Genomic DNA, 111,913 nt, shown 5'->3' on the forward strand with positions numbered 1-111,913 from the left:
CCCCGATCTTCGACCTGGTCGACTACGGCATCGTCGGCGACCTCTTCGACGTCGTCCCGCAGCTCACCGAGGAGGTCAAGTCCCGCAAGGGCTGAGTCGATCACCGCCATGTCGTCGACGCGGTCGAGGCATCGTTCGACCGCGTCGTCAGCACCGCCGTGGACGCTATCCGGGCGCAGGTGCCCGCGTACGGAGCGAGTCCGGACGAGCGGCTCCAGGGCGATCCGACCGCGCACGTGCGGGTCGTCTTCCGAGTGCTGGTGACCAGCTTGCGGGAGGGCCGGCCCGCGGGCGGCGCGGAGATTTCCCGATCACCGCGGCCCAGGCGATGCCCCCGTCGGCGAGGGCATTTCGCTGTCGGACTTCCTTCAGGCCTTCCGTATCGGGCAGCTCACCGCGGCTCATCGACTCCACTTGCACGTGAACACCGCGTATTACCGGCTGGAGCGGATCGCCGAACGCACCGGGTGCGACCTTCGCCGTTTCTCCGTACTGGCGGCTGTGCCGCCTATCGCTCACCGTGCCAGCTTCGGAGCTTGGGACGGGTGTCGTGCGAACCGGTGCGGTCCGACGATCTCACGTGGCCTTCGGGCCGGGGGAACCGACGCTCGCAGACGACGCGCTGTCGCAGGTAGCGCTCAACCGCAGTGCCACCGCGTCGATGTCTCAGGCGCTTCCGCCTGAACCGCCACCTGTTCCTTGATGCACTCACGTGGGTGGTCGGGCTCACCTACGCCTGGCTCCACCAGTTCAAGCGACTCCGCATCCGCTACGAACGCAGAGCGGATCTCCACCAAGCGCTGCTGGAACTGGCCTGCAGCATCATCTGCCTCCGCCGCCTCCCCAGTTACCGCCGAAAGATCGCCAGAAGGGGGAAGCGCCGGTAGGGTGACCTGTTGTGGATACGGGGGCAGCAAACACAATGGTTGCCGTCCCGCCGGGACGGGTGACGCTGTCGGACCGGCGGACGCAGAGCAGTTGGCCGGTCGACGTTGCATCGTTCCAGATGTCGGCATTCCCGGTTACGCAGTCGTCATACGCACGAGTCACCGGTCAGCGACCGAGTAGCGCCCGAGGCGACCGACTGCCCGTTGAGGGCGTTTCGTGGTGGGACGCAGTACAGTTCTGCAACGCGTTGTCCCAGCGTGAGGGCCTGACGCCCGCATACCACCTCCATCTCGACGCTGAGACAGCCGAATGGGACACGTCCGCAGACGGGTACCGGCTGCCGACTGAGGCCGAATGGGAGCACGCCTGTCGTGCAGGTACCACCAGCCCGCGATACGGCCAGCTCGACGAGGTCGCCTGGTACCAGGGCAACTCGGCTGGGCAGATCCACCCAGTTGGCGGCAAGCAGCCCAACGCCTGGGGACTGTACGACATGCTGGGCAACGTCTGGGACTGGTGCTGGGACGTCTACGACGCCGAGGTGTATGGCGCCTACCGGGTGCTCCGTGGTGGTGGATGGGCTGACGAGCACTGGAGCTGCCGGGCATCAGTGCGGCGGCGCAGCCACCCGACCTTCCGGATCGACGACGTGGGATTCCGCACCGCGCGCTCCACTCCGCTACCTCGGCTGTGACAGCCTCATTCTGAAACGGTGAGTTACTGAAGGTTTCAGAATGACCTGTTGTGGCAGCGGATGCCGACTGGGCATCCGCTGCCGAAGCGCGGGCCGCCGGATCCCACGCCAGCGGCCCATGGATCCCTGCTCAGCCCAGCGCTCGGAGCAGTTCGTTGCATGCCTGTTCACAGGAACGGCACGCTTCGGCGCACATGCGGCAGTGCTCCATGTCGGAATGGCGGCCGCATTCGTCGGCGCACGCCTTGCAGGCGGTGGCGCAGGCCTGCAGGATCGCGCGGGTGATGTTGGCGTCGTAGCCGGTGTGGCGGGACAGGACGGACGCGGTGGTGCTGCAGATGTCGGCGCAGTCCATGTCGGTGCGGATGCACTTGGTGAGGTCGCCCACCATGCCCTCCGACAGGCAGGCGTCCGCACACGCGGTACACGCCTGCGCACAGGCGATGCATTCCTCGATGCAGCGGGTCAGCTTCCCGCGGTCGACGTTGCCGAGGTCGGCCGGGTAGGTGGCGAGCATGTCCTTGACCGTGGTCATCACTGGTTGCCTCCCTTCGCTGCCGGAGGCCGGCGGGCCGGGGCGGCCGCACCAATATTCGACCCCCAACGCCTGGCGTGTAGCCACCTGCCGGGCACCGCAAACGCGCCCGGGGCTCCCCCGTCGGTACGGGACGCCCCGGGCGCTTGTGGTTCGGGTCAGTGGTAGGCGTGGACGCCCGCGTGGCCCTTGCCGCGGCCGGTGATCCACTTACTTGACCGGCATGGTGATCGCACTGGGGGTTGAGGGCAATGAATTGCTGTCACGGCGGCCGGGCGCAGGCGTCGTCGTACACGAGAAGGCCGTCGCCACGCAGGCGCACGCCTGGCGTCGGATTGTGCACGGTGAGGCGTCCATCGTGCATCAGGTGGTGGACGAGCACGCCGCGGGCCAGGACGGCGAAGTCGGCGATCAGGCGCCGGTGGCATCGCCACCACACCGCCTCGCTGCACATCACCGTGGTGCGCTCCTCACCCGCCTGGCGCACGAGGGCGTCCATGGCGGAGATGAACTCCGGGCTGCGTGTATGAGCGGCGTAACCACGGAAGGACTCGTTGCGCCATACCGTGTCGGGAGAGTCCGGCGGCGGTTTGCGGAAGCCGCCCAGGCGCGGCTCCCACCGGTAGGCGATGTGCTCCTCGGGCATCCACCGGGCCAGCCGTTGCCGTGACAGGTCCGGGTCACGGCGACTGCCGGGAGCGGTCCTGACGTCCACGACGGCGGTGACGCCGGCCTCTCGGAGGAGTTCTGCCAGCGAGGCCCGGTCCGCGGTGCTGTGGCCGAAGGTGATCAGCTCGAGCCGGGGCATCGTGAACCTGTCTGCGGGGTCGGTCCGATCGAGATCCATACAGCGAGTTCAGCAGCTTCCGGCCGGCACGGCGCCGTCCCGCCCCGCTCGGCTGTGGTCAGTGGGGCAGGCCGGTCAAGGCCAGGAACTCGCTGCGGGATCGCGCATCGCTGCGCAACAGGCCGAGGAGCGCGGAGGTCATCGTCGTCGTCCCGGTGGCCTGGACGCCGCGCAGCGTCATACAGGTGTGTTCGGCCTGGATGACGACGCCGACGCCTTTCGGCTCCAGGTGAGCCTGGAGCCAGTCGGCGACCTGCTTGGTGAGCCGCTCCTGCACCTGAGGACGGCAGGCAAAGTGCTCCAGGACGCGGGCGAGTTTGGACAGGCCCAGGATCCGGTGCCCGGGCAGGTAGCCGATGTGGGCCGTCCCGACGAACGGCAGAAGATGATGCTCACAGACGCTCCGGAGCGGGATGCTCCGGACGAGGACCAGTTCGTCGTAGCCCTCGTCGTTGGGGAAGGTGGTCAGGTCGAACGGGCGAGGGCTGAACAGTTCGGCGTAGGCGCGGGCCATGCGTCCCGGGGTGCCGCGCAGGCTCTCCGAATCGGTGTCGATACCCAGCGCCTGGAGGAACTGCCCCGCTGCGAGTTCGGCGGCCGTCAGATCCACCCCGTCCACGTCGTGGACCACACGCAGAGCAGCAGGCGCCGAAATCGGTTCAGGGGCGAGGTTGCGGCCGGGGGCTATGTGCACGGCGGAGCGGAGGTCCTGGGTCATGTCACTCACCCATGCCGAGAGCACTGCCCACCCGCCCACGGACCGGCGCGGCGACCGGGTTCGGATCGAACGGCTGCCCGTACGAGTCCGCGAGGGTGGCGCTGACCGGCTGTTTCCCCTGCTTGCGCAGTTCATCGGGCATGGCATCCTCCTTCGCCAGTTTCACCAATCAGTATTGGACTTATTCAAGAGGATGGTCAAGGTTCCAGCGAAGAAACCCAGATCTGTTGAGTTCCGCCCACGTAGATTGGAGTTATCGTGAAGATATGACCTCAGGACGGACTCCCGCTTCGCCCCATCCCCGCAGCGGGGCGGGCGTGGAAGCGGTCTCGGTGCTCGCGGATGATGTGCGCCGCGCCCTGTACCACTTCACCCGGCTCGCGCACCGGCCCGTGACGCGGGAGGAGGCAGCCTCGAATGCCGGCATCTCCGCCAAGCTGGCCGCCTTCCACCTGGACAAGCTCGTCGCGGCCGGGCTGCTGAACTCCCGCTACGACAATCCGGGAGGCGTCCGCAAGGTCGGCCGCAAGCCCAAGGTGTACGAGCCGGCCGAGACCGACATCCGTATCAGCATCCCCGAGCGTCGGCCCGACGTCCTGGCCGAGATCCTCATCGACGCGGTCCTCGAACAGGAGCAGGGCGAGGATGCACGGTCATCCGCGCTGCGCACGGCCCGCCGCCGGGGCGAGGAACTGGGAGCGGCGACACGCGCCAGCAACCGTCCCGGCCGTCTGGGGCCCGAGCGTTCCCTCACGCTTTCCGAGTCCGTGCTGGAGGAGTACGGCTTCGAGCCCGACCGGCAGGCCCCGACCGAGGTGCGGTTGCTGAACTGCCCCTTCCACCCGCTGGCCGCCCGGTCGCCTGAGCTGGTGTGCGGGATCAACCACGCCTTCCTCGGCGGCTTCCTCACCGGCCTGCAGGCATCTGGGATCGACGCGGTCCTCGCCCCTCACCCGGGACGGTGTTGTGTGGAACTGCGCGCTGCGGCCGGCGGTGCGAGCGTGCCCGTCCCTGCCACTGGGCGGTGTGCGAAGGAGGTCTGCGCCCGGCCCGCGGAGGATCCGGGCGCGACGTAGACGGCATCCCGCGAGACGACGCATGGGAGAAGATCATGAGTGAGAACCTGGACCGGCTGGCCGCCGAAGGCGTAGCGGTCTGGCTCGATGCTGAGCCGGGAGCGGCTTGCCGGTGGCGGGCTGGCCGACCTGGTGCGTGTCCAGCGGGTGGTGGGTATCACCAGCAATCCGACGATCTTCGCCAAGGCGATCCGCTCGGGTGCCCGCTACGACGCACAGGTCGGTGATCTCGCCCGGCGCGGGGTGCGGGTGGAGGAGGCGGTCAGGCTGCTGACGGCGTTCGACGTGCGCTGGGCCTGCGACGTACTGCGACCGGTGTACGAGGCCGGCGACGGGGTGGACGGACGGGTGTCGCTCGAGGTGGACCCGCGCGTCGCTCATGACACGGCGGCGACGATCGCCGAGACACGGGCCCTGTGGCGGCTGGTGGACCGGCCGAACATGTTCGTGAAGATCCCCGCCACCGAGCCCAGCCTGGCGGCGATCAGTACCGCGCTCGGCGAGGGCGTCAGCGTCAACGTGACGCTGATCTTCTCCCTTGACCGCTACGACCAGGTGCTTCGCGCTTTCCTTGACGGCATGGGCAAGGCCCATGCGGCGGGGCATGATCTGGCATCCATCGCGTCGGTGGCCTCCTTCTTCGTCAGCCGGGTGGACACCGAGGTCGACAGCCGGCTGGACAAGATCGGCACGCCGGAGGCGCTGGCTTTGCGCGGACGAGCCGCGATCGCCAACGCGCGCCTGGCCTACCAGCGCTTCGAGCAGGCCACCGCATCCCAGGAGTGGCAAGCGCTGGCCACGGCCGGGATGCGCCCCCAGCGCCCTCTGTGGGCCTCCACCGGGGTGAAGGATCCCGCCTATGAGGACACCCGCTACGTAGATGAACTGGTGGCGCCCGGGGTGGTCAACACCATGCCGGAGCAGACCCTGCGCGCGGTCGCGGACCACGGCCGCATCCGGGGCGACACCATTCACGCCACCTATGCGGCATCCCAGCAGGTACTCGACGACTTGGAGGCTGTCGGAGTGTCCTATGACGACGTGGTGCGTGTGCTGGAGGACGAGGGCATCGCCAAGTTCACCGCCTCCGGCAACGAGCTGTTCGAGCAACTGGAGGCCGAACTGCACGCCAGGCGCATCGCCGCCTGAGGTAGACCCCAGGCGCACCACCGCCTGACGTAGCCGCCCGACGACGAACCGTCCCAGCGCCACGGTCTCCGGCGACGACCGATCGGCGGACACACCGGGGAACAAATCAACCGCTGACAGCGCAGGGCCATCGACGACGATGGCCTGGCCACGTGCGACGTCAGCAGGGAGCGGATCGCCATCCGCCTGCGGGCCGAGCCGACCCAGCAGAGGAGAGAGCATGGCCGCGAACACAACATTCGTGATCGTCGGAGCGAGCCTGGCCGGTGCGAAGGCAGCACAGACCCTCCGGGAAGAGAGCTTCGACGGCTCCGTCGTGCTGCTCGGAGAGGAAAGCGAGCACCCCTACGAACGCCCGCCGCTGTCGAAGGGCTATCTGCTGGGCAAGGACGAGCGTGACACCGTCTATGTCCATCCTCCCCAGTGGTATGCCGAGCACGACGTCGACCTGCGCCTGGGCGCCACGGTCACGGCGATCGCCCCGGACAGGCACGAGGTGACGCTCGCTGACGGCAGTCGCATCGGCTACGAGAAGCTGCTCCTGACCACCGGCTCCTCACCGCGTCGCCTGACCGTGCCCGGAGCCGACCTCGACGGAGTGCTCTATCTGCGCAGGCTCGCCGACAGCGACCGCATCAAGGATTCCTTCGAGTCCGCGTCCCGCATCGCGGTGATCGGCGCCGGCTGGATCGGTCTGGAGACAGCGGCTGCCGCCCGCGCGGCCGGCGCGGAGGTCACCGTGCTGCAGAGGGCGGAGCTGCCGCTGCTGCGCGTGCTGGGCCGCGAGGTCTCCCAGACCTTCGCCGAGCTGCACAACGATCACGGGGTGGACCTGCGCTTCGGTGTCCAGGTCGCCGAGATCACCGGTGCCGGCGGCCGGGCGAACGGCGTGCTGCTGGCCGACGGCAGCCGCATCACTGCCGACGCGGTCATCGTCGGGGTCGGCATCACCCCCAACACCCAGCTCGCCGACGCTGCCGGCCTGGAAGTCGACAACGGCATCCGCGTTGACGCCCGCCTGCGCACCTCGCACCCTGACATCTACGCCGCCGGGGACGTCGCCAACGCCTTCCACCCACTGCTCGGTCAGCACATCCGTGTCGAGCACTGGGCCAACGCCGTCAACCAGCCGCAAGCCGCGGCCAAGGCGATGCTCGGCCAGAACGTGGCCTACGACCGCGTTCCGTACTTCTTCACCGACCAGTACGACCTGGGCATGGAGTACACCGGCTACGTCGAACCCGGCGGCTACGACCAGGTCGTCTTCCGCGGCCGGAGGGACACCCGCGAGTTCATCGCCTTCTGGCTCGCCGAGGGCCGGGTACTGGCCGGCATGAACGTCAACGTCTGGGACGTCACTGACCCGATCCGGGCCCTCGTGACCTCCGGGCGCCCGGTCGACGCGACGAGGCTCGCCGACTCCGACGTCCCGCTGAGCGACCTTCTCGACCGCCCCGACTCGGCTGGGTGACAGCCGAGAGAAGGCATGAAGGTGACAGCCACGCCTCCCGCCTCCGGCCACACATTTTCCCGGCCCCGGATGCGGCTCCTCGGCACCGGCAAACGGGTTTGCGCAGCCGCAGGACTACGCCGCGATCGGGGACGGCCGCTGCGCCGCGCTCATCGCCCGCGACGGCTCCGTGTACTGGCCGGCCTGGCCGGACCTGGACTCGCCGAGCCTGTTCACCGCCGTGCCTGGTCCCGTCCGCGGCGGCCGGTTCCTTCTCCAGCCCGACGCGCCGTACACCGCAAGCCGCCGCTACCTGCCCGGCACCAACGTGCTGGAGACGCCTCTTCGATCGCATACTCGGTCAGCTGTGTCACTGCCTTCGGAAACGCGAACCTTTCGATGAACACACCGCGTTCCCAGCACTGCCTGAACTCGCAGTCAGCGCGGCTTGACCGGCAGCAGCTCACTCATCCAGCCTGGCAGTTCGGGGTCCTCGCGCCCGGCCTCGGCGATCGACACCATGGCCGCCCACGACGCATCCGGGATGGCCCGGGGCGACCCGTTGCAAACTCGGCATTCAGACGACGGCACAGGTGGGACGTGCCGTGGTATAGGCTCCGTTGACCTCCGCCACGCGCGCGACAGCGGACCCCGGGACGTGAGGCGGCTCTCCGCTGAGGCGGATGGTCGGAGCCGCGGCTCCGCATGTCCGTCCGTGGATGAAGTCCCGCAGCGCGACCACCTGTTCCCACGTCGGCAAAGAGTGCTGGCGAGAAGCCGGCTCTGTCATGCCGCGAGGCTACCCGCGAGGCGCCGTTATCCGAGGAGACGACCCATTGGCCCCCCTGCTCATCGGTGAAGGTGCGCCAGGAGTCCGTCGCGCACGGGATAGGGGTGTTCTGGGGGGAGGAGTCGCCGGGCAGCATCCAGGTCACCCTCCTGCACGTGAGCATGGATCTTCTGCGCGAGGGCGGTGATATCGGTGATGGAGACCGTCCACTCATCTGCGTAGCGACGTGCGGCTTCACCTGCGAGGCCGAGCTGCAGCGAGCGGTAGGGAAGCGGCTGCAAGTGCAGATCGCGCTCGGGGTCCCATTGAACGCGGGCCGGGGCCCGCTTCAACTGACGCTTCCAGGTCGCACGGTCTGGGTGCAGCCCATGCTCGTAGTGAGCCAGACAGGCATGCTCCAGCGCCCATTCGAAGCCTTCGCGCGTCATCTCGACGGCAAGGACGGTTTCCTGGCCTTCTTTGGCGCCCCAGCCGCAGCGATACATCATCCAGAGGAACGACGGCTTGATCCACGTCATCCGGTCCCGCTTCCAGGCCGCTGGAAAGCGGCCCGCTCGGGCCGCGGGCAGGCCGATCCCGGGGGTGTACGCCTGGTAGACGGTGATGGTGGAGGCCGTATGGATCGCGCGGATCCGGTACTTGAGTTCTGCCACGGTGACCAGCGTGGGGGTGCCGCTTGCCGCGTGCCATCGAATTACCGGGGCACTCGACCGGCCGATCCTTCGCTGGCAGATGAGTGTCGCGTCGGCACTACATAGCCGCAACCTCATCTGCCATCGGCGTCTGGCCAGGACGTAACACCGACGACAACGACGATCCGCTGCATAAGGTGCCACGATGAGCCAGTACTTCGACTTCGGCGACGAGACCCTGTGGAACCCTTCCAATGGAGCTTCCCGTATGTTCCAGCGTCAAGTAGCCGTCTTCGAGTCGGAGCTGGAACTTTTATCGGGCATCGGGCCGATGGAGAACGACGAGTGCCAGATCCACCCGGCAACCTTCACGACCTTCGTCAACGCCCTGCTGGCACAGCACCGAAGAACGAGCCACGCCATCATCCTCGCGCTCTCCGAAGACTTCATCGCCATAGTTCTCGTTCTTGCAGAGCGCGCCGGGATCGCAGTGGACTGGGCGAAACTCGGAGCCACCCCGGAAGCCCCGCTCGAAGACGTGCAGGTTTCTGCCGTCACAGGTATGTCGACCCCGGCGGAAGGCGGAGCCTGGGGTGCGGGCCTGCGCGCGAAGGCACGGGAGCTGGGGCGGCGTATGCCCCGCTGACCGGAGCAACCGCGTACGACGAACCGAGAACACCTCTCGCCCCTGCAGCCCGCCACAAGAAGCGGCTCTGGCCTTGAGTTCCAACCTGCAGATGGCACGTCGTTCCAGCGAAACCACGCCCGGCCCTGGTGTATGTGCAGGAGGAGCTCGTCAGCGGGTCCTGAGGGTGACGGCAGGGTCAGGGCGTCCTCGATACGGTCGTACGCGTCGTTGAACCGTCGCAGTGACGTCGCTGCGGGAGCACGCGCATTGCTTGTGTGGTCGTGTGGTCGTGTGGTCGTGCCGGCCGGACTCTGCCGAGGGTCCGGATGGTGTGGGACGGTCAGGACGACGAGTGATTCAGTGGCCTGCTACGAATCGCGGATACCCGCCCCGTCGCCAAGGCCCTGCTCCGCGCAGCGCCGCACGTACAACATGGTCAGCGCGGTGTGGGTGAACGGCAGCGTCAGCAGCGCGCACAGCGGCAAGGCGACGGCTGAGGGGGCCAGTTGCGCCGCCGTAAATGCGAGGTAGGTGTTGCCCGAGCTGACCGACATCGCCAGGGCGTGGGCCGCACCGTCCGCCGGCTCCATCGCGTACCGCAAAGCCAGGTACGCGCCGACCGTCAACGCCGCGAGCGCAGTGACGAAGACGGTGGTGCGCCACCACGCGCCGCGTACCAGCGACCAGGAGCGGTGCAACGCGGCGGTTGCGCCCAGGCCATCGAGGGCCGCGGCGGCCGGTGCGAGGGCGAGGCCGACGCGCAGCGCCACTACGGCGGGCACCAGCAGCGCGAGCAGGACGTATCCCAGTACCGGCTCAGCCGCGGGCAGCACCACGTCGGCCAGCGACCACACCAGCACCCCCGTGAGGGCCGGCCCGCCCAGCAGCACCCCGCGGCAGGCTTGAACCGCCGTGGCCCGTCCCGCCTGCCGCCGCGTTCGCCGCCACAGCTCACCCGCCTCGACGGGCTGAACATGGGCGACAGCCAAGGAGTGCGCCGTGTGCAGCACGCCGAACGTGAACGCGGCAAGGCCCAGCAGTACGGGCAGGGTGCCGGCCGCGACCAGCAGCAGCGCCTCGGTGTCCGGCACGTACGAGTCCTCCTGCCGCCTGGCCAGCTCGGCGCCCCGCTGCATCTCGACGAACGCGGGCCAGGCAGCGGCGAAGGCCAGCAGCAGCACGCCGGTTCCGGCCAGCGTGGCCCAGGCGGTGCCGTAGAGCGTCAACCTGTAGGCCAGGCCGAAACGTTGGGCGAAGGTGCGCAGTACCCCAGGCGCTCCGGGGTCGGGTGGTGGGGCTTCCCCGGTGTCAGCCGGTTCCCCCGTGGTCCCCGTCATCTGGGTGCCTCCCTGGCGTCTCTGGTGCGGGCGGCCACTATCCCGCAAGCGGCCGCTCAGCTCAAAGGCGCGGTCGGCACAGGGAGGCACACGCTGTTCGAGCTGTGCGACGCGATGCCGTGCGAGAGCGGGCCGGTGACCTCGCCGGTCGACCTGACGCTGCTGGCCGAACACCGGTGCGGGCGCGGTGAGTTGTACGACGCGCCGAACTGCGGCCATATCGGCGTGGACGCGCTAGCGACCACTTCGTTCCCGGCTTGCCGTACTCGTTCGTCGCCGCCCTGGAGACAGGCCGCACCTCGTGGTGTCAACTGCTGGACGCCGCCGCCCCGGCCCCGACGACGACCTGACCGAGGTCACCGCCCGCCAGGTCCGCCGCGTCGTCACGGACCTGGGCCGTCCTCTTGACGGCTTGGGGCCGTGAGGCGTCCAACACGGCCAACCGCCGCTGAACAGCGCCCCAGCCCACGTCGGTCAACGGCGGCGGCCGCGTCGCAGGAGGTTACAGAGAAGTCCGCGCATCTGGCGCGGCGGGGGAAGGACTCCCCGGGCCGGGCGGTCTCCCCTCGGCCGAGTGGCCTTTCGGGCATGGGATGCCCGAGTCCGGCGATCTCCAGCACCCAGGAGGCGGCACGCTCGGTGGTTCGCCGGTGTGGAGAGAGACGTCGAAGGGCTGGGGCGGGTCACGTACCTCACGTTTCAGTCGCCGTTTGAGCAACCGGCGCGCGGTGATCCGTTGAATCCGGTAACCGGCGACCCACCGTTGAGCCGGCGAGTGAGCGAGGTTCGCACATGCCCAGGACCCTTCCGCACAGCGCCCTGCGCCGCCACGTGACCGCCGGCCGCCTCCCAGCAGGCCGACCCGGCCGAGCTCCCTCTCAGCAACTCGCGCACTGATCGGTCGATCCCATGGACTACTGCGTTCCTTGCCGCCGCCCTCTCAACGGCACCGTGACATGCCCGGAGTGCGGGGCATACGACTATGGCATGGCACTGTCGGGTGAGTCGGGCGACGGCGCTCCGGCGGTCGACACCGCGGCGATGGAGGCCCTCTTCAGCGCCGGACCGGACCCCGTCGAAACACCCTCGCCTTCCCTGGCGATCCCCACTTCCCGGACACGGGCCGCCGAGGACGCGACCGCCTCGGCCCCAACTCCCCCGGTCGAGGTGCCCGAGGCCCGGCGTCGTCACGGCGCGCCGCGATGGAAGAAGTACGGCGTCCGGACTCTCGCCGCGGCCGCGTTCACCGTGCTGGGCGGCCTCGCCGCAGGCGCGGTGCTTCCCGAGCCGACGGCCGGGCCTCAATCCGCGGACCTCCCCGACACACCCCCGGGCCCGGAACAGGCATCCTCCGAGGCACCCCAGGGGCGCGCCGCCGCACCGCCGCGGGCCTCACGCCCACCGGAACGTACGGCCACGCACCCTGCCAGAGGAACCGGCCGGGACCGCCACAGCGAGGTGACCCGCCCCCCACGCGCGACGGCCACGCAGCCGGAATCACCAACTCCCCCGGCTCCTCCCGCCGTCACCGCTCCGCCGTCCGCAAAGCCCACTCCGGCGCCCCGCCCGCCGAGCGGCCGCCCCAGCCCCTCGCCCACCCCGACGGCACCGTCCACCCCGGCCCCCGCTCCCACACCGAGTCCGAGCCCGAGCGGCAGTACCGGCACCCCACCCACGGCCGGCCCCACGCCGAGCCCCACGGTCAGGTCGCTGGCCGATGCGCTGCGCGGTGGTACGGGGCTGTTGCTGCCGGGGCGGTAACGGACGGACGGGCCGGGATCAGGGGCGAGCGGGATGAGAGGCGGTCGCCGACCACGTCGAGAACGATGCCGTCGACGCCGCCCAGCGGCGGTAGAGGGTGCCGAGGTGGACGCCGGACCGAGGCGGCGCTGTCGGGCCGGTGGTCGCCCCCAACGGCCCGGCCCCGAACGTCACCCGAAGCCGCCTCGGACGCCTCACGCGCCAAGGCTTCCTCATCCCACCCGGACGCGGCATCTACCCCGCGCGAGCCCGCGCTGCGAGCCGCAAGATGAAGGCGGCGTTGGTCTGGCTGCCCGAATCTGCGCGGGGAGGAGGAGAACGCCTCAGCTCAGGCGGAGTTGTTCGCCCGGCACCTGCCGCGCGAGTGTGGTGCGGAGCCGGCTGATGGTTGCCTGCCAAGAGCCGCCGTCCGATTCGGCCCAGAGCTCCAGCAGTTCGGACGGCTCGGTCATGACGCGGTCGAGGGCCTGGAGGGCGAGGGCGCGCAGACCGGTGAGATCAGGGAGGGGTTCGTCCGGTCCGTAGTGGGGATCGGCGGGCTCGCCGCCGGGGCATTGCGCGGCGACCAAGGCGGCCGCGGCGACGGCTTCCTCGGAGACATCCGCGTCAAGGTATTCGGTGGTGTCGGCCGCGCGGATGAGCGTGGCGCGGACCATGCCCTCGCGTGCGTCCGCAGAGGCGTCGTCGAGGTCGTGGCACCAGTCTGCCGCAGTGTCGTTGTCGAAGGGGCCTACGTCCCAGGTACCCATGTGTCTCTCCCCATGGTGGTGGTGCCCGGGGATCATGGCAGGCGCCACTGACATGGCCCCGACTCCTCCTCGATGTGCGGAAGTACAGGCGTGGCCGCCTTGGGGGGTGTTCGACTCCGGCGGCGCGCCTCCCGGAGCAAGCTCCGACTGTGAGGACTTCGCGTATCTAGCCCGCCCTGTGGAGTGATCTGCATCACACGCTGTCACAGCGATCAATCGCACGGTGTCTTGAGGCCGAACCCCCTTGAGACGGAGGAGACCATGACTGGGAACACCGATGTGGTTGTGATCGGCGGCGGCTACGCCGGCGTCATGGCGGCCAATCGCCTGATGAAGCGCGGCGACATGACAGTGACACTGGTCAACCCGCGCCCGACCTTCGTCCCGCGACTCCGCCTGCATCAGCTGGTGGGCGGGTCCCACGACGCGGTCGTCGACTACCGCGAGATCCTGGCCGAGAGCGTCCGGCTGATCGTCGAGACCGTGACCCGGATCGACAGCGCCCAGCGCAGCGTGACGCTGGCGGGCGGCGGCACGGTCGGCTATGACTACCTGATCTACGCGGCGGGCAGTGGCAGCGCCGACCCGCGCGTTCCCGGGGCGGCCGAATTCGCCCACCCGGTCGCCACCCTGGAGGCCGCGCAGCGGCTGCGGTCGGTCCTCGACGCCGCGCCCGCGTCGGCTGCGGTGACGGTCGTCGGAGCCGGTCCGACCGGCATCGAGACCGCCGCCGAACTGGCCGAGCAGGGCCGCCGGGTGACCCTGGTCTGCGGAGACGTGCTCGGCCCGTACCTGCACCCTCAGGCCCGACGCACAGCTGCCAAGCGGCTCGCCCGGCTCGGGGTGACCGTGCTCGACGGCCCTGACGCGTTGGTCACGGCGGTGACGCGCCACGCCGTGCGCCTCGGTGACGGCCGCGAGCTGCCGAGCGAGGTCACCGTCTGGACCGCCGGGTTCGGCGTGCCGGATCTGGCCGCGCGTAGTGGGCTGAGCACCGACGCGGTGGGGCGCCTGCTCACGGACGAGACGCTGACCAGCGTGGACGACGAGCGCATCGTTGCCGCCGGGGACTCAGCCGCACCGTCGGACCTACCGTTCCGGATGAGCGCCTACGCCGCGGGCTGCCTGGGCGCACACGCCGCCGACACGGTGCTCGGCCGCATCGCGGGTGAGCAACCCGCGCCCATCAACCTGTCGTTCCCCGCCATGTGTGTCAGCCTGGGGCGCCGCGCAGCCATCTTCCAGCTCGCGCGCAAGGACGACACCGCGATGCGGCTCTACGTCGGCGGCCGTGCGGGCGCGAAGCTGAAGGAGCTCTCCTGCCGGTTCAGCGTCAAGCATCTGGCGGAGGAGGCGCGCAAGCCCGGTTCGCACACCTGGCCCCAGGGCGACCACCGCCGGCAACTGCTGCAGGCCAAGCGCGCCCGGACATCGGCCACCGCTGGGCGGGAAGCCTGACCAGGCCTTCGAGGGAGAGAGACCGAGAGATGACCGACCACACCACCGACCTGGCGACCGAAGCGTTCGTCGCCCACCGCAACCTGCTCTTCACCGTCGCCTACGAGATGCTCGGATCGGCGGCCGACGTCGAAGACGTCCTCCAGGAGACCTGGCTGCGGTGGGTCAAGGTCGACCTGGGACAGGTGAGCGACCAGCGGGCGTACCTGGTCCGGAGCACGACCCGGCAGGCGCTCAACCGGCTGCGCACCATGAAGCGCCGCAGGGAGGCGTACGTCGGCCAGTGGCTGCCCGAACCGCTGCTCACCACGCCGGACGTGGCCGAGGACATCGAACTCGCCGAGAGCATGTCGATGGCGATGATGCTCGTCCTCGAAAGCCTTTCCCCGACCGAGCGGGCGGTGTTCGTGCTGCGCGAGGTCTTCGAGGTCGACTACGACGAGATCGCCGAGGCCGTCGGCAAGAGCCCCGATGCCGTCCGCCAGATCGCCCACCGCGCCCGCCGGCGCGTCGACTCCCGCCGCCCCCGCAGGACGGCCTCCCCGAGCGAGACCCGGGCGGCCCTGGAGTCGTTCCAACGCGCCCTCGAAACCGGGAACCCGCAGGATCTCCTCGACGTGCTCGCCCCCGACGTCGTCCTGCTCAGCGACGGCGGCGGCGTCAAGCGCGCCGCGCTCAGGCCCGTCATCGGCGCCGAGAAAATCGTCCGCTTCTACCTCGGCGGCTCCGCCAAGGTCGCGGCCACGATCACCTGCGAGCCCACCGTGGTCAACGGCAGCCCAGCACTCGCCGTACACCTCAACGGCGAGCTCGACGGCATCATGGCCGTCCGTGCCGAGGACGCCCGCATCTCCGGCCTGTACTTCGTCCGCAACCCCGAGAAGCTGACCCGCATCACCTCCGAGACCCCGCTCACCCTGTGCTGACTCCGACGGCTCGGACAGCACCCGTCCATTGCCGCACACCACATGAGGGGGACCACAGCATGACCAGACGAACGACGGCCCGCGGCGGCGGTCTCACCTTTCTCAGGACCGCGACAGCCCTGCAGACCCTGACCCTCTTCTTCCAGGCGGTCACCGCCGGCATGCTGCTGACCTCGTCCCGCGGCTATCTGATGCACGACGTCGTATCGAAGGTGATGTACGCAGCCGCCATGCTGTACGTGCTCGCCGCGGTCCTGGCCTGGCGCCCGGGCGGCGGATCACCCCGCCCCATCCTGTACGCCACCGGCTTCCTCGGCCTCGCGTCGGTCCAGGTCGTGCTGGGCATCGCGCACATGCCCACCCTCCATGTCCCCCTGGGCACCCTGATGTTCGGCCTCAGCATCCTGGCACTTGGCCGGATGCTGTCCGCCCGCCCGCAGGTGCGCTCCAGCGCCCGGTCATAGCCGCCGCCGGCCCCAGGCCGTGCCGCGCACCGGCCCGGTCCCCAGCACGACGTCAAGCACGCAAAGGCTCCGACCGAGGACGGGGATGGATACTCAGACCCCGCCACAGCACGTCCGGGGTATGTCCAGAACGTCGCCGATAAGCGTCAGCAGCTCGAAATCGTCGTTCCGGACGCGGCGAGCAGCAGCCTCTCGCCCTCGGCGTTGATCACCACCGTCGCGGGCCCTGGGCGACCATCCCCTTGAGCACGCGGTCTCACGCTTGCCGGTCATACCCAGGCCCGGGTCCACCGATCTTCCTCGGCACCGGCAATGGGCTGGGCGGGGGCATCGTGGCCCTGGTGGTGGGACTGATCGGCACAGCCCTCGGTGGGCTGACTCTGACCCGTCCCGCCGCACCGACTGACCGGCTCACCGCAGCGGATGGGCTAGCGCTTCAGTCCGCCTGAAGACCGATCAGATGCCGCCGAGTATCGGTGCTGAACCCTTGAGGGAGCCGACGGACGATGCGTAGGTGTACACGCTGGCGATTGGAGAACCCAATAAGCACACGGGAGGCAGGGCCGCTCCGGACAACAGCCGGGCACGAGGCGGGGGCGGACCGGGAACGATTCCCTGTCCACCACCGCCTCGGGGATCGGATGTCAGCCCATGAAGCCGCCGTAGTAGCCGCCGAGCTTGTCCCGGTATCCCGGGTCGTCGGCGTGCGAATCGTTCTCGAACTCGGGCGCGTTCTTGATCTCTTCCTTCGTGCGGGAGACATGAACGGTCTCCGCCGCGACGTCGATGCTCGAAACGACTCCGGCGGGCAGCAGGACATGCTTGCCGAAGATCCAGGGGCCGGTGTCGACGACGATGTGCGCGGAGCCCACCTCGTCGGAGTGCTTGTCGACCTTCCCGATGCTGCCGTCGGTGGCCTCGACCTTGAAGCCGACCAGGCTGGCGCCGGTCGTGCGGCCGGAAGCGGGGGTGTATGCCCAGAGGTTGGGGTCCATGAGAGTCCTCTCAACTATGGATCGTGCGGCATCGGTTGCTCGGCGACGGCCAAGGGCCGCCTGCATACGAGGGGCGGATTCCTACCAGCGGTACCAGCGGCCCCGTCGGCCGCCTGAAGCCGCGGGCCGGACCACGAATCCCAGCAACCACACCACCAGCACGATGACGGCGATCCACCAGAGTGCCTTGAGGGCGAAACCGGCACCGAAAAGAACGAGCGCAAGCAATAGGACGAGAAGCAGGGGAACCATTTCTCATCACCTCCGAAATCCCGTATGCCCCGCACCCGAACCGGCATGCGCGCAATACGGCTCGTTTCTCGGAGCCCTTCCCGGGTATACGCGCCCCCGCGCAAAACAGTGCCGCCGACCACTTCCCAGTGGTCGGCGGCACAGGGCACGCGTCATCGCTTGAAGGCGTCCTTCGCCTTGCGCGCTCCGCCCTTCGCCTTTCCCTTGGCCTCGCGCATATCACCCTGCGCCTGCTCCGTTCGCCCCTCTGCGGTCAGACGCTCATTGCCCACGGCGCGCCTTGCGCCTTCTCCGCCTTACCCCGCACCTTTTCGCTTCCGCTCATGGGATTCACCTTTCGTACAGGTCTTGTGTCGCCGTTGCCGATAACGTCGCGACACAACCAGAAATGCGGCGAGTAAGACGTCCGTACGGTGCATACGAAAGGGATCAGCCCGTCCTGCGGACCCATGCCGGCAGAACGACCCAGCAGGCCACGAACCGGGGCAGGATGCCGAACGGTCCACGCCGCGAGGCCGTCGTCAACCGTCATCGCCTGCCCCCTCGTTCTTTCCCCCGCCTGCCCTGCGGAGCCGCAACTCGTCGTGTTCGCACGCGCCTGCGTCACCGCCGACTCGAGCCCCCTCGGGTGCGGAGGGTGTGCACGAGCCGACGGACGACGGCCACGGTGGAGACGCCGTGAGGGCCTCTGCCGAGGCGGGAGTCCACGGGCGGCCGGCGACGGGCGTTCCTGTACCGCCGCAGTTCACGGACGATGGTGTTCAGCTTGGAAGACATCCGGGGATCTCCCTCTGCGTTTCGGTGTTTCGGGGCAGACACCCCGCTCTCCGAGTGCCCCGTGGGGACCGTGACATGCCCGACGCCTGTCCTCGCCGGGTTCCGTGAGGACGCGCCGCGCCATGGCCCGGCGCGTCGGGCCGAGCGCGCCCGAACAGCGCGTCGCCCCGCCGGAGCCGTCGGCGCGTGTCCTACGCCGAGGAGGAGCTGCGCGTCTCGGCGCAGCCCGCGCAACCTCGTTGCGCAGCCCCGCTGCGGTCCTCAGTCGGCACAACTCGTAGAAGACCTGATGCCCCGTTGACCTCCGCCCTCAGCCCCCGCGGGTGAGGATCCGGGCCACCGATCAAGGGAAAGGAACACATCATGCACCGGGCCGGCGCAGCCGGGTTCTCGACGGCGACCCGAACGCCCCGCTCGGCATGCCGGGGCACCTGCCCGCGTGGACACTGGGCGCGGGCGAAAGGAGTGATCATGCTTCCCGGATTCCTCACCAGGGCGGTCGGCGTGCTGCTCGGCCGGGAAGGACGGTCACTGCACCTGAAGGCGGCGGGCGGCGCGACAGTCGTCCTCGTGCTGGTGATGCTCGGCGGTTCCTGGGCCGTCGTGGCCGCCGAGGAGGGGGCGCGCGGCGCGAACCTGACGTCGTACCCGAGGGCGCTGTGGTGGTCGATCGAGACGGCGACCACCGTCGGCTACGGGGACTTCTACCCGATCACGCCATGGGGCAGGGGCGTCGGCTCGGTCGTCATGGTCGTCGGAATCACGACGTACGGCATGGTCACGGCCGCACTGGCGACCTGGTTCGTCGGGCGGGAGGAACGACGGCTCAGTCGCGCGCACCATCTGCGCGACGACGCCCTCCAAGCCCTGCACGAACGCTTCGACCGGCTGGAACGCCTGCTGACCGGCGAACGGGACGGTGACTGAGGACCGGCGAAACTCGTTCGCCTGCCGGCCGGGCTCCGTCGGCCGCCACACCGAACCGGCCGTTGCCTGGGGGAGCACCTACGGCGCTGCGGTGTCGAACAGAACCCCGGGCGCCGGCGCCCCGTCTGCCGGCCCCGGGGAGTCGCCGTCTGCCCACCACCACGCTGGGGGAGGCGGGCGCAGCGGAGGGCGAGGTCTGGCAGCGCATGGAGATCACTGAGCGGCGCCAGGAGACGCCCGATGTCGTTTCGTTTCTCCTGCGACCCTGCGACGGCCGGCCGGCGGCGTCCTTCCGGCCAGCTCCCGGCCGGCCGAACTGGCGGATCAGCGTCAAGCGCGTCCGCGACGTGGCGAGGCCGGACGGCGAGGTCTCGTCCTGGCTCCACGAGCACGCCCAGCCGGGCGACACGCTGACCGTGTCGGCGCCGTTCGGCGACCTGGTCCTGCCGGAGGGCGACGGCCCGCTGCTGCTGGCGTCCGCGGGGATCGGCAACACGCCCATGCCGGCCGTGCTCGACCATCTGGCCTCCACCGGCTCGGCACGCCGCGTCATCGCGGTCCACGCCGACCGCTCCCCCGCCGACCACGCCCACCGCGAGGAGCAGCTCGCCCTGGTGCGGGCACTTCCGAACGCCCGGCTCCACCTGTGGTAGGAGGTGCCCGGCGACCAGGCACCGGAGGCGGCAGCCGGCCAGGCCGACGTGGGCGGCCTGGCACTCCCGGGAGACCTGACCTCCTACCTGTGCGGTCCGTTGCCGTTCATGCGGGCGGTGCGTGGCGACCTGCTGCGGCGCGGCGTGCCCGCGGAGAGGATCCATTACGAGGTCTTCGGCCCGGACCTCTGGCTGGGGTCCGTAGGAGCGGGGGCCCGCACGGGAGCGGACGCGACGGGCGCGGGCCCCTGATGAGGACCGTCCCTGTGAGACCGGCTCGCACGCGCAAGGGACGTCGCAGAGAGAGGGGTACACCGTATGCATGCCACTTCGGCGGCCGTCGCCGCCGCGGTTGTCTTCGTCTGGCTCGGGATGGTCCTGGCCATCTCCTTCCTGGAGGCGCCTCTGAAGTTCCGGGCCCCAGGCGTGGACGTACGGATCGGTCTCGGCATCGGCCGTCTTGTCTTCCGCGCGCTCAACCGCGTCGAGGCCGTACTGGCCGTTGTCGTGATCGCTGCGGTCGCCGTCGGCGATCCGCCGGCGGCCGTAGGGGTCCTGACGGCTGTCGCCACCGCGCTGCTGGTGATCCAGCTTGTCGGCGTCCGGCCCGTCCTCAACCGCCGGTCCGACCGGGTGCTGTCCGGGGAGGACGTTCCCCGCTCGCGAGCACACCTGCTCTACGTGGTCTGTGAGGTGGCCAAGGTCCTCACCCTGCTCGCCCTGGGCACTACCACGCTGATGACCTGAACATCACCACCGCTCCGCCGCGCTGGGCCCTACCTGCGGGGGCGCGCCTGGTCCGAGGACAGGGGTGTTGATCGGAGACCACCACCGCTCCTCGAAGCTGCCCGGCCGGCCCATGACTGACGTAGGCGGCGATGCGGGGTGCCGGACGCACGACGACGTCGTCCGATTCCAGGTAACGCTCGTGCGGCTCGTCGTAGGCCGAGCCCCACGTGATGGTCGTCGAAAGGATGTTCGCCGAGAGTTTCTAGGCGGGAGAGGGACCGGTGTCGGATCGCCGGGAGAGCCAGATGCGCAGCGGGACAGCGACCAGCCACGAGAGCTGCGCCAGCACGGGTGAGGCAAGGGTGAGCGGCATCGAGGCCGCGAAGACGACCACCACGACCAGGCCCTGCTGGACGGACCGGGTCAGACTCTCGCGCGGGATGCCCGGTTTCACCAGGGCCGGCCGGCAGACGAGCCGTAGCGACATCGCGGTCATCAGGCTCGAGGCGGCAGCGATCGCTCCCGCGTAGATCATCGTCGCCGGAGCGGTGTCCCCGTACTCGCTGATCAAACGCGTCGGGAACGGCAGCCCTGCGATCACGGCCAGGAGCGCCAGATAGAGATACAACAGCCACGCGTCGAGCCGGGCGATCGCTGTGAACAGGGCATGCTGCGCCAGCCACAGCATCCCGATGACGGCAAAGCTGAGGACATAGGCGCCCACGTCGGGCAGTGCGTCGCGGAGCGCGTCGCCGATATCCGAGGCGGCCAGCCCGTCCGGCACACCGACGTCGAGGACGAGCAGCGTGATCGCGATGGCGAAGACCGCGTCCCCGAACGCCAGAAGCTGCTCCGGCCCCATGGCCGGCCTGCCACGTTCGGCTCCCGGCCCACGTCTCACTGCGCTCACGTCCCGGACGCTACCCGGGGGTGCCTGCGGCGACACGCGGTGTTGGGCCGGGTGCCGGACGACCTGGTTCTTCGGAGCCTGCCGACCCGGCCGTCTCCCTGCCGCGCACGGCGGCCGCTGGTGCCATCCGCCGCTCCCGTCGAAAGGCGAGACGCCGACGCCCGCCCCGGCAGACCGGGGCGGGCGTCACACCGAGGTGGCTCAGGCGGGGGTGATGTTCTCCGCCTGCGGGCCCTTCTGGCCCTGGACGACGTCGAAGTTCACCTTCTGGCCTTCCTGGAGCTCACGGAAGCCCGAGCTGGCGATGTTCGAGTAATGGGCGAAGACGTCCGGGCCCCCGCCGTCCTGCTCGATGAAGCCGAAGCCCTTTTCCGAGTTGAACCACTTGACTGTTCCGCTGGCCATTTGCCCTCCAAGGGACTGGAAATCGGTTCCCGCACCGCGCGGGAGCCGGAGGTGATCGCCCTGGTCCTCAGAGGCTTTGAACAGCAAATCGCCCGTGAACTCGCGCTCACGGGCGACCGGTACTTCGGAACCATGACAGCTGGCACTGACGCTACACGGTCCGTCACCTCTTCACCACAAGAACCACCGCACAAAGGGTAGGACGGGTGATGCGCCCGGCTCCGGATCGTCCAAGGCGGAGCTGCCCGGCCGTGCTGCTGCGGACCGCACTCGGGCGACTGCCTGTGATGAGCTCGCCGGCCTCCCAGAGCAGCGGGTCCGGGACCGCACTGCGAACTCAGGCCGGTACCACCCCGCAGCCCTTACAAGTGGTCGCGGGGCAGTGTCTCGTTCCATGTACGGGAGAAGACCCGGCGGTCGTTTTCGAAGCCGTCCAAAGTGGCGTCGACGAAGAACTCGGTCTCGCTGGACCTCAGCATGGTGCGCGTCTCCACCCGCACGTCCCAGTCGTCCCGACGGAAACGCATGGTCCAGGTCGCTTCTCCGCTGACCGAGGTGAAGTCGTCGGCGACCGCGCTGTACTTCTCGTATGCCCGCAGGCCGACGTCGAGGCCGATGTCGTCGTAGCGCACCATGCCGCGATCCTTGACGATCTCGAGCTCGGAGTTGTAGCCGACCAGGTCTCGCTTGACCTCCCAGCGCTGCTCCGGAGGGGTCAGCTGGGTGGTGGCGAGGGGTGCTGTGCCCTCGGGCTCGCCGAACGGACGCTGGGGAAGGTGGTCGGGCTCACCCGCTGGGCGCAGCGGCAGCGTCAGGCTGCTCGTGCCCTCGTACACGCTCAACAGCACTGGTCGGGGCGGGGGCCAGGCGAGCGGCCAATAGGAGGTGGACAGCGACAGCCGGATGCGGTGCCCGGGCGGGAAGGCCTGGGCCACGCCGTTGAGGTGGACGGTCGCCCGGTAGCGGGTGCCGGGTTTCAGCGGCTCCGGAGTTCCCGTCTCATCGCGGTGGGTGAGATTGAGCAGGCCGTACGTGACGCGGGTGGCGCTGCCGTCGGGAGCCACGTCGGACAGCCGGGCGGCGACCATGGCGACCGGTTCGCTCACCGAGAGGTCCAGTTCGACGCTGGGAGAGCCGAGGATCTCGACACGCTCGACGAGTTGGTCCGTCTCGAAGACCAATGAGCCACCGTCCTCCTCCCGCTGGTCGTAGGGCAGGTCGGGTGGCGCGTTGTACGAGGCCCACTTGCCGGCGAACTGTCCGACGGACAGGGGCGACTGCACGGTCAGGACATCCTTGCTCGACGTCGTCTCACCGGGGGTGCCGATGCGATGCCGGCTGAGGGGGTGGGCGGTCGGCACGACATGCGGTGAAGGCCAGTCCGGTTCGCCCACCCAGCGACCGGGCCGTTCCTCGTAGCGGGTGGAGGGCGGCACGCTGTCCTGCATCCAGGTCTGCAGCATGGGCCCTTCCATGATCCCGTTGTCGACGCCCTTGAGCCAGTGGTCCCACCATGCGACGACCTCTTGCAGATAACCGATGGCGGGGCCCGGTTCGCCGAGGTGGGGGTACTTGTGCGACCACGGGCCGATCAGGCCCTTGCGCGGTACGTCCAGGTTCCCCAGCAGACGGGTCACCGCGTTGGAGTAGCCGTCCGCCCAGCCGCTGGAGGCGAGGACGGGGCAGCGCACGTCCTGGTAGTTCTCGCAGACCGAGGCATGCTGCCAGTAAGCGTCGCGGCGCTGGTGACGCAGCCACTGCAGCACCCACGGTCGGGTGTTCTCCAGGCGTTCGTGCCACATCTCCCGCCAGCGCGCGCCCACGACGGAGGGGTCCGGCGGGCACGTGGCGTAGGCGAACATGGTGCCGGCTTCGGCCAGGTTGTCCGACAGCAGGGCACCGCCCATGTAGTGCATGTCGTCGGCGTACCGGTCGTCGGTGAAGGAGGCGATGACGATGGCTCGAAGGCTCGGCGGTTGCCGTGCGGCGACCTGAAGGGCGGCGAACGCGCCCCAGGAGATGCCCATCATGCCGGTGTTGCCGTCGCACCAGGGCTGCTCGGCCAGCCAGGCCAAGGTGTCCTCTGCGTCGCTCTGTTCCTGCTCCAGGTACTCGTCCGCCAGCACACCCTCCGACTCGCCCGTCCCACGCAGATCGACGCGGACACAGGCGTAGCCGTGACCGGCGATGTAGGGATGATGGATGGAGTCGCGTACCGAGGACAGGTCGCGTTTGCGATACGGGATGTACTCCAGCACGGCCGGTACGGGTTCCGCGTCCGAGGAGACGGGACGCCAGATCCGGGCCGACAGGCAGACGCCGTCGGACATGGGGACGGCGATGTGTTCCTCTTCCGTTGTCGCGTAGGGCAGGTTGCTCACACAGCGCATGCGGCCGGCTCTCTCCTTGTCTTTGCTCGGGGTGGGCGGCTGCCCCGGATCCTGTTCGGCACACCGGCCGGACGGGGCCGTGCTGCCTCAGGTGCTCTTCTCGTCCCGGCCTCCCGACGTGGGCCGGTTGAAGGTGAGGTCCAAGGCGGCCACGCAGCGGTCGTACTTCTCGCGCAGATCCTCTTCGCTGTCCCCTCCGGTGAAGACGTGGGCCAGCTCATAGCTGTAGCTGTCCTGCTCCGGCATCTGAGACAGCCGCTGGCCCTCCTCGGGCACCATGTCGATCCGCACACCGGGGATCTCCCGCTCGATGCGCCTCAGGTCCTCATCGGAAGGCACATCGTGCACCACACCGTCGACGAACCAGCGGTAGTACCACTTGGCGGCGGTCTTGTAGCGACCGGCGCCCTTGGGCAGGCTCGGGTCCTTGCCGAGAGCAAGGCTGATCATGCAGTGGTGGTTGGGCACGCCATCGACGTACTCGAACAGTTCGGCGTGCGACTGGGAGTGCCGGGGATTGATCTCCAGCAGGTTGATCGCGTCGGTCCGCGGATCGTAGAAGTACTCGATGCTGAACGTCGCCGAGTCCATCCCTATCCGGCGTATCACGCGCTCGGAGACGTCGTGCAGGCGCCGCACCACGGGCTCGGGGAGCGTGGAGGGATACTGGTGGCGCAGAAAGGACGAGCTGTCGGGATAGTTGATGGAGTCCAGTGCACCGTAGACGGTGACCTCGCCGTGGTGGACGTACCCCTCGACGGCGACCTGGATGCCGGACAGCGCTTCCTCCGCCAGACACACCTGGCCCCCGATGCCCTCCATCTCCGGCGGCAGGTCCAGCTGGTCGAGGATGTACTGGAACGGGCGGCCGACGCGGCCGACCCCCTCGCGGATCTCCTCCACCGCCGCGCGGAACTCCTCCTCGTTCTTCACGCCGAAGGCCAGCTCCGACGAGTACGACAGCGCGGGCTTGAGCCACATCGGGAAACGGACGCCCTCGGGCGGGCGCGGATCCCGGGCCTCGAGATCGACCCGGCCGAAACGCGGGTGCTCCTCCACGACCTTCTGCTGCTCCAGGCGGCTCCAGTACTTGTGCTCGCACTTGACGACCGATTCCAGAGAGGTGCTGCGCGTGCCGTACCGCTCACTCAGGATGGGCACGAGTGTGCTCACCGGGAAGTCCCAGTAACCGACGATCGCGTCGATGCTTCCGTCGAACGCGTTCAATATGCCCTCGGCCTTCTCCAGAAGCCCGGGCACGGACACCTCGCCGACCTGCAGCTCCTCCGTGGTCAAGAGCGGATGGATGCGGTACTCGCGAGCATTCGGCACGTTCAGCAGGGTGTTCAGGTTGGCGTCGTCCAGACCGATCACGAAGATGTTCTTCTTGCTCACCGGATCTCCTCGGGCGTGTGGGTGTCTCTTGTCCGGGACCTTTCGATCCTCGCCACGCAAGTGGCCGGCCCGGCTCAACAGGGCACGGTCGAGCCGAGCACGGAGTCGTCCTCGGGGCGGGCCCCGGGGAGACGGTGGCGGGCTGCGACGAGAGCGGTGGCGACGTCGCTCGTGCCGGTCGAGACGCACAGCGTGTAGGCCAGATCGTCCATGCGCTGTCGCGCCTGGGACGACCCCTTCTCAGCGCGCAGCACACGCAGCGCGTCGTACTGTTCGAGCAGGTTGCGCAGGACGACAGGGTGAGCCATCAGCATGGGGAGAGCCTCCTTCAGGCAGGGCCGCTGCGGATCGGGGGTTGGCTCGCGCCTACCCCCCGCCTCGCACGACATGCCGTCACGATCAGCCGCTGGACGGCTCTGGACCACCTCTTCTCCTGCAGCCGCCACCCGCGCCGCTCGGCCGGTCTGCCCGCTCCGCAGCAGCAGCTAGGGACTGTCCGGGCGATCAAAGAGTTGGCGGTTGGGGCAGCGTGTGGCTGCGGGCAGTGGTTCGGCTGGACTGGCTGCTACCGGGGGACATGGCTTGCACACGGCGCCGTGTGCAAGGGTGGCCGACATGGATTGGCAGTCTGAGAGCCCGGAACTCTGGGCGTTCCTGGAGTCACTGCACCGCGGCGAGATCCTGTCCGGCACCGTCGCGGCGATCGAACGGTTCGGGGTCTTCGTGGCCCTGGACGACGGCCCCGACCATCCGACATTGCCCGGCGTCGGGTTCATCGTGATCCCCGAACTGTCCTGGCGGCACATCGACACACCCACCGATGTCGTCGAGATCGGCCAGCGTGTCTCGTGTGAGTTCCTTCAGTTCGACACCTTCAACGCCGAGGCCAGGCTGTCGTTGAAGGCGCTGCAGCCCGACCCCTTCCAGGCTTTCGCGGACCGCACCGTGGTGGGCCAGGAACTGCGCGGGACGGTTGACAGGGTGCTTCCCGTCGGCGTCTTCGTCCACATTGCGGACGGCGTCGTTGGGCTGGTCCCCTTCAGAGAGGTCCACGGCCGGCCTGCCGATGGCCCGTCAGAGGACTTCGAGGCCGGAGAGGAGATCGCCGTCGTCGTCACGGAGATCGAGTGGCCCCAGCGGCGGGTCTTCCTCTCCAGGTCAAAGGCATCGACGTGAGGATGTCGAACTGCCCATGTGACTGCTCTGTTCCAAGTCGTGGAGCGGGGTGACCTGACGGATGCAGAGTGGGAACGGCTGCGGCCGTTCCTGCCGGTCAGCAACGGTCGTTGCGGCCGGTCGCGGGATCACCGGCAGGTGGTCAACGGGGAGGAAGAACACCCGGGCGAGACGCCGTGGCAGAGCCTCGTCGCCCGCCTGGTGAAGGTGGTGATGGAGGTGAAGGCTTGGGCCGCTCGCGCGGTGGGTTCACGAGCAAGCAAGCAACGGGCCCTGCCGGGACTATCTGCGGCGCCCAGTATCCGCCACACGATCCCGGCGAAGACCGACAGCCAGGCTGCCCGCCTACGCAAAGGCTCTCGCGGCGGACGACCGCCCGGCGTCGACGAAGAGCGGTACAAGAAGCGCAACACCGTCGAACGAGCGATCAACCGCTTGAAGCAGCACCGGGCGGTCGCCACTCGCTACGACAAGCGCGGCTACATCTTCCTCGGCACCGCCACAGCAGCAGCCCTCGCTATCTGGCTGCGAACGTGATCGTCCGGACAGGTCCTAGGGCCTGTGTGACGTCGTGATCAATCAGTTGCCTTCAGCAGGTCGTTGATCCAGATCATGGAGGCGCGGAGGTGGAGGCCGGCGAGGTAGCTCTCGGGTGTCTTGTCGTATCGAGTCGCGATGCCCCGCCAGGCTTTCAGCTTGTTGATCAGGCGCTCGACGGTGTTCCGCCCCTTGTAGAGTTCGGCGTCGTGGCGTGTGGGCCGGCCGCCCCGGCTGCCTTTCTTCTTTCGGTTGGCGGCCTGGTCCTTCTTCTCCGGGATGACTGCCTTGATGTTGCGTTTCCGCAGGTAGGAGCGGTTGGCGCGGGATGAGTAGGCCCTGTCCGCGGCGACAGCGTCAGGCCGGGTCCGGGGACGGCCGACCGGTAGACGGACCCGCACCTTCTGCAGCACGGGGACGAACTGCGGGCTGTCGGCGGCCTGTCCTGCGGTCAGGACGAACGACAAGGGACGGCACTTGCGGTCAGCGGCGAGATGAACCTTGCTGGTCAACCCGCCACGGGACCTGCCGAGCAGGGCTTCCTTCAAGCGGAGCTTGCGCCGTCGCCTGATGTGCCGCCGCTCGTCCTGGCCGGGGGCGTCACTTCCGTCCTGTCCGTTCTGTTCCGGCGGGCCGCCCCCTTTTGCCGGGCCCGTTCCTGGTCGGCGGCGGCTTCCTCGAGGGCCTCCATGACCTCCTTGCCGATGCACATCCCGGCGGCGTCGTGGTGGGCGCGGGCGGTGGTGGAGTCCACGCTGACCAGGGACAAGTCCGTCTGCCCCTGGCGGGCGGCCTCAGCGATCACGCCTTCCAGCAGCGCGGTGAAGACGCCGGCGTCCCTCCAGACCCGGAAGCGGCCGTAGACCGTCGGCCACGGGCCGAACTCGCCCGGCATCTCCCGCCACTGACTGCTGGTGCGGAACCGCCAGATCACCCCCTCGAACTGCTCACGCAGCCGCTCGGGGTACGGGCCGTACTCGCCTATCGGCAGGAACGGCTCGATCAACTTCCACTGCTCGTCGGTGAGTTGCCTGCGCGTCACGATCGTCTTCCTACCGGATCCGGCTTCCAGACGAATCCGGATCGGCAAGATTGATCACGACGTCACACAGGCCCTAGGTGAGGCTCGACGGGACGATCCCGTAACGGCGCATCTTGCGGTACATGGTGGCGCGGGAGATGCCGAGGTCCTGTGCGGTGCGTTGGACGTTGGAGTTGCGCTCCACCAGGCCCCGCAGAATGGCATCCCGTTCCAGCGCTTCGATGGTGGTCAGGACCTTGTGGGACGACACCCGGCATTCCGGCGGGAGATCGTCCACGTGGATCGTCCCGGCCAGCGGGCGCCGTGCGAGGCCGCGGATCACCGACTCCAACTGCCGGACATTTTCCGGCCAGGCGCAGCGCTCCAGCATCGCCAATGCGTCCGGGGAACAGCCGCTCTCTCCGCCTGGCCGATATTTGAGCAGGAAGTACCGAACCAGGTGCTCGATGTCGCCATAGCGATGACGCAGCGGCGGCACCTCCACCGAGGCGCCACACAGGCGGTCGAGCTCGTCATCGGGCGTGACCATGGACGGTTGGCTGGTCATGATCAGCTGCCCGTGGGCGGTCCCGTCGGGGTGCGTCAGCAGGCTTGTCACCTGCCGGCGCAGCTGAGCGCCCAGCAGGTGGACGTCGCGCAGTACGACCACCGTCGACGGCCTGGCCCGCAGCTCGCGGACATCGCGCAGCCAGTGCTCGGTGGCGTGCGGTGACTCCGACAGGGGCGCTTCCACCATCTCGAGCCGACGCCCGGCACTGTGGGCTCGGTGGACGGCATGGACCAGCGTCCGCTTGCCGGCACCGGCCTCGCCCACGAGATGAAGCCAGGATCCGGCGACGACCGCCGCCTCGGTTTCGGCGACCGCGCGCAGCCACTGCGGGGAGGAACCCACCAACCCCAGGCCCGATCGTCCGGGACCGGTGGAAAGGACCGGTCCGGGCTGGGGGCGTCCGATGACCCGAACCCGGAAGATGGCGCCCGCGTCGCTGTCCTCGCGCCGACTTCGGCTGACCCGCAGCTCGGCGACTCGTCCGGAGGGGAGGGCGATACTCCGTGTCCCTTCGAACCGGGCATCGGCGGCGATCTCCCGCGCGTGGTCGAGCAGCGCGTAGTGATCCGGTCCTGTCACGGCTGATCTCAACTGCTCGTTCATCATGACGACTTCAGGGTTGAGGGCCAGGACAGGTCCCGGGCGCACCGAGGAGCAGGCGTCCATGTAGTCCTGGAACAGGGCCCGCTCCCGTCGCGAGCTGATTGCGGCGATCTCACCTTCGATCTGGCCCGCGACGGAGCGGGCCAGGGCCATGAGCATGCCGGCGGAGCCCTGACGGAGCGTGGTCAGGTTGAAGGCTCCCAGCAGCGTGCGCCGGACGGGATGCAGGATCGGCACGGCCGCGCAGTGGAAGTCGCGCAGCTCCTCGACGTAGTGCTGGCTTCCGGCGATCATGACCGGACGGCCGCTGGCCAACGCGGTCCCGATGCCGTTGGTGCCCACATAGCGCTCGGCGAACACGTGGCCCGGGGCCAGTTGTACTCGGTTGAGCCGCGTCGTCAGACCCTCGTGGGAGAGTTTTCGGGACAGCACCACGCCGTCGCGGTCCGTGATCATCGTGGACACCGGGTCGTCGGCGAGCTGCTCGTGCAGCGCGTTCACGATCGGCAGCGCCGCCCTGGCGAGCGGGCTGTCCAGATTGGGATTCTCGAGGTACGGAGCGTTGATACGGCTCGACTTCACCTCGTACTCGATCGAGCGCTGCCACGAAGCGACCACGAGCGGGCGGGCGCTCGGATCCTTGGTGACTTCCATGTACAGCTCTCTGGCTGCTGTCAGCGAGCTACCGGGCTGCCGTCGGGGCATTTAACACTTCCGTATCACGCGCGTCATCCCTCGATGGACTGATTGGAACAGCTCGATGACGCCGCGCCTATGGCGTGTATCACATTGAGACATCCGCGGACCGTTTCTGAGACATCGGCCTGCGAGCAGCGGCCTGTGTAATCGGCGCACCGTCCACCGCCGATTCGCAGGGAGCGCCATGAAAGCCGTGCAGGTCATCGAGTACGACGAGCCGCCAGTCCTCGTGGATGTGCCGGACCCGCAGATCACCGGTCCGCTGGATGTGATCGTGAAGGTGGGAGGGGCGGGAGTCTGCCGCACCGATCTCCACATTCTCGAAGGACAGTGGGCCGCCAAGAGCGGAGTCGTCCTGCCCTACACCATCGGCCATGAGAACGCCGGCTGGGTGCAGGAGGTGGGGCAGGCCGTCACCAACGTCAAGGTCGGCGACCCGGTCATCCTGCACCCGCTCGTGACCTGCGGTCTGTGCCGGGCCTGCCGGGCCGGCGACGACGTGCACTGCATGAGCTCGGCCTTCCCGGGGATCGACGCCGACGGGGGCTATGCCGAGTACCTGAAGACCACCGCCCGCTCGGTCGTGGCGCTCGACCCGTCCCTCGAGCCGACCTCGGTGGCCGCTCTGGCCGATGCCGGGCTCACGGCGTACCACGCTGTCGCCAAGGCGGCCCGGACCCTGCGACCGGGTGACCGGGCCGTGGTGATCGGCGCCGGGGGTCTCGGACACATCGGTATTCAAGTGCTCCGGGCTCTCTCTCCGGTCGAGATCATCGTGATCGACCGGAGCGCGGATGCCCTCGCCCTCGCCAAGGAGCTCGGAGCCGAACACACGCTGGTCGCCGACGGCAGTGAGACCGAGCGCGTGCGGGAACTCACCGGAGGGCACGGGGCCGAGGCGGTTCTGGACTTCGTCGGCGAGGGGGGTGCCGTCGAGACGGGCGTGGCCTGCCTGCGCCGCAACGGCAACTACTACGTGATCGGCTACGGCGGCCGGCTCGACGTTCCGACGATCGACGTGATCTCCACCGAGATCAACTTCATCGGCAACCTCGTGGGCTCCTACAACGACCTGTCCGAGCTGATGGTGCTGGCAGCCCAGGGCAAGGTCGGCCTGCACACCCAGCGGTACCCCCTGGCGTCCTTCCAGGACGCCCTCGACGACTTGTCCGCCGGTGCCGTACGCGGCAGAGCGATCTTGATTCCCTGACGGTCGAAGGAGCACTCCCATGGTTAAGAGTTCGTACAAGGGCGTGGTCGCCGCCGCGATCGCCGTGGCCCTCTCCGCGACTGCCTGCACCGGCCAGGGCCCGGTGGAGAACAAGCCCGACAAGCCCGCGATGTTCAAGCCGGGCTCGGAGATCAGCTACAAGGCGTACAGCAAGGCGTACCCGGCGACGAAGGTCAAGGACGTCCCGGGACCGTGCAGCTATGAGTCCATCAGCCGTAAGGACTACTCCGGACAGACGCTGAAGATCATCAGCCATGCCGTCCCCGTCATCGGCGAGCCGACCCAGCTGCACGCCCGGCAGTTCGAGGAGATCACCGGGGCGAAGGTGCAGGTGGTCAACGTCCCCTTCGGGGAGCTGCACCAGAAGATCCTCACGCCCCTGCAAGCGGGCCAGCCGGCGTACGACGTCATGTTCTACCCCTCCTTGTGGATCGGTGACATGGCCCCCTATCTGGCCCCGGTGCCGAAGAAGTATCTGGACACTCCCGGCATGAAGGACGTCACCAAGGCCTACATGGACGTGGCGACCTGGGACGGGAAGGTCGTGCAGTACCCGGTCGACGGTGACAGGCACTATCTCAAGGTCCGGACGGACGTCCTCGAGGACCCGAAGCGGCAGGCGGCGTACAAGGCGGCCACGGGCAAGGACCTCCGGACTCCCAGGACGTGGGCCGAATACCAGGAGGTCGCCGAGTTCTTCAGCGGCAAGGACGTCGACGGTGACGGCAAGCCGAACTTCGGCAGTGCCGAGGTGACCAAGCGTGACGACCTGACATTCTCGGCGTTCATCAGCCGTGCGGCGCCGTACGTGAAGCACCCGGACGTCGAAGGCGGCCTGTTCTTCGACCTCGAGACCATGAAGCCGCTGATCAACACGCCCGGTTACGTGCGCGCCCTCGAGGACATGGTGAAGGCCAAGTCGACCTGGGCACCGGGCGGCGCCAACTTCGGTCTGGGGGACGAAATCCTGTCCTTCGGCGGTGGCCAGAGCGTGATGTCCTATTCGTGGGACGACGCCTTCATCCAGGGCCAGCAGCCGGATGGCCAGATCCGCAACAAGATCCGGGCGGCGAAGTTGCCGGGATCCGAGGAGGTCTACAACCGCACCACGAAGAAGTGGGACAAGAAGCCCAACCAGGCTCCCTACTTCACCTGGGGCTGGACCTCCGCGGTGGCCAAGGGTGCGCGTAACCAGAACATGGCCTTCGACTATCTGTGCTTCTTCAGCAACGAGGCCAACACCGCCCTGGACCTGACCATCGGTCGTTTCGGTGTCAACCCCTACCGCCACGCGCACTTCAACGCTGAATTCTGGGAGCAGCAGGGCTGGGACAAGGACGTCGCCGAGTCGTACGTCGAGACGCTCTCGGGCATGGAGTCGAGCATCAACCGCGTCTTCGACCTGCGCGTACCGGGTGTCAACGGGTACATGTCCGCACTGGCCGACGGCGTCGCCGCGGCTCTCGCGGGACAGAAGTCTCCGCAGCGCGCGCTGGACGACGTGGCCGCGGAGTGGGACAGGATCACCGACCAGATCGGCAAGGACAAGGTCCAGAGCGCCTATCGACACGTGGTCGCACTCGAGGACAACTGACCTGATCGCGGGACGCCCCGGGTGACGGCTGACCTGGTCGGTCGACCACCCGGGGGCGCCCGCCCACTTCCGCAAGGACAACCATGGAAGCTCTGCGCCGGCACAAGAGCATGTTCCTCCTCCCAGGACTGCTCACGCTCGCACTCATCATTATCTTTCCGCTTCTGTTCACCATTCGTGTCAGCTTTTCCGGCTGGAACGTGAGCAACCCTCAGTTGGACTTCATCGGAGCGGCCAACTACGCCACGATGCTGCACGACAGCCGATTCTGGGCCTCGATCATGCGCCTGGTCCTGCTGGCGGGCGGCACAGTCCTGATCCAGTACGTGATCGGATTCGGGATGGCCCTGCTCGTCTGGCGTGAGACACGCGGCCGTCGTCTCTGGCGGGTGCTGTTCCTCGTCCCCATGATGACCACTCCCGTGATCATGGCCGCCATTTGGCAAATGATCTTCCACGAGTCGCTGGGGCCGGTGAACGATCTGCTCGGGATGCTCGGCCTGACCAAGGTCGCCTGGCTCACCGAGTCCGGTCCGGCGCTGGTCGCGCTGATGACCGTCGAGGTCTGGCAGTGGACCCCGTTCATGTTCCTGCTGCTGCTGGCCGGCCTGTTGAGCCTTCCCAAGGAACCGTTCATGGCCGCGGCCATCGACGGGGCGGACGCCTGGCGCACCTTCCGGAAGGTGACCTTCCCGCTCATGGCGCCGGTGTCGGTCGCGGCAATCATCATCCGGCTGATCGAGGCGTCCAAGCTCTCCGACAGCGTCTACGTGCTGACCTCCGGGGGGCCCGGCTCCTCCACGGAGACGCCGGGCTACTACCTCTACATCCAGGGGCTCAGGGATCAGCAGACGGGGTACAGCGGGGCGATGTCCCTGACCTATCTGGTCCTGATGATCGTCACGCTCACGGTCGTCGCCGCCCTGCTCGCCAGGGCCTTCAAGCTGAAGGGGGACTCATGAGGTCGCGCCTTTATCCCGTATTCAAGTACACCGTGATCGCCCTGTGGGCGTGCTTCGTCGCAGGACCGTTCTTCTGGGCCATGACGACCAGTTTCAAGGACGTCAACGGCGTCCAGAGGGGCGCCACCTACCTGCCGTGGCTGCAGTACGAACCCACCGTCACCGGGTGGCGCAATATCTTCGGCGGAGCCGGGGGTGTCGATGTGATGCAGCCCTTCGTCAACAGCGCCGTCGTCACCGTCGCCGCCTCGGCCATCAGTCTCGTCCTCGGGTCCCTGGCCGCCTACGCGTTGTCCCGATACCGCTTCAAGTTCGGCTTCATCAAGAACAGCGACATCGTCTTCTTCTTCGTGTCGCAGCGGATCATGCCGCCTGTCGTCCTGGTGATCCCGTTCTTCTACCTGCTCCAGTGGACGGGCCTGCTGGACACCATCCTCGGACTGGTCATCGTGACGGTCGCCCTGCTGCTGCCGATCGCGGTCTGGGTGATGGTCGACTTCTTCAACGGCATTCCGCGTGAGATCGACGAGATGGCCATGCTCGACGGCTGCGGCCCGTTCCAGACCTTCATGCGTGCGATCCTGCCGAATTCCCTGCCCGGGCTGACCGTGGCCGCGATGTTCTGTGTCGTGTTCGGCTGGAACGACTTCTTCTTCGCCTTCAGGCTGACCTTCACCGAGGTCCAGACCCTGCCCCAGGCTGTCGTCGCCCTCAATTCGTCCATCCCGCCCTGGTGGACCCTGTCCGCCGCCGCCCTCTTCGGTGTGACGCCGCTGGTTCTTCTCGCGCTCCGGGTCGAGCGCTATCTGTCAAAAGGCAACCTCTCGGGAGCGGTCCGATGAAGCTGAGTGCCACTGATCTGAGCGCCACCGATCTGTGCCTGACCGTCGACGGCGTCGATCACCTCAAGGAGGTGACCGCGGTATTCCTGCCGGGACGGCTCCACACCGTCATCGGCCGGACGATGGCGGGAAAGACCACGCTGCTGCGGGCACTGGCCGGTCTGCAGGCGGTCGACTCCGGCTCCCTGACCAGGGAGGGAGCCGACTTCCTGAAGACGCCGGTCTGGCAGCGCGACACCGCCATGGTCTACCAGCAGTTCATCAACTACCCGCATCTCAACGTGTTCGACAACGTCGCCTTCCCGCTCAAGCGGGCGGGACTGTCACGAGACGAGATCCGGCGGCGTGTCAGGGAGAGTCTGGCGCGTGTCGGCCTTGCCGGCTTCGAGGGGCGCAAGCCGTCTCAGCTCTCCGGCGGCCAGCAGCAACGAGTTGCGCTGGCTCGGGCCCTCGCCCGATCCACGGGCATCCTCCTGCTCGACGAGCCGCTGGCCAATCTGGACTACAAGTTGCGTGAACAGTTGCGAGACGAGTTCAAGACCCTCTTCTCCGACCAGGGCGACACCATAGTGATCTACACGACCACCGAGCCCGCCGAGGCGATGATGCTCGGAGACGTGGTGCTGGTCATGCACGAGGGACGGATACTCCAGATCGGTCCTCCGCAGGAGGTCTTCGAGCGCCCGGCGACGACCACGGTGGCGTCCATCATCAACGACCCGCCCATGAACATCTTCACAGGCCGCATCGAGAGCGGTCAGGTCACGGTGGCCGGCTTCCAGGCCACGCACGCGTCCGCACATCTCGCCGATCTGCCCGACGGCGCCTACCAGTTCGGCCTGCGCGCGACGGACGTCGGCCTGGCGTCCGCCGGCGTCGAGGGCGAGGTCACCTTCGTCGAGATCTCCGGGTCGGAGACGTTCGTCCATGCGGCCGTCGGCGAGACCCCGTTCGTCATACAGATCGAGGGCATCCATGACGTCGCTCTCGGTGACCTGGTGAAACTGCGACTCCGTCCCGAGCGTTTGTTCGCCTTCGACGAGGAAGGGACGCTCGTGCGGACGCCTTCATACGATCTCGCTTCAGTGGAAGGGCGTTGATATGACACAGCTGGACATCGTCGACGTCGGGCACAGCTACGCGCACGGGGTCGAAGAGGAGCAGTGGGCTCTCAAGCCACTCGCCCTGACCTTCGAGGCCGGCAAGACCTACGCACTGGTCGGGCCGTCGGGCTGCGGCAAGACCACACTGCTGAACATCCTGTCCGGGCTGGTCAGGCCGACACAGGGCCAAGTCCTCTTCGACGGCGCGGACGTCACTGCTCTGCCGACCAAGGCGCGCAACATCGCCCAGGTGTTTCAGTTTCCCGTCATCTACCAGTCGATGACGGTGTACGAGAACCTCGCCTTCCCCCTGCAGTGCCGCCGGTGGGACAAGGCGAGGATCGATGCCAAGGTCCATCAGGTCGCCGAGGCACTGGACCTTGATGACCGGCTCAGACAGCCCGCCCGGCGGCTCACCGCCGACGACAAGCAGCTCATCTCGCTCGGCCGTGGTCTTGTCCGCGATGACGTGGCCGCCGTCCTGATGGACGAACCGCTGACCGTCATCGATCCACAGCTGAAGCACTCGCTGCGGCGCAAGATCCGTGAGATCACGGAGCAGTTCCGGCCCACCGTCATCTACGTCACCCACGACCAGTACGAAGCAATGAGCATTGCGCAGGAAGTGCTGGTCATGAAGGACGGCCGAGCCATGCAGCAGGGCACTCCGGAGCAGCTTTTCGAGGCCCCTTCGTCAACGTACGTCGGGTACTTCATCGGATCACCGGCAATGAACTTCTTGACCGTGGACCGGGCACACGGGAACGTCACCCTTGGGGGCCGGGCCCTGGCCATGGCGTGGGACATTCCGGAGCGCACCACCGAGGGCCAGGTGGGAATCCGGCCCGAGTACGTCAAAGTCGTCACGGAACCCGGGCCCAATACGTTTCCCGCCAGGCTTCGGGGCGTCCGGGACCACGGGCCGCAGCGCGTGCTCGAGATGGAGGTGGCCGGCCAGCTCATCCGGGCGAAGGTGCCGCGGGAGGAAGGCATTCCGGCGGTGGAGGAGGCCCTGGTGCATCTGCCTCGCGCCAAGGTCCTCCCCTACGCGGACGGTCGCCTGGTACTCCAGTCGTAGATCCTGCCGATCCCGACGGCAGGTCAGTTGCTGCCGGGAGGAAGAGCGCCCGCGCCCTCGACGGCTCCACGTGTATACGCGTAAGCGCCGGCGCGTCCGGGGTGCCGCCGCCGGCCTTGTCCACGGCCAGCGGCTCCCGGGCGTGCGCGCACTCGTCATTCCTCCCTACGGCGTCCGCTGAGTGCATCCCGAATCCGGTCCACCATCCCCACGCCGGGCGCCAGCAGTTTGGCGACCGGCGGTTTCGTGGGCATGGAGGGATGGGGGCGAGTGGGCGCTGTCTCCTTGGACCGGCGAACGAACTCTCCCAGCTCATCCAACTTCTGCGGTGTGCAGGAGGCTGCCAGCTTCGGGAAGAGGCGACTCTCCTCATCACGTACGTGCGAGGCCACCTCCAGCCTGAGCTTCGCGACCAGATCGTTGAACCGCGGATCATCCGCGTTCAGATCCTCGAGGTCCTTGAGCAGCTGCTCGACCTTGGCGTGATCGGCCAGTTCCTTGTCCGCCAGCATCGCACCCTCCTCGACGTACTCGCGCACCGCCGGGTACAGGTGCATCTCCTCGGCAACCGAATGCCTCACGAGCTCCCTCGTCAGCTCGTCCGCCAGCTCCCGCCTCCGCCGGTCCCCCATCGGCTGCGCTTCGATCTGCTGGAAGATCTGCTCCACCTCGCGATGGTCGGCCTCCAGCTCAGCAATCACATTCCCGCCGTGATCCATGACAGCCCCTTCGCCGTTCCTCGCCCCGCAGTACGGCAGAGCGCTGGACCACGGGAGCTAGCCGGCAACCAGGCATACACCAAAGCCGGGACCTGTCAGCTGCCGACAGACCAGGCGCTCACCTCTCTGGCTCAGCGCCGGCTGATCCGTCACCCGGCCGGAGGGCGGCACCGCCGTGGAGATCGACATTGCGGGAGGGCGGGGGCCAGGGCGACCGGGAGCTGTTTTTTGGCCATGGCAAAGGTGCCGTGGTAGCGGTCGGCGTCACGTTCACGGGCAGTGCCCGGGTGACCAGGCCGCGAGGCTGCCGCCGCCGGCTCATCACGTCCCCTCCAGCCCGCCGACTGACTCCTCCACGCCAGGCGGACTCGCCAAATGAGTCCACCCGGAATGGGTAAAAACAGGACAGGGTCAACGAATGGCCGCCGAAGTCCGGGAAGGGCGAACCAATGGCGGCAAAGGGATGTGGTCAGCGATGGACTGCTACGAGTGCCACTCTCTCGACCGTTCCACCACAGCAGTGGCGGTGTGCCGCGAATGCGGAGTGGCCCTGTGTTCCAGCCACCTGCACGTGGAGACGCATGGGATGTACAGAGAGGCGGGAATGGGTAAATCCACCAGCGACATTCCCGCCCGACGCGTCGTATGCCCCGCTTGCCGTCGGGCGGAACGCAGCATTTGAGAACCGCGGTCTGCGGCCTGGAACCGGCGAAACCTGCCCAGTTCCGGCCCCGTCGCCAGGCTCGGTACACCTGCCGGCCGCGTGGAGTGCGGCGGCTTCGGCAGGCTGGCGCGGTTCTGGCGAGGAGGGCTCCGGGACAACGGGCCGGGGTGCCGTGTCGAGCTGCGTCACCGTGCCAGTGCCGGGCTCCCGGGCAAGGGCCGGCCGTGTGCCGGGCCCTCCTCGCCGGTAAGAATTGCACAGTGCAAAGGTGTGCGCCAGGGGTGTGGAGGCCCCTCTGTGCGTCCGTCGGCCCTTCCCCGTCGCCGCCTATGCGGGCGTGACGGCGGCTTCCACTTCCTGGAAGGTGGCGCTGTCGACGAGCCCCGTGTCCTCCAGGACTTCCATGTGGTCCAGTACGGTCTGGTTGGCCTGGCGCGCATGACGGCGGATGAGGTCGTTCTGGGTGGCGGCCCTCACCTCGCCGATGGTGGCGAAGATCTTGCCGTGCGAGGCACGCAGCAAGTTGGCGAAGAGGCGGTCGAACTCGGCTCCGCGGGCGCTCTCCAGCCGTCGGACGAAGTCCTGCTGTTCCTCTGTGGCCTGGTTCGGCAGCGAGACGCCGAGGATCCTGGCGTCCTCGCGCACGAGCTGGTCGAGCTTGCTGTGGCCGTCGATCAGATGCAGCCCGGCACGCTTCACCGCTTCACTGTCCGCGTGGGTCTGCGCCAGTCGGCCGGCGGGGATCTCCCACAGGCCCGCTTGGCGGACCTTGACGAGGAAGGTCTTGTCCACTTCGGTCACGGGCTGGGGACCTGCGTGCGCCGGCGCCTGTGAGCGGGTGGTGGCCGAGCGGCCGCCGTGTTGCCCGGTCCCGTCCGCCGAGCTGGCGGACGCTTCGCCGCCACTGCCCCGTACGAGAATCAGCAAGGTGGCAGCGACGGCGCAGATCGCGACGGCGACCGCGACCATTCGCATCGAAGCCCTGGTGTGTGCTGCCCGTCGGTTCGGACGCATGGTGCCTCCTGGATCGGCATGGAGAATTCTTCGTTTCTGTCGTCCGGGAGCTGTTCGGCGGCTGGCACGGCGCGCAGCAGGAGATACGGCTGTGGCTCCTGAGATGTTCAACCGGCTTGCGGCTCGATGCCGCCGTCCAGCCGTACGAACGGGCTGATTCCGGTACCACTCGGCCATAGGGCCGAAGCCGGAAGCCACGGCCCAGACGGGCGACCGGGGGTCGTGGCTCGGCCTTCCGGGCGGCCCCGGTGGCACGAATCCGCGGATCGCTGCTGTCTGGACGAAGGAAGTGCGGACAGAGAGCGAGGAACCATGGTCCACAAGCACGAGCGCCTCGGGACACCACGGGCCGCCGGGACCGCCGGGGTCGTGTTCGCGATCCTGATGGCCGCGGCGATCGTCCTGGTGCGCATCGCCCTGCCCGGGGGAGCCGACGGGGACGACATCGCCGTCGATGCCGGGCAGCGGAGCGCTGTGCAGACAGCGCTGGCGCTGCTCCCGTTCGCCGGGATCGCCTTCCTGTGGTTCATGGGAGCCCTGCGCGAGCAGGCCGGTGACGAAGAGGACCGGTTCGTGTCCACCGTGTTCCTGGGCAGCGGCCTCGTCTTCGTCGCCACGCTGTTCGCCAGTGCCGCGGCGGCTGGGACCGTGCTGGACGAGAGTCAGCAGCACTCGCCGTTCGGCCGCCATTTCGCCTACACCTTGCTGACCACGTACGCCATGCGGATGGCGGCCGTGTTCATCTTCACGACCTCGGCCATCGGCCGCCGCCTCGGCGTCTTCCCCCGCCCGCTCGTCGTCCTCGGCTACCTCGCGGGTCTGACACTGCTCGTGGTGGGAGCGGACCTGCCCTGGTCCGAACTGGTCTTCCCGGCCTGGGCGCTGATCGTCGGCCTGTACATCCTGTCGGGCCGACGCCCCGCCGGCCCCCGGCCCGCCGCCCCGGCCTGACCGGCCACAGCACTCACCCGAACGGTCCGCCCTCGTCGCCGTATCCCCTCCGGCCGCAGAGGGTGGTCGCGGGGGCCGGACGATCAGAGAGGACCGTTCCCTTGGTAAGGCTTGTCGTTGACCTGAACCACTGTCAGGGGTACGCGCAGTGCGCGTTTCTCGCCCCCGACGTCTTCGCGATGCACGGCGAGGAGGGGCTGCTGTACACCCCGGAAACCGACGAGGCACAGCGCGGGAAACTGGCGCAGGCCGCCGCGGCATGCCCCGTCCAGGCCATCCTCGTCGACGCGGTGGACTCACCGGCCGAGGCGGTGTCCGGTGAACGCTGACGGATGGCTGGAAAGACTCAGACGCGAGGGCCGTATCGTCGTCGTCGGCGCCTCGCTGGCGGGCCTGCGCGCCGCGGAGACGCTCCGCGACAAGGGCTTCGCCGGTTCCCTGACAATGATCGGCGACGAGCCGTACGAGCCGTACGACCGGCCCCCGCTGTCCAAGCAGGTGCTGCTGGGCATGTCCACCGCGGACCGCACCGCACTGCCCAGGCGCCGCGCCCTCGACGCGACCTGGCGTCTCGGCGTCCCGGCCACCGGCCTGGACATGGCCGCCAAGCGGGTGCGGCTGGCCGACGGCGACGAGGTGCCGTACGACCGGCTGCTGATCGCCACCGGCGTGCGGGCACGACCGTGGCCGCGCGAGGCCGAGGCGGAACTCGACGGCGTCTTCGTGCTGCGGACCCGCGACGACAGCGCCGCGCTCGCACGGCGGCTCGCCGAGGGCCCCAAACGGGTCTTCGTCATCGGCGCCGGGTTCACCGGCTCGGAGATCGCCTCCGCCTGCCGCGAACGCGGCGTCCCCGTCACCGTCGCCGAACGCGGCGCGGCGCCCCTGGTCGGCGCACTCGGCGGGGTCGTCGGCGCGGTCGCCGCCGACCTCCAGCGCAAGCACGGCGTCGACCTGCGCTGCGGGGTCATGGTGACCGCGTTGGAGGGCGACGCCTCGGGGCGGGTGCGCGCCGCGCACCTGTCCGACGGCTCCACCGTCGAGACCGACGTGGTGGTCGTCTCGCTCGGCGCCACCCGCAACACCGAGTGGCTCGCCGGGTCCGGACTCGGCGCCGGGCCCCGCGGCATCGCCTGCGACGCCGGCTGCCGCGCCTTCGACATCCGCGGAATCGTGACCGACGACATCTTCGTCGCCGGCGACGTCGCCCGCTCCCCGCACGCCCTGTTCGGCTACCAGTTCCTGTCGCTGGAGCACTGGGGCAACGCCGTCTCGCAGGCCAGGACCGCGGCACACAACATGCTCAGCGAGAGCACCGACCGCATCCCCCACATGTGGGTGCCGGCCTTCTGGTCCTCACAGTTCGGCGTGAACATCAAGTCCGTCGGTGTGCCGTCGCTGGGCACCGAGATCGTCATCTCCCAGGGCACACTCGACGATCACCGGTTCATCGGCGTCTACGGATACCAGGGACGCGTCATCGGCGCGGTCGCCTTCGACCATGCCCGGTGGCTGCCGTTCTACCAGGAACAGATCGAGACCACCGCACCGTTCCCGCCGCCGTTCCCCACCATCGACCGGCGCTCGGACGGACAGCGGCCGATGGACGCCGACTTCCCCGACCCGTCGATCCCCACCCACGGCCCCACTGTGACCCTCAGCGGATACTCACCGGCCGACCGCCGGATGACGTTCACCCCCGCACACTGACCCGCCACGGCCACGAGGACCCGCCATGACGCCATCCCTGCTGCACCAGATCCTGGACTACGCCAACCGCGCCAATCCGTACCCGATCTACGAGGAGCTGCGCAAGACACCGGTCCACCAGGAAGCGGACGGGCCGTACGTCGTCAGCACCTACTACGAGATCCGCAGCCTCCTGCACGACCCTCGCATCAGCTCCGACGCCCGCAATCTGGCCTCGACCACCCAGGACCCGCTGGCCGATTCGGCCCAGGAAGAGGAGAGCGCCCTGCCCCCCGGCTTCCTGCGGCTCGACCCGCCGGAACACGACCGGCTGCGTCGCATGACCAACCGGCCCTTCGGCCCTCCGCACTCCCCCCGCCGAGTCGACGGGATGCGCCAAGAACTCCACGACATCGTCTCCGGCCTCATCGACGGCATCGGCGACACCGGTCGGATCGACCTGGTCGACCAGTTCTCCTACCCCTTCCCCGTGACGGTGATCTGCCGGCTGCTCGGGGTGCCGCGCGAGGACGAGGCACGCTTCCACACCTGGGCGGACACCATCGCCGCGAGCCTGGACCCCGATCCGGACGCGGACCCCACTGAGCGGGGCAAAATCTCGCACGACGCCCGTATGCAATTGGGCATGTACCTGGCCGGTCTGATCGAGGAGCGCCGCAAGAACCCCAAGGACGACATGCTCTCCGAGCTGGCCACGGCCAAAGGCCAGGACGGCACGATGACCACGATGGAACTGCTCAGCACCGCCGCGCTGCTGCTGATCGCGGGACACGAGACCACCGTCAACCTCGTCACCAACGGAATGCTGACCCTGCTGCGCAACCCCGACATCCTGCAACGGCTGCGGACCGACCCACGGCTCGCCGTGCCCATCGTCGAGGAACTGCTCCGCTTCGAACCGCCCGTACAACTGGTGCCGCAGCGCACGACCGTCGCGGACATCGAGATCCACGGCACCACCATCCCCAAAGGCGCCTCCCTCTGGCTGGTCCTGGCAGCCGGCAACCGCGATCCCCAGCGCTTCGAGAACCCCGACCGCTTCGACCCGGACCGCCAGGACATCCAGCACCTCGGCCTGGGCAGCGGCATCCACAGCTGCTTCGGCGCACCACTCGCCCGGCTCGAGGCCCAACTCGCCCTGTCAGAACTCGCCCGCAGACTCGAGAACCCACGCCTGCTGGAGGACCCACCCCCCTACCGGCAGAACGCCGTACTCCGCGGGCCACGACACCTGCCCATCGCCTGCGACGGAATCCGCCCCTGACGCCTGCCTCTGACGGCACGCACCGCCCTCATGGGGCGTTTCGCGACCACCGGCTTGCCGGAACCGGCCGGAATGCACCGGCTGGGGCGTCCTAGGCACGAATTGGAGGCGCAAGGCGTCGAAGAGGGACAGCGGTGCTCCTGCGGTCTGGGCTGTCCGGGACAGCCCAGACGTGTCCCGGACAGGGAAACAACCTGGTGGGAGAGTGGCCTCTGCGGAACAGTCGACGACTGTCAGAGTCCACAAACACCGGGAGTTCACCCATGAGACTCCGTTCGTCCCCGCGACGTCCACGGTGAGCGTCGCTCTCCTGCTCACGGCGACCACCGCGGCCGGCGCTGTCACACCCTCCGATGCCACCACGACCGGCCGGCCCGGGATCGGGGCCTCAGCGCCTCCACGGGAGAACAGCAAGCTGCGTCCGGTCTTCTTCATCAAGGGGTACACGCCCGGCGACAAGTGCGGCGACAAGTGGAAATCCGCCGTCAGGCTGTTCGACAAGTCGAAGTGGAAAGGGGAGTTGCACCGCGTCGGGTTCTACGCAACAGACGACGCAGGGTGCGATGTGCGGATCGACCCCGACGGACAGGGCACCGCTGACACGTCCCTGAAGGAGCTGGGACGTGAACTCGCCTGGAAGATCCACACGATGTACTCCTCCAAGGGACAGACCGTCGACCTCGTCGGCCATTCCATGGGCGGGCTCATCGCCCGGGCTGCGGTGGCCGGATACGAACAGGGCGACCCGACCTGGCCGGACACACTGTTCGTGGAAGACGTCGTCACGCTGGGCACCCCGCACAAGGGCGTGCGGGCCGCCCACTGCGTCATCAACCGGCAGTGCCAGGAGATGTACCCGAACAGCACATTCCGGCGCTGGCTCGGAACCGAACTCCCCCAAGCACAGGGAGGAACGGACTGGACCCTCATCGGCTCGAACGCCGACTGGAGCGTCAGTGCCGGGAACGCCGCCCCCACCGACATATGGGCGCAGCACCTCGTGCGCTACTCGGAGCGGTCGAACCTCGACCACTCGGCGCTGCGTACCCACAGGACGGGCGTGTACCCACTCCGGTACACCAACAACGGCGGCGCCTGGGGATCCCTGACGCGCGGCGCCGCACCCTTGCGAGCAACGATGAACGCCCTGTACTGGCACAGGCAATGGTGAGCCTCTCCCTCACTGCGCGGTCTGGCGCGGTCCGGCGTCCGAGAGGTCAACGGCCGGCGGACCAGCCGGGCGCGTAATCGCCGGCTGTCACCCACACGAGTCCCGCCGTGAGGCGTCGGCCCAGGCGCTCGTCACATCCACGGTGCGCACGACAGCGAGAGGCAGCCCCGGCAACCTGACCTGGTTGCCGGGGCTTCCTGTCGTTCTCGGCAGTGCAGTCGGCTCGTCGGCAGGGGTCGGGCGAGGGAACCCGCCATCCGGCCGGGCCGCGTCTGAGAGGCTGTGACCGTGACTCCACCCACGACTGAAGTCGCGGGCTTCCTGCGTCGGTGGCTAGGCCTCCGCGCAGAGGACCAGCCCGGCCCTGCTGAGCACATTGAGTGCGCCTACGTGATCGGCGTTGGCCGTGAAACCGCACGCTGTGCACTCGAACTTGTTCTGTGTGGGGCGGTTTTCCTTCGCGACGTGCCCGCATTCGGGGCAAGTGCGGGAGGTGTTGCGGGCATCCACCGGGATCACTCGGCGACCGGCGCTCTCAGCCTTGTTCGCCAGGATGCTCAGGAAGATGTCCCAACCCGCGTCGAGGATGCTGCGATTCAGGCCCGCTTTGGCAGCGCCCGTGATGGCAGAAGATATCCCCCTCTGGCGTCGGCCCACCCGCGGTGGTTGGCGCATCGATGTCGACGAGGCGCGCACCCGCGCCGATGTGATCGACCCCTCTGGACAGGTCCGGGCGCCCGTCGCCATCGAGCCTGTGCCGCACTTCACCGGCTGGTTCGCCAAGCGGCAGAACGCGGTCACCAGCCGCGCATTCGAGACCAACGGTCCGTCGCGGCCTGCCCGGACACCCACCCCGGTCACACTGCGTCCGCACGATGAGCAGGCGTTCGCCAGCCATGGCGCCCACAGCGGGCGCCGTCGGGGAGCCGGTCGTGCCCTCGTCTACGGCCGGAGTTACGCGTTCCTTCACACCGGCGGGCAGAGTGCCGACGCAGTGCGGGACGGCACCCGAATGGCCTCGTTCGCCAAGCACGGCTTCCGCCCCCAGGACGGCCACGTCAGCCGCGACGCCACCATGTTCTGGACGAGACCGACGAACTGGTCATGACTCTCTTCGAGAACCTCCTGAGGCCCGGACGCCCCGGTGCCGTCTCCGACATCCTCACCGAGCTCACCTGAGCCTGCCGGGCCACGGCCCGGCCCGGCAGCCGGCCCTCGGATCGTTGGTCCGGGTGTACCGGCGCGCGGATCACATGGCTGGGCGAGCCTCTACGGCGGCGAGTGGGCAGGCCGGGGCTGGGTGGTGACGGTGAGGCGGCCGATCTGGTCCAGGGGGAAGACATCGGGGCCGCCGACGTCGACCGTGCCCCGGAGCGGCGAGGCGGTGGCGACGTCGGCGAGAGCGTCGACGACATCGGCTGCCGCGATGGGATGCCCTGGAACAGCAGCCGGTCCGGATGCCGCTTACGCCCGGGGTGCCGGGCCCGACGCCAGGCCTTGGGCAGCAGTGGCTCGACCACCGCCCACAGCTCGGCGTCGGCTTCCCACGGCTTCGGCCGAGCCACCCAGCACCCCTGGATCATCAGTCCCGGAGTGATCCAATCACCTTGAAGATCATTTCGTGAGGAGTTCTCAGACCCCGTAGTCGGTACATTTGTGCCAGGGCGAGCTGCAGCTGAGCCGACGTTGTTGCCTGCTCATCCGCCTCCCGAGCGAGGAAGACATGTCCGACCTGAGCGCGCCGGTTCTGGCCACGTTCATCGTCTACGTGGTGGCCGTGATCGCGGTGGGAATCTGGGCTTACACCCGGACTCGTACCTTCGCCGACTTCGCCCTGGGCGGGCGCAGGCTCAGCGCGCCGGTCGCGGCGCTGTCCGCCGGCGCGAGCGACATGTCCGGCTGGCTGTTCCTGGCCCTCCCCGGGGCCGTCTACGCCGCGGGCATCGGCGCGAGCTGGATCGCCGTAGGTCTGGCCGCCGGCACCTATCTGAACTGGCTACTCGTCGCGCCGAGGCTGCGTACCTACACCGAGCGGGCCGGTAACGCCGTCAGCCTGTCGGCCTACCTGGAGGAGCGTTTCGAGGACCGCACCCGGATGCTCCGGATGGTCTCGGCAGCCGTCACCGTCGTGTTCTTCACCGTCTACGTCGCCAGCGGTCTGGTGGCCGGGGGGCTGCTGTTCGAGCAGGTATTCGGCGTCGCCTTCGAACTCGGGGCGGTGTTGACCGCTCTGGTGATCGTGACCTATGCGTGTCTCGGCGGCTTCCTCGCCGTCAGCCTGACGCACGTCATGCAGGGCACTCTGATGTTCGTCGCCCTGCTCGTACTCCCCCTGGTCGGTATCGCGGCGCTCGGGGGCTTCGGCTCCCTGGCGGACTCCCTCGACAGCAAGACACCGACCCTGCTGGACCTCGGGGCCGAGGCCGACTTCGTCGACGGCCGGTGGACGGCGGGCGGGTCGCTCGGCGCCGTGGCGATCGTTTCGCTCCTCGCCTGGGGTCTCGGCTACTTCGGTCAGCCGCACATCCTGGCCCGCTTCATGGGCATCCGCAGCCCCCGGGCCGTCCCGGCGGCCCGGCGCATCGGCACGGTCTGGGTGCTGGTCGTGCTCACCGGCGCCATTCTCGTCGGCCTCGTGGGAATCGCGCAGCCCGGCACCCCCCTGGACAACCCGGAAACCGTCTTCATCGTCCTGAGCGAGACCCTGCTCAACCCCTGGATCGCCGGGCTGATGCTGGTCGCGGTACTGGCCGCGATCATGTCGACCGCGGACAGCCAGCTCCTGGTGTCCTCCGTCGCCCTCACGGAGGACTTCTACCGGGCGTTCCTCAGACGGCGCGCCTCGGACAGGACGCTGGTGTGGGTCGGTCGCGGTGCCGTGGTGGTGGTGATCACGGTCGCCTGCCTGGTCGCGCTGGGGGGCGGCGGCGTACTGAACATCGTCGCCTACGCCTGGGCGGGCTTCGGTGCGGCCTTCGGACCGGTCGTCCTCCTGTCGCTGTACTGGCCGCGTATGACCTGGGCGGGGGCCATGGCCGGAATCGTGTCGGGCGCGGCCACGGTGCTCCTGTGGGACAGGATCAATCCGCTGCTCGGGCCGCTCGAGTCGGGCATCTACGAGATGGTTCCGGGCGTGCTGGTCGCCACGGCCGCCGCGCTGGTCTTCGGCAGGTTCGTCGGCCGGCCACCGCAGCGTGCTTTCTGGCGGATGCCGGGAGGCGGGGTCAGCCAGCTGCTGCTCGTGCCGTTCCTGTCCGACGCGCCGGTCGGTGTGGCCGTCCTGGACACCGATCTGCGCTACGTCTGGGTGAACAAGGTGCTGGGGCGGCTGATGCCACCGGAACGACGACTGGGGCGCCAGGTGAAGGAGGTACTGCCGGGGCCCACGGCGGAGGCGTTCGAGGAGAGAATGCGGACCGTCCTGCGGACCGGGGCTCCGGTGATGGACCACGAGTTCAGCGGCTTCGGCTATGGCGAGCCCTACCGGGAGCGGGCGTACTCGGCCTCGTTCTTCGTCATGAAGGACCGCCGAGGCCGGCAGGTGGGCGTCTGGTACATGATCATCGACGTGACCGAGCGCCGGCGGGCACAGGAGCGCCTCGCCCTCCTGAACGACGCCAGTGCTCGTATCGGCAGCACGCTGGATGTGCAGCTGACCGCGCAGGAACTGGCCGACAACGCCGTGCCCTCCGTCGCCGACTTCGTCGCCGTCGACCTGCTGGAGTCGGTCATCAGGGGCGAGGAGCCCGCTCCCGGGCCGGTCGACCTCGGACCCGTCATCCGCCGCGCGGGGCAGAGGTCGGTCCGCGAGGGGAGCCCGGAGGCGCGACTGGCCGTGGGGGATGTGGTCCAGCGCGCGCCGTCCTCGCCCGTCGCCCGCTGCCTGCTGGAGAGCAGGACCCTGGTGGAGGACCTGGAACACTCCCCCGAGGCGTGGGTGGCCATGGACCCGTCGCTGGGCCCCGCCATCCGTCGGTTCGACCTCCGCTCGGTGATGGTGGTGCCGGTGCGGGCCCGCGGCGTCACCCTGGGCGCGGCGACGTTCGTCCGGTCCGGACGCCCGTGGCCCTTCGAGGAGGACGACGTACGTCTCGCCGAGGAACTCGTCTCCCGTGCCGCTGTGTCCATCGACAACGCACGCCGCTTCACCCGCGAGCGGACCGCGGCCCGGTCGATGCAGCAATACCTGCTGCCGCAGGAGCTGACCGGAGGATCCGCCCTGGAGGTGGCATCGTGGTACTGCCCGGCGGATGCGCCGACCGGCGTGGGCGGTGACTGGTTCGACGTGATTCCCCTCTCCGGGGCCCGGGTCGCGTTGGTCGTCGGGGACGTGGTCGGGCACGGCATCCATTCCGCGGCGACCATGGGGCGGCTCCGCACGGCGGTGCGCACGCTGGCCAATCTGGACCTCCCCCCCGACGAACTGCTGGCCCACCTGGACGACCTGGTCATCGGCCTCATCGAGTCGCGCGGCGGCGGTGAGCCGACATCGGCCGAGAACGAGAGCGTGGGCACCGCGATGATGGGGGCCACCTGCCTGTACGCCGTGTACGACCCGGTCACGGGGCTGTGCACACTGGCCCGGGCCGGTCACCTCCCGCCTGTGATCGTCGGACCCGACGGCGCCGTCGACTTCCTGGATCTGCCCGCCGGACCGCCGCTCGGCCTCGGCTCCCTGCCCTTCGAGTCGGGGGAACTGGAACTGGCCGAGGGCAGCCTCATCGGGCTGTACACCGACGGCCTCATCCGGGCTCCGGACCGGGACATCGACGTCGGGCTCTCCAAGCTGAGCGGCACACTCGCGGTGCCCGGCCCGTCTCTGCAGGAGACAGGCAACAACGTGGTCGACGCGCTGCTGGCCGTCCCGCCGCGCGACGATGCCGCCCTGCTCCTTGCCCGGACCCGCCTGCTGGGCTCGGACCGGGTCGCGTCCTGGGACCTGCCCTCGGACCCCGCCGCCGTCGCACACGCCCGCAGCGTCGCCGGCCGGCAACTGTCGGCATGGGGCCTGGACGATCTGACGTTCACCACGGAGCTGATCGTCAGCGAGCTGGTCACCAACGCCATCCGTCATGCGAGGGGCCCGATCGTTCTGCGGCTGATCCGGGACCGTGCCCTGATCTGCGAAGTGTCCGACGCGAGCAGCACCTCGCCTCGCCTGCGCCACGCCCGGACCACGGACGAGGGAGGACGGGGCCTGTTGATCGTCGCGCAGCTCGCCCGCCGGTGGGGCACGCGCTACACCAAGACGGGAAAGATCATCTGGACGGAACAGGTGATTCCCTGATCCCCCACCCGCCGTCGGCGACGTTGACCGGGTCGATCTGCCGGTAGTCGTAGGGGGACCACCGGCGGCGCTGAGGGCGCTGATCAGCTTGGAGGGGTGGGAGTTGTTCGCGAGAGCGAGCCGGTCGCCCGCGTCGCCGACGCCCTGCGCACCGCCGCTCCCCAGGCTGACAGGCCATCAGGCGATGTCCGCTCGGTGCCGCCGGTCCGAGGCAGCGAGCCCGGGGCGTTCCCCCTGGCCCGGACCGCGTTGTAACGCGCGCATGGCCCGCCTACGACAGTGTCGTTGCAGCGGGGGCCGAACGAACGGATGCTTGTTGACCGGGTTTCGGCCCGTGGTTAGGTTCGCCGGTATGCGGATTTCCCAACGGTTTCGGAAGAGGCGGGCCATCGATCTGATGCGCGTCGCCACCGCGGTGTGTAGCTGACCCCACCGCGGTGTGTACCTGATCCCATCGCGCTGTCCGACTGCTTCGGCTTCCCCCTTTCGCCACGTTCCGGGCTCATCCCCCGCCCTTGTGGCTTCTCACGCTCTGTGAAGGCATGAATGTCCCCTCGCTTGCGCATGCCCAAATCCCTACCGACCGCCCTCACGGCCACGCTCTCGGCTGCCCTTCTGCTGACCTCCTGCGCGGGCACCACACAGTCCACGGCAACCGGCAAAGACGTCTCCGAGGAGAAGATCCCGGCCGCGGTCTCCCCCGACACCACCCTGACCGTCGGTGCACCGCAGCTCAGGGTCGCGCTGGAGCTGTCGGGTCAGATCGACAAGCTTCCCTTCAAGGTCGAGTGGGCCAACATCAGCGGCGGACCGAAGTGCTCCGAGGCCTTCCGTGCCGGCGCTCTCGACCTCTGCGCGGCCGCGGAGATCCCGTCGATCAACGCTCACTGGACGGGCCTCGACACCAAGCTCGTGGCGGCGAGGTTCCGCAAGGAGCCGCTCCAGCACCCGGTCTACGAGCTGGGCATCGCTCCCGGGGCGGGCATCAGGACGCTTGCGGACCTGCGCGGCAAGAAGATCGCTTACAGCCCGGGCCAGGCGCAGGGCGCGCTCGTGCTGCGGATCCTGGAACGGGCCGGGCTCACGCAGAAGGATGTCCAGCTGGTCGAGCTGGCCAGTACCGATGACGTCTATCCCACGGCACTCGGCAATCGCCAGGTGGATGCCGCTCCCATCGGAGACGTCAACGTCAAGCGCTATCTGACCACATACGGCAGCGCCGGCGGAACGACCGTCAAGCACGGTCTGCGGGACGACCCCGAGCACCTGTGGGCGCTCACCGACACCGTCAGCGACGCGCAGAAGTCCTCCGCCGTCAGGGAACTCATCGCGTTCTGGGCGCGGGCCCAGATCTGGATCGACAAGCACCCGAAGGAATGGGTCGATGGCTATTACGTCAAGCACCAGGGACTGAGCCGCGAGGACGGCGAGTATCTCGTCGAGCGGATCGGCCACCCCGACATTCCGGCGGACTGGACCGGCGCCATCCGGCGTCAGCAGCAGACCATCGATCTGCTGGCGAAGAAACAGCGCCGTGAGGCCTTCAAGGCGGACATCCTCTTCGACCGGCGATACGAGTCCGTGGCCGCCGCCGCCATCGCCGATGACGGGAACGGCGAAGGGAAGACACCATGAGTGCCACGGTCTTCGACGAGCAGCCGGCGCCTGCGACGCACGACGAGCAGCCGCCCCCGGCTGCGCAGCGAGCAGCGCCCGCCACCTTCCGGCGCCCGTCGCGCCACCGCAGCCGCAAGCGGCTCGGCCCGGGCCGCCCCGTGCCGTACGGCTGGGGCGCCGGCCCGCTGCTGCTGCTCGCAACCTGGGCGGCAGGCTCCGCCGCAGGCCTCATCGACGCCCGCAGCCTGCCCGCACCGTGGACCATCGCGGCCTCGGCAGGTGACCTCATCGCCGACGGCAGGCTGCAGTCCCACCTCACGACCTCCGCCCGACGCGCCCTGCTGGGCCTGGTGTTCGGCGTGGCCGGTGGGCTGCTGCTCGCGGTCGTCTCCGGGCTCAGCAGGCTGGGCGAGGCGTTGATCGACGGACCGGTGCAGATCAAGCGGGCGGTCCCGTCACTCGCGTTGATCCCCCTGCTGATCCTGTGGTTCGGCATCGGCGAGACGATGAAGGTCGTCACGATCGCGCTCGGCGTCTTCGTGCCGGTCTACATCCACACCCACAACGGACTGCGCACCATCGACAACCGCTATGCCGAGCTGGCCGAGACCGTGCGGCTCGGCAGGCTGCGGTTCGTCCGCCACGTCGTACTGCCCGGCGCTCTTCCCGGCTTCCTGCTGGGGATGCGCTTCGCGGTGACCGCCGCGTGGCTCGCGCTGGTCGTCGTCGAACAGGTCAACGCGACGAGCGGAATCGGCTACATGATGGAGCTCGCGCGGACGTACGGACAGACCGACGTCATCATCGTCGGCCTCGTCGTGTACGGGCTCCTCGGGCTCGTCTCCGACGCCCTGGTACGGCTCGTGGAGAGGAGGACGCTGTCATGGCGGCGCACACTGGCGGACTGACCGCCATCGAGGGACAGGCGACCCCCCGCGCGACTGACCGCACGGCCGTCCGGATCGGCGATCTCGTACGCTCCTTCGGTGAACGCAGGGTTCTCGACGGGCTCGAACTGAGCATCGCCCCAGGTGAGTTCGTCGCCCTGCTCGGGCGCAGCAGCTCCGGCAAGAGCACACTGCTGCGCGCGCTGGCCCGGCTCGACCACGAGGTGGAGGGGAGCGGCGAACTCGTCGCGCCCGACCAGGTCTCCGTCGTCTTCCAGGATGCCCGGCTGCTGCCCTGGAAACGCGTGCTCGACAATGTCGTCCTGGGGCTGACCGGACCGGGCGCCCAAGAGCGCGGCAGAGCCGCCCTCGCCGAAGTCGGTCTCGAGGGGCGCGAGCGGGCCTGGCCCGTCGAACTGTCCGGAGGGGAGCAGCAGCGCGTCTCGCTCGCGCGCTCCCTCGTACGCGAACCGCACCTGCTGCTCGCCGACGAACCCTTCGGCGCGCTGGACGCCCTCACCCGGATCAGGATGCACGTACTGCTGCGCCGGCTGTGCGCACTGCACCGGCCCGCCGTGCTCCTGGTCACCCATGACGTCGACGAGGCGATCGTCCTCGCGGACCGGGTGGTGGTGCTGGACCGGGGCCGGATCGCGGCGGACCTCCCCGTGGAGCTCCCGGCACCGCGCCGCCACGGCAGCCCCGAGTACGCAGCCCTGCGGGACCGCCTGCTCGCTCGGCTGGGAGTGGACCTCGTGGAGGAGGGCGGCCCGGCATGACCGCGCGACGGCAACTGCACCTGAACCTGTTCGTCTATCCGGGCGGCCACCACGAGGCCGCCTGGCGCTACCACGGCACCGACCCGAGCCGCATCCTGGACATCCGCTTCTACCAGGATCTCGCCCGCACGGCCGAACAGGCCGCCTTCGACGCCGTCTTCTTCGCGGACGGCCCTTCCCTCGCCGACAACGTCCGCTACGCCAGCCGCTTCCGGCTGGAGCCGTTCACCTGGCTGTCCGCCATCGCCGCGGCCACCGAACGGATCGGGCTGATCGCCACGGCGTCCACCACCTACACCGAGCCGTACAATCTGGCGCGCCTCTTCGCGTCGCTGGATCATCTCAGCTGGGGCCGGGCCGGCTGGAACATCGTCACGACGGGCGCACCGCAGGCAGCGCAGAACTTCGGCCTCGACGAGCACCCGGTGCACGCCGAACGCTACGACCGGGCACACGAGTTCGTCGACGTCGTGACGGAGCTGTGGGACAGCTGGGAGGACGAGGCGCTGGTCGCCGACCAGAAGACGGGCGTCTTCGCCGACACCGACCGGATCCGCGCCATCGACCACGAGGGCCGTCATCTCAAGGTGCGCGGGCCGCTCAACACACCTCGCACGCCCCAGGGCCGACCGGTCTGCGTCCAGGCCGGTTCCTCACGGGAGGGCCGCGCGTTCGCGGCCCGCTACGCCGAGGCCGTGTTCACCGCGCACCAGACTCTCCACAGCGGCCAGGAGTTCTACGCCGACATCAAGGCGCGGGCCGCGGCGCTCGGCCGAGACCCGGGCCGGGTCCTCGTCCTGCCGGGCATCAGTCCGTTCATCGGCTCGACCGAGGCGGAAGCACGCGCGCTGCAGGAGGAGTTCGACGAACTCACTCAGCCCGAGTACTCCCTCCAGCTCCTGCACCGCCTCCTGGGCATCGAGCTCGGTGCCGACCAGCTCGACGGCCTGGTGCCGCGCGAGCTGATCGAGACCCGGGGCGAGCGCGGCATCGGCAGCCGCTTCCAGCTGGTTCTCGACATCATCGACCGCGAACAGCCCACCGTGCGCCAGCTGTTGCACCGCCTCGCCGGCGCCCGCGGCCACCGCGTGGTCGCGGGTACACCGGAGCGGATCGCCGACGAGATCCAGGAGTGGTTCGAACACGGGGCGGCCGACGGCTTCAACATCATGCCGCCCTGGCTGCCGGGCGGATTCGACCTCTTCGCCGAGCACGTGGTGCCGATCCTGCGCGAGCGCGGCCTGTTCCGCACCGCGTACCAGGGCGCCACGCTGCGCGATCACTACGGACTGCCGCGGCCGACCGGCAGCCACACCACCCCGACCCTACCGAGCACCCCGGCCACACCGGTCAGATCTAAGGAGAACGCGTGAATTCGTCCGAATTCCGGCCCGCCCTCGTCGCCCTGGGCTCGGCGGCCCTGCTGACCGCGTCCGTTGCCGTTCCGCAGGCCGCCGCGGTCCCGCAGTCCGCCGCGGCCGGCCGTACCTCCACGGCGCTCACCTGGTACGACGCCACGGCGGAGACCATCGCGTCAGCCGGGGCGCCCACCCAGATCACCAACAGCCGTACCTGGGCCATCGGTTGGCTAGCGGCCGCCCGAGCCACCCGCGGCGTGCCCGCGGACGTCGAGCGCGGCGCGTACCAGGAGGCCGCCCTCGCCGGTGCCGTGCACCGTGCGCTGGTGACGCTGATCCCGAGCCGTACGGAGCAGCTGGACGCGACGTTCAGAAAGACCCTCGACGCGATCCCCGACGGCCCGGCGCAGGAGCGCGGGGTCGCGGCCGGAGTACGTCAGGCGGACCTCGTTCTCCGATGGAGGGAGAGCGACGGACTCGACCCGGCATCGGTCAACGCGCCCTACCCCGTGCCCCCCGCGGCGCCCGGCGTGTGGCAGCCGACGCCACCCGCGTACGCACCGGCGACACAGTACGGGAACCGGCTCGCCAAGCCGTTCCTGCTCACGGCACAGAACCAGTTCCGGCTCGGCCCGCCGCCGGCCCTGGAATCCCGGCGCTACGCCGACGATCTCGCGGAGGTGCGGGCGTACGGCGCGGCGGACAGCACGGTGCGCGGCGCCCACCGGACCGAGACGGCCGCCTTCTGGCTCGGCTCCTCCCTCACCCTCTACACCGAGCCGCTGCGCGTCGCTCTCTCCCGATCGAGCGAGGGAGCCGCCGGGCAGGCGCGGCTGGTCGCGCTCTTCCACGTCGCGCTGGTCGACACGCAGATCGCCACCTCCGACAGCAAGTACGCCTACGAGCGGTGGCGTCCCGTCACCGCGATCCGTACCGGCGCCATCGCTCCCGACCCGGGATGGACGCCGCTGCACACCACCCCCGCACACCCGGACTACCCGAGCGGCCACACCACGTACTCGGGCGCCTCGGAGACCGTGCTGTCGGCGCTCGCCGGGCCGCGTACCGCCCCGTTCCCCCTGACCAGCCCCACCGCACCCGGTGTGACCCGGACGTACACCACCTGGAAGCAGCTCTCGGACGAGAACGTCGACGCCCGGGTCTTCTCCGGCATCCATACGCGGTCGGCCGACGAGGCCGGGATCACGCTCGGCTCGAACGTGGCCCGGTATGTCCTGGCGAACGCGGGACGACTCCTCGCCTCGTCCTGACAGACCACTCGGCCGCTACGTCCCGGCAGCACCCGAACGCCCCGGCCCGGCGTGCTCTGACGAACCCCCTGATCGGAGACCCCGCGTGTCCCTCACCTTCCACTGGTTCCTCCCCACCAGCGGTGACAGCCGCCACGTCGTCGGCGGCGGCCACGGCACCCCTGCCTCGGAGTCAGGACGCGACCGGCCGCCGACAGTCGCCTACCTGAGCCAGATCGCCCGCGCCGCCGAGGACCTCGGCTTCGTCGGAGCGCTCACCCCCACCGGCGCCTGGTGCGAGGACGCCTGGCTGACCACGGCGATGGTCAGCCAGAACACGGAACGGCTCAGATTCCTGGTCGCCTTCCGCCCCGGGTTCGTCTCGCCGACGCTCGCCGCGCAGATGGCGTCGACCTTCCAGCGGCACACCGGCGGCCGGCTCCTGCTCAACGTCGTCACGGGTGGGGAGAGCCACGAGCAGCGCGCCTACGGCGACTTCCTCGACAAGGACGCGCGCTATCGCCGGACCGGCGAATTCCTGCAGATCGTACGGGAGTTGTGGGAGGGCAAGGCCGTCGACCTGGACGGCGAGCACCTCCGGGTCGAGGACGCCAGGCTGGCCCGGCTGCCCGACCCGGTACCGGAGGTCTACTTCGGCGGCTCCTCGCCTGCCGCCGGCGAGGTCGCAGCGCGCCACGCGGACGTCTACCTGACCTGGGGCGAGCCGCCCGCCCAGGTCGCCGAGAAGATCTCCTGGATCCGGGGGCTGGCCGCGAAGCACGGCCGCACCCTTCGCTTCGGGGCCCGGCTCCACGTCATCACCCGTGACACGGCCGAGCAGGCGTGGGCGGAGGCGGGCCGGCTCCTCGACGGCTTCGGCCACGAGGCCGTCGAGGCCGTCCAGGCGGGCCTCGCCCGCAGCGAGTCCGAGGGCCAGCAGCGCATGCTCGCCCTGCACGGTGGCGGCCGTGACGGCCTGGAGATCCACCGCAATCTGTGGGCCGGCATCGGTCTGGTGCGCGGCGGCGCAGGCACCGCGCTGGTCGGCAGCCACGACGAGGTCGCAGAGCGGATCAAGGAGTATCACGCCCTCGGCATCGAGGAATTCGTCCTCTCCGGATACCCGCACCTGGAGGAGGCGTACTGGTTCGGCGAGGGCGTGCTGCCGAGACTTCGGGCGCAGGGCCTGTGGACCCATCCGTTGTGGACCTCGGCGTCCACCACGCCGCGTGACACGAAGGCGGGCGGCTGACCGCCGGCCGCAGAGGCGACGAGGCCCCCGCCGTGTGATCACGGCAGGGGCCTCCTGCTTGTCGCTCCGGCCTTCCGCAGCGCCGCCTATCGGGCCGTGCCGAAGTCCTGAGTCCAGTAATCGCCGGGCTGCGCGAGGCCGACGCCGATCTCCTTGAACGCGCAGTTGAGGATGTTCTCCCTGTGGCCGGGGCTGGACATCCAGCCCGCCATGACGCTCTCGGGGGTCTCGTAACCGTAGGCGACGTTCTCGCCGTACGTGCTCCAGCTGTAACCGGCGCGCGTGATCCGGTCACCCGCGTTTGAGCCGTCGGAGCCCGTGTGGGACATGTTCCGGTGAGCCGCCATGTCCTCGCTGTGATCCTGCGCGGCCTTGCTCAGCTTCGCGTTCAACGTCACCGGGGAGCATCCGGCCTTGCTGCGCTCGCTGTTGACGAGTTCCACGACGCGGGCGACATCGCCGGACGCCGGTGCCGTGGTGGACGGCGCGGCCGGCTTGGGCTCGGCCGGCTTCGTCGTGGTCGGCTTGGCCGCGGCCGGCTTCGACGCGACGGGCTTGGGTGCGGCCGGCTTGGGTGCCGCCGCCTTCGTCGCGGTGGGCTTGGGCGCCGCCGGCTTCGTCGCTGCCGGCTTCGGGGTGCCCGGCGTCGCGGTGGGGGTCTGCGAGTCGTGCGGGCTCGGCTTCCTGTCCCACTTGTTCCCGTCCCACCACAGCTCGGACTCGTTCCCGTGCCACGCCTGCTCGGAACGTGCATTCTCCCACTGGTAGGACCGTCTGCTCTCGGTCCCCTCCGGGTCCATACAGGCCATGGCGACAGAGGGCACACCCACGGCCGCCATGGCGACGGCAGCGATGGCTATCTTCCGGTGGTGCGTCGTTCTGCGGTGCTTGCTCATGTGTGACCTCACTCGTCATCGCGGAGCGCCACCGACAGGGGTTTGCCGGCCCGTTCTGTGTGTGACCTGCGGGGACGCCTTTGCGGGCAGCCATTGTTAGGACCACTGCGCGCTGAGGGCAACGCACCCCTCCTACTAGCCCGGGTAGTAGAAACCGGGGGCCCTTGCGATGTGCATAGGGGCGTGCTGGCCCCCATGCGGAACCTTCCGATCCTTTTGACGCCCCATCAAAAGACCCTCTGCGGTCGACAGGCGGGCGGATGCACCGAGAGGACCGAAGGCGACCGAACGCCGCCGGGGGCATGTCCGTACCGAGATGGACAAATGACCTTATGTCGACAAGGGGCGATCTACTATCGACCCTCCTGTCGCCCGAAACGGCTGTGACGGATGTCACGGAACCATTGCTTCCGTTTCATTGCCGGGCCTGGCCCGCTCGATTGATCCCCGCCGCGCCCGGTCGGATGGGTCGGTCGCCCGGGCGACACTGGTCACCGGAGCGAACAAGGGTCTCGGCTTCCAGACCGCCCACCACCTCATCGCCGCGGGACACACCGCCTGCATCGGAAGCCGAGACGCCGCACGCGGACGCCGGGCCGCCGATTAGCTGGGTGCACGGCTGGTCCGGCCCACAGCAGGGACGACGCGCCCGCCGCCGCGATCAAGGTCATCGAGGCCGACGGCGGCCTGGACGTACTGATCAACAACGCGGGACGCCGATGAGGTTTTCGTCCCCGTCCGAAGGACGCGACAGCCGACGCAGCCGACCTGCGGGCAGGCCGCAGAGCCGGCTGACCGGAGCTGCTCCGGCGGCAACCGGACTCGGGGTCGGCCTCAACGAAGAGGACACCGCTCGGGGGGCGCGAGAACGCCGAGGCCCGCGCGCTGGCCGAACGCGTGGAATTCGTCCGGGAGTCTGCTGCCGAGGGAAGGGCACGCGGGCCCGCCGAACTCGTCCTGTGTCTGGGAGCCAGTCACGCGCTCAGCGACGCACGCCCACCGCAGCACACTGACGACGCACTTCAGGCACTGCGACGGATGGTCGCGCCCGGAGGGCGTGTACTCCTCGGCGAGACCTTCTGGCAGCGCTCCCCCACCTTCGCCGAGCTGGCAGCAATGTGGCCGGGCGCCCGCGCCGACGAGCTCCATGACCTGGCCGGGCTCGTTGATCTCGCCGTATCCGCCGGGTTCCGGCCTGCCTGGGTCGAGACGGCCGGCAGCGAGGAGTGGGAGGAGTTCGAGTCGGGCTGGCACGCCGACGTGGAGGAGTGGCTGGCCGCCCACGGGGACCACCCACTGGCGAAGGAGACGCGCGAGCGTGTCGACCGGCACCGGACGAGCTGGCTGAGAGGCTACCGAGAGGCGCTCGGGCTGGCCTGCCTCACACTGATTCCCGTGGACTGAACGACGCCTCGGTGAGGTGCGGGGGCGTTCGGCCGCGTGTCGCGGTCAGGACACGTCGCCTCGGACCGTGTCGCCAAGGAGACCGTCCGTGTACGTGACGTACTTGGGCGTGAAGCCGCCCTTGCCGGTGATGACGCCGGTCATGTTCTCGCCGGGCGCGAGGTCGGTGGTGTCCATCTGGTTCTCGTCCACCCCGAGTTCGGCCGCGTGCTTGCTGCCGCCGGTGTCGGTGAGGGAGAAGTACAGCGGGTTGACACTGATCTTCTTGTCGCTGTTGTTCGTGATCGTCACCTGGACGCTGGTGTACGCGCCCCCGTCGTGGAGGATGCTCGGGGCGAACGCCGTCTTCTTCGCCGCGATCTTCACGGGCGACTGGGGCGCCGGTTCGGACTCGGCAGGGGCGTCGTCCTTCTTCTTCTGCGCCGGCTCGGCCGGGGCGCTGCTCTTGGGTGCGGCCTTGCCGTCGGCCTGCGTGGTGTCGTCACCGCTGCCCGCTATGGCGCCGACGAGGATGAGGAAGGCGAAGACGCCGCCGAAGGCGATGCCGGCGAGGACCCAGGTGGACATGCGCTTCTTCGGGGGCGGCGGGGTCTGGTACGGCGCGGGGCCGCCGGCGTAAGGGCCGGGGTGGGGCTGCTGGGGTGCCGGGTATCCGTAGCCGGGCTGCGCGCCGTGCACGTGCCCGTGCCGAGGCTGCTGACCGTACGGCGACTGGGGCGGGTTGGGGTACGTCATGCGAGCGGGTCTCCTGATGGTGGGACGGAAGGGGAAGGGATCAGCCGAGCATCCGGCGAACTCGCCGTTCTCCGCTGCCCGTTGGGTGAGCCTGGATACGGCTCCGACTGCCGGCCTCGACCTGGTGGAGGCGGTTGCCGCCGTCGGCACTGGGGGTGATGTCCGCCCAGATGCCGCCGCCGAGTGCGGGCCGAGCGTCGGCCATGCGCCGCCTTGTGCGCACGACGTGCTGATGATGTGTTCGTTTCGTGACGACAGAGTACGGATCGGATGTGTGACGCGCGTAGGTTGCGGAGGGTTGCAGCCCGCGGAGCGGATCACGTAGCCGGTCTTCCCGCGGGTCATGAGCCTGAGGATCGGCAACGCCGTACCGACGGCAGCGCAGAGTTGCGGCTCGCGGACCACGAAGGCGTCGGCGCGGCGGCGAGTACGTCGCCGTGGGTCGTGTCGGATGAGCCGTGGGGTCGCTTGGAGCCGCTGCTGCCGTCAGCGTGAGCGGCGCTGCCGCATCCGGGTCGCCGGCCGCAGCGGACCGGGAGGTGCAGTGCGGGATTCTGTACGTGCTGCATACCGGGATGCAGTGGGAGTAGCTGCCGCAGGGGCTCAGCCTCGGCTCGGGCATGACCTGCTGGTGCAAGCTGCGGGTCCGGAACGAGACCGGCGTGTGGCAGCGGCTGCACGACGTCCTGCTCGCACAACCCACCGGAAACTCGACCCGCTGCGTCAGCTGTCGCCGTCCGAGGCCGCCTGTGCCCTCGATCGTGAATCACGGCAAGGCCTGCTCCGCCTCGACAACCCATGCGTCGACCTCGTCATGTGACGTCCTGATGGCGCTGATCAACTCCTCGAGAACGTCGAGCTTCGGCTTGCGGACGTTCAGGCTGAGCTGCCCATCGACACCTCTCGGTACGACATGCTCAGCTGCCGCCGGACCCGCAGGAGGTAGCGGCACCCCTGCGGTTCAGCCGCTCGTTCGCAGGCCAAGTCGCCTGAACACCTCCCGCACTCGTTGAACGGATGCGGGCAGCTCATCCTGGCTTGAGTGCCTGAACAAGGCCCGGCGCCCAGATCTCACGTGCCGCCAGGGCCTGTCGTTTGGATCACGCCGCAGACACGGGGCCTGGCACTCGCATCTGCGGCGCTGACGAGATGCGGTCGATTCCCTGCGACCTGCTCAAACCACAGGCTTCAGCGGGCCACAGTGCGACCACCGTCTCCTTCATCGCCGTCGCCCGTCGCGCGGCCAGATGGCGATGGCGATCAGCACGGCCGCCCACACCCCCAGCGGCGTGACCGGCCAGTAGTAGGTCAGCTCTCCCTTCTGCACACAGCGTGCGCCCCAGATCCCGGACATGATCACCCCTCCACCAAGCCAGTAGCGCCATTCGGCCAGCCACTCCCTGAGGTCTTTGCGGTCCTGCTCCGAGCGGGTGGGCGCCGGTGCGGGTAAGTCGGCCGTCAGCGCGCGGAGTTCATCGGCCGTACGCGCCCGCAGAGCGCGCTTGGAACGGGTCTCGTGCTCGTGCGGATCAAGTCGCCCCTCGCCCAGCGCCGCCGCCAGCACACCGAGTGCCTCGTCGCGGTCGCGGTCCGAGACCCGCACAGCGGGCACGGCAGACTCACTTCGGTCATCCACCACTGTCTCCTTTTCGGCTCCGTACAGCACCTCACCTGACGGAAGGTTAGAATACGACTGTATCTCAAAGAGGGGAGCGCGACTGATGCCCAAGACCGTCGACAGGGAGGAACAGCGTCGGCAGATCGGTGCGGCCCTGCTCCAACTGGTCGCCGAGCGCGGCCTCGACGAGGTCAGCGTGCGCACCGTGGCCGCCGCAACGGGCCGTTCCCCCGGCGCCGTTCAGAAGTACTTCCGCACCAAGGACGAGATGCTCACGTTCGCCGCCGAGCTGGCCGGTGAGCGTATCGAGCGCCGGATGGCCCAGGCGAACACCGCACTGCCGCTGCGCCAGGCGCTGCGTGACCTGATCCTGACCACGCTCCCCATGGACGCCGAGCGACGCGCCGAGGCCACCGCGCAACTCGCCTTCGCCATCCACGCGGCACACCACCCCCGCCTTGCTGCGATCCGGCGGCAGGTCGACCGCGACATCCGTCAGGCGCTGGCCACCTGGCTGGAGTCGTCCGGGCACGAAACCCACGCGTTGGCCGTCGCTGATGCCGTCATCGCACTGTCCGACGGCCTGGCACTGCGCATGCTGTACGCCCCGCAGGAGCGGGAGCACCTGCTCACAGTCCTGGACCAGGCGCTGGACGCCCTGATCCCGGGCCATGGGACAGCCCGGCATCTCCGCGAGTAGGCAGGGGAGACCGGGGCGTGCCGGAGCGGCCGTCGATCCGGACGGGCGGCGCGTCCACCGCTAGGGGCTTTCGTTGGATCATCGGGCGGACCACAGGAAGATGCCAGCGATGTGGAGTCCGGCCAGGTAGATGCTCGCCGTCTTCTCGCAGCGGGTGGCGATGCCGCGCCACTGCTTGAGGCGGTTGATGCACCGCTCGGAAGAGTTGTTGGAGTTGTTCCAGCGGGTGGTGCCCGAGGCACCGGTGCGGCCCAGGGCGGTGGCCGACGTCGCCACGGCGACCGGGAGGTGCTGGCGGCGATGCCTTTGGTGGAAGGTGCTGGTCATGCCGCAGATGTCGAAGGTCGAGCTGCACGCGGCGATCCGGCGTGAGCATCGCAACGGCATGCCGATGCGGGAGCTGCGCGCGAGCACGGGCCAGGAGCGACGGAGTCGTCCTGATCGGCTCAACCTGCCCGGTGGATTTCGGTATTGACTCTCACTCAGCAGTGCGCCGGGCCGCACGGATCAGCAGCACCGCGGGGACAAGGCCGAGCAGCAGCGGGGTCGGTTCCAGGATCACCGCCCCCACCAGGCACCACGCGGCAAGACCCCAGCCAATGGACTGCGGCACCGCGACGCCCCGGCGGGCGAGTTGGCTGATGAGCAGACCGAGCAGCAGCAGGGGAACGGCGAAGCTCGCGACCACGATCCAGAACGCCCCGTTGGCCCCGCTCGGATGCACGAACTCGTCGCGAGGCAGCCCCCAGAGCGCACCGCTGAACCATTCGTCGACGTACTCCCCGTTCTGCGCACCTAGTGCGATCAGGTGTCCGACGCCCATCACGACCAGGATGCGTCCTGCCCAGAGACTCATGGCTCCCCTTAACGAGACTCATAGTTTCGGAACTGTGGGTACCGTATCATCTCGGCATGGGACGACCAAGAGACAGCCGGGTGGACGAGGCGATCCTCACCGCCACCCGCGAACTGCTGGCACACAGCGGATACGCCGGCCTGACGATGGACGCCGTGGCGGAGCGCGCGGGCATCGGGAAAGCGGCCATCTACCGGCGCTACGCGACCAAGCAGGACATGGTGTTCGCGGCCGCGGTTCACGTCCCGGACCTGCCCGCGTCGCCGGACACAGGCACCCTGGAGGGCGACCTGACCGTCCTCGTCCAGGAGATCGTCGACCACCTGACCGCACCGGCTGCCACCAGTGCGGTCCTGGGGCTGCTCGCCGACATCGGCACCTCGCCCGACCTCGCAGTCCACTTCCACCAGACGTTCGTCGTCCGCGAGGAGGCCGGCATCCGCGGACTCCTGGAACGGGCAGTCGCCCGCGGCGAGCTCCACACACTTCCCGACGTCTCCCTCGTCCACGCCCTGGTGACCGGCCCGGTCTTCACCACGCTGTACCTCCAGCACCGCACCCCGGACGGCCTGGCCGCACAGCTGGGCCGGCTCATCGCCGCCGCGCTGACCACCGAGCCGGCTCCGCCACGCCCGTAACCGGCCACCGACGAAGGCGCCGTCTCTGCCTCGTGTGCAGAACGGGGAGCAGGGAGGGGGCGCGGTTGATGGCGCGGCGTAACCGTGCCGCACACTTCGGCCGAGTGCGGCCCTGAGCGCCCAGATGGCGGGGCGGATACGGGTCTGATGGATCATGAAGTTGCGACGTCCGTGACCACCAGCCGCGCGAGCACTTACGTCTCGCGCAGCTCGTGCGGTCTTTGGTCCACTGACCACACTCCTTGATCAACGTATCTGGGGCGTCACATGGGAGCGTTGGCCGATCCACAGTGAAGATGTCCACGACCCCTGTTTCGCCGTGGACCGATGAGTTTGGCGCAGGTGGTTCGTCTTACCTGGTGACGATCGTCGACCGTACGGGCGACATGGAGTTGACCTTGACGAACGACGCCGACCTGCAACCTGCTGTAGCCGCCGAGTTCGTGGTCCTCGCCGACCTGCTCGGCTCCGTTTCTGATGCGCAGTGGGATACCCCATCCCTGTGTGAGGGCTGGCGGGTTCGCGAAGTGATCGCGCACCTGACCATGGCGGCCAGGTACTCCGAAGAGGAGTTCATGGCCGAGTTGCGCCACTGCGACTTCGACTTCAGCCGCTTGTCGAACCAGATCGCCGGCCGGGACGCCGAACTGCCGACGGACCAGCTCGTTGCCAACCTACGCGCCGACGTGATGCACCACTGGACGACGCCGTGCGCTGGGTACGACGGCGCGCTCAATCATGTGGTGATCCACGGCCTCGACGTGACCGTGCCGCTCCGGGTGCCGCGCCGCTCACCCGTCGAGACCATCCGGGTCGTCCTCAACGACCTTACCGAGGGCGACGGGCACACACTTCGGCATCAACATTGAGGGACGGAGCCTCCAGGCCACCGACCTTGACTGGTCGTATGGATCGGGCCCGGCACTGCACGGCACCGCTGAAGACCTGGCACTCAGGCTCTGCGGTCGGACAATCCCGGAGGGACGGCTGGAGGGCACACCGCTTTACAGATAGGCGCGGTGGGGCACGTGCTGTCCTTCGAGGGACATCACGGTCGGTGAACGGGCCCCCGTGCCCTTCTGCAAGATGGGGGATCGCGGACGCAGGAGGCAGCGGATCGACAGTTCGGGGCTTGTTCCTCTCCTTACAACGGGAAGCCGTCGAGGATGTGCTGGAGGTGCATGACCTGCCGGGGGAGGAATTCGGCGATGGTGTCATACCGACGACGTGCGACGCCTGGTCGAGGTCGCCGGCGATGCGCCGGGCCTCGGCGCCGGTCAGGCCGCCGGGTTCGGCGGCATAGCCGCAGCACTGATCGGCTACCGCCGACTCGGTGGATGAGCCAGTCGGTTGGGGAGCAGGAGTCCACCAACCCCTGGTTGTGTCGGTGGCAGCCCGTAGTGTGCGCAGCGTCTTCAAGGAGGGGTCCTGTGGGATTTTCGGGTCAGCTGGTCTTTGCTCCTAGCGAGCGTCCGCTGCTGGAAGCGCCCGTGTTCGGCAGCATCGGTCAAGGGCTGAAGAGCACCGTGCATGCGTGGTGGCCGCGGCCGGACGGCTGGCAAACCCTTCAGCTGGATCCAGGACTCCGGGAGGACGACGCCGACGTCCAAAGGCCAACGTCAAAACGAGATGCGGCTCGCGAAACGCGGACCTGGCGTCACACGTCATCCGGCTGACTGCACGCCCTGTGGAGCTGGGCGGGCGTGATGCCATCCGGGGCGGGCCCGGGGAGCTGGAGGTGATGCAGTGCGCGGGCGGGGAGCCGCGGGGCTCATTCGGTCGGCGCAGCGAACCTGGCAGTCATCACTCGAACGGCCGAGGGGCATGACCGGCGATTCTCGCTCTTGTGTCGGATCGGCCGTTGTCAGGACAGCGCGATGGAGAAAATGACGCGAGAATTGAGAACCTACACGTGCTCGGGGATGTCACGGAGGTTCTCGTCATGCCCCGCCCCATCTGGTCCGGTGCTGTGAGCTTCGGGCTCGTGACCATCCCGATCAAGGTGGTGCCCGCCACCGAGAGCCACAACATCTCCCTCCGGCAGATCCATCTCGAGGACGGCGGCCGGATCCGGTACCGCAAGATCTGCGAGCTCGAGGACAAGCAGGTCAGCGACGCCGAGATCATCAAGGGCTACGAGGTCGACAAGGACACCGTCGTCGCCGTCACCGACGAGGACCTGGCGGACATGCCACTGCCCACCGCCAAGTCGATCGAGATCGCCGCGTTCGTCCCCGCGCAGTCCATCGACCCTGTCCGTATCGGCGACAGCTACTACCTCGAGCCGGCCGGGCAGGTCGCCGCCAAGCCCTACAAGCTGCTCCGCCAGGCCCTGGAACGCTCCAGCAAGGTCGCGGTCGCGCACTTCGCGCTGCGCGGCCGCGAGCGGCTCGGGCTCCTGCGCGTGAAGGGCGAGGCGATCGTTCTCCACTCGATGCACTGGCCCGATGAGATCCGTTCCCCCGAGTCCCTCGCTCCGCCGCCCGTGGAGCTGGGCGACTCGGAGATCGACGGAGCCGTGGAGCTCATGGAAGCCTTGACCGAGGACCACATGCCCGACCTCACCGACCACTACCGCGAAGCACTCGAAGAGGTCATCGCCGCGAAGGCGGAAGGCAAGGCGCCGCCGGCCCCGGAGGAGCCGCAGCCGGCCGGGCAGGTCGTCGACCTCATGGCCGCGCTCAACGCGTCCGTGAAGGCGGCCAAGGAGTCCCGCGGCGAGGAGCACGCGACGGTGCACGAGATGCCGAAGAAGAAGGCCGCGGCGAAGAAGGCGCCCGCCAAGAAGGCGACGGCGAAGAAGGGCGCGGCCAAGAAGTCGGCCGCGAAGAAGACGCCCGGGCGCAAGCCCAGAGCGTCCTGAGGCCGTTTCTCACAAGATCATTTTGCGGCGGCGGCCTTCCTCCGGGGATGTGAGGGCCACTGTGTGTGGGAAGGTCATGCGTGTGATCAACCAGGATGGCGGCCCGTACCTCGAACTCGTACTCGTGGACGGATTGAGCCCTGCGGACGTCGTGCTTGCTCATCGCGAGGCGCTTCGCGTGCTGCGCTCTGACATCGACACAGCCCACCTCGACGCCTACAGCGACGATGCCTGGCCGCCTGCAGTGCTGCACTCGTACGAACGTGCGCTTTCCTTGGCCCGGGAGGCGGTGGCGGAGGGCACTCGCTCCCGGCGCGCCGATCCCGGGATGGGGATCGACATCGACGTCCGTGACGACGCGCAGTTCGAGCTGCTGTTGAACTTGGCTCCCTACACGATCAACGCCGAAGGCCGGCGAGGAGACCGGCTGGTCTTCAGCGCCAGTGACTCGGGAACCTCCCTGCGGATTGCCGTCACACAGGACCAGGCGGCAGAACTCCTGTCCCGACTGGACGCGCTGGGGATCCCACCAACCGTGCTTTCCGTCCGGCCACGTGGCCGCTGAGAGCATTCATGATGCGGTCCCATCGCGATCAGTACCGCCAGCAGGTCCAACGCTTCGTCCACAGCCCGGGTCGCCAGGTGGACGGTGGTGGCAGCAGCGTCGCCAGACGTCATCGCAGCGGTTCTTGCACAACGCCGGCGACGACCGCAGTCACGACCTTGCGGATGGCGCCAGCCTCCGGCGGGGTGCCTTTCCGGTCGGCGAAGAGCATGTGCCCGGTCCCGATCAGCGTGGGTGCGAGGGTGTCGACGTCGGCCCCGGCCCCGACGTCCTCGACGTCGGCTGTGGCACCGGCATCGCCGCCAGACAGTTCCAGGCGGCCGGCTGCAGGGTGCTCGGGGTGGAGCCAGACGCGCGGATGGCTGACGTGGCGCGGCAATTCGGGGGCGAGGTTGACGTAGCGACGTTCGAAGACTGGGACCCGGCCGACCGGGAATTCGATGCGGTCGTCGCCGGCCAGGCCTGGCACTGGATCGACCCGGTCGCGGGAATGGCCAAGGCCGCGCAGGTGCTGCGCCCTGGCGGTCGGCTGGCGGCGTTCTGGAACGCTTTCCAGTTTCCGCCCGACGTGGCGGAAGTCGTCGTTGCGGTCTGCCGGCGGGTGTTGCCTGACGCGCCGTTCGACTTCCAGGCGATGAGGAAGGGGTCCCTGGAGGGGTACCAGGTGCTGCTCGCCAAGACCGCCGACGGGATCCGAGAGGTGGGCGGGTTCGGCGAACCGGAGCAGTTGCGATTCGACTGGGAGTGGACTTACACCCGGGACGCGTGGCTGGACCAGATGCCCACCCTGGGCGCCTTCACCCGGCTCCCGCCGGACAAGCTGGCGGAGGTGTTGAAGGGCGTCGGCGCCGCCATCGACGCGACAGGTGGCAGCTTCACGATGCGTTACGCCACGGTGGCCGTCACCGCGGCGCGAACCGGTGCCGCCTGACCTGGCCATACGGCCCGTCGCCGCTCGCCACCTGGTGCCCATCACCCGCCCTGCCGAAGTCGAGGACCGCAACGTGACCGGCCGCGGGGAGGGCCATGTGAAGCCGGGCAGTTCAGCGAACAGATAATCGGTTGCCTGTTGGCGATGGTGGTGGATGCAATGTCCGGCATGGTCACCCAGAAGCGCCTGCCACGGCGAGACGAGATGAGATGAGATGAACGCGTACTACGCAGACGGATCATCCGTCCAGATCGGCGCTCTCGTTCCGCTGACTCGGCCTGGCTGGGTCGAGGCAGGCCAACACTTGCTCACAGGACTCGAGTTGGCCGTTCGCGAAGTCAACGACGCCGGCGGGATCGTCGGAAGACCACTCGAGCTGGTGGTCCGCGACACCGCGGCTGATCCGCAGAGGGCCGCGGCGGCCGTAGACGAATTGGCTCGCCTGGGCGTGGCTGCCTTGGCGGGGGAATATCACAGCGTCGTCGCTCGCGCCGCTGCCGCCAGGGCCGACGCCCTCGGCCTGCCGTTCCTCTGCTCGTCAGCGGTGATCGACGCGCTCACCGAACAGCCGACGGAATGGGTCGCGCGCCTCGCCCCGGCGCAGTCCCAGGGCTGGCAGATCTACGCAGACTTCCTCCTCAGCGCGGGCCACAGTCGGATCGCCGTAGCAGCCGCGCCGAGTGTCTACTGGGCATCTGGGATCCGCATTCTGCGGGACTACCTCGCTCCACGCGGCGGCACCGTCATCGAACTCGACATGCGCGCGCTTGCCCCCACGGCGGTGTGCGACGAACTCGTCGGCAATCGCGCGACAGCCCTCCTTCTTCTGGTCGGCCACCCGGAGCCGGCAGTGTCGATCGTCAAGTCCGTCCGCCGCGACGAGCGCCTCGCCGAGATCATGATGGGTGCTCCGGCCGGGCAACCGGAGTTCGCCGAATGGGCGAGGTTGCTGGGCGACGACAGCGCCGCGATCCCGTTCTTGCGCTACCTGCCCGAGCGCCTCAGCCCACTCGGTGCACGCGTCGAGTCGGCCCTCCGCGAGCGGCTGGGCGAGGCGCCCTCCTTCGTCGCCTTCGAGGGCTACGACACGGTCGCCGTTCTCGCCGATGTGCTGCGTTCTCACGGCGCGGACCGGGCGCGCACTGCCGAATCCTGGCCGTGCGTTGCAGTCGAAGGCACCCGCGGGCAGATCCAGTTCTCCCGCACGCCAGGCATCAGCGTGTGGCAATGGGCTCGGACGCCGATCCAAGTCGTTGATCGAGATCCGGCGGAACCCGATCGTTTTCGGATCCTTCACGCCGGCTGAGAGAGCACGGAGGTCCGACTGCCCGAGATCTGTCCGAACTTGAGGCTGTCGCTGGCCCGGGGCAGTCCGGAGAAGGCCGGCAGTCGAACCGGCATCAAGATCAATCTCAGCGCCAACCACGGTTCGGTCGATCCCCGACGCCGTCGAGCCCCGTGGGTTCAGGGAAACTGAAGGCTCTTCACGGGAACCCGTGGATCGGATGGTGTGCTGTGCGGGGATCGACGCAGGTAGTGGTGCCGGGACGTCGTCACGTTCAGCAGGTCCCTGCCGACCGCGAGGGCAGCCGGAATGCGCCGGAAACGTGACGTAGCCCAGCAGAACGGTGAGGCGGCCCTGGTCAGTTCGAACGCTGGGCGATGAGCAGGCCCAAGCCGTCCAGCATGCGTTGCAGGCCGAACTCCAGTGCCTGGTCCTGCCCGCCGTGCCGGGTCGCCGAGACCAGCGCGGCGGTGAGGGCGGGGTAGTGCTCGCCGTGCGCCTGCATCAGCTCCCCGAGCGTGACGCTGAACTGCGCTTCGGGACTGCCCGCCGGACCCGCCGCGCGGGCCCGTTGGGCGATCCCCCGCACATGGCCGGCCAGCAGGACGACCGCGTCCATCCGCTCGGCACCCGTGAGGCCAGTGCCGTCCAGTGCGGCGAGGGCCTGCTCCATCCAGGCAAGCTCTTGGCCGCCTATGTGCTGGCCGGCGAACTCGCACTGGCCAACGGCGACCACCACGCGGCTTTCACCCGGTACGAGAACACGCTGCGCGCCTATGCCCAGGGCTGCCAGAAGGGCGGCGACCGCACGGGGAAGTTCCTCGCCCCCGGCACCGCGACCGGCCTCCGCATCCGCAACGGTCTGCTGAGCAGACGCTCACTCCTGAACTGGATGCTCAAGGACGGGCAGAAGGTCAGCACCGTCGCCCTTCCCGACTACCGAGCCGAGCTCAGCCGGCCCAGCAGGTGACCAGAAGATCACCACAGGGGATCGGGCAGGCGCCAGACCGACACCGCTCATACATGACGGGATGCACAAGCACCCCTCGGACAGTGTCGGCAAGGGTCACGGGATGTCGCACATTCTCACTCCTGGCCCCCGCGGTTACTTTGCGGCTCGGGTCAGAGGTAGGAGTCCGAGGCACGGGTGCGGGGCCGTCCGCGCCCGGCCTGGGGCATGCGGATGGCTCCCAGCACCATTACCGCGAGCGCCGCCCCGCGAAGCGACTCCGCAGGCACGGTCGCACCGTTCGGAGATACCGGAAGCCGGATTCGGCACCGTTTCGCTGGACTGCTGAACTGCTCATTCGAATTTCTCGCCCGTCGATCGTCATCTCCGAATTTCCCGCGAAATCCGGAGAGGCACTCTCGATTGCCTGATCGGCCGCGATTATCCGGCCGCGCGGACGCCTGCGGGGGACTTCCCCGGACGGTGCGCTCCGGTGCGGCTGGAGCGGCACTTCTACACCACGTCCTCGTGCGGGCTGTGCGGCAAGGCCGGCCTGGACGCGGTGCGCACCCAGGCTGCGTGGTCCGTTGCCGGAGACCCGCTGCGCATCGGACCGGAGGTGCTGACGGCCCTCCCCGACCGTCTGCGGGCCGCCCAGCGGGTGTTCGACAGCACCGGTGGTCTGCACGCCGCCGGACTCTTCTCCGCGGACGGAGAGCTGCTGTGCCTGCGGGAGGACGTCGGTCGGCACAACGCCGTGGACAAGGTCGTCGGCCACGCCCTGCGGTCGGGGCTGCTGCCCCTGCGCGAGACGGTGCTGATGGTGAGCGGCCGGGCCTCGTTCGAGCTGGTGCAGAAGGCGGTGATGGCCGGAATCCCCGTGCTGGCGGCCGTCTCCGCTCCGTCCTCGCTCGCAGTGGACCTGGCCGCGGAGAGCGGGCTGACCCTGATCGGTTTCCTGCGCGGCGCCTCGATGAACGTCTACACCGGCGAGGAGCGCCTGCAACCACTGCCCGTGGGCTGACAAGCGGCCCACCCCGACTGGCGTTCCGTCGAGCGGTCCGGTACACCCGTGGAGTGCTGTTCCGCCAACTCGAGTATCTGGTGGCCCTCTCCCGGGAGCGCCACTTCGCCCGTGCCGCCCAGGCCTGCTACGTCTCGCAGCCGGCTCTCTCCGAGGCGATCCGGAAGCTGGAGGAGGAGCTGGACGTACCGCTGGTCCGGCGCGGCCGCAATACGAGGGCCTCACGCCCGAGGGCGAACGCATCGTGGTGTGGGCGCAGCGGATCCTGGCCGACCGCGACGCCCTGAGGAACGAGGTCGGCGCCCTGCGCACGGGGCTGAGCGGCAGGATGCGGATCGGCTCGGTCCCGACCGCGTCCGGCGCCGTGTCCCTGCTGACGGCGCCGTTCTGCGCGGCGCACCCCCTGGTCACCGTGGAGCTCATGGCGGACCTCCAGTCGGGGGACGTTCTGCGCCAGCTGCAGAATTTCGAGATCGACGCCGGAATCACCTATCTGGACAAGGGCCTTTCGGAGGGTTTCCAGGCGGTTCCGCTGTACGAGGAGCGGTATGTGCTGCTGACCGACGCCGCCGACAGCCTCGCCCATCGGACGACGGCGACCTGGGCGGAGGCGTCGCGGCTGCCGCTGTGTCTGCTGACCGGGGCCATGCAGGGGCGTCGGGTGCTGGACGAGGTGTTCGCCGAGGCGGGGCTGCGCCCATCCCCCCGGGTCGAGACCGATTCCGTGGCAACCCTCTTCGCCCATGTCAGAACGGGCCGGTGGGCGAGCATTGTGCCGCACGCCTGGCTGCATGTCTTCGGCGTGCCGCACGGCATGCGGGCGGTGCCGATGGTCGAGCCCGCCCGGTCGGTGCCGGTCGGGCTGGTGATCACTGCCAGGGAGCCGGGATCGGTCATGGCCCGCGCGCTGACGGACATCGCCCGGCACACCGATGTCGCCGCCGCGCTGGAACGCCTTCCTGGGGATCCCGGACCCCAGTGAGACCGGCCGCTCTGGCGGCGCTCGGTGATGCTGCCCATGCCGTACCACGTTCGCCTTCATCATCTGCGCGCCCGTGCGGCCGGAGCACCGGTCGCCGCCGTCACGGCCCTTGATCAGTACCGTCGCCCGGCCCCCGGCGTTCGCCACCCGGGTCGGGAGCGCGCCTTCGGACCGTCTGCTCGGGTTCGATGGTGAACGCCCCGCCGCTGCCGGACAGCCGCAAGATGCGGGCCAGGGAGCACGGCACGGCCCGCAGGCACAGATCCACGTCGTGGGCTCGGGCGGCGCGGGCGCCCGCCAGGAGCGCGCTCACTCCCGTGCAGTCGCAGAAATGCACCTTCCCCAGGTCCACGACGATGTGCTGGTACTCGGCGACGGCGGCGCGGAGGGCTTGCCTGACGCCCGGGGCGGTGACCACGTCGAGCTCCCCGGCCATGGTCATCCGGCAGCTGTCAGGTCCCGTGGCCGTGAGTTCGACCTGCATCGTGACGTCGTACACCAGCGCCTCCTCACCGGCCGGCGCCCATTCGCAAGAATCGTGTGTCCTACCAGGAAACTCCCGAACCACCGGGCTTGTCTACGCCCTGCCCGGCCGGACGCTCCCGAGAGGCAACGGGGCGCCCCGTGCGGGCGGGGTGCCGGGGTGACACGATCGTCGCCGGGCCCTCCCGGCGAGGCCCGCCGGGCCGGGGCCGACGGCGATCCGGGGTCCGGAGCCGGTGACTGATCCACACTCCTCTTCCGGAGATCGGACGCCACCGTCAGGCCCTCGAGGACCGCTTCCTCGACGGTGCGCGGGGTGACGCGATCGCCGACTGCGAAGACGCGGTCGGCCGGGACCCCGAGGGCGACCGGGTCGAGGTCGTCGACCGGGATGTGGCCCTGAGCGAGGACGACGCCGGCGGTCCCCTCGAGCAGTACCGGTTCCTCGGTCAGAGTGTGCTGGAGGTAGACGGTGTCGCTGTGGAACAGCTGGCCGAAGATCTTCGTTCCGTGCCGGTGCACCGCCTGGGCGAGCCGGGCGTAGCCGGGGACGCACTCGTCCTCCGTCGCCATCAGCACATGGGTGGTGTAGCGGGCGGACTCGTGCACGCCGGAGACCTGGAGCACGATCAGGCCGACGCCGCCCGCGGCGCGGGCCTCGTGGCAGGCGATCAGCTCATCGGTGACCGCGCCGTCCCCGGCCAGGACGGTGTCGTGGCCCGAGGACAGGATCCGGTTGGGCACCGTGATGCCGGCTATCCGCAGCGGGCTGAACAGTGCGGGAACCGCGCTGTCATGGCACGTCCTCTCTGCATCCGGGGCGCGTACGGCGGGCGCGGCGTACGCGCAGGGGGTGAGCGGCGGCGCGGTCAGCGCAGGGTGATGTGCGGTTCGAACGCGTCCAGCAGCAGCTCGCGCATCCGTGTCACGGACATCTCCCCGGTCCCTGCCAGCACTTGGATGGCCAGGCCGTCGACCAGGCCGGTGAACCGGCTCGTCAGCGCCTTCGCGTCGGCGTCCGTGCCCATGCCCTCGTCCCGGCAGGCGATCACCAGGTCGAGCACCGTCTGCTGCCAGCGTGCGTAGATCTCGCGCTGTCCTTGACGCAGGGCGGGGTCGACGATCGCCTCGTTCCACGACTGCACCCACACCGACCATTCGTCGCGGTCCTCGTCACCCGCGATCAGCTGGACCTCGATCAGCCGGCGCAGCTTCTCGGTCGCGCTGTCCGCGTCCCGGAACTCGGCTTCGAGGCGCCGGTGGAGACGTTCGGCGCAGTGGAGCAGAGCGGCTCGCAGGGCGTCGCCCTTCGTCGGGAAGTGGTAGTGCACCGTGCCGGTACTGGTCCCGCACGCGCGGGCGATGTCGGCGACCCGCACCCGGTGGAATCCGCGACGGGCGATGAGTCGTGCGGTCGCCTCGAGGATCTGGGCCCTGCGGACCTCCGCGTCCACGGCGTCCGCACGGCGGCGCGTGTCCAGTGCCGTTGTGTTCTTCGGCGGGGCGGGCGGCCGTCCCTGCCCGGTCCGCAGATACCGCAGTGACACCTTCCCCTCCTGGGCGATGGCGGCGAGTTCGCGGTCCCCGAGACGGCGGTTGCCGTGCAGGCCCTTGGACAGCGCGGTGGGGTCCATGCCGATACGGTCGGCGAACTCGCGCTGGCTGACCGGTGCCGACCGCACCACCAGGCGCACCCGCTCGGCCACTGTCCGGGCGCATGCGGACCGCACGTGCCGGCGCTGGTTCACGCAGCGCGGCGGCCGGCCCTTGCCTGTCCGGCCGGCCGCCCACCGGCGTCGGGAATCCGGGCACGGCTTTACCCTGCACGGCTCTTGACAGTCCCGTGTGGCCGGGCTCACAGTGCAGGCTACTGACTGTCCGTTCAGTCAGTAGATGTGCCGCGCCTGTACGAGACCCCGTGCCGCCGTAGGAGTCCGCCCAGTGACCCAAGCACCCGCCACCTCCAGCAGGGCCGAAGGGCCCGCCCCCGAAACCCCCGACCTCTCCGAGGGCTGGGGCGAACAACGCAGCCGGCTGCGCAAGGAACTGCGCCGCTTCGACGTCCTCCTGTTCCTCATATGCACCCTCGTCGGACTCGACACGATCGGGTCGGTCGCAGCGCAGGGACCGCAGGGACTGACCTGGATGGCCATCCTCGCGTTGTTCTTCTTCCTCCCCTACGGGCTCCTCGTCGCCGAGCTCGGCTCCGCCTTCCCCGTCCAGGGCGGACCGTACGTCTGGACCCGGCTCGCCTTCGGACGGCTCACCGCGGGCCTCAACCAGATCCTCTACTGGATCTCCAACCCGGTGTGGGTGGGTGGCAGTCTGTGCATCATCGCCCTCACCACCTGGGAGGAGTTCTTCACCCCGCTCCCCGGGCTGTGGAAGTACGCCGCCGGGCTGGTCTTCATCTGGGGTGGCGCGCTCGCCGTCGTCCAGTCCGTCCGGTCGGCAAGTGGGTCCCGATCGCCGGAGCTTTCGCACGCATCGTGCTGCTCGGCTTCTTCCTCGTCTCCGTCGTCGTCTTCGCCGTCCAGAACGGTGTGCACGCCCTGCCCGCAAGCGAGTTCACACCGACCTACGTCGGCTTCGTGGCGCTCGTCCCCGTCCTGATCTTCAACTACGTCGGCTTCGAACTGCCCAGCTCCGCCGCCGAGGAGATGCGCAACCCGCGACGCGACATCCCGCTCGCCATCCTCCGCTCCGGCTTCGCCGCGCTGCTGCTCTACGGCGGCCCGATCCTCGGCATCCTCTTCGTCCTGCCCAGCGACAGGATCGGCAGCCTCGGCGGCTTCATCGACGCCTGCAAGGCCGTCTTCACCGTCTACGGCGGCTCCATCGCCGCCGACGGCACCGTCACCCTCACCGGTGCCGGCGCGGTCTTCGGCGGCATCGCCGCCGCGGGCCTCATCATCGGCCTGCTCACCTCCGGCGTCACCTGGGCCATGGGTGCGCACCGCGCCCAGGCCGTCGCCTGCGCGGACGGCGCCGGACCCGCCTGGCTCGGCACGATCTCCGAGAAGCACGGCACTCCGGTACGGGTGAACCTGCTGTCCGCGGTCCTGGCGTCCGTGCTTCTCGTGGTCGCCCTCAACCTCACCGAAGGCGACGGCGAGAAGTACTTCGCCGCGGGGCTCGGCCTGACGATCTGCACGACCTTCATCTCGTACGTCATCACCTTCCCCAGCCTGGTGGTGCTCCGCCGCAAGTACCCCGACACTCCGCGCCCGTACTCCGTGCCGGGCGGACGCATCGGGGCCTGGACGGTCACCGCCCTCGCGACCGGCCTGGTCGCCTTCACGGTGGTGGTGCTGATCTGGCCGGGCTTCGGGGTGGGCTGGTTCGGCACGGAGGGCTCCGCCGCCGACTCGCTGCCCGAGGCCTTCGCCGGCCAGCGCCTCGCGTACACACTGAGCCAGGTCGTGCCCCTTCTTGTCATCGCGGTCATCGGCCTCGTCTTCTACTCGCTGGGGGCGAAGACGCGGCGTACCAAGAGCTGAGGATCCGGCGGGAGTTCTCCCGCACGACGACGGAGGGGGGCGGCCCGAGGCCGCCCCCTCCGTCCCCTTCCCGGCTGGAGTCGGCGTGCCGCAACAACCGCTGAACTGGCCGGTGTGGTGAGTACTTCCGTGGCGCTGACGCGGTCGTCGTCCGCGAAGACACCAGCCGCTCGACGGGCGAGCTTTTCGTCACGCTCTACGGTAACCAGGCGGGCACCGGCGCCGAGCCCGCTGTGCAGCCAGGCGCTACCCACGCCCGAGCCGGTGCCGCTCTCCGCGATGACTCCGTGGGGTTTCGCAGCAGCGGCCAGGCTGAGCAGTCTGCCCACCTCAGGGATGCAGCTCTTCTGGAAACCCGCCTCGGAGGCGACACGCTCAGCGGCCACCACACGAGGCCGAACCGTACGCTCTGCCCTGATCACGAAACCCCCTTCGTCGTGGACATGACGCTATCCGCCGGCAGAGGTCTCCGCACGGAGCTTCGCCTGTCCAGACCCGGCAGAACCTTTCCGGTCGAAGCATCAGGCGCCCGTGCGCCCGTACACCTGCTTGCCCAGCCACTGGCCGCCGTCCACCGTCAGGCACTCGCCCGTCAGGTACGACGCCCCCTCGCCCAGCAGGAACAGCGACGCGTCCGCGATCTCCGCGGGGTCGGCGAACCGGCCCGCCGGAACCGTGGCCAGGACCTCCTCGCGCGCCTCGGGGGTGGCCCACAGGGCCGCGCCGGCGCCTGCCGTCTCCGTCGGGCCCGGGGCTATGCAGTTCAGCCGGATGCCCAGCGGGGCGAGTTCCACCGCGAGGGTCCGGGTCATGGCCAGGACACCGGCCTTCGCGGCGGCCGAGTGGACGGTCCCCGGGTGTCCGTGCCAGGCGTAGGCGGCGATCACTGACAGGACGGATCCGCCCGTGCCCTGCTCGCGCAGCCTGCGGGCGACCGCCCGGGTGCAGTAGTACGAGCCGTTGAGGACGATGTCCACGACCGCCCGCCAGCCGCCCGGGGAGAGGTCGATGCCCGGCACGACGAAGTTGCCGGCCGCGTTGTTGACCAGGCCGTCCAGCCGGCCGAAGCGCTCCACCGCCGCGGTCACCAGCGCGTCCACGGCCTCGGGGTCCCGTACGTCCGTCGGCACCGCGAGGGCCTCGCCGCCGGCGTTCTCGACCAGGGCGACCGTCTCCTCCAGCCGCTCCGGGGTCCGGCCCGCGACAGCGACCCGCGCGCCCTCGGCGCTCAGCGCGAGTGCGATCGCGCGGCCGAGGCCGCTGCCGCCGCCGGTCACGATGTAGGTACGGTCCGCGAAGCGGCCGGATTCCGAGGTCATGTCACCACTCCATGGGCGTCGAGGGCGACCGCGCCGCCCGGGTGGACGAGCAGCGGATTGACTTCCAGTTCGGTGAGCTCGGGGTGTTCGGCCGCGGCCCGCGCCAGTGCGCACAGCGCGTGTGCGGCGGCGTCGAGATCGACGGCGGGGGCGCAGCGCCAGCCGGTGAGCAGCGGTGCGTGGCGCAGCGAGAGCAGCAGGTCGCGGGCGCGTCCCGGAGTGAGGGGGGCGAGGGCGAGCGCGGTGTCGGCGAGCAGCTCGGCGGTGAGCCCGCCGAGACCGACCATGGCGACGGGCCCGAACGCCGGGTCGCGCCGGACCCCCGCGATGAGTTCGACGGAGTGCTGGTGGGCGACCATCTCCTCGACCGCGTACCGAGTGGCGCCCGTGGAGTCACGCATCCGGGCGAAGGCGGTGCCCAGCGCGGTCTCGTCGGCGATGCCCAGGGCCACCCCGCCCGCCTCGGTCTTGTGGGCCAGGCCCATTGCCTTGAGGGCGAGCGGGTATCCGGTGCGGCGGGCGGCGGTGGCGGCCTCGTCGGCGGTGGTGACGAACTCCGCGGCGGGGAAGGCGAGTCCGCGGGATCCGAGGAGCGTACGGACGGTCTCGTAGTCCCCGTCGGTGAGGGGGTCCGGGGCGGGGGGCGGCAGCCGGGGTGGCGCCTGCTGTGTCGTCCGGTCCTGCCGTGCCGCTCGGGCCAGGGCGGCCGCGGCCTGCTCGATGCGCTCGTAGACCGGTACGCCGTGCTCTCTGAGCACCGTCAGGGCCGGGGTGTCCCTGGCCATGGTGTGGACGACGAGCAGTCGGCCGGACTGTCGTGCGGCCTCCCCCAACTCCCGGGCGACCTCGCACTCCTGGCGGGCCTGGTCCGGGTTGGCGGTGGCGTAGTCGCCGAAGTAGCCGGTGAGGACGGTGGCGTCGGTGTCCCCGCCGTCGAGCAGCGCCCGTGTGATGCGGGCGTAGTTGCGGAGGTCGGCCTCCCCGGCGCCCGCGAGGTCGACGGGGTTGCCGCATCCGCTCCGGCCGGGGAGGTGCCGGGCGACGGCGGCGCGGGTGGCTTCGCCCAGTGCGGGGACGTGGAGCCCGCGGGCGGCCAGCGCGTCGGCGGCCAGCGCGCCCTGGCCCCCGCTGTCGCCGACGACGGCGACGCGCAGGGCTCGTCGTCCGCGGGCCTGCGAAGGGGCTCCGTCGGCCGGGGCCGGTGACGACGGCCCGCCGGCCCCGGCGTCACGGACGGCGCGCGTCCTGGCGTGCCCGATGCGGCGGCCCGCCGCGGTCAGGAGCACCGCCGTGTCCGCGAGTTCGCCCGCCGACTCCAGCAGCAGCGCTCCCGTGTCGCGGCACACCGCCTCCACGACCGCCCGGGAGCTCACCAGCGCTCCTGTGTGGGAGGCCGCCGCGCGCCCGGATGCCTCGCTGCGGCCGAGCGACAGCAGCAGGACGGGTTTCCCTGCCGCGTGGGCGGTGGCCAGGGTGCGGGCCAGGCGGCGCCCGTCGCGGAAGTCCTCCACGTATGCGGCGACGACCCGTGTCGCGTCGTGCGCGATGAGTGTGTCCAGCGCGTCCGCCGCGTCGATGTCGCGCTGGTTGCCGAGCGAGACGAAACGGGAGAAGCCCTGCCCGGCGCGTGCGAGGAGTCGGCCGATCTCGAGCGCGAGGTTGCCGCTCTGGGACACGAGCCCCACCGCGCCCGCCGGGAAGTCGCCCCAGCTGAGCCTGAGTTCGGTGGTGGTGTCGACGACGCCCATGCAGTTCGGGCCGAGCAGCCGCCCGCCGCGGGCGGTGACGAGGGCGGCGAGTTCGCGTTCCTCGTCGGGGCCTGCCCCGCCGGACGTGATCACGGTGAAGCACCGTGCGCCCGCCATGAGTCCCTCGACGACCACGGGCCGCACCTGCTGCGGCGGCACCGCCACCACGACCTGCTCGGGGACGGTCGGCAGGCAGTCGAGGCCGGGCAGGAAGGGCACGCCGTCGAGCCCGCCGCCCCGCTGGTTGACCAGGTGGACGGTGCGCCGGGAACGTCCGGCGAGGGCGCCGGACGCCAGCCAGTAGCCCCATTTGGCCGGGTTGGCGGAGGCTCCGACGACGGCGACGGAGCGCGGGTCGAAGAGGGCGTCCAGGCTCATGCGTACCAGCCGAGGCGCTCGGCGATGACGGGCAGCCGGTCCGCCACGACCTCGTGTGCCGCGGCGCGCGGGCTGGTCCCGTCCCGCTCGGCCCGCGTCAGCACCTGCTCGACCAGGGCGCGCATGGAGCGCCGGATGTGGGTGAACGCCTCGTCCGCGTCGGCGCCGATGTCGCCGAAGAGCGTCCACCACCACCAGGCGTTGGTGGCGGAGTTGACGACCACGTCGGGCAGGACGGTGATCCCGCGCGCCGACAGCAGGTCCTCGGCGTCCGGCAGCACCGGCATGTTGGCGGCCTCGACGATCCAGCGGGCCGTGACCCGCGCCTGGTTGGCCGTGTCGACCGCGTACGAGACGGCGGCCGGGACCAGCACCTCGGCGTCCGCGGACAGCCAGGCGTCGCCGGGCAGTTCGGTGTCGCCCGGTCTCAGGGCGGTGCGGTCCACGGTCCCGTACGTGTCGCGCGCGGCCAGCAGCGCCTCCACGTCCAGGCCCTCCGGATTGGCGATCGTTCCCTTGACGTCCGCCACGGCGACCACCTTCAGCCCGGCCCGTGCCAGGAAACGGGCGGTCGCCCCGCCCATCGTGCCGAAGCCCTGGACGGAGACGCGGGTGCCCTCGTGGGAGACACCGGCCCGGTCCAGCGCCGTCAGCACCGACTCGGCGACCCCGCAGCCGCCCGCCAGCTCGTCGAGCCCGATGCCGTCCACCTCCACGGCGAAGGCGTCCGCGAGCCGGCGCCGTGCCGCGGCCTCGTCGTCGAGCAGCGGGTAGACGGCCTGGACGGAGGAGACCAGACCGGCCTCGGCCGCCGCTCTGTCGACGGTGTCCTGGGTGAGGCCGAGGTCCTCGCCGGTGGTCCAGAAGCGCTCGATGTACGGGCGCATCGCCCGCAGGTAGCGCACCAGCACCCCGTACGCCTCGGGGTCGCGCGGGTCGCAGTCGATGCCGCCCTTGGCCCCGCCGAGCGGGATGTACCGGTTCCGGGGGTCGTAGTGGAGGGCCTCCTTCATCGTCATGCCCCGGGCCAGCCCGGTGACCTCGTCGAGGGTGCAGCCCTCGCGCATGCGCAGCCCGCCGCTGGACACGCCGCGTACGAGCCGGTCGATCACCAGATGGCCCTGGCGGCCGGTGACATGGTCCGTCCAGGTGAGGGAGATGAGAGGGCTGGTCGTCATCGGGGGGTCTCCTCGGGAACGGTGACGATGGTGGGTCCGGGGGTGTCCAGCGCGTCGGCCAGGGCGCCGGCGAGCTCCTCCGGCGAGCGGACCGCCGTGCCGTGCCCGCCGTAGGCGCGGGCGAGCGCGGGCAGGTCGACGGGCGGCAGGTCGACTGCCCTGGGGCTGTCCCCGCGGGCCGCCATCTCCTCGCGGATCTCGCCGTAGCCGCCGTTGTCGAAGACCACGACGGGGAGCGGCTGTCCGAGCTGGGCGGCGGTGGCGAGCTCCTGCACGGAGAACTGCAGACCGCCGTCGCCGCTGAGCGCGACGACCTGCCGCTCGGGGCATGCGGTCTTCGCGCCGATCGCGGCGGGCAGGGCGTAGCCGAGGGTGCCGAAACCGGTGGGGTGCAGATAGCGGCCTTCGGGGCCGATGGAGAGATGGGGCAGGGCGCCGTAGTAACAGCACTGGGCGCTGTCGGAGGTGATGACGGCGTCCTCGGCGAGGACGCGGCGCATGGCCCGGAGGTACGGCGCCCAGCGCGCGTCCCGGGTGCGCGTCTCGTCGTCGCGCGCGGCGCGCAGCGCGGTGACGCCGGCGGGTTCGGCGCCCTGTCGCGGTTCTCGCTCGCGGTACGCGGCGAGCAGTGCGTCCAGCAGGGGGCGCGCGTCGCCCACCAGGGCCACGTCCGCCGGGAGGCCCGCGTACATCTGGGCGGGGTCCACGTCGACGCGGATCAGGGTGCCCGTCAGGGCCGGCAGCGGGCCCCAGACGTCGGACTCGGCCAGCTCCGTGCCGACGGCGAGGACCACGTCACGGTCCGCGAGCCACTTCTGCACGGCCGGGCTGTGCAGCGACACGCCCAGCGACAGCGGGTGGCGTTCGTCCACCACGCCCTTGCCGTTGGCGGTGGTCACCACCGGCGCCCCCAGTTCCTCGGCGATGGCCAGGCAGGTGGCGGCCGCTGCCCGTGCTCCTCCGCCGAGGGCCAGCACCGGACGGCGCGCCCCGCGCAGGGCGTCCGCCGCCTCCCCCACGGCCGCCTCGTGCGGCGCCGGTGGCGCGAGAGGCGGCGCGAGCCGTGTCGCGCCCACCGGCTGCGCGGTCTCCAGCAGGTCCAGCGGTACCTCGATGTGCGCCGGGCGTGGCCGCTCCCCGCGGAACAGCGTGAAGGCACGGGCCACCGCCGCACCGATCTCGTCGACGGACGCCACCCGGTGGCTGAAGGCCGCGACGCCCCGCAATGCCTGTGTCTGGCTGCGCATTTCGTGCAGGAGGCCGGTGGACTGCCGGGGGTGCCGCAGCGGCATGCCGGGCGAGACGACGAGCAGCGGCACGCTGTCGGAGTAGGCCTGGCCCACCGCCGCCGCGATGTTCAGCAGTGCGGGCCCGGTGGTGGTGATCGCGGTACCGGGCCGGCCGCTCACCCGGGCGTACGCGTCGGCCGCGTACCCCGCGCCCTGCTCGTGACGGGTGTTCACGTGCCCGATGCCGTACGGCTGGAGGTGCCGGTAGAGCTCCAGGTTGTGGGTGCCGGGGATGCCGAAGGCCTGGGTGACGCCGTGTGCGGCCAGTGCGCGGGCGAGGGCCTCGCCTCCGGTGAGGGCCGGGGTCATCACAGGCCCCTCGAGATCACGAGCCGCATGATGTCCGAGGTGCCCTCCTCGATCTCCTCCAGCTTGGCGTCCCGCATCCACTGCTCCACCGGGTACTCGCGCGAGTAGCCCCAGCCTCCCAGCGTCTGCACCGCCGCCCAGGTGCAGTACGCGGCCGTCTCCGAGGCCGTCAGCTTGGCCATGGCGGCCTCGGTCGTCGCGGTCAGACCGGCGTCGAGGCGCTTGGCCGCGCGCCAGGTCATCAGCCGGGCCTGCTCGATGCGTGTCCGCATGTCGGCGAGCCGGAACGCCACCGCCTGGTGCTCGACGATCGGCTTGCCGAACTGCTGCCGGGTACGGGCGTAGTCGCGGGCGTACTCGTACGCGGCCCTGGCCACGCCGGTCGCCGCCGCGCCCAGCACGGCGCGCGAGATGTCGAAGGTGCGCATGAGCCCGTGGAAGCCCTGCCCCTCCCCGCCGAGGCGGTTCTCCTCGGGCACGAAGGCGTCGGCGAAGAAGATCTCCCGGCAGACGATGGCGCGCTGGCCCATCTTCCGCATCGGCTCGCCGAAGGTGACCCCGGTGGTGTCCTTGCCGAGGAGGAATGCGGTGACGCCCCGGGAGCGCTGTGCCGGGTCCGTCTTGGCGAAGACGACGTACTGCTCGGCCTCCCCCGCGTTGGAGATCCACGCCTTCTGGCCGCTCAGCAGGTATCCCCCGTCCGTGCGGGTCGCTGTTGTCACGATCGACGCAGCGTCGGAGCCCGCGCCGGGCTCGGTGGCGGCCAGGGCGGTCATGGGGGTGTCGGGGCCGGTCAGCGGGGTGAGCCAGGTGCGCTTCTGCTCCTCGGTGCCGAGTGCGAGCAGCGGATCGGCGAAGAAACCGTTGGAGCAGAGCAGATTGCCGATGCCGAGGTCGCCGACGCACAGCTCCTCCTGCACCAGGCACTGGGTGAAGACGTCCGTGAATCCGCCGCCTCCGTACTCCTCGGGAAGCATGAAGCCGGTGATGCCGACCTTCGCGGCCTTGCGCCACAGGTCCCAGGGCGTCTCGACATCGGCCTCGTCCACGGAGCGGGCCCGCGGGCGGATCTCCTCGCGGGCGAAGGCACGGGTGAGCTCGACGATGCCACGCTGCTCGGGGGTGAACGGAACCAGCTCGGTGGGGAGGTCGGACATGGTGCCTCCTGGTGCGGCAGCGATAGATACTGACTGAACCTTCAGTCAGTATCTGGATGCCTGTGCGGCGCTGTCAACGCACGGGTGTGCCACGCCTTCGGGGACTTCGTCGGCACCGCGCCGCCCCGAACGGCGAGACCGCCGTGGACGCTGACGTCCGCGTGTCCACGCCCAGATTCAGGGCGACGCCGTCCACGCCCAGATTCAGGGCGACGCCGTTCGCGCCCGGACCAGGACGGGCGCCCCGTCCGGCGTGCTCACGTTCGCGCCCGTACCGGACGCCGCAGCAGGTAGGCGACCGCGGTCGTCACCAGGGCGGCCATGCAGGCGATGAAGACGAGCCCCGCACCCTCCAGGCCGATCGGACCCACCAGTACCCCGACACCGATCACCGGCACCGAGATACCCGCGTACGCCACCACGAACAGGGTCGAGACCACAGACGCGCGACGGTCCGGGGGTGACGCCTCGGCCACCGCGGACAGCGCCCCACGAAAGGCCAGCCCCTGCCCGACGCCACCGACGAGCGCGCTCAGCACCACCAAGAGCAGCAGGTCCCAGCGCAACGCTCCCGCCAGCAGCGCCAGCCCCGCGAAGAGCCCTGCGCAGCCCAGCGGCAGCGATCGCGCCACGCCGGCCCGGCCGACCGCCAGTTGCCCCGCGGTCGATGCGAAGAAGGCGAGCGCGACAACCAGTCCGCTCACGGCGTGGTCGTGCACGTCCAGGGACTGCGCGAGGAACGCCGGGCTGACCGACGTGAACACCCCGAACAGCGCGAAGCCCACGAACGAGGCGGTCGCCGCCGGCCCGAACACCGCACGGACCTGCGGGGGCAGGCCGGGCCGCTGCGGCCGTACGGTGGCCGGCGGACGCCGTACGGCCACGGTCTCCGGCAGCCTGAGCAGGACGGCGGCCGCCCCGGCCACCAGTGCGAGGTGTACGGCGAACGGCAGGTACAGGGGCCACGAGGCGTGCTGCGCGAGCACTCCGGCGAGCAGCGGGCCGCATCCCAGCCCGCCCATGTTGGCGGCGGTCGCCACGAACGTGGCGCGGGAGGCGCCGCCCGCGGGCGCCAGCTCCAGCACGTACACCGTGGCGGCACCGGTGAACAGACCGGCGGACAGACCCGACAACAACCGCCCCGCATACAGCCAGCCCAGCCCGGTGGCACACAGGAAGCAGACGGCGCTCGCCGCCGCGCATCCCAGGCCGGCCAGCAGGACCGGCCGCCTGCCCACGGCGTCCGAGGCGTTGCCCGCCAGCAGCAGCGCACCGATGACCCCGAAGGCGTACACGGCGTACACGACGGTCACGGTCAGCTCGTCGAACCCGAACTTCGCCTGGTAGAGGGAGTAGAGCGGGGTCGGCAGCGTGGTGCCGGCCATGCACACCGCGAACACCACGCCGCCGAGCAGACATTGACGCCACCCACCACGATCACCGTCCATGCCGCCGACGGTAACCCGCGAACCGCCCGGGCAGATGCGCGGCGTGCCCGACGCGCCTCTGCCGCGTTCCAGGCCGTCGGCGTACGGATCAGGGGTCGTAGGCGATGGTGGTCATCATCCCGGATTCCGAGTGGTAGAGGTTGTGGCAGTGGAGCATCCACTGGCCGGGGTTGTCGGCGTCGAAGTCGAGCACGAGCTTGTTGTGGGGCAGGACGGTGGCGGTGTCCTTGCGGGCGCCGTGGGAGTCGATGCCGGCGAGGGCGTAGGTGTGGCCGTGGAGATGGACCGGGTGCCACATGTCGGTCGCGTTGATGACCACGAGCCGTACGCGTTCGCCGTGTTCGACCCGGTGGACGACGTCGGGCGTGTAGGGGCGGTGATCGGTCCCCCAGTCGTAGTCCTTCATGTCGCCGGTGAAGGTGACTTTGACGATGCGGTCGGGCCTGCGCCGGTCGAGCTCGACGGATTCGTGGGGCTTGAGCCGGCGGGCCGAGGGAAGGACGACTCGCCTCAGCTCGGCCGGGCGGGCGTCGGGGCCGGGCAGCGCACCGCCGGCTGTGCGCAGGACGGCCATGGCGGCACCGTTCTTGCCCTCGGCCAGTGCGGTGAGCGGGAAGACACCGTCCTTCGCGGTGATCAGTACGTCGTACCGTTCGCCCATGCCGACGAGGAGGGCGTCGGTCCGGTGGTGGCGTACGGGGAAGCCGTCGCTGTGGGTGATCGTCATCCGGTGGCCGCCGAGTGCCACGCGGAACGGTGTCTCGGCGCCCGCGTTGATCAGGCGCAGCCGGATCCGGTCGCCGGGCCTGGCCCTGAACTGGGTCGGGTCGTCGGGCGTGCGCCCGTTGATCAGGTAGTGCGGGTAGGCGACATCGCCCGCGTGGCCGCCGAGCAGGGGGCTGTGGGCGCCCGTCATCAGCCGGTTGGGGCGTCTCGTCGCCCTCGGTGAGGGCGACGCGCCGTGCTGCTCCGGCGTACGGGCCCCGGGCGGCCCGTACCCGGCAGCGACTCCTCCGGAGGGTTTCGGCCGCACGGGCTGGTCACCGCCGTCGTGCCCGCGGTGTGCGGAGCCGTGGCCCATGGCGGGCTTGCCCTTGCGGAGCTGGTCGAAGACGTCCTCGGAGGTGGAGCCGTCGACCCCGTCGAGCCAGTCGTCCAACAGGACGATCCATTCCGCGTCGTACTCGAGGGGCTCGTTGGGATCGTCCACGATCAGCGGCGCGTACATGCCGCGGTCGACCTGGAGGCCCAGGTGTGGATGGAACCAGTACGTCCCGGGGTGCGGTGTCCGGAAGCGGTAGGTGAAGTCTCCGCCCGCTCTGATGGGCGGCTGTGTCACGTCGGGCACGCCGTCCATGTCGTTGCGCAGGGCGATGCCGTGCCAGTGCACCGTGGTGGGTTCGGGCAGATGGTTGGCGAGCGTCAGCTCGAGCATGTCGCCGGCGGTGATCCGCACCTCCTCGCCGGGCAGTTCGCCGTTGTAGACGGAGGTCCTGACGGTGCGTCCGCCGCCGATCTCGACCGTGGCCGGCGTGGCCGTGAAGGTGCGGTGGCGGAGCTTCCCTTCGGGACTGGGTGTCCAGGTGGGCGGGACCTTCTTGCCGTCCCCCGGAACGGAACCTCCGGCGCCTGGACCGGGGGCTTCCCTTCCGGCACCGCCTGCGGGGCCGGCCTCGCCGCCAGAGCAGGCGGCGAGCAGTGCGGATCCGGCTGCCGCGATCCCGGCACCGAGAACGGCACGCCGCGTGCGAGGGGTTGGACGGGTGTGATCCTGCTGCCTGTACATGGTCCTCCGGTCGGTCTGCACCTTGCACATACCGCCCCGACGAGGGGCGCGCCGCGGGGCGGGGCCTGACGCGGCACTAACCAGCATGGAGCACGATGACCGGAAAATTGCTTATGTAGCTGCCTGTCGCGTATGTCGATACCGACGCGCCTCACCAGCTGTCCGCCCGGTGGAGTGCGCGGACAGACCCACGGCGGTGAAGCCGGCGAGAGTCCTCCGGCAGCCCTCCACGGTGCTCAACACGGCGTCGTGCGAGGCTGTTCGGCATGAGCGTCGAACCGAGCGAGTACGTGAAGCGGTTGCCGATCGGGAAGCGGATCCCGTTCCCCGCGGAGGGCATCCCGTTCTGGGAGGTGTTCCCTTACGAGGGGGACATACGGATCAAGGTTCTGGAGGAACCGACACTGCCGGAGCCGCCTCGACACGGCGAGGCCGGGCCGGACGACTGCGATGCCTGCAAGCGCCCCGACGCGGACTTCTTGTGGACCGACGACCACTGGCGGCTGGAGGGGCTGCCTGAGCCGGCGGCGCTCCCGGCGATGGTGCTCCTCCAGCCTCGTGGCCATCACGACCTGTACGATCTGCCGCCGGAACGGGCTGCCGAGCTGGGGGCCATGCTCCAGCGGGTGGAGCAGGCGATCATGTCGTTGGGCGGCGTCGCCCGGGTGCATGTGAACAAGTGGGGTGACGGAGGAGCGCATCTGCACATGTTCCTGATCGCGCGGCCGGAGGGGATGATGCAGCTTCGGGGTACGTGTCTCCCGCTGTGGGACGACGTGCTGCCCAGGGTTCCCGAAGACGTCTGGCACGAGAGCAACCGCCGGATCGCTCAAGCCATGGGGAACGGCGGCGGCACCGCGCACGTCTGACCCCGCCGCGCGCACGGCGGTCGGCCACTGCTGGACTCGGCCGCCGCCGGATCGCCTTCCTCGGCTCCGCACGAGCCGCGAGCGCCGCCCCGCCCGCCTCATGGGCAGGTGGGGGTCACCGACAAGTTCCGGACCGCCGTGAGCGCGACGACCGTGGGACGGGCCTGGCCCCTGACCGCGATGCGCAGCCGGCCGCCGTCCGCCGACAGCAGGGTGCCGCACGTGGTCTCCTCGCCGTGGGTCACCTTCACCGAACCACGCTGTGTGCTGGGCGCCCACCACGTGAGCGCCGTGCCGGTGAACAGCAGCGCCAGGGCCACGGCGACAGCCCGCCGCGCAAGGGTGAGCCTGCGGGCGGACCACTTCGCGGTGGCGACCTCGAAGCCGTCGAGGGATCCGTGGTCGCGGTGGATGTCGGCCAGGGTGACCGCCAGCGGCCGGGTACCGGCCTGAGCGGCCAAAGCGTGCCACAGGCCGACCACGGCCAGCGCCAGCCCGCCGCCGACGAGCAGGGTGACCGCCGCCCGCCAGCCCGTCGTCATGTCGGCGGTGGTGGCCGGGCCCTTGACCACGATGGCCGCGCCGAGAAGCGTGATGAAGGCGGCCAGCCCGTTGCGCCAGGCCTCGGCCGCCGCGCGGACGCCGGGCAGCGACGAACGCACCAACTCCCGGAAGCGGTCGCGTTCGGCGAGGTCCGTGGCCGAAGGAGGGCGCTGCGGCAGGCGGGGCCTGAGCGTCATTCGGTGACCAGCTCGATCCGGAAGCTGGCGCCGCAGCCTGCGGTCCCCTCCGGCGCGTCGTCGTGCGCCGAGCCGCAGCCGCAGGTGACGTCGAGGACGACCGCCGCCGGGACGACGCCCCCGTGCTCGTGCCGGTCGGGCCCGGAGAGCCCGGCCAGCGCGACCAGGACCTGACGGTCGGTGAAGTGGTGCCCGCACCGCGGACAGGGCCCGCTCACCACGTATCCGGGGACGCCGCCCGCGCCGTGCCGGGACACCGTCAGCTGCTGCGACTCCAGGAGCCGGAAGGCGCGCTCGGTCCACTCGAAGTCTGCCGTGGCGAGATAGGGGGACGCTGCGTCGTCGGACATGGCCACACTCTATTGAAACCTCCCCTCCCTGAAGGGAGGGGATTCCTAGCTCACTTCGCCTGGCACCTAGCAGGTGGCAGGGCTTACAAGATCAGTACTAGCCGGGTTGAGACCAGCCCGGACGAGCATCACGCGGGCGGAGTTCTTGTCTCGTGGCGAGACGGCTCCGCACGCGGTGCACGTATACGTTCTTTCGGAGAGGGGGAGTGCGTGCTTGGCTCTCGCTCCGCACTGCGCGCAGTCCATCGTGGTGTGCGCGGGGTGTACGAGGTGCACGGTCCGGCCGTGCTTACGGGCCATCTCGGCCAACGCCGTTTTCGTGGCGCCGATAGCGGCATCGGCCGCCTTGCGCGCCATGGTGGTCTTCGCGAGGAACTTCGGCCGGAAGTCCTCCACCGCGATCACGTCGAAGTCGCGGACGACGGTCTTGGCCCATCTGCGGCAGGTGTCCTGCCGCTGCCGGGCGATCTTCCGGTGGGCCTTTGCAGCCGCTTGCCGGGCCTTGCGGTAGCCGTTCGTGTCGGGCCGGTTCCTCGGCGTTGCGCGCCCAGCCATCATCCGCTGGTACCGCGCCAGCTTCGCGGCGGCCGTCTTGCCGTGCTGGGCGTGCGGCAGGTCGTGGGTGTCGGAGGTGGTAGTGGCGGTCTCCTTCACACCCCAGTCGATGCCTATTGCCCGGCCCGTGGGGGGCAGCGGCTCGGCCTCGGTGGCGACGACGAACGAGGCGTACCAGTGTCCGAGGCTGTCCCGCTAGACGCGCACGCTGCCGGGCGGGGACGGCAGGTCGCGGGACCACACCACGGTCAGGACGATCCCGCCCGCCAGGTGCAGACGGCCGTCCTTGATGCGGAATCCGCGCTGCGTGTAGTTCAGCGACGGCGCGGCCTCGCGCTTCCGCTTGATCCGGGGCATCCGAGCCCGCTGCCGCATCGGCAGCTGCGCCTTGATGTCCTTGAGCGCCTTCGCGCGGGACTTGGCGAAATCCCGGATGATCTGCTGCTGCGGCACCGAAGCACCTTCCCGCAGCCAGGCCATGCCCCGCCGGGCCTCGGTCAGCATCTTGTCGAGCTGTGCCGGACCGCACGTCGTGTTCTGCCCGGTGGCCTTGTTGTAGGCATGTACGCGGTGGGACACGGCCACGCACTCGTTCCACACCCAGCGACAGCGCGCCCACTCGGCTTCAAGTCCCGCCTTCGCGGTCTGCGACACGCGCAACCGGCAGGTGTACCGGGCGTGCCCGGCCCCCGTCTCGGCTGTCACTGCGGTCGGCATGATCCGAACCTAACAGCCCCTACTGACAACGGAAGAAAGTGCACGTCAGAACAGATGCTCAGAGAACTCCGCCGCTTCGCGGCTCCGGTCCAAGGACCCATTCCTCCCCGCCCGAAGGGCTGAGCCTTTTGGGAGAAACCCGGTGGGAGGGGGCCCGCCCTGGGATGCTGATCGGGTTGTCTCCCGGGGGAGTTGGGGCCCTTCGGGCGGCCGAGGGGGAGGACCGATGGATGGGCACGACGGGGCGGCCGGATGGCGGTCGGCAGTGCGGGGAGCAGAGCTGGACCGCCAGGGCCGTACGGCGGAGGCCCGGCAGGCGTTCCTCGAGGCGACGGCATACGGCGACGCCAACGGGCCGTACAACCTGGGGCTGTTGGCGGAACGGGCCGGTCGCATCGACGAGGCACGCGACTGGTACGCCCGCGCGCACGACGCGGGGCATCCGGAGGCGGCCAACAATCTCGGCGTCCTGCTGTACAACGCGGGCGACCCGGCGGCCGAGCGCTGGTTCGCCGCCGCCGCGGCGGCGGGACACGAGCAGGCGGCCGCCAACCTGGAACGGCTCCGATTCCGTCCGGGGGCAGACGGCCCCGTCGAGGACCCCGTGGTGCTGCGAGCGGTCGCCGTCGCGGCGTTCCGGGCGTTCGAGCTGACCGGTGACGACGCCGCTCTCGTACGGACGGTGAACGTCCACCGGGAAGCCGTCCGGGCCGCGCCTCCAGGGCATCCGCTGCGTGGAACGCTCCAGGGCGAGCTGCGGGACCTCCTCGCACACCGGTACGACCTGCGGGGGCACATGGCCGACCTCGAGGAAGCGGCGGCGGTCGCGGTGACCGTGTGGTCGGACCTCGCGCCCGACCACCCCGACCGCTGCGGCGCGGCCCGCCCGGCCGTCGCCCTGCTGCGCCGCCGCTTCGAGGCCACCGGCGAGGCGGCGTGGGCGAAGGAGGCCGTCGGCATCGGGCGGGAGACGCTGGAGCGCCCCGGCGCCGGGGCCGGGGCACGCGAACGGGCGGAGCTCGAATCGGCACTGTGCGCCGTTCTGTCGACCCTGGCCCACTTCCGCGCGGACATGGAGGCCGGAGCGGACTCGGAGACGGAGAACGGGGCGGAGTGGGACGCGGGCCGGATCCTGGACGAGGCGGTCGCATGGGGACGCGCGGCGGTCGAGCGGTTCCCTGACGTCGTCGGGCGGATCAACTGCGGAATGGCCCTTCTGGTGCGCGGCGGACGCCGCGGGAGCGTGGAGGACCTGGGCGCCGCCGTCGTCCTGCTGCGCACCGCGTACGCCGAGGCCGACGAGCCGCATCACCGGATCGCCGCGGCCACGAACCTCGCCACCGCACTGCGCGGGCGTGCCGACCTGACCGGTCGCGGCGCCGACGCACAGGCGGCCCGGGAAGCGGCACGAGCAGCGCGGCGGGCACAGGAGGAGCAGCAGACGCAGGCGCCCCACGTCGCAGGCCAGGCGGAGGCGCTCGTGCAGTCCGCGTACACGGTGGAGGGGGACGGCACGTCGGCCGCCGTCCGGCGTGCGCTCTCGGCCCTGCCCGAGGGCCACACCGCGCAGTCGGTGCTTCTGCTGCGCCTGGCCGCCGCCCTGCTGGAGTCCGAGGACCGGGACGGCGCCGTGCAGGCGGCTCGGCAGGCGGTGGCCGCCGCCGAGGGCACCGGTCCGGTGGTGGAGGCGCAGCGCACGCTCGGCCGGCTGCTCCTCGGTACGGAGGAGGACGACGACCGCAGGGACGCGGCCGTGGCGGAGGCGGTGGAGGCGTTCACCACGGCGGCCGCCCTCTGCGACGAGTCGGCCATGGTCTACGCCGAGGTCATGACGGGACTGGCGGGCGCGCTGATCGCCCGGTGTCTCTTGGCCGAGGCCGCGCGGGACAGCGCGCAGGACAGCGCACAAGGGGAGGCGAAAGGGGGCGAAAAGGGTGCCGCGCCCGACCGCGTGGCCGCGCTCGCGGCGGTCCGCGCCGCGGCGGGAGCGCCGGGGTCGCCGGTCCGGGACCGTCTCGTCGCCGCCCGCATCTGGGCGGGCGTCGCGTGGGAGGGCGGGGACGTCGCCGACGCGCTGGCAGGGGCGCGGGCCGGTGTGGCGCTGCTCCAGGAGTTCGGCTGGGCGGGCCTCGACCGCGATGACCAGCAGCAGGGTCTGCGCGACGGGGCAGCCCTGCCCCGGGACGCGGCCGCCATCGCGATCGCGGCCGGCCGGCCCGACGTGGCGGTGGAACTGCTGGAGCAGGGACGGTCGGTCATATGGCGGGGCACCTTGCACCTGCGCGCGGATCTCGACCGGCTCGCCGCTCGGGACACGGCTCTGGCGGCCGGGCTGGCAGAGGTGCGTGACGCCCTGACGGACGGCGGCCACCGGGACGCCGAGGAACGCATGCGGCTGGTGCTGCGCTGGCGGCGGCTGGTGGACAGAGTGCGTAGCCTGCCGGGGTTCGAGCGCTTCCTCGCTCCGCCGCGGTTCGCCCAACTCGCCGCCGCGGCCGCGGGCGGTCCGGTGGTCGTCGTCAACATCAGCGCGATCCGCTGCGACGCGATCGTCGTGCTCCCCGGCGGCAGGGTGGAGGTGGTGCCGCTCACCGGGATCGACCTGGCGGGGACGGACCGTGTCGTCAACACCTACCTCGCCCACCTCTCCGAGGCGGCCTCCTCGGGCGGACTGGCCCGGGAACGCGCGCGGCACACGGTGCACAACACCCTGGAGTGGCTGTGGGAACGGATCGCCCGCCCGGTGCTCGACCGGTTGGGCCTGCCGTACAAGACGACGTCGCCGCCGCGCCTGTGGTGGTGCCCGACGGCCTCTTTGGTGATCCTGCCACTGCACGCGGCCGGAAAATACCCCCGCTCGCTCCACGACCGGACCGAACCGGCCGGCCTGCCGTACGCCGTCGTGTCGTCGTACACGAGCACACTGTCCGCCCTCGCCGAAGCCGCCGGCGGCCGCCCCTCCCCCGACCCGGGCAGCAGGCCCTGGAAGGGCCGGTGGCGGGCGGGCGCACGACGTTCCCGCTCCGCTGGGCTGCTCGCCGTCGGCCTGTCCGACACCCGCCGGGGCCACACCGTCCTGCCCGACGTGGCCGAGGAGTTGCGGGCGGTGCGGGAGGCGGCCGGCCGGCGGGTGAAGGTGCTGAGCGGCGACGCCGCCACGGTACGGGCCGTGCGCGCACAGCTGCCCCGCCACACGTGGGTCCACTTCGCCTGTCACGGGACCCTGGACATGACCGCCCCCACCACCTCCGGACTCTGCCTGCGCGACGGGGACATGAACGTGACCGACTTCTCCGAGCTGCGCCTGGACGACGCCGAGCTGGCGTTTGTGTCCGCCTGCCACACGCGCCTGGGCAGCGGCCAACTGCCGGACGAGGCGATCCACACCGCCGCCGCGCTGCGCACCGCGGGGTTCCGGCACGTGGTGGCCGCGCTCTGGTCGGTCCCGGACCGCGTGGCACCGGTCGTCGCGGCGGCGTTCTACCGGCACCTGGCCGACACGGACGCCGCCGGTGCGGCCGTGGCCCTGCACCGGGCGGTCGCCGTCCTGCGCGAGGCCCACCCGACCGACCCGGCCCTCTGGGCACCGTTCGTCCACGACGGCCCCTGACGCGGTACGCCCGGCGCCTCCACGTGGCAGCAGGCGAGACCGGGGGTGAGACACGCTCGCCCCGTACGCCTGGGGCCCGCACGTCGACTCGGTGGCGGGCGCCCGGCGGCCAGGTCAGGCTGGTGACATGGGCGGGCACACGACGAGGGAGGGCCGCTTCGGACATCGCCGGGCCGAGCTGGTCTACGACGATGCCGGTGAGGGCCCTCTCGCCGTGTACGCGCACGGCGGTTTCGTGAGTCAGGCGGCCGAGGACCGGATGGGCCTGTTCGACTGGGCGCCGGTCGTGAAGGCGGGGCATCGTCTGGTCCGCTACGACGCCCGGGGGCACGGTCGGTCGACCGGCGATCCCGTGGACTCCGACTACACCTATCGGTCGCTCGCCGACGATCTGCTGGCCCTGCTCGACCACCTGGACGCCTCGGAGCCTGCCGTCGCCATGGGGGCGTCGATGGGATGCGGCACCGTGCTGCACGCCGCCGTGCGTGCGCCAGGCCGGTTCTCCCGGCTGGTTCTGCTCATCCCGCCGACGGCCTGGACGACGCGCACGGCGCACGCGCGGGCGAATCGGAGATCCGCGGACGCTGTCGAACGGGAGGGACGGGAGGCCTGGCTCGCCGCCAGGGCACAGCAACCTCGCCCGGCCGTCGTGGCCGACGTTCCGGAGCTCCCTCCGACGCCCCCCGACCGGCTGCTGCCCGCCATCCTGCGCGGCCTGGCAGCGTCCGATCTGCCCTGCCCCACGGAGGTCGCCACGCTGCGTCAGCCGGTCCTGGTCCTCGGCTGGGCGGATGACCCGGGGCACCCCCTGTCCACCGCGGAGACCCTGGCGCATGTCCTGCCGCGCGCCGAACTCCACGTGTCCCGGACACGCGCCGACATCCGCACGTGGGGAAGCCGCGTCGCCGAGTACCTGAGCCGGCCTCTGCCGTAACCGGCCGGAGGGTGCAACAGCCGCGCGCCGTGTTCGGGCCGAGGAACCCATGGCAGCAGACGCGGAGCGCGGCCTCGCCAAGGGGCGGCCGTGCCCGCCGCCACGGGCGCCGCAGCCACGGCGAGCGTGCGGGCGCCGGAGCGTCCGCCGGGCGGACGAACGGCGTCACGCCGGGCTCCCCCAAGATTCCCGGACGGCTGGATCAGGGGCGGCGGCCACGTGGGGGCCGCGGCCCGGCTCGGATCGCGGGCGCGGCCCGACGGTGGGCACCATGGCAGGAAGCGGGCCGGGTCCGCGAGGCCGACGGTGTACCGCGGTCACCGCAGCCCGCCCTCCCGTCGACTGCCGGAGGCCGACACGTGCACACCCTGCTGCCGGTGCTCTTCGCGCTCGCCGCGGCGCTCAGCAACGCGTTCGCCACCGTGCTGCAGCGCAAGGCGGCTCTCGACGTCCCGCGTTCGCAGGGCTTCCGCGCCGGTCTCATGCTGGATCTGCTGCGCCGGCCCGTCTGGCTCGCCGGCATGGCCGCCGTCGTCGTCGCGGGCCTCTGCCAGGCGGTGGCGCTGGGGACCGGGCCGCTGACGATCGTTCAGCCGCTCTTCGTCCTCGAACTGCCGCTCGCCCTGATCCTGGCGACCCGGCTGCTGCACGGAAGCCTGCCGCGCGCCGGCTGGGTGGCGCTGGCCGCTGTCGTCGTGGGTCTCGGCATCGCTCTCGGTGCCGCGTCGCCGTCGGGCAACCGCACCGATGTGCCGGCGGAGCGCTGGGCCGTCGCACTGCCGGTGTGCGCCGCGGTGGTCCTCGCGCTCGCCGCAGCGGCCCTGCGCCGACCGGAGGGCCGGGCCCGCGCGGCCTGCCTCGGCACGGCCACCGCTATCAGTTACGCCGTCACCGCGGCCCTGATGAAGGAGGCGGTGCACATCCTGGACGACCACGGCCTCGGCGCGTTCCTCACGGCCTGGCAGACCTACGCCTTCGCGGCCACCGGCGCGGCCGCGATCTTCCTGCTGGAGCACGCGATGCAGGCGGGCCCGCTGGTCGCCTCCCAACCCGCGCTCACCCTCGGCGACGCTGCCGTGAGCCTGTGTCTCGGCATCCTCCTCTTCGAGGAACACGTCCGCACCGGCTGGTGGCTGCTGCCGGAGGCGGCGGGGGTCGCGCTGGTGGTGGCCGGTGTCCTGGCCCTGGCCAGGATGCCGCTGGCCAGGGCCTTGGCCGCCTCCGACGAGCGGGGTGCGGCGGTGCCCTGAGCGCCGGTCAGCCGTTCCCGCCGGACAGGCGCGCGGTCCGGAGCGCCTGACGGACCGACCAGACCACGGCCACCAGGGGCACTGCGGCGACCGCGCCCACCACACCAGCGGCGACAGCCCCGCCGACGACCGACAGCGCGACGACCAGGGGATGCAGCCGGACGGCCCAGCTCATCACGATCGGGTGCAGCAGGTGCCCCTCGATCTGGCCGATGACGACGATCAGGGCGACGACCACGGCCGCGACCAGCGGGCCCTTGGCCGCGAGCGCGACCACCGCGGCGACGGCGAGGGCGATGGGCGAACCGACGAGGGGGATGAACGCGGCGAAGAACTCCAGCAGGGCCAGGGGCAGCGCGAGCGGCACCCCGAGCGCGAAGAGGGCGATCCCCACCAGGATCGCGTTGGTGGCCGCCACCAGCAGGATGCCGTGGGTGTATCCGGTGAACGTCCGCCAGGCGGCCCGGCCCGCCACCCTCGCGTGATCCCGGGCGGCGGCCGGCAACTGGTCGCAGAACCACCCCCACTGGCGGTCGCCGGAGTGGATGAAGAAGACGGAGCAGAACAGCGCGAGGGCCAGCACGGTCAGCACCTCGACCAGCCGTCCGGCGCCGCTCAGCGCTTCGCTGACGACGGTGGACCGGTGGCTGGACAGCAGCCGGCCGATGCGGGACTGGATGTCGCCGAGGGCCTCCGGGGCGACGCGGAACGGGGGCCGCTCCAGCCAGTTCTCGATCCTCTCGATGCCGTCGCGGAACTCCCGTACGAGCGTGGTCCGCTCCCCTGAGACCACCTCGCCGACGAGTGCCAGCACACCCAGCACGAGCAGGATGCTGCCCAGCACCGTGCCGGCGACGGCGAGCGGACGCGGCAGGAGGCGTGCGGCCAGATCGGCCACCGGCCGGAGCACAGCGGTGAGGACGAGGCCCAGGAACACGGCCGCGGCGATCTCGTGGAACCGCCCCAGCAGTGCGAAGACACCGTAGACGGCGGCGGCCACCACGAGGATCCGCCAGGCGTACGCGGCGGCCGTCCGCAGCGCGTCCGGCACGCGTGACGTCTGTGCGGCGGGCGGCGCACCGGAAGGGCGCTCCTGGGGGTCCGACGACCTGGGGGCCATGCACATGCGCGTACCACCGGACGCGTCGCGCACCACGTGTTCGGTGCGCTGTTCGCCCGAAGGCACCCGGCAAACGGGTCCGGCGCCGGGCCGGGGATCACCAGGAGCAGGCCGTCCGCTCCGCCTGCGCCGGGGCATGCTCCGAGAAGAAGGTCCGCGTGACGTGGACCGGATCACTTGGGCGGTGCCCGTCGGGCATCACGACAGGCTGGCGCCTTGGGAGCGGAGTTCTGCCTGGACCGCGTCCGCCGGAACGTCCCGGGGGCGCTTTCCCTGGGCTGCCGCGAGGGCCGCGCAGACACCCGCGGCCTGCCCGGTGGCCATGGAGATCGGCATGACGCGGTAGGAGGAGTGGGCCACGTGGTCGCCGGAGATGCAGCGGCCCGCGACCAGGACCCGGTCCACATCCGTGGGGAAGAGGCAGCGCAGGGGGATGTCGTAGGACTGACCGCGCGGGAGTCGTTTGAGCGTGGTACCGCGACCGCTCGGGTTGTGGATGTCCACCGGATAGGCCCCGCGAGCGATGACGTCGTCGAACTTGCGGGCGTTCAGAACGTCTTCGCCCGTCAGCTGGTACGCGCCCTGGATCCGGCGCGTCTCGCGGACACCGACCTGGACGCCGCTCTGCACGACGTACGAGTCGGCGAAGCCCGGCACGCGGCTGCGCAGGAAGCGGGCGATCTGCGCCATCTGCCGGTGGGCGGCGAACTCGGCACGGGTCAGGTCCCAGACACTGGTGCCGAGCACTTCGGTGACGCGGGTCGAGTTGACCGCCACCTCGCCGGTGTTGGGTGTGGCGAAGAACAGCATGTCCTCGCGCGGCAGGTCGAGTTCCCCGGCATCGGTGGCTTCGCGGACCAGGTCCCACAGCCCGTGCACGCCCTTCCACTGATCCGGGTGGGTCCGGGCGTACGCGGCGAATTCCTCGTGGTCGAAGCGGACCATGCGGAACATCAGCGTCATCGGCTGCGTCCAGCCGTCCTCGGGCCGGCCGATCTCGTACGCGGCCCCGGCCGAAGCGGCGATGTCGCCGTCGCCGGTGCAGTCGACGATCACGTCCGCGTCGATGACGATCGGCCCCGACTTGGTCTCGAACACCGCCCGCGCGCGGTCCGGCATGGCCACGACACCGGAGGCGAACGCGTGGAGCAGGGTGCGGACCTCATGTTGCTCCAGAAGGTCGTACACCACGAGTTTGAACAGTTCCGCGTCGAAAGGCACGGTGTAACCGGTCTCCAGGGAGGGGCGGATCGCCGCCTGCGCGCGCACCAACTGCTCGAGCAGCACCCAGAGCACGCCGCCGACGACCGGCTCGCCCTCCCCGTGGTCGGGCGGCAGCAGACGTGCCGAGTCGCCGCTGACCGCCTGCTTGACCTCGTTGTGGAAACTCATCAGCGGCATCACCAGCGCCGCGGTGGCGTTCCCGCCGAGGAATCCGTACCGCTCGACAAGGGTGACCTGGGCGCCCGCGTTGGAGGCGCCGAGAGCTGCGCCGATACCGGCGGGGCCGCCGCCGATCACCAGTACCTGGGTGGAGCCGGCGTGCAGCGCCTGACGCGGGGGCAGCTCCACGTTCCGGGGCACGCGGGGCGGCATCAGGTAGGACACGGTTCCTCCGTGGGGATCGGGGGCTCGTGGTGCGGGTCAGCCGGTCCGGAAGGCGGCTGCCGGTTCGGCCTGGTAGGCGAGCGGCCGGGGAGCGGCGTGGTCGAGATAGGCGAGGAGCCGGTCGGCGGTCTCGGCCGCCCGCGATTTCATCGCTGCCGTCCGGGTGGCGGTGTGTGCCACGCGGGCGGGCCGCTCGTCCCACAGACGGTCCACTTCCGCGAGGAGGGGGCCCGCGGCCTCTCTGACCACTCCCCGCAGGGCGGGGGCGCCGATCTGCTGGGCGAAGTCGTACACCTTCCCGGCGTAGGGCAGGGGAAGCAGCGGGATCCCGGCGAGCGCGGCGAAGATCAGGAAGTGCAGTCTCATGCCGATGGCGAGGTCCAGCTGCTTCACGATGTCGAGAACCTGCTGCGGCCGGTAGGTCCCGTGCAGCACCTGACAGCGTTCGGCATGGGTCATGTGGGAGATCACGCCGTGCGCGTGCCGGATGTCGTCACGTTCCATCGGAACGAAGACGATGTGGCCGTCCAGCCGGTGGACGAGGAAGTCGGCCACGTTCCCGAGGAGCTGGTGATAGCCCTCTTCGTCGAGGTGCTCGGCCGCCCGGCCGGGCTCACGCACGCTCATCCCCACGAGATGCCCACGGCGCGGCACCGCCTCCGCCCGGAGCAGCTCCTCGCCGCTGTCACCGGGTTCCAGCAGGAGTGCCGGGTCGGCGGTGACGGAGATGGGCCGGGTCAGCCCGGCCTCCTCCAGCACCAGCTTGGACTCCTCGTCGCGGACCGTCACCTCGGCCGCGTCGGCGAGTGTCGCGCGGACCCACGCGCAGTCGGACTCGTCGGTGAGCGGACCGGCTCCGATGGCATAGGTGAAGACGGGAACGCCGAGATCCTGCGCGGTGCGGACCAGCCGCAGATAGCGGCGCGCCTCGGTGTTGTACAGGATCCCGCCGCCGCCGAGCACGAGCACATTGAGCCGGCGCAGGTGCTCGGAGATGCGCTCCCGGCACACGCCTTCCCAGCCCACGACCTCGACGTCCGGGTAGGTGCTGCGGCTCTCGTCCGGATTGCGGGAGAACACGACGAGGTGTGCGTCCGGACGGCCCGCCCGGATGCGGTCCAGCATGGCGGTGAGGATCGCCTCGTCGCCCACGTTTCGCCCCCCGTAGGATCCCAGCACTCCTACGGTCACGCTGCTCAGGTCTCCCATGATCGGCCCCTCGCGAGTCTCACCGGAGATGTTCTTCGCGGCCCAGGCGGTGGAGGCCCGGCTTCCTGCCCCGCAGGGCCGGGGTGCTCACCTGGCACCGAGCCGGTGCCCCTTCTCGGGCCTTTGCCATCCTGTACCCATTTGCGCACTCCCGCACCAGTTCACGCGACGCCTTGGAGGACCGAGCCGCCGGGCCCGCCGTGGTGCGCAGCATCCGGGCGGTCGTTTAGCCCCCTGGCTGCCGGTTACCCGCTTGGCGCACGAGATCGCATCGCACGTGGGAGGCGGCCATGACCCTTCCGATACGACATGGAGGCGGCTCCCCGGAGCTGCACCGGGCATGGGACCCGTTCAGCGAGTTCGAGGACATGTGGAGCCGGATGGGGCGGCTCCTGGAACAGGCCGCAGCACCGGCCGGGACGAGCAGCGTGTGGATGCCGACGGCCGAGGAGGAGGAAGAGGAGAACGCGTACGTCGTGCGGGCGGAGCTGCCCGGCGTTCCCGCGGAGAGTATCGACATCGAGGTCGAGGGCGACGAGCTCTCGATCACCGGAGAGCTGAGCGAGGAAAGGCGCGGCAAGGTGCTGAGCCGGCGGACCGGAAGGTTCTCCTACCGCACGAGCGTGCCGGCGGGGACGGACAGTGACAGGATCGCGGCCGACCTGACCGACGGCGTCCTCACCGTCCGGATCCCGAAAGCGCAGACGGAACACGAGAGGCGCCGGAAGATCGAGATCGGCGGCCGGCACGGGCTCACCGGCGACACCGCCCGGGGCGGCGGGCCCGCGCAGCCGAGCCGGACCCCGGAGCAGCCCGGCGGGACCCCGCCGCCGACGAGCCTGCCGAGCCGGGAGGGTTTCGGAACCGACGAGATGGGAGGAATCCCGGAGTAAGGAGGTCCGGAGTAATGAGGTCCGGTCGGCCTCCACCTGCGGCGAACGCCGGGCGCCCACGCGCGTAACGGGCACCGCGCTCTCCGCTGCGATGTGGGTTGCCGCCCGCGGTTCACGGGCTGCGGGTGATCCATCGCTGGAGTGCGGTGTGGGTGGTGTCGTCCAGTGTGCTCAGCGCCTCGATGGCGGCGAGATCGCCCGGCCGCGGCGCGATGCCCGCCGTGGTGAGCGCGGCGTGCAGGTCCAGACGCCGCCGGTCGGCCGGCTTGAGCGGCATGGCCCGCTCCCGACCGCGGTCGGGAGCGGGCCACAGGAGGTCGCCGGGCTCCAGAAGACCGAGGGTGGTCGCCTCCGGACCTTCGTCGGCGACCGCGCCGGGAAACCGGTAGGGGTCGAACACGGGCCCTGCGCCCGAGGTCGTGGTGAAAGCATGCCAACCGGTCATGAGTTCCTCCTCGGTTGTCGAGCAACTGGATACGAGGAGCGCAGACAGGACCGGGGCAGTTGCAGTGGGCGCCGTCGAACCACCCGGATGCCCCCTATGGCATCTCGTCACACAACAGATGAACACCTTGAAACAACGGGCCCTGCTTCACCAGGTCTCGATCGGGGCGGCTACGACAAGACGGCGGCCCCTGCGGCCGGCTCGTCCGTCTCCGGCTCCTGCAACGGGTCGCCGAGCTGCTCGCGCAGGTAGTTCCAGACCACCGCGATCAGCGCGGCGACCGGTACCGCGAGCAGGCTGCCCACGACTCCGGCCAGGCTGCCTCCCAACGTCACCGCCAGCAGGATCACCGCCGCGTGCAGACCGAGCCCGCGACTTTGGATCATGGGCTGGAACACGTTGCCCTCCAGCTGCTGCACCACGACGATGACGGCCAGCACGAGCAGCGCGTCTGTCAGACCGTTCGAGACCAACGCGATGAGCACCGCGACCAGGCCGGCGAACAGGGCGCCCACGATCGGCACGAACGCCGATACGAACGTCAGCACCGCCAGCGGGAGCACCAGGGGTACTCCCAGAATCCACAGGCCGATGCCGATGAGGACGGCGTCGAGCAGGCCGACGAATGCCTGGGAACGCACGAACGCGCCCAGGGTCTCCCAGCCGCGCGCGGCCACGGTCGGGACGTCGGTGGCGAGCCGGCCGGGGAGCTGACGGGTGAGCCACGGCAGGAACCGCGGTCCGTCCTTGAGGAAGAAGAACATCAGGAAGAGCGCGAGGACGGCGGTGACCACACCGTTGAACACGGTGCTCACTCCTGTGGCGACAGCGGTGACCATGCTGCCGACGCTGTCCTGGACGCGGGCGATCGCGCTGTCGAGGGCACGGGTGATCTGGTCGTCGCCGACGTTCAGCGGCGGCCCGGCGGCCCACTCGCGCAGCTTCTGGATGCCTTCGACCACGCCGTCGGTCAGCTCCCCGGACTGGGACGCCACCGGCACCGCGATCAGCGCCACGATGCCCGCGGCGAACAGAAGGAACAGCACCGTCACCACCGACGCGGCCAGGGCGGGGTGCCATCCGCACCGGCGCAGGAAACGAGCCAGGGGCCACGTCAGTGTGGTGAGGAACAGGCCCACGATGAGCGGCCAGACGACCGACCACATCTGGCCCAGCAGCCAGAGGACCGCCGCGGCCATCACGAGGATCATCAGCAACTCACCGGAGACACGGGCCGAAGTACGGAGCGCGGCGCGGGTTCTCGTCGAACTCAGCGTGGCAGACATGAAGGTCACCTTATGGGTACTCCCGTCGCACCCCATGCACCGGTGACCGCAGCGAGCAGTGAGCCCGCACCCGAGGCGGCACCGCCTCGGGTCGAGGTACGCACGGTCAGGCCGGGCGGATCAGGTCCAGGCGTCCGCCGCCGCTTCCCCTGAAGCCGCTTGCGGACAGGGCCCGCAGCAGGGTCCTCCCGTCCTTGGCGGCCGCCATGAAGTACTGGTTCGTCTCGAAGTCGCAGGACTCGAAGTGGCTGGGGTCCGATGCCTGTTGGAAGCGCACGGAGCTGCCCCGGCCGCCGCGCACGACGCGCACGAGCGACTCGTCCACCTCGCGGATCCGGACCCGTACGACGTCCCCGCCGCCGTCACCCAGGGGGACCTCGACGGTGCGTACGTTCCTTTCGCTCCTCGGAGCGCCGTGCCGGTGGCGGTGGCCCGGACGTGGGTCCCGCCGGCGTCAACGCCGCGGTTCGACCGGCGCCACGGATGGCGGGCCGGAACAACAGTGGTGCTCACCATGGAGCTCCTCCCTCATTCGGGTGACGAGCTCCGCGGGCTGGTGGGAACGAGGCGGACGCTCGCGGGAGATCACGGCGATGCGAACGCGCCCTGGATGCGGGCGAGTCGGCGAAATCCGGTCCGGCCGTACGCGCCGGTCCGGAGACCGGCCCCGCCTTCCGGACCCGGTCCGTGCGGTGATCCACGTGCCCGCCCGCCCCCACATTCACCCAGGACATTTCCGGCCTGGTCCCCCTCGCCGTATCCCCCGCCGGGCATGCGGGACCATACTGGAGCCCGTCCTCGACCGCCCCACAGATCGCCTCCATGCCAAAGACCAGTAACTCCGTGACCGCCGCCCCCGACACGACGTGGCTGGGACACGGACGCCACCTCGGGCCCTCGCCCGAGCAGGACGTCCGGCGCAACCTCATCGCGCTCAAGGCCGCTGGGGTCATCGACGATTTCCTCGACCTCGCTCCCGCCGACGCCTTCGCAGGCGGTCCGAGCGGCCTCCCTCCCGCGCTCGACACCGCCGACAGCGCTGCCGCGCCCGATTCCTCCGTACGCCGCCTCTTCGAGGCCCGCTGGCGCGTGGACGGCGACGTCACCGTGCGTGCCCAGCTGACGACCTTCGACTCCCCGGGGCGGCCGCGTGACGGTCAGGCCGTCGCCTGGGCGCTGGCCGCGGAGGCGGAGCGGACCTGGGACCAGCGGTGGCCGTCCCCCGCCGCCATGTTCTGGCCCGACGACGACCGCATCGCCTGGGACCACGACGCCGTACCCGGCCCACGCCTGCGGACCACCAATCCGCTGCCGAGCGACGACAAGGAGATGCGCCGCCTCCTCAAGGACTGCGCCCGCAACAGCTGGAACATCCATGTCGTCGTCCACGAGGCGATGACCCCCGACGCGCGCGGCCGTCTGCCCCTCACGCCCTACCTGCCGCCGAGCCTGCGCCATCGAGTCGTGGAGCACCGGGCCGCGCCGGACCAGTTCCAGATCGTCAACTGGGCGGTGAAGGACCTGGAGGTACGGGTACCTCGGGGCGGTGCGGCGGTCCTGCCCACGGCGTCGGCGAGCCCGGAGTTCGACGCCGAACGCTTCGCCGTCCGCAGTGTCTTCCTGGACGGCTCGGAGCCGACGGAACTCGTCGAGAGGATCACGGCCTTCGCCGATCTGCCGCGGATCCTGACCGCCGGTGCGGAGCAGGCCCTCGACAGTCTTCGCCGCCGCTGGCATCTGCTCACCGTGGAGGAGGAGCTGGCCTACACCCGCGAACTCGTCACCAAGTACGCCGAGGCACTCGACGCCATGACCGCGTCCCGCGACCTGTACCGGGAGGCAGCCGAACTCGCCCGGGCCGCGCTGGCGGAGTTGACCGGATCGGAAAGCCTGCCGCTTCCGCGCTCCCCCGCGACCCGCAAGCCCGAGAACTCCCCGCGGAGCGTACTGACCAAGGCTCTGGGACGCTTCAAGGACGCATCGCGGCAGCACCCTCAGAAGTGACGGCCCCGTCGCGCCCGGGCGTTCGGCGCCGGGGTGCCAGACGCTCCGCCGGCGTGTCGTGGCCGCCGCCGACGTTCTGAGCCGTCGCTCTCCGGGGCGCGCGCCCGGAGGCCGGCCCAGGGGTGCGGGTCAGTCCTCCTCGTCCTTCTCCCGTCCCTTCAGGGGCTCCCCCGCGCCGGTGCCATGCGGGTCGTATCCCTCGGCGGCGCTTGCCGTGCCGGGCACGGTGCGTTGTCCGGCCTGCTGTTCGCGCCCCGAATGGGCGCCGGGACCGCGGTCGGCCCGATCGCCGCGGCGGGCCTTTCGCGGGTTCTCGTGCTTCTTCGTCATGGTCGTTCGTCCTTGTCGTGAAGACCGGCTCCGTGGAGATCGGGTCCGGCTCGATGAACGCCCCGCCGGTCGTGTGCGGCCGGTACCGCCGGCGAGCGCGCCAAGGCCGGCACCGCACCGCCCGCCGGTGCGCCGGCTGAGCGGACGGTGATCCGACATGCGCTCCGGGGCGATCCCGCCCATCAGAACGGCGGATCGCCGCTGCCCTCGATCACCAGGAGGCCGGCGTCGAAGCTGCGGCGGCTCACGACGAAATCACCGACACGGCCGTCGGGCATCCGCAGGTGGCGCTCGGCCGCATGCATCACCGTGTCGGCAACCTCTTCGTCCCTGACCTCGAGCCTGCCGTTCCAATCGGCCGCGCCCTCGACCCACGCCTCGGTCGGGCCGAACGCCGCCACGTGCCGCTGCTCGACCCACGAACGCAAGTCTGCTTCCGCCGGATACTCGGTGCCGTCGGCGATCACCGTGACGTCGCCTCGGTAGACGTCCATACGCCCAGTGTGCGCCGCCTCGCGCCGCCACGCCTCACGCAGCCCTGGGAACCCACGCCGGACGCAGGCCATCACCCCTGGATCGCCCCCGGCCACGATCCGTTGCCCTGCACGACCGTACGCACGAACCGGCACAGTGCGTCGCCGACCTGACGTCCCGAAGACGTTGTCGTGGCCGGACCCCCCGCAACGTCAGCGGGCGCCCGGTCGCTGTGCCGGCTTCGGGGGCCGGACACGAAGCCGCCCGTCGGCTGTCCGCCGCGGATCCCGTCCTGCCTCCTCGCCCGGCGGCTGCGTGGCCGGGGAGGCGGGCCGGTCGGTCTCCGTCCCCTGCTCGGCTGCCGCCTGCTCGGTCATCGACGAGATGAGCGGGGACAGGACCATGCCCAGGAGGGAGGCCGCGGTGATCGCGCCGAGGGCGATACCCCAGGCGACGGGGCCGAGAGGTGTGCAGCCGAAGAAATGGCTGATGCCAGGAGTCTGGATGATGGCGACGAGCACGGCCGCGGAACCGAGCCCCGCCGCCAGGACGTTGCGGTCGGTGCCGCCGGTGACGAGGGTCTGGGCGAGCTGGGTGCCGACGACGGCGGCGAGAGCGACGGTGCCGGCTCGCCGTGCCCGGCCGGTCAGGCGCGCGGCACCCCAGGCCAGGGCCGCACCGGTCGCGGTGACGGCGCCGCGCAGCAGCATTTCGTGGGTGAGCGCGGTGCCGAGGGAGCGGTGCGGGCCCTCTTTGAGGAGCCGTTCGCCGGCTTGGCCGGCTGGTTCGCGTACGGCGATGGCGAGGGAGGGGGCCAGATCGGTGAGCAGGTTGACCAGCATGATCTGGCGGGCGTTGAGGGGGGTGGTGCCGGTGAGGGCGGAGATGAGGACGCTGAACGTGACTTCTCCGAGGTTCCCTCCGATGAGGATGCCGAGCGCGGCGCGGACGGAGGCCCACATGGCCCGGCCCTCCATGAGGGCCGCGACGATGGTCTCCAGGCGGTCGTCGCTGACCACGAGGTCGGCGGCGGCGGTCGCGGCAGGTGTGCCCCGGCGGCCGAGTGCGATGCCGATGTCGGCGAGCCGGATGGCGGGCGCGTCGTTGGCTCCGTCGCCGGTCATGGCGACGACGCGGCCGAGGCGCTGGTACGCCTGGACGATGCGGACCTTGTGGTGGGGGCTGCAGCGGGCGATGACGTTCACGTGGGGCAGGAGTTCGTCCAGGGCGTCGTCGTCGAGTGCGTCGATGTCCGGGCCGGTGCAGACCTTGGGTTCCGTGACGTCACTGATGGCGGAGGCGATGGCATCGGCGGTGGCGGGGTGGTCGCCGGTCAGCATGACGGTCTGGACGCCGGCCTCGTGCAGCCGGGCCGTGGCGGGTGCCGCGCTGGTGCGTACGGGGTCGGCGAGGGTGACGAAACCGAGAAACACGAGGTCGCGCACGGTGTCGTCGGTGAGGTCCTCGCCGGGGTCCATGCGGCGTTCCGCCACCGCGAGGACGCGGCGGCCGGCGCCGGCGAGCCTCTCGGCCACGGCGGTCAGCTCCCGGCCGGCCGCGTCGTCGAGGGGGGTGACGTCGCCGTGCGGCCGCCGACGGCGGGCGCAGCGGGTCAGGACGTTCTCCGGTGCGCCCTTCACGCTGAGCAGAGTGCCGTGGGCTGTGTGCCCGGTTGTCGCGTGGTAGGCGCGTGCGGGCTCGAAGGGAAGGGTGTCGCTGCGCCGCCAGCGGGGCGCCCCGAGGGATGCGGCGACTCGAGCCCGGCCGGCTCCCGCGGTCACGGCCCGGTCGGTCTGGTGGGCCATCGGTTCGGCCTGACGGGCGGGCGGGGTGGCGCGCAGTGCGGCGGCGAGAACTTCCTTGCACCGGGTGTCCAGCGCGTCGACGGGCAGGGCGCGGTCGCCGTCGCTGACGTCGGCGAGCTGAAGCTTTCCCTCGGTGAGGGTGCCCGTCTTGTCGAAGCAGAGCACCTGGGCGCGGCCGAGCGCCTCGATGGTGCGGGGGTTGCGGACCAGGGCGCCGGCGTCGGCCAGCCGCCGGGCGGCCGCCAGTTGGGCGGCGTTGACGAGGAAGGGCAGACCTTCGGGAACGGAGGCGACGGCGAGGTTGACCGCCGATGCGAGGTTCTCGGTCAGGGGTCGTCCGTGCAGAACGCCGGACAGGGCCACCGCCGCCGCGGAGCCGAGGGCGATGGGCAGGCTGGAACGTGTGAGGGAGGTCAGCCGGGCCTCCACGCCCGTCTCGGGTGCGGCCTGCCGGGCCGTGGCCAGGCTGCGGCCGACTTCGGTGGCGGCTCCGACGGCGACCACGACGGCGACCGCCCGGCCGGCCGAGACGGTGGTGCCCTCGTACAGCATGGAGCGGCGGCCGGTGAGGTGGGCCGAGACCACGGGCGCGGGGTCCTTCCCCACGGCGAGGGACTCGCCGGTGAGTGAGGACTCGTCGACTTCGAGGCCTTCGGCTTCCAGAAGCCGGCAGTCCGCGGGCACGACGTCCTCGGGCAGCAGCACGACGATGTCGCCGGGTACCAGGTCTCCGGCGGTCACCAGCCGTTCGCGGCCGCCTCGGCGTACCCGGGCGCCGATGGCGGAACGGGCGAAGAGTTCCGCGAGGGCGCGCTCGGTGCGTACCCGCTGGACGCCGCCCACCAGCGCGGACGTTCCGGTGATCGCGGCGACCAGCGCGGCGTCGGTGCGCGAACCCACCGCCATGGCCAGCGCGGCGCCGGCCGCGAGGACGGGGGTCAGCGGGTTGGCCAGCTCCTCGACGAATGCGTGCGGCAGGCTCAGTTTCGGCGGCTCGCCCGTCGGGGAGTCGCTGCGCCGCGCGTCGGCCTCGTCCGCGGACAGTCCCTCACCTCGGGTGCGCAGACGTTCCAGTACACGGTCCACCGGCATCAGGTGCCAGGGGGTGGTGGCCACGGGCGGAGTCATGGGGCGGGCCAGCAGTTGCCGGGCGCGCCAGACGCCGAGGCAGAATGCCACGCTGCCGGCGGTGTTGCTCACGGCCATGGCCCGTGCGGTCGCCCGTGGGCCCGCGGACTGCAGGGCGGCCACCGCGCCGATGCCGCCGGCGCCGGTGGCCAGATGGTGACTGTCGCGGTCCACCAGGGCGGCCGTGCCGACCGCGTCCACGATCATGCCTGCCGCCTCGAGGTCCGTCCCGACCAGGAAGTGGGCTCCCCAGGGTGTGTGCGCGTCGCCGCTGTGGACGCCGACCGCGCAGTCTGCCGTGCCCAGCGCCCGTCTGTGGCCGGAGATGAGCAGAACCACGGCCCCCTCGGCCTGAAGGGTGCGTACGGATGCGGGCAGGCGGTTGCCCGCCGGCACGATGGTGTCGGCGAACGAGTACCCCGGGCGGTCACGGTCGGAGGCCACCACCACGCGGGCGCCCGCTCGGCGGGCAGCCGCCGCGACGGCCTCGGCCCCCGGGGCGGACCGGGTGGCCAGGCCCGCGACCGCGAGCAGTCGCCTGCCCTTGGCCAGGCCGAGCACCTTCTCGCTGCCGTGGCGCCGCAGCCGGTCCTCGGCCCGCCGACCGCTGGGGCCTGCCAGGTCCAGTTCGGACAGCGGGCCCAGCACCCATCCTTCCGCTCTGGTCACATGCAGGGGCCGGTCCGGGTCGAACAGAGCGAACAGCCGCTCCGACACCTGTCGCGGGTCGGCGCCGCCCAGCAGCTCGAGGTCGACCGGTTCGTACTGGTTGCCGCGCAGCGCGTCCTCGTCGAGGACGATGGTGTTGACCTGTCCCAGCCGACGCAGCGCGCTGCGGTCCATCGTGACGACGCCGCGCAGCGCCAGATGCCTGCCGAGTGTGGTGGCGAAGCCCTCTCTGCCGGCGCCGGGCGCCTTGGGAACCGATGCCAGGGCGACGGCGAGGGCGCGCCGGGGGCCGGCGAAGGGCAGCAAGGCGAGGCCGGACAGGGCGCCGGCGGCCATGGAGGTCTCCGCGTAGCGGTCTGCCCCGTCCTGCGGCAGCGGGCCGGGCCGCTCGCGCATCACCGCTTCGGCCGACGCCTCCTCCGGACTGCGCACCAGTCGCGGTTGCGCCTCCTGCCAGGCCGTGCGTTCGGCATTGGCCTCCCGCCATCCCGCGAGGCGCTGGAGGACGTCGAGCGCGATACCGCCGCCACGCGTCGCCACACCCTGCACCAGGGCGGTGACCACGGGAAGGACCGAATCAGCCCGCTCCGTCGCGCCGTCCAGCCCCTCGATCAGGTGGCGCAGCCGCGGGTGGTGCTGCACGGCGCCGGTCACGGCCGCCACCTCGGGCGGCAGCGAGAACCACGGAGCGATCCGGCGAGCCGTCGCGATGCCCAGTCCCACCGCATCGGCGGCCAGGGCCGACATCGACGCGGAAGGCGTGCCCTCGGCCGGATGATGCGGCTCCGGCCGCCACTCGTCGAACGCCTCCGCGTCCGCCGCGTGGTCGCCCTCCGCGCGCTCCACGCGTTCGACCAGCTCGCGCTCGGCCGGTGGCGGCGACGCGACGGCGACCACCACCCGCTCGGACGGAGCGTTCACCCGCGCCCACAGCACACCGGGGTGTTCCTCCAGTGACCGCTCCACCCGACGCGTGACCCTCGCGCCCTCGGCCCCGTGGACCCCGTGCACCTGGATGTAACAGCGTCCGGGGCACCATGACACCTCACGGCTCGCCGGACCCAGCAGATACCCGACCAGGCCCGCAGCCCCCCGCACACCTGCCGCGACCCCGGACACCACTCCGGACGCGAGCGGCCCCAGCAAGGGTGTTCCCCACAACGGTGAAGCCGGCTGGGGCGACATGGGCCGTACCTCCCTCCACCGGAGCGCTTCCCTGCGATGAACCCGACGAATCCCAGTCTGATCCAGACTATGAGACGCGGCATTCGGGGAATACGTGCCTATATGTCTCCGGCGGACCGAAAACTCTAGCGAGGTGAGAGTCGTGACCGCCATGACGAACCCCAGCGAACACCCCTCCGCTCCGGGTGAGGACACGGCCCCCGGAGGGCAGGGAATCTCCCCCGACCAGCAGGAGTCAGGCCGGTCCCAGCGCTCGATCACCCTCACCGTTCCCTCGCTGGACCGCGTGGCGAACGGTGCCCTCAACGCGGCCCTGCTGCCTGTGGCCGTCGCCCGCCAGGTGCTGCCCGCCAAGCGTGGGCTTCCCCTCTACGTCGGTCTCGGCGTCCTGGGGGCCGCGGATGTCATCGAATGGCCCGTGGCCATCGGCATCGGCATCGGGTACGCCGTCCTGCGCCGTGGCGGGAGCGTCCTCGCCGGGCCGCCGCGTCCGCAGGATCACACGCCGCCCAGGTTCGGAACCGAAGCGGCGGCATGAGGGCGAGGTGCTCGAGCGGCGCGCGGTCCCGGTCGGTTTCTGTCCCCGGCGGACGGCCGGTCGATGACAGCACGCATGGCGCATACCGAACGCCGGGACGGTTACCCGGAGGCCGAGCACCGGCGGACGTGCTCCTTACCCATCCACGAAACCGAAAGGCGGGCCCACCATGGCGAGCAACACCGAAGCCGGCGGGGTCACCGGTACCAAGGACAAGGACTACAACCTGGTCTGGTACGTCGAGAACTGCCTGAGCAACGCCCTGCGACTGGAGACCTACATCCAGGACGCGGAACGCGAGAGCGACTCCGAAGTCGCGGAGCTCTTCCGCAAGGCCCAGGCCGACAGCCGTAAGGGAGCCGAGCTGGGCAAGCAGCTGCTCCGCAGCCGTATGGGCAGCTGACGGTCGCGCCGCAGGCTGCCCGGCCTCGCCGGCGGCGGGCCGGCCGTCATCCGGGCCGGTCGACTGGTTCTGGCCCACCGATGACCGGGCTCCCGTGGAGCCGGAGGACGGGAGCGCGTCGTCGTTCGCTCATACCGGTCGTGCCAGACCCTTGAGTGCCCGTTCCGCTGTCTCGTCGACAGGCCCGACGGCCTGCACCGACAGCAGGATGTGGTGGTCGAGCTGATCGCCGACCTGCTTCCGCCGGGCGTGCTCAACGTCGTGAACGGCTTCGGCGTGGAGGCGGGCAAGCCGCTCGCCTCCAGCTCGCGCGTGGCCAAGGCGGCGTTCACCGGTGCCCGAACGTCTTCCTGCCCGACGTCATGGCCGACGACGACTTCCTGGACAAGGCCGTCGAGGGCTTCGATGTTCGCGTTCAACCAGGGCGAGGAGTGCACCTGCCCCTCCCGTGCCCTGATCCACTGGTCGATCCACGTACGACTCGGTCGACGAGCACTGAAGATCGCCAACGCGCACGCGCCGAAGAAGCCGGGCTTCTTCTAGAGGCATGCGAATAGAGGCATGCGAAACGGCGCCTGACGTGGGCTTTTGCCCGTCAGGCGCCGCCCTGACCGACGCGGCCGACTCCTGCAGGGAACTGCTCGACGAGACGGTTGTCCCGCTATGCCGGGGGCGCGAGGTCGGCGTGGGCTCTGAGCAGGCCGGGCGGAGCCGCCTGGCGCCAGGAGTCGACGACGATCGCACGGAGCTCATCCGCGTCGTCGAGGGCGGCCAGGCGCACCCGCACCCAGGCGAAGGACGCCTCGTGGTCCGCGACCCAGAACTTCTCGGGCTCAGCGAGGACCAGCTCGTCACGCTCCTCCTTGGGGCATCGG

The 111,913-nt window shown here is 70.3% G+C and carries 97 protein-coding genes and 19 pseudogenes (1 of these 116 cut by a window edge); 63 read left to right on the plus strand and 53 right to left on the minus strand.

Annotation, left to right across the window (positions count from 1 at the left end):
* Positions 1-381 precede the first annotated feature (381 nt).
* Both ACWD0A_RS12280 and ACWD0A_RS12285 read left to right on the plus strand, forming a co-directional pair.
* Positions 382-684 carry a helix-turn-helix domain-containing protein gene (locus ACWD0A_RS12280; RefSeq protein WP_451297545.1) on the plus strand — a complete coding sequence of 101 codons (303 nt, stop codon included), beginning with the start codon at positions 382-384 and terminating at the stop codon, positions 682-684.
* Positions 685-922: 238 nt separating this feature from the next.
* Positions 923-1,582, plus strand: a complete 660-nt coding sequence (locus ACWD0A_RS12285) for a formylglycine-generating enzyme family protein (RefSeq protein ID WP_451297215.1) — start codon at positions 923-925, stop codon at positions 1,580-1,582.
* Positions 1,583-1,712: 130 nt separating this feature from the next.
* Here the strand turns inward: ACWD0A_RS12285 and ACWD0A_RS12290 are convergent, their stop codons facing one another.
* The 4 genes from ACWD0A_RS12290 to ACWD0A_RS12305 all read right to left on the minus strand — a co-directional run bounded on the left by ACWD0A_RS12290 (position 1,713) and on the right by ACWD0A_RS12305 (position 3,824).
* Entirely contained in the window at positions 1,713-2,117 is a 405-nt protein-coding gene (locus tag ACWD0A_RS12290; protein WP_451297217.1) for a four-helix bundle copper-binding protein, read from the minus strand.
* Between the two features lie 262 nt (positions 2,118-2,379).
* The gene (locus ACWD0A_RS12295; RefSeq protein WP_451297219.1) at positions 2,380-2,964 is read right to left on the minus strand and encodes a DUF488 domain-containing protein; all 585 of its coding nucleotides are present in this window, start codon (positions 2,962-2,964) and stop codon (positions 2,380-2,382) included.
* A 58-nt stretch (positions 2,965-3,022) separates the two neighbouring features.
* Entirely contained in the window at positions 3,023-3,682 is a 660-nt protein-coding gene (gene folE, locus ACWD0A_RS12300; RefSeq protein ID WP_451297221.1) for a GTP cyclohydrolase I FolE, read from the minus strand.
* Position 3,683: 1 nt separating this feature from the next.
* Positions 3,684-3,824, minus strand: coding sequence for a hypothetical protein (locus ACWD0A_RS12305; protein ID WP_451297223.1), 141 nt, complete (start codon positions 3,822-3,824; stop codon positions 3,684-3,686).
* A gap of 124 nt (positions 3,825-3,948) precedes the next feature.
* Here ACWD0A_RS12305 and ACWD0A_RS12310 point away from each other — a divergent pair, with 124 nt between their 5' ends.
* The 4 genes and pseudogenes from ACWD0A_RS12310 to ACWD0A_RS12325 all read left to right on the plus strand — a co-directional run bounded on the left by ACWD0A_RS12310 (position 3,949) and on the right by ACWD0A_RS12325 (position 7,760).
* The gene (locus tag ACWD0A_RS12310) at positions 3,949-4,758 is read left to right on the plus strand and encodes a helix-turn-helix transcriptional regulator (RefSeq protein ID WP_451297225.1); all 810 of its coding nucleotides are present in this window, start codon (positions 3,949-3,951) and stop codon (positions 4,756-4,758) included.
* 35 nt (positions 4,759-4,793) lie between these two features.
* Positions 4,794-5,907 (plus strand): annotated as a pseudogene (gene tal, locus ACWD0A_RS12315) (transaldolase).
* 220 nt (positions 5,908-6,127) lie between these two features.
* The gene (locus ACWD0A_RS12320; RefSeq protein WP_451297227.1) at positions 6,128-7,378 is read left to right on the plus strand and encodes an NAD(P)/FAD-dependent oxidoreductase; all 1,251 of its coding nucleotides are present in this window, start codon (positions 6,128-6,130) and stop codon (positions 7,376-7,378) included.
* Between the two features lie 124 nt (positions 7,379-7,502).
* Positions 7,503-7,760, plus strand: a complete 258-nt coding sequence (locus ACWD0A_RS12325) for a trehalase-like domain-containing protein (protein ID WP_451297547.1) — start codon at positions 7,503-7,505, stop codon at positions 7,758-7,760.
* Positions 7,761-8,206: 446 nt separating this feature from the next.
* Here ACWD0A_RS12325 and ACWD0A_RS12330 read toward each other — a convergent pair whose 3' ends face one another.
* Complete coding sequence (locus ACWD0A_RS12330) at positions 8,207-8,800, minus strand: DUF4291 domain-containing protein (RefSeq protein ID WP_451297229.1); 594 nt, start codon at positions 8,798-8,800, stop codon at positions 8,207-8,209.
* 184 nt (positions 8,801-8,984) lie between these two features.
* Between ACWD0A_RS12330 and ACWD0A_RS12335 the strand changes: the two genes are divergently transcribed.
* Positions 8,985-9,425, plus strand: coding sequence for a DUF6086 family protein (locus ACWD0A_RS12335; RefSeq protein ID WP_451297231.1), 441 nt, complete (start codon positions 8,985-8,987; stop codon positions 9,423-9,425).
* A 350-nt stretch (positions 9,426-9,775) separates the two neighbouring features.
* Here ACWD0A_RS12335 and ACWD0A_RS12340 read toward each other — a convergent pair whose 3' ends face one another.
* On the minus strand, positions 9,776-10,744 hold the full coding sequence (locus ACWD0A_RS12340; RefSeq protein ID WP_451297233.1) for a hypothetical protein: 969 nt from the start codon (positions 10,742-10,744) through the stop codon (positions 9,776-9,778).
* A 39-nt stretch (positions 10,745-10,783) separates the two neighbouring features.
* Here ACWD0A_RS12340 and ACWD0A_RS12345 point away from each other — a divergent pair.
* A pseudogene (locus ACWD0A_RS12345) lies at positions 10,784-11,138 on the plus strand (hypothetical protein); the annotation flags it as partial.
* 515 nt (positions 11,139-11,653) lie between these two features.
* Positions 11,654-12,505, plus strand: coding sequence for an SCO2400 family protein (locus tag ACWD0A_RS12350; RefSeq protein ID WP_451297235.1), 852 nt, complete (start codon positions 11,654-11,656; stop codon positions 12,503-12,505).
* Between the two features lie 323 nt (positions 12,506-12,828).
* On the opposite strand, the gene ACWD0A_RS12355 is transcribed toward ACWD0A_RS12350, so the two are convergent.
* Complete coding sequence (locus tag ACWD0A_RS12355) at positions 12,829-13,254, minus strand: DUF4259 domain-containing protein (RefSeq protein ID WP_451297237.1); 426 nt, start codon at positions 13,252-13,254, stop codon at positions 12,829-12,831.
* Positions 13,255-13,515: 261 nt separating this feature from the next.
* On the opposite strand from ACWD0A_RS12355, the gene ACWD0A_RS12360 reads away from it, so the two are divergent.
* The 4 genes and pseudogenes from ACWD0A_RS12360 to ACWD0A_RS12375 all read left to right on the plus strand — a co-directional run.
* Positions 13,516-14,712, plus strand: coding sequence for an NAD(P)/FAD-dependent oxidoreductase (locus tag ACWD0A_RS12360; protein WP_451297239.1), 1,197 nt, complete (start codon positions 13,516-13,518; stop codon positions 14,710-14,712).
* Positions 14,713-14,741: 29 nt separating this feature from the next.
* The gene (locus ACWD0A_RS12365) at positions 14,742-15,638 is read left to right on the plus strand and encodes an RNA polymerase sigma-70 factor (RefSeq protein WP_451297241.1); all 897 of its coding nucleotides are present in this window, start codon (positions 14,742-14,744) and stop codon (positions 15,636-15,638) included.
* Positions 15,639-15,697: 59 nt separating this feature from the next.
* On the plus strand, positions 15,698-16,102 hold the full coding sequence (locus ACWD0A_RS12370; RefSeq protein ID WP_451297243.1) for a hypothetical protein: 405 nt from the start codon (positions 15,698-15,700) through the stop codon (positions 16,100-16,102).
* Between the two features lie 299 nt (positions 16,103-16,401).
* A pseudogene (locus ACWD0A_RS12375) lies at positions 16,402-16,551 on the plus strand (DUF6223 family protein); the annotation flags it as partial.
* 195 nt (positions 16,552-16,746) lie between these two features.
* Here the strand turns inward: ACWD0A_RS12375 and ACWD0A_RS12380 are convergent.
* The 3 genes and pseudogenes from ACWD0A_RS12380 to ACWD0A_RS12390 all read right to left on the minus strand — a co-directional run.
* A complete protein-coding gene (locus ACWD0A_RS12380; RefSeq protein WP_451297245.1) occupies positions 16,747-17,097 on the minus strand; it encodes a PRC-barrel domain containing protein in 351 nt (116 codons plus the stop codon).
* An 81-nt stretch (positions 17,098-17,178) separates the two neighbouring features.
* Positions 17,179-17,349: a hydrophobic protein gene (locus ACWD0A_RS12385; protein ID WP_177149856.1), complete on the minus strand. Its 171-nt coding sequence runs from the start codon at positions 17,347-17,349 to the stop codon at positions 17,179-17,181.
* A gap of 152 nt (positions 17,350-17,501) precedes the next feature.
* Positions 17,502-17,639 (minus strand): annotated as a pseudogene (locus ACWD0A_RS12390) (CsbD family protein); the annotation flags it as partial.
* 958 nt (positions 17,640-18,597) lie between these two features.
* Between ACWD0A_RS12390 and ACWD0A_RS12395 the strand changes: the two are divergent.
* The 3 genes and pseudogenes from ACWD0A_RS12395 to ACWD0A_RS12405 all read left to right on the plus strand — a co-directional run bounded on the left by ACWD0A_RS12395 (position 18,598) and on the right by ACWD0A_RS12405 (position 20,453).
* Positions 18,598-19,053, plus strand: a complete 456-nt coding sequence (locus ACWD0A_RS12395; protein WP_451297247.1) for a potassium channel family protein — start codon at positions 18,598-18,600, stop codon at positions 19,051-19,053.
* 170 nt (positions 19,054-19,223) lie between these two features.
* Positions 19,224-19,958: pseudogene (locus ACWD0A_RS12400) on the plus strand (hemin transporter); the annotation flags it as partial.
* A gap of 66 nt (positions 19,959-20,024) precedes the next feature.
* Positions 20,025-20,453 (plus strand): hypothetical protein, encoded by a 429-nt coding sequence (locus ACWD0A_RS12405; RefSeq protein ID WP_451297249.1) that lies wholly within the window; start codon positions 20,025-20,027, stop codon positions 20,451-20,453.
* Positions 20,454-20,697: 244 nt separating this feature from the next.
* On the opposite strand, the gene ACWD0A_RS12410 is transcribed toward ACWD0A_RS12405, so the two are convergent.
* The 5 genes from ACWD0A_RS12410 to ACWD0A_RS12430 form a co-directional block, all read right to left on the minus strand.
* Positions 20,698-21,345: a TMEM175 family protein gene (locus ACWD0A_RS12410; RefSeq protein ID WP_451297251.1), complete on the minus strand. Its 648-nt coding sequence runs from the start codon at positions 21,343-21,345 to the stop codon at positions 20,698-20,700.
* A gap of 201 nt (positions 21,346-21,546) precedes the next feature.
* Positions 21,547-21,750, minus strand: a complete 204-nt coding sequence (locus ACWD0A_RS12415; protein WP_100105551.1) for a cold-shock protein — start codon at positions 21,748-21,750, stop codon at positions 21,547-21,549.
* A 362-nt stretch (positions 21,751-22,112) separates the two neighbouring features.
* Positions 22,113-24,140 carry a CocE/NonD family hydrolase gene (locus ACWD0A_RS12420; RefSeq protein WP_451297253.1) on the minus strand — a complete coding sequence of 676 codons (2,028 nt, stop codon included), beginning with the start codon at positions 24,138-24,140 and terminating at the stop codon, positions 22,113-22,115.
* Between the two features lie 87 nt (positions 24,141-24,227).
* Positions 24,228-25,535, minus strand: coding sequence for an ATP-grasp domain-containing protein (locus ACWD0A_RS12425; RefSeq protein WP_451297255.1), 1,308 nt, complete (start codon positions 25,533-25,535; stop codon positions 24,228-24,230).
* A 74-nt stretch (positions 25,536-25,609) separates the two neighbouring features.
* Positions 25,610-25,849, minus strand: a complete 240-nt coding sequence (locus ACWD0A_RS12430; RefSeq protein WP_451297257.1) for a DUF5133 domain-containing protein — start codon at positions 25,847-25,849, stop codon at positions 25,610-25,612.
* A 301-nt stretch (positions 25,850-26,150) separates the two neighbouring features.
* Between ACWD0A_RS12430 and ACWD0A_RS12435 the strand changes: the two genes are divergently transcribed.
* On the plus strand, positions 26,151-26,711 hold the full coding sequence (locus tag ACWD0A_RS12435; RefSeq protein ID WP_451297549.1) for a S1 RNA-binding domain-containing protein: 561 nt from the start codon (positions 26,151-26,153) through the stop codon (positions 26,709-26,711).
* A 300-nt stretch (positions 26,712-27,011) separates the two neighbouring features.
* Positions 27,012-27,248, plus strand: a pseudogene (locus ACWD0A_RS12440) (IS5/IS1182 family transposase); the annotation flags it as partial.
* Positions 27,249-27,286: 38 nt separating this feature from the next.
* On the opposite strand, the pseudogene ACWD0A_RS12445 reads toward ACWD0A_RS12440, so the two are convergent.
* Positions 27,287-28,290 (minus strand): annotated as a pseudogene (locus ACWD0A_RS12445) (IS5 family transposase).
* Positions 28,291-28,363: 73 nt separating this feature from the next.
* Positions 28,364-30,097 (minus strand): sigma-54-dependent Fis family transcriptional regulator, encoded by a 1,734-nt coding sequence (locus ACWD0A_RS12450; protein ID WP_451297259.1) that lies wholly within the window; start codon positions 30,095-30,097, stop codon positions 28,364-28,366.
* Between the two features lie 229 nt (positions 30,098-30,326).
* On the opposite strand from ACWD0A_RS12450, the gene ACWD0A_RS12455 reads away from it, so the two are divergent.
* From ACWD0A_RS12455 to ACWD0A_RS12480, 6 genes are all read left to right on the plus strand, one after another.
* Complete coding sequence (locus ACWD0A_RS12455) at positions 30,327-31,352, plus strand: NAD(P)-dependent alcohol dehydrogenase (protein WP_451297261.1); 1,026 nt, start codon at positions 30,327-30,329, stop codon at positions 31,350-31,352.
* A 19-nt stretch (positions 31,353-31,371) separates the two neighbouring features.
* Positions 31,372-32,967, plus strand: coding sequence for an extracellular solute-binding protein (locus ACWD0A_RS12460; protein ID WP_451297263.1), 1,596 nt, complete (start codon positions 31,372-31,374; stop codon positions 32,965-32,967).
* A 200-nt stretch (positions 32,968-33,167) separates the two neighbouring features.
* The gene (locus ACWD0A_RS12465; protein WP_451297265.1) at positions 33,168-33,929 is read left to right on the plus strand and encodes a carbohydrate ABC transporter permease; all 762 of its coding nucleotides are present in this window, start codon (positions 33,168-33,170) and stop codon (positions 33,927-33,929) included.
* Positions 33,926-34,771, plus strand: a complete 846-nt coding sequence (locus ACWD0A_RS12470) for a carbohydrate ABC transporter permease (protein ID WP_451297267.1) — start codon at positions 33,926-33,928, stop codon at positions 34,769-34,771. The genes ACWD0A_RS12465 and ACWD0A_RS12470 overlap by 4 nt, the downstream gene beginning before the upstream one ends.
* Positions 34,768-35,871, plus strand: a complete 1,104-nt coding sequence (locus ACWD0A_RS12475) for an ABC transporter ATP-binding protein (RefSeq protein WP_451297269.1) — start codon at positions 34,768-34,770, stop codon at positions 35,869-35,871. The genes ACWD0A_RS12470 and ACWD0A_RS12475 overlap by 4 nt, the downstream gene beginning before the upstream one ends.
* Before the next feature lies 1 nt (position 35,872).
* Positions 35,873-36,952, plus strand: a complete 1,080-nt coding sequence (locus tag ACWD0A_RS12480) for an ABC transporter ATP-binding protein (protein WP_451297271.1) — start codon at positions 35,873-35,875, stop codon at positions 36,950-36,952.
* 155 nt (positions 36,953-37,107) lie between these two features.
* Here ACWD0A_RS12480 and ACWD0A_RS12485 read toward each other — a convergent pair whose 3' ends face one another.
* Positions 37,108-37,671 carry a hemerythrin domain-containing protein gene (locus ACWD0A_RS12485; RefSeq protein ID WP_451297273.1) on the minus strand — a complete coding sequence of 188 codons (564 nt, stop codon included), beginning with the start codon at positions 37,669-37,671 and terminating at the stop codon, positions 37,108-37,110.
* A 475-nt stretch (positions 37,672-38,146) separates the two neighbouring features.
* Here ACWD0A_RS12485 and ACWD0A_RS12490 point away from each other — a divergent pair, with 475 nt between their 5' ends.
* Complete coding sequence (locus ACWD0A_RS12490; protein WP_307717600.1) at positions 38,147-38,353, plus strand: DUF2180 family protein; 207 nt, start codon at positions 38,147-38,149, stop codon at positions 38,351-38,353.
* 309 nt (positions 38,354-38,662) lie between these two features.
* Here ACWD0A_RS12490 and ACWD0A_RS12495 read toward each other — a convergent pair whose 3' ends face one another.
* On the minus strand, positions 38,663-39,136 hold the full coding sequence (locus ACWD0A_RS12495; protein WP_451297275.1) for a DUF4142 domain-containing protein: 474 nt from the start codon (positions 39,134-39,136) through the stop codon (positions 38,663-38,665).
* A gap of 525 nt (positions 39,137-39,661) precedes the next feature.
* On the opposite strand from ACWD0A_RS12495, the gene ACWD0A_RS12500 reads away from it, so the two are divergent.
* The 5 genes from ACWD0A_RS12500 (at position 39,662) to ACWD0A_RS12520 (ending at position 44,445) form a co-directional block, all read left to right on the plus strand.
* Positions 39,662-40,300 (plus strand): hypothetical protein, encoded by a 639-nt coding sequence (locus tag ACWD0A_RS12500; protein WP_451297277.1) that lies wholly within the window; start codon positions 39,662-39,664, stop codon positions 40,298-40,300.
* A gap of 101 nt (positions 40,301-40,401) precedes the next feature.
* The gene (locus ACWD0A_RS12505) at positions 40,402-40,629 is read left to right on the plus strand and encodes a ferredoxin (protein WP_451297279.1); all 228 of its coding nucleotides are present in this window, start codon (positions 40,402-40,404) and stop codon (positions 40,627-40,629) included.
* Entirely contained in the window at positions 40,619-42,010 is a 1,392-nt protein-coding gene (locus ACWD0A_RS12510; RefSeq protein WP_451297281.1) for an NAD(P)/FAD-dependent oxidoreductase, read from the plus strand. Before ACWD0A_RS12505 ends, ACWD0A_RS12510 begins: the two co-directional genes overlap by 11 nt.
* A 25-nt stretch (positions 42,011-42,035) precedes the next feature.
* Entirely contained in the window at positions 42,036-43,274 is a 1,239-nt protein-coding gene (locus ACWD0A_RS12515; RefSeq protein WP_451297283.1) for a cytochrome P450, read from the plus strand.
* Positions 43,275-43,569: 295 nt separating this feature from the next.
* Positions 43,570-44,445: an esterase/lipase family protein gene (locus tag ACWD0A_RS12520; protein WP_451297285.1), complete on the plus strand. Its 876-nt coding sequence runs from the start codon at positions 43,570-43,572 to the stop codon at positions 44,443-44,445.
* A gap of 333 nt (positions 44,446-44,778) precedes the next feature.
* On the opposite strand, the pseudogene ACWD0A_RS12525 reads toward ACWD0A_RS12520, so the two are convergent.
* Positions 44,779-45,063: pseudogene (locus ACWD0A_RS12525) on the minus strand (RNA-guided endonuclease InsQ/TnpB family protein); the annotation flags it as partial.
* On the opposite strand from ACWD0A_RS12525, the gene ACWD0A_RS12530 reads away from it, so the two are divergent.
* Positions 44,999-45,553, plus strand: coding sequence for a hypothetical protein (locus ACWD0A_RS12530; protein ID WP_451297564.1), 555 nt, complete (start codon positions 44,999-45,001; stop codon positions 45,551-45,553). The pseudogene ACWD0A_RS12525 and the gene ACWD0A_RS12530 overlap by 65 nt on opposite strands.
* A 322-nt stretch (positions 45,554-45,875) precedes the next feature.
* Here the strand turns inward: ACWD0A_RS12530 and ACWD0A_RS12535 are convergent.
* Positions 45,876-46,010: pseudogene (locus tag ACWD0A_RS12535) on the minus strand (IS5/IS1182 family transposase); the annotation flags it as partial.
* Between the two features lie 158 nt (positions 46,011-46,168).
* Here ACWD0A_RS12535 and putP point away from each other — a divergent pair.
* From putP to ACWD0A_RS12570, 7 genes are all read left to right on the plus strand, one after another.
* A complete protein-coding gene (gene putP, locus ACWD0A_RS12540) occupies positions 46,169-49,732 on the plus strand; it encodes a sodium/proline symporter PutP (RefSeq protein ID WP_451297287.1) in 3,564 nt (1,187 codons plus the stop codon).
* Positions 49,733-50,296: 564 nt separating this feature from the next.
* Entirely contained in the window at positions 50,297-51,367 is a 1,071-nt protein-coding gene (locus tag ACWD0A_RS12545; RefSeq protein ID WP_451297289.1) for an ABC transporter substrate-binding protein, read from the plus strand.
* Entirely contained in the window at positions 51,364-52,257 is an 894-nt protein-coding gene (locus ACWD0A_RS12550) for an ABC transporter permease (protein ID WP_451297291.1), read from the plus strand. Before ACWD0A_RS12545 ends, ACWD0A_RS12550 begins: the two co-directional genes overlap by 4 nt.
* Positions 52,233-53,015 (plus strand): ABC transporter ATP-binding protein, encoded by a 783-nt coding sequence (locus ACWD0A_RS12555; RefSeq protein WP_451297293.1) that lies wholly within the window; start codon positions 52,233-52,235, stop codon positions 53,013-53,015. The genes ACWD0A_RS12550 and ACWD0A_RS12555 overlap by 25 nt, the downstream gene beginning before the upstream one ends.
* On the plus strand, positions 53,012-54,388 hold the full coding sequence (locus ACWD0A_RS12560; RefSeq protein ID WP_451297295.1) for an LLM class flavin-dependent oxidoreductase: 1,377 nt from the start codon (positions 53,012-53,014) through the stop codon (positions 54,386-54,388). The genes ACWD0A_RS12555 and ACWD0A_RS12560 overlap by 4 nt, the downstream gene beginning before the upstream one ends.
* A complete protein-coding gene (locus tag ACWD0A_RS12565) occupies positions 54,385-55,644 on the plus strand; it encodes a vanadium-dependent haloperoxidase (protein WP_451297297.1) in 1,260 nt (419 codons plus the stop codon). The genes ACWD0A_RS12560 and ACWD0A_RS12565 overlap by 4 nt, the downstream gene beginning before the upstream one ends.
* A gap of 85 nt (positions 55,645-55,729) precedes the next feature.
* Entirely contained in the window at positions 55,730-56,875 is a 1,146-nt protein-coding gene (locus ACWD0A_RS12570) for an LLM class flavin-dependent oxidoreductase (RefSeq protein ID WP_451297299.1), read from the plus strand.
* 86 nt (positions 56,876-56,961) lie between these two features.
* On the opposite strand, the gene ACWD0A_RS12575 is transcribed toward ACWD0A_RS12570, so the two are convergent.
* Complete coding sequence (locus ACWD0A_RS12575; RefSeq protein ID WP_451297301.1) at positions 56,962-57,771, minus strand: CAP domain-containing protein; 810 nt, start codon at positions 57,769-57,771, stop codon at positions 56,962-56,964.
* A gap of 439 nt (positions 57,772-58,210) precedes the next feature.
* Here ACWD0A_RS12575 and ACWD0A_RS12580 point away from each other — a divergent pair.
* Positions 58,211-58,485 (plus strand): annotated as a pseudogene (locus ACWD0A_RS12580) (SDR family NAD(P)-dependent oxidoreductase); the annotation flags it as partial.
* Positions 58,486-58,490: 5 nt separating this feature from the next.
* A pseudogene (locus tag ACWD0A_RS12585) lies at positions 58,491-59,175 on the plus strand (SAM-dependent methyltransferase).
* Between the two features lie 45 nt (positions 59,176-59,220).
* Here ACWD0A_RS12585 and ACWD0A_RS12590 read toward each other — a convergent pair.
* Both ACWD0A_RS12590 and ACWD0A_RS12595 read right to left on the minus strand, forming a co-directional pair.
* On the minus strand, positions 59,221-59,910 hold the full coding sequence (locus tag ACWD0A_RS12590) for a DUF4352 domain-containing protein (protein ID WP_451297303.1): 690 nt from the start codon (positions 59,908-59,910) through the stop codon (positions 59,221-59,223).
* A 40-nt stretch (positions 59,911-59,950) separates the two neighbouring features.
* Complete coding sequence (locus ACWD0A_RS12595; RefSeq protein WP_451297305.1) at positions 59,951-60,115, minus strand: hypothetical protein; 165 nt, start codon at positions 60,113-60,115, stop codon at positions 59,951-59,953.
* A gap of 182 nt (positions 60,116-60,297) precedes the next feature.
* Here ACWD0A_RS12595 and ACWD0A_RS12600 point away from each other — a divergent pair.
* Positions 60,298-60,608 (plus strand): annotated as a pseudogene (locus ACWD0A_RS12600) (transposase); the annotation flags it as partial.
* 521 nt (positions 60,609-61,129) lie between these two features.
* Here the strand turns inward: ACWD0A_RS12600 and ACWD0A_RS12605 are convergent.
* Positions 61,130-61,546 (minus strand): DUF1707 SHOCT-like domain-containing protein, encoded by a 417-nt coding sequence (locus ACWD0A_RS12605; RefSeq protein WP_451297307.1) that lies wholly within the window; start codon positions 61,544-61,546, stop codon positions 61,130-61,132.
* A gap of 85 nt (positions 61,547-61,631) precedes the next feature.
* On the opposite strand from ACWD0A_RS12605, the gene ACWD0A_RS12610 reads away from it, so the two are divergent.
* Positions 61,632-62,228 (plus strand): TetR/AcrR family transcriptional regulator, encoded by a 597-nt coding sequence (locus ACWD0A_RS12610; protein WP_451297309.1) that lies wholly within the window; start codon positions 61,632-61,634, stop codon positions 62,226-62,228.
* A 78-nt stretch (positions 62,229-62,306) separates the two neighbouring features.
* On the opposite strand, the gene ACWD0A_RS12615 is transcribed toward ACWD0A_RS12610, so the two are convergent.
* Positions 62,307-62,555 carry a hypothetical protein gene (locus ACWD0A_RS12615; protein ID WP_451297311.1) on the minus strand — a complete coding sequence of 83 codons (249 nt, stop codon included), beginning with the start codon at positions 62,553-62,555 and terminating at the stop codon, positions 62,307-62,309.
* Here ACWD0A_RS12615 and ACWD0A_RS12620 point away from each other — a divergent pair.
* Positions 62,554-62,703, plus strand: a complete 150-nt coding sequence (locus ACWD0A_RS12620; RefSeq protein ID WP_451297313.1) for a hypothetical protein — start codon at positions 62,554-62,556, stop codon at positions 62,701-62,703. The genes ACWD0A_RS12615 and ACWD0A_RS12620 overlap by 2 nt on opposite strands.
* A gap of 3 nt (positions 62,704-62,706) precedes the next feature.
* On the opposite strand, the gene ACWD0A_RS12625 is transcribed toward ACWD0A_RS12620, so the two are convergent.
* On the minus strand, positions 62,707-63,084 hold the full coding sequence (locus tag ACWD0A_RS12625) for a DUF6463 family protein (RefSeq protein ID WP_451297315.1): 378 nt from the start codon (positions 63,082-63,084) through the stop codon (positions 62,707-62,709).
* A 56-nt stretch (positions 63,085-63,140) separates the two neighbouring features.
* Here ACWD0A_RS12625 and ACWD0A_RS12630 point away from each other — a divergent pair, with 56 nt between their 5' ends.
* The 4 genes from ACWD0A_RS12630 to ACWD0A_RS12645 all read left to right on the plus strand — a co-directional run bounded on the left by ACWD0A_RS12630 (position 63,141) and on the right by ACWD0A_RS12645 (position 67,150).
* The gene (locus ACWD0A_RS12630) at positions 63,141-63,722 is read left to right on the plus strand and encodes a TetR/AcrR family transcriptional regulator (RefSeq protein ID WP_451297317.1); all 582 of its coding nucleotides are present in this window, start codon (positions 63,141-63,143) and stop codon (positions 63,720-63,722) included.
* A 359-nt stretch (positions 63,723-64,081) separates the two neighbouring features.
* The gene (locus tag ACWD0A_RS12635) at positions 64,082-64,591 is read left to right on the plus strand and encodes a maleylpyruvate isomerase family mycothiol-dependent enzyme (protein ID WP_451297319.1); all 510 of its coding nucleotides are present in this window, start codon (positions 64,082-64,084) and stop codon (positions 64,589-64,591) included.
* A gap of 1,073 nt (positions 64,592-65,664) precedes the next feature.
* Positions 65,665-66,585, plus strand: coding sequence for a non-homologous end joining protein Ku (ku, locus tag ACWD0A_RS12640; RefSeq protein ID WP_451297321.1), 921 nt, complete (start codon positions 65,665-65,667; stop codon positions 66,583-66,585).
* Between the two features lie 82 nt (positions 66,586-66,667).
* Complete coding sequence (locus tag ACWD0A_RS12645) at positions 66,668-67,150, plus strand: hypothetical protein (protein WP_451297323.1); 483 nt, start codon at positions 66,668-66,670, stop codon at positions 67,148-67,150.
* Between the two features lie 109 nt (positions 67,151-67,259).
* Here ACWD0A_RS12645 and ACWD0A_RS12650 read toward each other — a convergent pair.
* Positions 67,260-67,418: pseudogene (locus ACWD0A_RS12650) on the minus strand (TetR/AcrR family transcriptional regulator); the annotation flags it as partial.
* Here ACWD0A_RS12650 and ACWD0A_RS12655 point away from each other — a divergent pair.
* Positions 67,362-68,081 carry a class I SAM-dependent methyltransferase gene (locus tag ACWD0A_RS12655; RefSeq protein WP_451297551.1) on the plus strand — a complete coding sequence of 240 codons (720 nt, stop codon included), beginning with the start codon at positions 67,362-67,364 and terminating at the stop codon, positions 68,079-68,081. The pseudogene ACWD0A_RS12650 and the gene ACWD0A_RS12655 overlap by 57 nt on opposite strands.
* Before the next feature lie 214 nt (positions 68,082-68,295).
* On the plus strand, positions 68,296-69,387 hold the full coding sequence (locus ACWD0A_RS12660) for an ABC transporter substrate-binding protein (protein ID WP_451297325.1): 1,092 nt from the start codon (positions 68,296-68,298) through the stop codon (positions 69,385-69,387).
* Positions 69,388-69,724: 337 nt separating this feature from the next.
* Here the strand turns inward: ACWD0A_RS12660 and ACWD0A_RS12665 are convergent, their stop codons facing one another.
* Entirely contained in the window at positions 69,725-70,039 is a 315-nt protein-coding gene (locus ACWD0A_RS12665) for a TetR/AcrR family transcriptional regulator C-terminal domain-containing protein (RefSeq protein WP_451297327.1), read from the minus strand.
* Positions 70,040-70,051: 12 nt separating this feature from the next.
* Between ACWD0A_RS12665 and ACWD0A_RS12670 the strand changes: the two genes are divergently transcribed.
* From ACWD0A_RS12670 to ACWD0A_RS12680, 3 genes and pseudogenes are all read left to right on the plus strand, one after another.
* On the plus strand, positions 70,052-70,336 hold the full coding sequence (locus tag ACWD0A_RS12670) for a hypothetical protein (RefSeq protein ID WP_451297329.1): 285 nt from the start codon (positions 70,052-70,054) through the stop codon (positions 70,334-70,336).
* Between the two features lie 469 nt (positions 70,337-70,805).
* Positions 70,806-71,339, plus strand: a pseudogene (fdhD, locus tag ACWD0A_RS12675) (formate dehydrogenase accessory sulfurtransferase FdhD); the annotation flags it as partial.
* Positions 71,340-71,392: 53 nt separating this feature from the next.
* Positions 71,393-72,321 (plus strand): annotated as a pseudogene (locus ACWD0A_RS12680) (LysR family transcriptional regulator).
* 100 nt (positions 72,322-72,421) lie between these two features.
* On the opposite strand, the gene ACWD0A_RS12685 reads toward ACWD0A_RS12680, so the two are convergent.
* From ACWD0A_RS12685 to ACWD0A_RS12695, 3 genes are read right to left on the minus strand one after another with little or no spacing between them, the layout of a single operon-like run.
* A complete protein-coding gene (locus ACWD0A_RS12685) occupies positions 72,422-72,763 on the minus strand; it encodes an STAS domain-containing protein (RefSeq protein WP_451297331.1) in 342 nt (113 codons plus the stop codon).
* Positions 72,760-73,677, minus strand: a complete 918-nt coding sequence (locus ACWD0A_RS12690; RefSeq protein WP_451297553.1) for an oxidoreductase — start codon at positions 73,675-73,677, stop codon at positions 72,760-72,762. The genes ACWD0A_RS12685 and ACWD0A_RS12690 overlap by 4 nt, the downstream gene beginning before the upstream one ends.
* On the minus strand, positions 73,674-74,510 hold the full coding sequence (locus tag ACWD0A_RS12695; protein ID WP_451297333.1) for a TetR family transcriptional regulator C-terminal domain-containing protein: 837 nt from the start codon (positions 74,508-74,510) through the stop codon (positions 73,674-73,676). The genes ACWD0A_RS12690 and ACWD0A_RS12695 overlap by 4 nt, the downstream gene beginning before the upstream one ends.
* Positions 74,511-74,697: 187 nt before the next feature.
* On the opposite strand from ACWD0A_RS12695, the pseudogene ACWD0A_RS12700 reads away from it, so the two are divergent.
* Both ACWD0A_RS12700 and ACWD0A_RS12705 read left to right on the plus strand, forming a co-directional pair.
* A pseudogene (locus ACWD0A_RS12700) lies at positions 74,698-75,192 on the plus strand (amino acid permease); the annotation flags it as partial.
* A gap of 101 nt (positions 75,193-75,293) precedes the next feature.
* Positions 75,294-76,304, plus strand: a complete 1,011-nt coding sequence (locus ACWD0A_RS12705) for an APC family permease (RefSeq protein WP_451297335.1) — start codon at positions 75,294-75,296, stop codon at positions 76,302-76,304.
* 134 nt (positions 76,305-76,438) lie between these two features.
* Here the strand turns inward: ACWD0A_RS12705 and ACWD0A_RS12710 are convergent.
* From ACWD0A_RS12710 to ACWD0A_RS12745, 8 genes and pseudogenes are all read right to left on the minus strand, one after another.
* Positions 76,439-76,726 (minus strand): annotated as a pseudogene (locus ACWD0A_RS12710) (transferase); the annotation flags it as partial.
* 99 nt (positions 76,727-76,825) lie between these two features.
* Entirely contained in the window at positions 76,826-77,623 is a 798-nt protein-coding gene (locus tag ACWD0A_RS12715; RefSeq protein WP_451297337.1) for a glucose 1-dehydrogenase, read from the minus strand.
* On the minus strand, positions 77,620-79,749 hold the full coding sequence (locus ACWD0A_RS12720) for an acetate--CoA ligase family protein (protein WP_451297339.1): 2,130 nt from the start codon (positions 79,747-79,749) through the stop codon (positions 77,620-77,622). Before ACWD0A_RS12720 ends, ACWD0A_RS12715 begins: the two co-directional genes overlap by 4 nt.
* A complete protein-coding gene (locus ACWD0A_RS12725) occupies positions 79,746-80,927 on the minus strand; it encodes a Glu/Leu/Phe/Val dehydrogenase dimerization domain-containing protein (RefSeq protein ID WP_451297341.1) in 1,182 nt (393 codons plus the stop codon). The genes ACWD0A_RS12720 and ACWD0A_RS12725 overlap by 4 nt, the downstream gene beginning before the upstream one ends.
* Positions 80,924-82,525 carry a 5-guanidino-2-oxopentanoate decarboxylase gene (locus ACWD0A_RS12730; protein WP_451297343.1) on the minus strand — a complete coding sequence of 534 codons (1,602 nt, stop codon included), beginning with the start codon at positions 82,523-82,525 and terminating at the stop codon, positions 80,924-80,926. The genes ACWD0A_RS12725 and ACWD0A_RS12730 overlap by 4 nt, the downstream gene beginning before the upstream one ends.
* Positions 82,525-83,682 carry an acyl-CoA dehydrogenase family protein gene (locus ACWD0A_RS12735; protein ID WP_451297345.1) on the minus strand — a complete coding sequence of 386 codons (1,158 nt, stop codon included), beginning with the start codon at positions 83,680-83,682 and terminating at the stop codon, positions 82,525-82,527. Before ACWD0A_RS12735 ends, ACWD0A_RS12730 begins: the two co-directional genes overlap by 1 nt.
* Before the next feature lie 257 nt (positions 83,683-83,939).
* Positions 83,940-85,130: an MFS transporter gene (locus tag ACWD0A_RS12740; protein WP_451297347.1), complete on the minus strand. Its 1,191-nt coding sequence runs from the start codon at positions 85,128-85,130 to the stop codon at positions 83,940-83,942.
* Between the two features lie 88 nt (positions 85,131-85,218).
* A complete protein-coding gene (locus ACWD0A_RS12745) occupies positions 85,219-86,916 on the minus strand; it encodes a multicopper oxidase family protein (RefSeq protein WP_451297349.1) in 1,698 nt (565 codons plus the stop codon).
* Positions 86,917-87,182: 266 nt separating this feature from the next.
* Here ACWD0A_RS12745 and ACWD0A_RS12750 point away from each other — a divergent pair, with 266 nt between their 5' ends.
* Positions 87,183-87,785, plus strand: coding sequence for a hypothetical protein (locus tag ACWD0A_RS12750; RefSeq protein ID WP_451297351.1), 603 nt, complete (start codon positions 87,183-87,185; stop codon positions 87,783-87,785).
* A gap of 98 nt (positions 87,786-87,883) precedes the next feature.
* Here ACWD0A_RS12750 and ACWD0A_RS12755 read toward each other — a convergent pair whose 3' ends face one another.
* From ACWD0A_RS12755 to ACWD0A_RS12765, 3 genes and pseudogenes are all read right to left on the minus strand, one after another.
* Complete coding sequence (locus ACWD0A_RS12755; protein WP_451297353.1) at positions 87,884-88,525, minus strand: hypothetical protein; 642 nt, start codon at positions 88,523-88,525, stop codon at positions 87,884-87,886.
* Positions 88,522-88,875, minus strand: coding sequence for a hypothetical protein (locus tag ACWD0A_RS12760; RefSeq protein ID WP_451297355.1), 354 nt, complete (start codon positions 88,873-88,875; stop codon positions 88,522-88,524). The genes ACWD0A_RS12755 and ACWD0A_RS12760 overlap by 4 nt, the downstream gene beginning before the upstream one ends.
* Positions 88,876-88,941: 66 nt before the next feature.
* A pseudogene (locus ACWD0A_RS12765) lies at positions 88,942-90,147 on the minus strand (RNA-guided endonuclease InsQ/TnpB family protein).
* A 226-nt stretch (positions 90,148-90,373) separates the two neighbouring features.
* Here ACWD0A_RS12765 and ACWD0A_RS12770 point away from each other — a divergent pair.
* The 3 genes from ACWD0A_RS12770 to ACWD0A_RS12780 all read left to right on the plus strand — a co-directional run bounded on the left by ACWD0A_RS12770 (position 90,374) and on the right by ACWD0A_RS12780 (position 95,941).
* On the plus strand, positions 90,374-93,757 hold the full coding sequence (locus tag ACWD0A_RS12770) for a CHAT domain-containing protein (protein ID WP_451297357.1): 3,384 nt from the start codon (positions 90,374-90,376) through the stop codon (positions 93,755-93,757).
* 127 nt (positions 93,758-93,884) lie between these two features.
* On the plus strand, positions 93,885-94,691 hold the full coding sequence (locus tag ACWD0A_RS12775; protein WP_451297359.1) for an alpha/beta fold hydrolase: 807 nt from the start codon (positions 93,885-93,887) through the stop codon (positions 94,689-94,691).
* A gap of 359 nt (positions 94,692-95,050) precedes the next feature.
* Positions 95,051-95,941 carry a DMT family transporter gene (locus ACWD0A_RS12780; RefSeq protein WP_451297361.1) on the plus strand — a complete coding sequence of 297 codons (891 nt, stop codon included), beginning with the start codon at positions 95,051-95,053 and terminating at the stop codon, positions 95,939-95,941.
* Between the two features lie 7 nt (positions 95,942-95,948).
* Here ACWD0A_RS12780 and ACWD0A_RS12785 read toward each other — a convergent pair whose 3' ends face one another.
* The 3 genes from ACWD0A_RS12785 to ACWD0A_RS12795 form a co-directional block, all read right to left on the minus strand.
* Positions 95,949-97,067, minus strand: coding sequence for an AI-2E family transporter (locus ACWD0A_RS12785; RefSeq protein ID WP_451297555.1), 1,119 nt, complete (start codon positions 97,065-97,067; stop codon positions 95,949-95,951).
* A 192-nt stretch (positions 97,068-97,259) separates the two neighbouring features.
* Positions 97,260-98,669, minus strand: coding sequence for an FAD-dependent oxidoreductase (locus tag ACWD0A_RS12790; protein ID WP_451297363.1), 1,410 nt, complete (start codon positions 98,667-98,669; stop codon positions 97,260-97,262).
* Positions 98,670-98,705: 36 nt separating this feature from the next.
* Positions 98,706-99,878, minus strand: coding sequence for a polysaccharide pyruvyl transferase family protein (locus ACWD0A_RS12795; protein WP_451297365.1), 1,173 nt, complete (start codon positions 99,876-99,878; stop codon positions 98,706-98,708).
* A gap of 290 nt (positions 99,879-100,168) precedes the next feature.
* On the opposite strand from ACWD0A_RS12795, the gene ACWD0A_RS12800 reads away from it, so the two are divergent.
* Positions 100,169-100,771, plus strand: coding sequence for an Hsp20/alpha crystallin family protein (locus ACWD0A_RS12800; protein ID WP_451297367.1), 603 nt, complete (start codon positions 100,169-100,171; stop codon positions 100,769-100,771).
* A gap of 112 nt (positions 100,772-100,883) precedes the next feature.
* On the opposite strand, the gene ACWD0A_RS12805 is transcribed toward ACWD0A_RS12800, so the two are convergent.
* The 3 genes from ACWD0A_RS12805 to ACWD0A_RS12815 form a co-directional block, all read right to left on the minus strand.
* Complete coding sequence (locus ACWD0A_RS12805; RefSeq protein ID WP_451297369.1) at positions 100,884-101,216, minus strand: hypothetical protein; 333 nt, start codon at positions 101,214-101,216, stop codon at positions 100,884-100,886.
* A gap of 170 nt (positions 101,217-101,386) precedes the next feature.
* Positions 101,387-102,502 (minus strand): AI-2E family transporter, encoded by a 1,116-nt coding sequence (locus ACWD0A_RS12810; RefSeq protein ID WP_451297371.1) that lies wholly within the window; start codon positions 102,500-102,502, stop codon positions 101,387-101,389.
* A gap of 106 nt (positions 102,503-102,608) precedes the next feature.
* Positions 102,609-102,827 (minus strand): hypothetical protein, encoded by a 219-nt coding sequence (locus ACWD0A_RS12815; RefSeq protein WP_451297373.1) that lies wholly within the window; start codon positions 102,825-102,827, stop codon positions 102,609-102,611.
* Positions 102,828-103,324: 497 nt separating this feature from the next.
* Here ACWD0A_RS12815 and ACWD0A_RS12820 point away from each other — a divergent pair, with 497 nt between their 5' ends.
* Complete coding sequence (locus ACWD0A_RS12820; protein WP_451297375.1) at positions 103,325-104,506, plus strand: hypothetical protein; 1,182 nt, start codon at positions 103,325-103,327, stop codon at positions 104,504-104,506.
* Between the two features lie 129 nt (positions 104,507-104,635).
* Here ACWD0A_RS12820 and ACWD0A_RS12825 read toward each other — a convergent pair whose 3' ends face one another.
* From ACWD0A_RS12825 to ACWD0A_RS12835, 3 genes are all read right to left on the minus strand, one after another.
* Positions 104,636-104,836 (minus strand): hypothetical protein, encoded by a 201-nt coding sequence (locus tag ACWD0A_RS12825; protein ID WP_451297377.1) that lies wholly within the window; start codon positions 104,834-104,836, stop codon positions 104,636-104,638.
* Between the two features lie 182 nt (positions 104,837-105,018).
* On the minus strand, positions 105,019-105,330 hold the full coding sequence (locus tag ACWD0A_RS12830; protein WP_451297379.1) for a hypothetical protein: 312 nt from the start codon (positions 105,328-105,330) through the stop codon (positions 105,019-105,021).
* Positions 105,331-105,522: 192 nt separating this feature from the next.
* On the minus strand, positions 105,523-109,878 hold the full coding sequence (locus ACWD0A_RS12835) for an HAD-IC family P-type ATPase (RefSeq protein ID WP_451297381.1): 4,356 nt from the start codon (positions 109,876-109,878) through the stop codon (positions 105,523-105,525).
* A 361-nt stretch (positions 109,879-110,239) separates the two neighbouring features.
* On the opposite strand from ACWD0A_RS12835, the gene ACWD0A_RS12840 reads away from it, so the two are divergent.
* The 3 genes and pseudogenes from ACWD0A_RS12840 to ACWD0A_RS12850 all read left to right on the plus strand — a co-directional run.
* Positions 110,240-110,635: a hypothetical protein gene (locus ACWD0A_RS12840; RefSeq protein ID WP_451297383.1), complete on the plus strand. Its 396-nt coding sequence runs from the start codon at positions 110,240-110,242 to the stop codon at positions 110,633-110,635.
* A 169-nt stretch (positions 110,636-110,804) separates the two neighbouring features.
* The gene (locus ACWD0A_RS12845) at positions 110,805-111,038 is read left to right on the plus strand and encodes a hypothetical protein (protein ID WP_307711626.1); all 234 of its coding nucleotides are present in this window, start codon (positions 110,805-110,807) and stop codon (positions 111,036-111,038) included.
* 216 nt (positions 111,039-111,254) lie between these two features.
* Positions 111,255-111,554: pseudogene (locus ACWD0A_RS12850) on the plus strand (aldehyde dehydrogenase family protein); the annotation flags it as partial.
* Between the two features lie 145 nt (positions 111,555-111,699).
* On the opposite strand, the gene ACWD0A_RS12855 reads toward ACWD0A_RS12850, so the two are convergent.
* On the minus strand, positions 111,700-111,913 hold the 3' portion of the coding sequence (locus ACWD0A_RS12855) for an MmcQ/YjbR family DNA-binding protein (protein ID WP_451297385.1). 140 nt of this gene lie beyond the right edge of the window; the window shows 214 of its 354 coding nt (coding positions 141-354); its start codon lies beyond the right edge, outside the window — the gene reads right to left on this strand; it ends in the stop codon at positions 111,700-111,702.

Source organism: Streptomyces sp. NPDC002867 (genome assembly GCF_053591895.1).

Bases quoted from the DNA above. Each gene is read 5' to 3' on its own strand.
- ACWD0A_RS12285 (WP_451297215.1), top strand. From the start codon at position 923: ATGGTTGCCGTCCCGCCGGGACGGGTGACGCTGTCGGACCGGCGGACG.
- ACWD0A_RS12290 (WP_451297217.1), bottom strand. From the start codon at position 2,117: ATGACCACGGTCAAGGACATGCTCGCCACCTACCCGGCCGACCTCGGC.
- ACWD0A_RS12295 (WP_451297219.1), bottom strand. From the start codon at position 2,964: ATGGATCTCGATCGGACCGACCCCGCAGACAGGTTCACGATGCCCCGG.
- folE (WP_451297221.1), bottom strand. From the start codon at position 3,682: ATGACCCAGGACCTCCGCTCCGCCGTGCACATAGCCCCCGGCCGCAAC.
- ACWD0A_RS12305 (WP_451297223.1), bottom strand. From the start codon at position 3,824: ATGCCCGATGAACTGCGCAAGCAGGGGAAACAGCCGGTCAGCGCCACC.
- ACWD0A_RS12310 (WP_451297225.1), top strand. From the start codon at position 3,949: ATGACCTCAGGACGGACTCCCGCTTCGCCCCATCCCCGCAGCGGGGCG.
- ACWD0A_RS12320 (WP_451297227.1), top strand. From the start codon at position 6,128: ATGGCCGCGAACACAACATTCGTGATCGTCGGAGCGAGCCTGGCCGGT.
- ACWD0A_RS12335 (WP_451297231.1), top strand. From the start codon at position 8,985: ATGAGCCAGTACTTCGACTTCGGCGACGAGACCCTGTGGAACCCTTCC.
- ACWD0A_RS12340 (WP_451297233.1), bottom strand. From the start codon at position 10,744: ATGACGGGGACCACGGGGGAACCGGCTGACACCGGGGAAGCCCCACCA.
- ACWD0A_RS12350 (WP_451297235.1), top strand. From the start codon at position 11,654: ATGGACTACTGCGTTCCTTGCCGCCGCCCTCTCAACGGCACCGTGACA.
- ACWD0A_RS12355 (WP_451297237.1), bottom strand. From the start codon at position 13,254: ATGGGTACCTGGGACGTAGGCCCCTTCGACAACGACACTGCGGCAGAC.
- ACWD0A_RS12360 (WP_451297239.1), top strand. From the start codon at position 13,516: ATGACTGGGAACACCGATGTGGTTGTGATCGGCGGCGGCTACGCCGGC.
- ACWD0A_RS12365 (WP_451297241.1), top strand. From the start codon at position 14,742: ATGACCGACCACACCACCGACCTGGCGACCGAAGCGTTCGTCGCCCAC.
- ACWD0A_RS12370 (WP_451297243.1), top strand. From the start codon at position 15,698: ATGACCAGACGAACGACGGCCCGCGGCGGCGGTCTCACCTTTCTCAGG.
- ACWD0A_RS12380 (WP_451297245.1), bottom strand. From the start codon at position 17,097: ATGGACCCCAACCTCTGGGCATACACCCCCGCTTCCGGCCGCACGACC.
- ACWD0A_RS12385 (WP_177149856.1), bottom strand. From the start codon at position 17,349: ATGGTTCCCCTGCTTCTCGTCCTATTGCTTGCGCTCGTTCTTTTCGGT.
- ACWD0A_RS12395 (WP_451297247.1), top strand. From the start codon at position 18,598: ATGCTTCCCGGATTCCTCACCAGGGCGGTCGGCGTGCTGCTCGGCCGG.
- ACWD0A_RS12405 (WP_451297249.1), top strand. From the start codon at position 20,025: ATGCATGCCACTTCGGCGGCCGTCGCCGCCGCGGTTGTCTTCGTCTGG.
- ACWD0A_RS12415 (WP_100105551.1), bottom strand. From the start codon at position 21,750: ATGGCCAGCGGAACAGTCAAGTGGTTCAACTCGGAAAAGGGCTTCGGC.
- ACWD0A_RS12420 (WP_451297253.1), bottom strand. From the start codon at position 24,140: ATGCGCTGTGTGAGCAACCTGCCCTACGCGACAACGGAAGAGGAACAC.
- ACWD0A_RS12430 (WP_451297257.1), bottom strand. From the start codon at position 25,849: ATGCTGATGGCTCACCCTGTCGTCCTGCGCAACCTGCTCGAACAGTAC.
- ACWD0A_RS12435 (WP_451297549.1), top strand. From the start codon at position 26,151: ATGGATTGGCAGTCTGAGAGCCCGGAACTCTGGGCGTTCCTGGAGTCA.
- ACWD0A_RS12450 (WP_451297259.1), bottom strand. From the start codon at position 30,097: ATGGAAGTCACCAAGGATCCGAGCGCCCGCCCGCTCGTGGTCGCTTCG.
- ACWD0A_RS12455 (WP_451297261.1), top strand. From the start codon at position 30,327: ATGAAAGCCGTGCAGGTCATCGAGTACGACGAGCCGCCAGTCCTCGTG.
- ACWD0A_RS12460 (WP_451297263.1), top strand. From the start codon at position 31,372: ATGGTTAAGAGTTCGTACAAGGGCGTGGTCGCCGCCGCGATCGCCGTG.
- ACWD0A_RS12470 (WP_451297267.1), top strand. From the start codon at position 33,926: ATGAGGTCGCGCCTTTATCCCGTATTCAAGTACACCGTGATCGCCCTG.
- ACWD0A_RS12475 (WP_451297269.1), top strand. From the start codon at position 34,768: ATGAAGCTGAGTGCCACTGATCTGAGCGCCACCGATCTGTGCCTGACC.
- ACWD0A_RS12480 (WP_451297271.1), top strand. From the start codon at position 35,873: ATGACACAGCTGGACATCGTCGACGTCGGGCACAGCTACGCGCACGGG.
- ACWD0A_RS12485 (WP_451297273.1), bottom strand. From the start codon at position 37,671: ATGGATCACGGCGGGAATGTGATTGCTGAGCTGGAGGCCGACCATCGC.
- ACWD0A_RS12490 (WP_307717600.1), top strand. From the start codon at position 38,147: ATGGACTGCTACGAGTGCCACTCTCTCGACCGTTCCACCACAGCAGTG.
- ACWD0A_RS12500 (WP_451297277.1), top strand. From the start codon at position 39,662: ATGGTCCACAAGCACGAGCGCCTCGGGACACCACGGGCCGCCGGGACC.
- ACWD0A_RS12515 (WP_451297283.1), top strand. From the start codon at position 42,036: ATGACGCCATCCCTGCTGCACCAGATCCTGGACTACGCCAACCGCGCC.
- ACWD0A_RS12530 (WP_451297564.1), top strand. From the start codon at position 44,999: ATGCTCAGGAAGATGTCCCAACCCGCGTCGAGGATGCTGCGATTCAGG.
- putP (WP_451297287.1), top strand. From the start codon at position 46,169: ATGTCCGACCTGAGCGCGCCGGTTCTGGCCACGTTCATCGTCTACGTG.
- ACWD0A_RS12545 (WP_451297289.1), top strand. From the start codon at position 50,297: ATGCCCAAATCCCTACCGACCGCCCTCACGGCCACGCTCTCGGCTGCC.
- ACWD0A_RS12550 (WP_451297291.1), top strand. From the start codon at position 51,364: ATGAGTGCCACGGTCTTCGACGAGCAGCCGGCGCCTGCGACGCACGAC.
- ACWD0A_RS12555 (WP_451297293.1), top strand. From the start codon at position 52,233: ATGGCGGCGCACACTGGCGGACTGACCGCCATCGAGGGACAGGCGACC.
- ACWD0A_RS12560 (WP_451297295.1), top strand. From the start codon at position 53,012: ATGACCGCGCGACGGCAACTGCACCTGAACCTGTTCGTCTATCCGGGC.
- ACWD0A_RS12575 (WP_451297301.1), bottom strand. From the start codon at position 57,771: ATGAGCAAGCACCGCAGAACGACGCACCACCGGAAGATAGCCATCGCT.
- ACWD0A_RS12590 (WP_451297303.1), bottom strand. From the start codon at position 59,910: ATGACGTACCCCAACCCGCCCCAGTCGCCGTACGGTCAGCAGCCTCGG.
- ACWD0A_RS12595 (WP_451297305.1), bottom strand. From the start codon at position 60,115: ATGGCCGACGCTCGGCCCGCACTCGGCGGCGGCATCTGGGCGGACATC.
- ACWD0A_RS12610 (WP_451297309.1), top strand. From the start codon at position 61,632: ATGCCCAAGACCGTCGACAGGGAGGAACAGCGTCGGCAGATCGGTGCG.
- ACWD0A_RS12620 (WP_451297313.1), top strand. From the start codon at position 62,554: ATGCCGCAGATGTCGAAGGTCGAGCTGCACGCGGCGATCCGGCGTGAG.
- ACWD0A_RS12615 (WP_451297311.1), bottom strand. From the start codon at position 62,555: ATGACCAGCACCTTCCACCAAAGGCATCGCCGCCAGCACCTCCCGGTC.
- ACWD0A_RS12625 (WP_451297315.1), bottom strand. From the start codon at position 63,084: ATGAGTCTCTGGGCAGGACGCATCCTGGTCGTGATGGGCGTCGGACAC.
- ACWD0A_RS12630 (WP_451297317.1), top strand. From the start codon at position 63,141: ATGGGACGACCAAGAGACAGCCGGGTGGACGAGGCGATCCTCACCGCC.
- ku (WP_451297321.1), top strand. From the start codon at position 65,665: ATGCCCCGCCCCATCTGGTCCGGTGCTGTGAGCTTCGGGCTCGTGACC.
- ACWD0A_RS12660 (WP_451297325.1), top strand. From the start codon at position 68,296: ATGAACGCGTACTACGCAGACGGATCATCCGTCCAGATCGGCGCTCTC.
- ACWD0A_RS12665 (WP_451297327.1), bottom strand. From the start codon at position 70,039: ATGGAGCAGGCCCTCGCCGCACTGGACGGCACTGGCCTCACGGGTGCC.
- ACWD0A_RS12685 (WP_451297331.1), bottom strand. From the start codon at position 72,763: ATGACCATGGCCGGGGAGCTCGACGTGGTCACCGCCCCGGGCGTCAGG.
- ACWD0A_RS12715 (WP_451297337.1), bottom strand. From the start codon at position 77,623: ATGACCTCGGAATCCGGCCGCTTCGCGGACCGTACCTACATCGTGACC.
- ACWD0A_RS12720 (WP_451297339.1), bottom strand. From the start codon at position 79,749: ATGAGCCTGGACGCCCTCTTCGACCCGCGCTCCGTCGCCGTCGTCGGA.
- ACWD0A_RS12725 (WP_451297341.1), bottom strand. From the start codon at position 80,927: ATGACGACCAGCCCTCTCATCTCCCTCACCTGGACGGACCATGTCACC.
- ACWD0A_RS12730 (WP_451297343.1), bottom strand. From the start codon at position 82,525: ATGACCCCGGCCCTCACCGGAGGCGAGGCCCTCGCCCGCGCACTGGCC.
- ACWD0A_RS12735 (WP_451297345.1), bottom strand. From the start codon at position 83,682: ATGTCCGACCTCCCCACCGAGCTGGTTCCGTTCACCCCCGAGCAGCGT.
- ACWD0A_RS12740 (WP_451297347.1), bottom strand. From the start codon at position 85,130: ATGGACGGTGATCGTGGTGGGTGGCGTCAATGTCTGCTCGGCGGCGTG.
- ACWD0A_RS12745 (WP_451297349.1), bottom strand. From the start codon at position 86,916: ATGTACAGGCAGCAGGATCACACCCGTCCAACCCCTCGCACGCGGCGT.
- ACWD0A_RS12750 (WP_451297351.1), top strand. From the start codon at position 87,183: ATGAGCGTCGAACCGAGCGAGTACGTGAAGCGGTTGCCGATCGGGAAG.
- ACWD0A_RS12755 (WP_451297353.1), bottom strand. From the start codon at position 88,525: ATGACGCTCAGGCCCCGCCTGCCGCAGCGCCCTCCTTCGGCCACGGAC.
- ACWD0A_RS12760 (WP_451297355.1), bottom strand. From the start codon at position 88,875: ATGTCCGACGACGCAGCGTCCCCCTATCTCGCCACGGCAGACTTCGAG.
- ACWD0A_RS12770 (WP_451297357.1), top strand. From the start codon at position 90,374: ATGGATGGGCACGACGGGGCGGCCGGATGGCGGTCGGCAGTGCGGGGA.
- ACWD0A_RS12775 (WP_451297359.1), top strand. From the start codon at position 93,885: ATGGGCGGGCACACGACGAGGGAGGGCCGCTTCGGACATCGCCGGGCC.
- ACWD0A_RS12785 (WP_451297555.1), bottom strand. From the start codon at position 97,067: ATGTGCATGGCCCCCAGGTCGTCGGACCCCCAGGAGCGCCCTTCCGGT.
- ACWD0A_RS12795 (WP_451297365.1), bottom strand. From the start codon at position 99,878: ATGGGAGACCTGAGCAGCGTGACCGTAGGAGTGCTGGGATCCTACGGG.
- ACWD0A_RS12800 (WP_451297367.1), top strand. From the start codon at position 100,169: ATGACCCTTCCGATACGACATGGAGGCGGCTCCCCGGAGCTGCACCGG.
- ACWD0A_RS12805 (WP_451297369.1), bottom strand. From the start codon at position 101,216: ATGACCGGTTGGCATGCTTTCACCACGACCTCGGGCGCAGGGCCCGTG.
- ACWD0A_RS12810 (WP_451297371.1), bottom strand. From the start codon at position 102,502: ATGTCTGCCACGCTGAGTTCGACGAGAACCCGCGCCGCGCTCCGTACT.
- ACWD0A_RS12820 (WP_451297375.1), top strand. From the start codon at position 103,325: ATGCCAAAGACCAGTAACTCCGTGACCGCCGCCCCCGACACGACGTGG.
- ACWD0A_RS12825 (WP_451297377.1), bottom strand. From the start codon at position 104,836: ATGACGAAGAAGCACGAGAACCCGCGAAAGGCCCGCCGCGGCGATCGG.
- ACWD0A_RS12830 (WP_451297379.1), bottom strand. From the start codon at position 105,330: ATGGACGTCTACCGAGGCGACGTCACGGTGATCGCCGACGGCACCGAG.
- ACWD0A_RS12845 (WP_307711626.1), top strand. From the start codon at position 110,805: ATGGCGAGCAACACCGAAGCCGGCGGGGTCACCGGTACCAAGGACAAG.